The organism is Aureimonas sp. AU20, assembly GCF_001442755.1.
GTDB lineage: Bacteria > Pseudomonadota > Alphaproteobacteria > Rhizobiales > Rhizobiaceae > Aureimonas.
Window position 1 is genome coordinate 399,827 of sequence record NZ_CP006368.1, and the last position, 89,062, is coordinate 488,888.

Sequence of the window (89,062 nt, forward strand, 5' to 3'; positions counted from 1 at the left end):
GTTCCCGCGCATCTGCGCTCGTATCCGTTCCGCATAGGCCGGGCCGAGGGCAGCGCGGACGCCGTGTTCTGCGTGGACGAAAGCAGCGGGCTGCTGGTGCAGGGCGGCGGCGAGGCGCTATTCGATCCATCGGGCGAGCTCAGCCAAGCTGCCGGCGGCGTCTGGTCCTTCATGCTGGAGGTCGCCAAGGGCGAGGCCCGCCTGTCGGCCGCCTGCGATCGGCTGGCGGAAGCCGGGCTCATCGAGGCCTGGCCCCTGTCGGTGCGGGACGGCGAGGCGACGAAACAGGTCGACGGCCTGTTCCGCATCAACGAGGCGCGGCTGAACGAGTTGGACGACGCGGCTTTCACAGCCGTGCGCCGCACCGGCGCCCTCCCCGTCGCCTATGCGCAGATGTTCTCCATGGGCCATTTCGAGAAGCTCGGCGAACTTACCGAGGCCCATGCGCAGGTCGCCGCTTCGGCCGAAGCCGCCCATGCCGCGCGGCGCGCGAGCGAATCCCGCGAAGGCCCGAATTTCACCCTCGGCAACAATCTCGACATCGATTGGTCCAAGGTCACGCTCTGAACTCAGCCTACTGAAAGTCGAAGGCGGAGACGCCGCGCGCCATCTCGTCCAGCCCTAGCGGGCGGGTCAGCGGCGGCTCGGCCCGCGCGATGCAGGCGACGCGCTCGCAGGAGCGGCAGGCGGGGCCGATCGGAACGCCCGCCGTCTCGCCACCGGCGGCCGACGCTGGCAGGCGGTCGGCATAGACAATCTCGCTGCGCCGCTCGAACTCGCAGCCGAGCAGGAGCGCTGTGCGCCTCGGCCGTTCGTCGAAACCGGCGGCCAGCCCCTCCAATGTCCTTGCCAGGGTGAGAAAGCGCGCGCCGTCGGGCATCTCGACCGCTTCGAACAGGATTTCTCCCGGCCGCGCGAAGGCGGCATAGGAGACGAGCTTGGGACAGGCCCCGCCGAAGCGCAGAAGCGGAAAGCCCGCCGCGCCTAAGCGGCGCAGCCGGTGGCCGGCATGGTCGATCTCCAGGAGAAAGAAGGGCACCCCCGCCTCGCCCGGCCGCGCCAGCGTCGTCAGGCGCTCGGCCGCCTGCCCGAAGGACACGCGAAAGCGCGCGGCGAGCACGGCGATGTCGTAGCGCGCGCTCGCCGCCGCGCGCGCGAAGGCGCTGTAGGGCATGGCGAGCGCATGGGCGGCGTAGCGGCCGATCTCGAACCGCGCGAGCCGCCGCGCCTCGTCGCTGGATAGGGCAAGATCGGCGATCTCCGCTGTGATGGCCTTGTCCATGCGCAGCAGCGCCGCCTCCAGCGCCACTTCGTGCAACTGGTCGAAGGGCGACAGTCGCTCCGACAGGAAGAGCCGCTGCGAATGGCGGTCGTAGCGCCGGCGCCAGACCGGCATGGCGGAGGCCGGTAGAACGCGCACGGCGATCCCATGCTCGGCGCGCAGCCAGGTCTTCAACGCGGCGAGAAGATCCTCCGATGGCCCCAGCGCGCGCGCGAACTCCTCCGCCTCCGCCTCGATCGCCGCGAAGTGATGGGGCCGGCGCTCCAGCGTCTCGCGCATTTCGTCGGCCGGCAGACGCGCGCCGGCCAGAAGCGAGGCCCGCCCCTCACGCGCCAGCAGTTCGCCGAGATCGGACAGGCGCTCGGCTTGTTCGCGATAGGCCTGGTGCAGCTTGAGGATGGCCCGCGCGGCATTGGGCGCGGACGCCGCCAGATCGGCGATCTCGCCTTCGCCCGCCAACTCGCCCGAGATCAGCGGATCGGCGAAGGCCTGGCGCAGGGCCGGCAGGAGGCCGCCTTCCTCTCCGAACTCCTCGGCCTCGATCCGGTAGACCGAAGAGAGCTTCAGGAGAAGCTGCACGGTGAGCGGGCGCTGGTTGCGCTCGATCAGATTGAGATAGGAGGGCGAGATGCCGAGCTCGCTCGCCATGGCCGTCTGGCTCAGGGCCTTGGACAGGCGAAGGCGGCGGATGCGTGGCCCCGCGAAGATCTTCTGCTCGGCCATCCGTCACAATCCTTGACCAATCCACCGAGAGAAAGTTGGTCAAGATTTTGACAGTTTGACAAGGCAGGCTGGTCACAGCTGGTACAGGTTTGCCCGATTATTCCCTGCTAAAGGTCGGTTTCGTTCGACCCGCAGCGCGATTTTGACAAAACTCAACCCATCGGCGCCTGACGAAGGTCAGTTGCCAGAAGCGATCGGGAGAGTGTCATGACCGACTTTCACAAGCTTGTTCCCAGTGCCCCGCGCGGGCGCTTCGACGGCATCCATCGACCCTACGGGCCCGAGGATGTGGAGCGGCTGCGCGGCTCGATCGAGATCCGCTACAGCCTGGCCGAGCGCGGAGCCACACGCCTCTGGGAGCTTCTGCACCGCGACGATTTCGTCAACGCGCTGGGCGCCGTCACCGGCAACCAGGCCATGCAGATGGTCCGCGCCGGGCTGAAGGCGATCTACCTCTCGGGCTGGCAGGTCGCGGCCGACGCCAACACGGCGTCCGCCATGTATCCCGACCAATCGCTCTATCCCGCCAATGCCGCGCCCGAACTCTGCCGGCGCATCAACCGGACGCTGCAGCGTGCCGACCAGATCGAACATGCCGAGGGCGAGGGCCTGTCGGTCGAGAGCTGGTTCGCGCCGATCGTGGCGGATGCCGAGGCAGGGTTCGGCGGCCCGCTCAACGCCTTCGAGATCATGAAGGCCTTTATCGAGGCGGGCGCCTCGGGCGTTCATTTCGAGGATCAGCTCGCGTCGGAAAAGAAATGCGGCCATCTCGGCGGCAAGGTTCTGATCCCCACCATGGCCCATATCCGCAACCTCAACGCCGCGCGTCTGGCCGCCGACGTCATGGGCGTGCCGACACTGGTGATCGCCCGCACCGACGCCGAAGCCGCCAAGCTGCTGACCTCCGATATCGACGAGCGCGACCGGCCCTTCGTGGACTATGACAAGGGCCGCACGGCGGAAGGGTTCTTCCAGGTTAAGAACGGGCTGGAGCCCTGCATCGCGCGCGCCGTCGCCTATGCGCCGCACGCCGATCTCATCTGGTGCGAGACCTCGAAGCCCGATCTCGATCAGGCCCGACGCTTCGCCGAAGGGGTGCACAAGGTCTATCCCGGCAAGCTGCTCGCCTACAATTGCTCGCCCTCGTTCAACTGGCGGCGGCATCTGGACGAAGCGACGATCGCCAAGTTCCAGCGCGAGTTGGGCGCGATGGGCTACAAGTTCCAGTTCATCACGCTCGCCGGCTTCCACCAGCTGAACCACGGCATGTTCCAACTGGCGCGCGGCTACCGCGACCGGCAGATGGCCGCCTATAGCGAGTTGCAGGAGGCCGAGTTCGCCGCCGAGGCCGATGGCTACACCGCGACGCGCCACCAGCGCGAGGTTGGCACCGGCTATTTCGACGCCGTGGCGCTGGCGATCGGCGGCGGCGCCTCCTCCACCACGGCCATGGGCGAATCCACCGAGCACGGCCAGTTCCAGCGCCAGGCCGCCGAATAATACAGCCCTCTCGATTTCCAAGAACGGAGCGACATCATGTTCATTCTGCACGGCACCGACGATCGCACGCCGGCCATCGCTGTCGAGACCAGCCGCCCGCGCACCCGCGTCCGCGAGCGGGCCGAGGAACAGGCCACCGCGCTGACCGAGGCGCAGCAAGCCTCGATCCGCACGCTCGCCAACGAGTTGCATCGCCTCAACCACGCCGTCATGGAGGCGGTCGAGGCCGGCGTCAGCGTCGAGTTCGTCCGCGCCTCGCGCCACCACGGCGGGGACGGAACGTTCGGCGACCTGATGACCCCGCGCATCACCAGCGCCGGTTGACCCTCGCCTGGCCACATTATCGCAAGGGCCGCGCCTCGATGGGGCGCGGCCCTTGCCTCGTTGCCCAAGCGGGCCGCCGGGAGAGCCTAGCGAGCGCGCTGCGCAGGCTCGATCCACACGCCGGGGGTGAAGGTTGAGCGCGCCGCTCTAGTTCTGGCCCGTCGGCCGCCATGTGTCGGCGCGTAAGGGGCGCGTTTCCGCATCGGGCGCGGCTCGTCAGTTCGGGAGGAATGATGCTGAAAACCGAAGAACGGAGTGTCGGCTCTGCCGCCGACCTGTTCCCCACCCGCATCCACGGTCGGCCCGAAATCCGCGAACTGCCGCCCGCGCCCGCCGACACGAGGCGCCTGATCGGCCCCGGCATCGTCGCCGCCGGCGTCGGGCTCTCGTCGGGCGAGTTCATTCTCTATCCCTATATCGCAAGCCAGGTCGGCATGGCCTTCGTCTGGGCCGCCCTGCTCGGCGTCATGACGCAGTTCTTCCTGAACATGGAGATCGAGCGCTACACGTTGGCGACCGGCGAAACCGTGCTCACCGGCTTCAGCCGGTTCTGGCGCCATTGGGGTCTCGTCTTCGCCGTTCTCGCCTATTTCGCCAATCTCTGGCCGGGCTGGGCGACGAGCTCGGCGACGCTTCTGTCCTATATCGTCGGCGGCGAGCCGCGCTGGATCGCCATCGCGCTTCTGGTCGTGATCGGGCTGATCCTGACGCTCGCGCCCGTGGTCTACGTGATGCTGGAGCGGCTGCAGATGGTGAAGATCGCCGCGGTCGGCGTCCTCATCCTCATCGCCGGCTTCTTCGTCATCACCGCCGAGGATTGGGCCGCGCTACCGCAGATCGTGACCACCGCCACGATCCCGTCGAAGGAACTCGGCTTCGCGCTGCTTCTGGGTGCGCTTGCGTTTGCGGGCGCGGGCGGCGGCCAGAATCTCTGCCAGTCCAACTGGATTCGCGACAAGGGCTTCGGCATGGGCTCCTACGTGCCGCGCATCACCAGCCCCGTCACCGGGCAGCCGGAGGCGGCGCCCTCCACCGGCTTCGTCTTTGAGCCGACACCGGAGAACATGGCGCGGTGGAACCGCTGGTGGCGCTTCGCCAACTGGGAGCAGATGCTGACCTTCGTGCTGATCACCTTCATCACGATCACCTTCACCTCGCTTCTCGCCTATTCCACGGTCTACGGGGAGCAGGGCCTCGCCAATTCGGTGGCTTTCGTGCAGCGCGAGGGGCAGGTTCTGGCCGAGCGCGTCGGCGGCTGGTTCGGCGCCCTGTTCTGGTTCATCGGCGCCTTCTCGCTGTTCGGCGCGGCAACCGGCATCGTCGACTATACCAGCCGTCTGGCGGCCGACGTCCTGCGCACCTCCTACCTCAAGAACGCCAATGAGAGCCGACTTTATTTCTGGCTGGTCTGGGGCCTCGTCCTGGTCGGCATCGTGGTGCTCTTGGGCGGCCTGACGCAGCCTTTGGTGCTCCTCGTCATCTCGGCCTGCGTCGGCGGACTGATGATGTTCCTCTACGCCTTCCTCCTGATTGTCCTGAACCGCAAGGTGCTGGTGCCCGAGATCCGGCCTGGCGCCTTCCGCGTCTCAATGCTCGTCTGGGCCTTCCTCCTGTTCGGCGGCCTGTCGATCCTGACGATCCTTCAGCAGCTGCCCAAGCTCTGGGGCGCGAGCTGACGAGACCTGCCGGCCCGCCTCCGTGGCGGGCCGGCCCCCTCGCCGGGCGCTGTCAGGCGCGGTCGATCCGGCCGGAGAAGCAGCCCTGCTTGGCGTTGTGGACATGGATGGTGGCGATGGACGGATTGGCGAAGAGACGCGAGATGACGGTCTCGATCCCCGCGCCATCCACCACATCGGCATCCAGCAGAAGGCCCCCCTCGTCGAAGCCTCGAAGCGAAAGGAGCCGCCGGCGCATCACCTCCGGCACCTCGCCGATCGCGTCGTAACGCTCGCTCGCGCCTTCCCAGATGAAGATCGCGTGGCTCGCGCGATAGGGCGTCGCCTCGGGCATCGAGACATGGTTCACCAAGAGGACGGTTTCCCCCTTCGGAACCTCGCGAAGCGTGATCCGATCGGGATAGCCGGGATGATCGTCCACGACCATCCGGAGGACGTTTTGAGTCCTCAGTTCCGTCTCGCTCAGCCCGAAGAGAGGGCGAAACGGTTCGGGCGAAAGTCCGGTGATGCGAAAGCTCATGTCGGCGATTCCCTTCTGTCTTCGACGCCGATCTGGCCGAGTCCGGGGTCCTCCAGCCACCCGTTTTCCCGCAGGACGCCCGTCGATATCGGGTGCGCGGCATGACGTTGCGCGTTCGGCGCCGTGCCGCGTTGCATGGCTTGGGGTCACCCCTCGGCCGGACCCTTCGGAGACATCCAAGAATTTACAGGACGTGTCCCGTCCGTTAGGTGCGGGGCCGAGAATGCCGGTCGCAGCCTACCCGGTCAAAACAAGGACACCGATATGAAGACCCTCGTCGTCTGCTCAGGCGGACTCGATTCCGTTTCGCTTGCGCAAAAATATGCCGGCGAAGGCGATCTCGCCGCGCTTGTCACCTTCGACTACGGTCAAAGGCACAAGCGCGAGATCGACTTCGCGCGCGAGGCCGCGACGCGCCTCGCCGTGCCTTTTCACCTCCTCGACATCGGCCCGATCGGCGCCGTGCTTAGCGGCTCCGCGCTCACCAGCGACGTCGCCGTGCCGGACGGCCACTATGCCGAGGAAACGATGAAGGCGACCGTCGTTCCCAACCGCAACGCCATCCTCCTCACCATCGCCTTCGGCTTGGCGGCCGCCCAGAATCTCGACGCCGTGGCCGTCGCGGTGCATGGGGGCGACCATTTCATCTATCCCGACTGCCGCCCCGACTTCATCGACGCCTTCCGGCACATGCAGGCCAAGGCCCTCGAGGGCTACGCTTCGGTGGACCTGCTGGCGCCCTTCGTCCACCGGACCAAGGCCGACATCGTGCGCGAGGGTGCGCGCTACGGAACGCCGTTCGAGCGCACATGGTCCTGCTACAAGGGCGGCGAGGTGCATTGCGGGCGCTGCGGCACCTGTGTCGAGCGCCGGGAGGCCTTCCACTTGGCGGGTGTCGAGGACCCGACCCGCTACGAGGACCCCGATTTCTGGCAAGCAGCTGTCGCATCGAGGGCGGGCTGATGTACCGGATCACCAAGCGGTTCGACTTCTCGGCCTCGCATCAGCTGACCGGCCTGCCGGACGATCACCCCTGCGCCCGGCTGCACGGGCACAATTACATCGTGGAGATCGAGCTGTCGGCCGAGGCGCTGAACGCGCATGGCTTCGTGCGCGACTATCGCGACCTGTCCGAACTCAAGCGCTATATCGACGAGCGTTTCGACCATCGCCATCTCAATGCCGTGCTCGGCCACGACCATGTGACGGCGGAGACGCTGGCGCGGCATTTCTTCGAATGGTGCCGGGTGCGCTTTCCCGAGGTCTCGGCGGCGCGGGTGAGCGAGACGCCCAAGACCTGGGCGGAGTATCGCCCGTGAGCGGCGAGGCTCCCATCCGCATCAGCGAGATCTTCGGCCCGACCATCCAGGGCGAAGGCGTGCTGATCGGCGAGCCGACCGTGTTCGTGCGCTCGGGCGGCTGTGATTATCGCTGCGTCTGGTGCGACACGCTGCATGCCGTGGATGCCAGCTTTCGCGACGAATGGCGCCCGCTCTCTCCGGAGGCGATCTGGCAGGAGGTCGAGCGGCTGTCGGGCGGGCGGCCCCTCACCGTCTCGCTGTCGGGCGGCAATCCCGCGATCCAGCCCTTCGGCCCCTTGATCGCGCGGGGCCGAGCGGCGGGCTACGGCTTCGCTTTGGAAACGCAGGGCTCGGTCGCGCGGGACTGGTTTGCCGAGCTGGAAACGCTGGTGCTCAGCCCCAAGCCCCCGTCGAGCGGCATGGCGACGGACTGGTCGGCGCTGGACGCCTGCCTCGCGGCAGCAGGCGCCAAGCCGCGCGTGGTGCTGAAATTCGTCGTCTTCGACGAGGCCGACTATGCCTTCGCGAAGGCGGCGGCGGCGCGCCACCCCGCGCTTCCCGTCTTCCTTCAGCCGGGCAATCCCGTGGAGGCGGCGCGATCGGGCAGCGAAAGCGCCGATCTCCCCGCCATGATGGACCGCATGCGTTGGCTGGTGGAGCAGACACTCGCCGAAGGCTGGTTCGCGCCGCGCATCCTGCCGCAGCTTCATGCGCTGATCTGGGGGCACCGGAAGGGCGTCTGACCCCTCCGATGCCCCCGCCAGACGTGGGGCTCAGGCTTCGTCCTAGCCGAGGCGCACGACGAGCTTGCCGAAGTTCTCGCCTTCGAGAAGACCCATGAAGGCCTTCGGCGCGTTCTCCAGCCCATCCACGACATCCTCGCGAAACTGGATCTTCCCGCCTCGAACCCAGGGCTCCATCTCGGCCAGGAATTCGGAGTAGTCCGGCCCGTAATGGTCGCTGATGATGAAGCCTTCCATGCGGATGCGCTTCTTGAGAAGAGTCGCCATGAGGAGGCCCAGGCGGTCCGGCCCATCCGGTAGTCCGTTCGCGTTGTAGCCCGAGATCAGGCCGCAGATCGGCACGCGGGCATGGACGTTCAGAAGCGGGAGAACGGCGTCGAACACCGCGCCGCCGACATTCTCGAAATAAACGTCGATGCCCTTGGGAACGGCGGCCTTCAGCTGCTCGGCGAAATCGCCCGCGCGCCGGTCGATGCAGGCGTCGAAGCCGAGCGTCTCCGTTACGTAGCGGCACTTCTCGGCCCCGCCCGCGATGCCGACAACTTCAGCGCCGCGCTGCTTGGCCACCTGGCCGACCACCGAGCCGACGGCGCCGCTGGCGGCGGCCACCACCACGGTCTCGCCCGCCTTGGGCTGGCCGATCTTGGTGAGGCCCCACCAGCCCGTGAAGCCCGGCATGCCGAGGACGCCGAGCGCGGTGGAGGGGTTCTGCAGGTCGGCGGGGAGCTTGCGCAGTTCCTTGGCGGGAAGCACCGCGCGCTCCTGCCAGCCGCCGAAGCCGAGAACGAGATCGCCCGCGGAATAGTCGGGATGGCGCGAGGTTTCGACTCGCCCGACCGTTGCGCCGCCCAGCGCCTCGCCGACCTTGAAGGGCTCGGCATAGGAAGGCGCGTCGCTCATCCGCCCGCGCATATAGGGATCGAGCGACAGAAAGAGGTTGCGCACTTCGACCTGCCCCTCGCTCGGCTCGCCCAGCGCCGCCTCCTCCAGGCGGAAATTCTCCGGTGTCGGCGCGCCTTTGGGGCGGGAAGCGAGGGCGATGCGGCGGGTAACACGGCTAGCCATGGACAAACCTTCTCTTGTTGTCGGAAGGCTCATGTAGGCGCGAACACGTTTTTTTCACCCCGAGGCCGCAGACCGGCGCCCGGCCGAGCCACCTCAAGCAGAGAGAAGCTGGCGCCTTTCGACCGGTGCTTCGACACGGGTGGTCGTACGGATCAGATCCGCCTTGGCCAGCGGGCGACCCAAGAGATAGCCCTGGAAGGTCGCGCAGCCAGCGGCGCGCGACAGCTCGAACTCCTCCTCCGTTTCCACGCCTTCCGCGACCACGCTGAGGCGCAGGGCGCGCGCCACTTCCATGACGGCCGAAACGAAGATGCGCGAAACCGGATCGTCCGGCAGGCGGGAGACATAGGAACGGTCGATCTTCACCATGTCCACGGGCAGGCTCTGCAGATAGTTGAAGGTGCAGTGGCCGGTTCCGAAATCGTCGAGCGCGATCCTGACGCCCATGGCGCGCAAAGCCTGGATGCGGCCGAGCACTTCGGGGATCGAAAGGAGCGAGACGTTCTCGGTGATCTCCAGAACGAGCTGGTTGGGCGCGGCGCCGGTTTCCTTCAGCACGTCCCTCACCACGCCCAGAAGATCGTTGCGCCGCATCTGAGCGGGCGAGATGTTGACGGTGACGAACCGGCCCGGCAGGTCTTCGAGATCGAGGCAGGCGCGGCGCAGCACCCATTCGCCCAGCATGTCGATCAGCGTGCTTTCCTCGGCAACGGGAATGAATTCGGCGGGCGGGATCATGCCACGAACCGGGTGCTTCCAGCGCACCAGCGCCTCGACGCCCAGGATCGTCTGATCGGCGTCGGTGATCGGCTGGTAATGAAGGTCCAGCTCGTCCAGCATGATCGCGGCCCGCAGATCGCGTTCGATCATCCGGCGGTTGCGCTTCACGCTCAGCATGTCGGGGTCGAAGACCGTGGCCCGCCCGCGCCCGCGCCGCTTGCTTTCGTAGAGGGCAAGATCGGCGAGGAGGATCATCTCCTCGAAGAAGGACGTGTGCTTGGGCGCGGTGACGAGGCCGATCGAGGCGCTGAGATTGAGCTGTCGGGTGGCCGCGAAGGTCGGCGCCTTCAGAGCGACCAGAAACTCGTCCATCAGCGCGAGGCCGCGCACCTCGTCGCAACGAGGCAGGAGCACGGCGAACTCGTCCCCGCCCAGGCGCCCGATCGAGGCGCCGGGTAAGGTGCGCCGCGCGACCTCAACCAGATGCGTCAGCGCGAAGTCGCCGACATTGTGGCCGAAGCTGTCGTTCAGCGACTTGAAGTGATCGACGTCGAGAAGCGCCAGCGAGCAGGGTTCGCCCTGTGCGCTGGGGCGCGTGGCGGTCTTCAGCGTTTCCATGAAGATGCGCCGCGTCATCGCGCCCGTCAGCGGATCGGCCTGGAGCAGGGCCACCTGGCGCGCCGCCTCGACTTCCGCTGCCACCACTTCCCGCCCGAGGCGATGGCGCATCCACAGGAGAAGCAGGACCGACAACGCGACGAGACAGAAGCTGGCGAAGAACACGGCGATCGGCTCGAAATCCGGAAACAGGAACCAGGTCACCATGCCAGCGAGCGACAGGGCCTGAAGCACCAGCAACAAACGGTACTGCCTGATCTTGATACGGGGTGTCGCCTGAAACGGGTCCATGAGTCGCGGTCTCCTGCCGGTCCGCTCGTCTTAGAAAAAGCCTTTGCACAGGACGTTAAGCCCGGAGCCGTCTCAGCCGCCGGATGGCGAATTTCGCAAAAAATTCATACGTTTCAACCCTGGCGCGCCGGGGGCAATAATCTCGCGCTTCATTTGCGAAGGCGGCGATGTTGCTTGGATGCGTAGGCGGCGTCAGGGCCTGAAGAGATGGGCGGCGCCCCGAACCTCGACGCTCACGAACTCGCCCGCGCGCGGGGCCAGCGCGCCGGACACGGGAACCCGCAAGGAGACCCCCTCGCCCGCCGCGCCCGACAGGTCGAGCCCGACCTGACAGACCGGCCCGCCGAACTCGACATCGGTCACCCGCGCCCGCATCCCGTCGGCCCCCTCGCCAGCCTGCCCCAGCAGAAGCTGCTCGGGGCGCAGGAGGAGCCTCGCGCTGCCGCCGGCGGTGCCGCTCTCGTTCGTTCGCACGCGCCCCAGCGCGCAGTGCGCCCAGCCATCGGCTTCCAGAACGGCGTCGAGCAGGATCGCGGGGCCTAGAAAGGCGGCGGTGGCGGCATCATTCGGCTGGAGATAGAGCGCGCGGGGCTCGCCGACCTGCTGCAGGCGGCCGTCGCGCAGGACGGCGAGCTGATGGGCGAAGGTCAGCGCTTCGCCCTGGTCGTGCGTCACCAGAATGGCGGCGATGCCTTGCGCCTCCAAGACCTCAGCTACCTTCCGGCGCAGCGAGTCGCGAAGCCCGGCGTCGAGCGCCGAGAAGGGCTCGTCGAGCAGCATGAGCTTTGGCCGCCGGGCCAGCGCGCGGGCCAGCGCCACACGCTGCTGCTGCCCGCCAGAGAGCTCGTGCGGCCTGCGATGGCGCAGCGACCGGTCGAGTTCCACCAGATCCATCAGCGCCAGGATGCGCTCGGCCCGGTCCTTCAAGCGCTTGTCCATGCCGAAGCCGATATTGGCGGCAAGGTCGAGATGGGGAAACAAGGCGCCGTCCTGCGAGACGAGGCCGATCGGGCGCTGGTGCGGATGAAGCGCGCGGCCGGGCTCGGCGAGGACCAGATCGCCCAGTGTGATGCGGCCGGCATCGGGCGCCTCGAAACCCGCGATCAGGCGAAGGAGCGTCGACTTGCCCGAGCCGGACGGGCCGACCACGGCCGTGCGGCTGGCGGGCGCGACGGCGAGATCGATGCCGTCCACGGCCCGCACGGAGCCGAACAAGCGGGACACCCCATCAAGGCGCAGAAGGGTCATCGCGCTCTTGCCTTGTCGGCCCGCACGGCCACGAGCACCGTCAAAGGCAGGGAGATCAGAACCATGAGAAGCGCATAGGGCGCGGCGGCGACATAGTCGATCTCGCTGGTCAGCGTCCAAAAGCGCGTCGCCAGCGTTTCCGTGCCGTTGGGCGCCAAAAGCAGCGTTCCGGTGAGCTCGGTCGCGATGCCGAGCCCCGCTAGCGCCATGCTGGCGGCAAGGCCGGGCGCGGCAAGCCGCAGCGTCACTTCTAAGATTGCCCGGCCGGGAGTTCGGCCGAGCGCCTGGGCTGCCTCCTCAAGCTGCACCGGCGCCTGCGCGAGGCTCGGGCGCACGGCGACCAGCGCACGCGGCAGGAACATCAAGGCATAGGCGACAAGCAGCGTGAAGGCGGTCTGGTAGAGCGGCAGCGCGACGCGCACGGTGACGGCCACCAGCGTCAGCGCGATCACCACGCCGGGGATCGAGGCGACAGAGTAATGCGCCGCCTCCATGGCGCGTACCAGCCGGCCCGGCGCGCGCAGCGAGAGCCAGGCCACGGGAAGCGCGGCGAGCGTGGCGAGACAGCCGCCGGCCAGCGCCAGCAGGAGCGTGGTGCCGAAGGCCGCGCCGATCTCGCCCATCGGCCAGGCACTCCATCCCCCATAGGACAGCCAACGCGCCAGGGTGAGGATGGGCACGCCGAGCGACAGGGCGGCGACCAGCGCCAGCCCCAGGACGCAAAGCGGCATGAAGGCGCCGAGCCGCGCACTTTTGGGCGCCCTCGCCGCGCCCGAGCCGACCTTGGCGTATCGTTCGCTGCCGCGAAACGCCCGCTCGCACAGGACGAGCCCCAGGCAGAGCAGCATGAGGACGCCGGCCAGCATGTTGGCCGCCGGCCCGTCGAACGAGGTCTGGAACTGGTCGACGATCGCGGTGGTGAATGTGTCGAACCGGATCATGACGTAGAGGCCGTATTCGGCGAGAAGATGCAGGGCGACGAGAAGGCTGCCGCCGCAGATCGCCAGCCGCAATTGCGGCAGCACGACACGCCAGAGGATGCGCGCCGGCGACAGGCCGCTTGCCGCCGCCGCTTCCTCCAGCGCCGGGTCGAGCCGGCGAAGCTGCGCGGCGACGGGCAGGTAGAGAAGGGGGAAATAGGCCAGCACCGAGAGGAGCGTCGCCGCCGGCAGACCCTCAAGGCCCGGGAACAGCGAAATCCAGCTATAGCTCTGCACGAAGGCGGGCACGGCCAGCGGCGCGGCGGCTAGCCAGGCCCAGAAGCGGGCGCCCGGCAGATCGGTGCGTTCCGTCGCCCAGGCCATGGCGAGGGCGAGGGCGATCGAGGGCGGCAGCGCGCAGACGACGAGGCCGAGCGTGTTGAGCAGGAGCTGGCCGACGCGCGGGCGAAACACCAGCGTGGCGATCGTCTCCCATCCGGTCTGTACGCTGACCCAGAGAATAAAGCCGAGCGGCAGCAGCGCCAGCGCCGACACGAGGCCGGCGGCGGCGAGCAGCGCGGGGCGTCCGCCCGTGCGATAGCGCGCGAGGCCGCTCCACCCGTCGGCGCGGGAGCGCAGCTCGGGCGCCGCGCTTGCGGACGGAGCGGACAGGGTCATGCGAGGCGCGCCCGGCTCAGAGGAGCCCGGCCTCCGTCATGAGCTTCACCACGGCGCGGTTGTCGAGCTCGTCCGGCGTCACCTTCGGCGCGTCGAGATCGGCCAGCGGCACGAGGGCGGGGTTGGATGCGGCGCCCTTGCCCACGGCATATTCGAAGGAATTGCCGGTCTTCAGGATTTCCTGCCCCTTGGGACCGGCAACCCATTTCACGAAGGCCTCGGCATCCGCCTTGTGCTGGCTGGAGGCCAGAACGCCCGCGCCGGAGATGCTGACGAAGGCGCCGGGGTCCTTGTGACGGAAATAGTGCAGGCCGATATTGCCGGAATTCTCGCCGGTCTTCGCCTGATCGCCGAAATAGTAATAGTGATAGATGACGGCGCCCTCAGTCTCGCCGGCGTTCACCGCCTTCATGGCGACGCTGTTGCCTTTGTAGAACTTGGCGTTCTCATGCATCGCTTTCAGCCAATCCAGCGTCGCGGCTTCGCCCTTCAGCTGCAGCATGGCGGCGACGATGGCCTGAAAATCTGCGCCCGTCGGCGAGGCGGCCCAGCGACCCTTCCATTCCGGCTTGGCGAGATCGACGATAGAGGCCGGCAGCGCGCCGTCCTTCAGCTTGGTCTTGTCGTAGGCGAAAACGGTCGAGCGCGCGGCGACGCCGATCCAGTGCCCGCTGGCCGGCTGGAACTCGGCAGGGACCTCGGCGCGCGTCTCGGCACCGAGCGGCGCGAAGAGACCGGCCTTGTCGACCAGCGCCATGGCGGGCGAATTCTCGGTGACGAAGACGTCCGCCGGGGAGGCCGCGCCTTCCTGCACGATCTGGTTGCCCAGTTCCGTGTCGCTTCCCTTGCGCAGGGTGACGGGGATGCCGGTGTCCTTGGTGAAGCCTTCGGCCCAGGCCTTGGTCAGGCTTTCGTGCTGGGCGTTGTAGACGGTGATTCCCTCACCCGCCGCGAAGGCGGCAGTGGAGCCGGCGAGAAGGCCGATCAAAGCGGAAAGGAAGCCGAGCCGGCCATTGGTCCGAGACATGCGTACACCCCGTTTGGGACCCGCCGCTCGATGGCGGCGTCAAGGGCTGTTCTGTTCAAGTTGAGTTGATCAGTCAACTTATGTTTTCAATTTTTCCTGCCATTCAGGAAAGCGAACGGCCATAAAAAAACGCCCGCTGGGGGAGGACCAGCGGGCGTCATGGGTGGCCTTCGGTGGGAGGAACCGTCGGCACGTCGCCTCAGCCGATGGGAGGAAAGGCTGCAGCGAAACTCACAAGTCCGAATTTAGGTTCCTCGCCCGCGAAGCGCCAGAGTGCGCTTTGCATGGCAGCCCTGCTTTTGTTGCAGAGCACAAAAGAGGGATGGCTCCGTGTCCACCGAGAGTGGCCATGGCGCAATGTTCCAGGCCGAGCCTGTATCCTTCTGGACACGAAATTGGATCGAAACTGGCCTCGTCGAGGATTTGCCGGCTAAGGGATTGCGCTGCGATATGACATTTGCATGAATGCGGCCGACGCTTTTCCAGTGGGAGTTGTGGAGATGACGGTGGTGACGGTGGGGTCGTTTCGCAGCGGGGGCACGACGACCCTGGCCCTAACTCTGGCCTCCGCCGTCGAACGTTTGGGAACCGAGGTCCTTCTTGTGGACGCCGCGCGCCGGCCCGACCTGTCGCACTGGTCGGAGCGGCCGGGCTGCCCGAAGGGGATCGGCGTCGTTCGCGTCACCAAGCCGTCGCAGCTGGAAGACGTGGTTCATCTCGGACGTCGCTCACGCCGCTTCGTGGTGATCGACGCGGGCGTGTGCGACGGCATGCTGGCCGAGGCTGCGGCCGTGTCCACGATGGCCATCATTCCCGTGCGCTTTTCGCCCCTGTCGGCCAGCGCGGCGGCCGAAACCGAGGCGATGCTGCGCGAAGCCCCCACGGAGCGCCAGCCCCGCCGACGCGCCCTGGTCGCAACCGGCATCACGTCGATTCCCAGTCGCATCGCCCGGCGGGTCGAGCGGGATCTTGCCAGCTGCCGAAGCTTCCGCCTGCCGGCGGGTCTCGGCCTGCGCGCTGCCTTCGAGGCGCCCTTCCTGGCTGGGGGAACGATCTACAATCTCACCGACGACGACGCGCCGGGTCTTTCCAGCGCGCGCCAGGATGCCGCCGCCGTTTTGTCGGAACTCGAAATGTTCGGCCTTCGGCGCCCGGAAAAGCGCGACGACGCGCGCAAGCGCACCCTCCCCTCGGAGTGGCTGCGCCCGCAGCACGCAGCGTCGGCCGGGGTCTACCAGTTCGCCTGAACTCGGGGCGCGTTCGGCGTTTCGAACAGATCAGGGCACCGCGCCACCACGCGAGCCGAATTCGCAAATCCTGTCTGGTGAGGATTTGGAACAGAATGCGGGACGCCGCCTCTGTGGCTCGAAGATGGGCTGAAAAGAGGCGAAAGAGGCCGGCGCGGCCTCTCCAGAGCGGCTCGGCGTTCGCCGTCAGCGGAGGCGCGACAGGCGGCCGGACACGAGGCGCTCGATGTCCCAAAGCGCAGCGGTCAGAACCTGCAGGTCCGGCTGCGGCAGGGTGCGGCCGAGATCGCCGTTCACGTCCGCCCAGATGCGATGGACCTCCGAGCGCATGCGCTCGCCTTCCTCCGTCAGCCGCACGCAGGTACGGCGCATGTCGGCCTCGTCGGCCTGACGCTGGCACCAGCCGCGCCGCTCGAGGATGTCCAGCATTTTCGAGACGGTGGACGGGCGTACGGTCAGATCCTGCGCCACGCCGCAGACGCTACGCGGCTCGGTTCGATCCAGGGCGTCGAGCAGCTGATCCTGCCCGGCCACGACGCCGATCTCTGCGAGGCGAATGGCGACGAGCTGGCGCGTGGCTTTGGAAATGGCAATTAGAGGTTGGACAAGGTCGCTCTCATCCGTCTTGCGGCTCGTGGCGGGGTTAGGCGGGGCAGTGGACCGCATGATGGCTTCCTCCTAATTATATAAGTCGCTTATAATATATGGAGCCAACCAAATATGTCTAACAGGTATGATAAGTTCGACGGAATAAAATCAGTCGCTGGAACAAACATTACGGGTGCGAAACAGTTTTTTACGCGATTGTTTTTTGCGCTATGAAACGGGAGCTGATGGGAGAAGCAAGCCCTGTCGAGGCGTGATGATTATTCGAATAATGGAAGCGAAAGGGAAGCCTTGGACCCCAGTCGTCCATGCGGCATTTGCCTCGTTTCGTTGCGTCAGCTTCGGTTGCAGGAAGTGGTGGACGCCGCGCCTCTGCCGCGTGTCAGGCGCAAGGCGGCGTGATAGACACGAGCCATGGCCTTTCGCTTCGTCCACACCGCCGATCTCCATCTTGACTCGCCCCTTCGCTCCCTTTCCTTGCGTGATCCCGATCTGGCCGAACTGATCGGCGATGCCTCCCGCCGGGCCTTGTCGGCGATCGTCGATCTCTGCCTGGAAGAACAGGTGGACGCGCTCGTGATCGCCGGCGATCTCTATGACGGCGAGCAGACCTCCATGAAGACGGCGCGCTTCCTGGCGCGCGAGATGGAACGGCTCCATGCCGGCGGCGTGCGCGTCTTCAAGATTCGCGGCAATCACGACGCGATGTCGCGCATCACCGCCGAACTCGTCCTGCCGCCCAATGTCCATGTGTTCGGCGGACGGGCCGAGATCGTGCGCATTCCCAAGGGGGCGCTCGAAGTCGCCGTGCATGGGGTCAGCTTCGCCAAGCCGCAGGCGCCCGAAAGCCTTCTGCCGAAATTCAAGCCGGCCTTGCCGGACACGGCCAATATCGGCCTCCTCCATACCAGTCTCGCCGGCGCGCCGGGGCACGACGTCTATGCGCCGACCTCGGTCCCCGAGCTTCAGGCGACGCGCTTTTCCTACTGGGCGCTCGGCCATGTGCACGGCCGCACGGCCTATGGCGATGCCGGCGGGCGTGTCGTCATGCCGGGCATGCCGCAGGGGCGGGATGTCAACGAAGGCGGGCCGAAGGGCGTAACGCTCGTCACCATCCGCGACGATCGCACGGTCGAGATCGAGGAGCGCGTGACCTCGCTTGCCGAGTTCGCCCGCGTGTCCGTGGATCTGTCCGGCGTCGAGGACTGGCGCGAGGCGATCGAGCGCATCGGCCGGGCGCTGGAAGACGCGCGCGCCCCGGCCCGCTCCGCCGTTCTGGTGGCTCGCCTGCATCTCAAGGGTCGCACCCCGCTCGCCTTTCGTCTGCGGCGTGACGGCGATCTCCTCCATGCCGAAGCCTCGGCCCGGGCCGAGCGGGTCGGCCGGACCTTCGTGGAGAAGATCGCGGTGGAGACCGAGCCGCCGGGCAATGAGCGGGAGGCGGCGGGGCCGCTGGCCGAGCTGGGCCGGCTGATGCGCGAGGATGTCGCGAAAGCCCATGGCACGCGGGAGGCCGTGCGGGCGCTGGCCGAGAAGCTGCGCGACGAGCTGCCGAGCGATGCGCGCGATTTCGCGGGACGCACCGAAGCGGAGTTCGAAGCCTTTCTGGACAAGCTCATGGTGGAGGCCGGCGAGGACATGCTGGCCCGGCTCAGCCTCGGCGCGGAGGAGGACGCCTGATGCGCCTTCGCCGCCTCGATCTCACGCGCTACGGCCGCTTCACCGACAATCGGCTCGATTTCGGCCCATCGACGCCCGGCGCGCCGGATTTCCACATCGTCTACGGATTGAACGAGGCGGGCAAATCGACCTCGCTTTCCGGCTTTCTCGACCTTCTCTTCGGTATCGAGCAGAAGTCGCGCTACGATTTTTTGCATCCCTATTCCGCGATGGAAGTCGGCGCGCTGTTGGAGATCGACGGGGCCGAGCGCCATTTGATCCGCCGCAAGCAGCGCACGGGCTCGCTCACCGACGGCGCCGGCCAGGGCGTAAACGAGGCCCTGCTCGCCGGCGCGTTGGGCGGCCTGTCGCGCGAAAGCTACCGCGCCATGTTCTCGCTGGACGACGAGACGCTGGAGGCCGGCGGCGAGGCCATTCTGCAGAGCCGGGGCGATCTCGGCGAGCTTCTCTTCTCCGCCAGCGCGGGCCTTGCCGGCATCAGCGCGGCACTGGTTCGCGCGCAGGACGAGGCCGACGCGATCCACCGCAAGCAGGCGCGCTCCACCGCGATCTATGCCCTTCGCCAGCGCATCGAGGCGCTGGACACCAAGCGCAACGAGATCGATACGGCCGCCTCGCGGCACAATGCGCTGGCCGGCGAGCTTGCGAAGGCAAGCGAGAGCTACGAAGCGGTGATTTCCGAACTCGGTGGCTTGCGTCGTCGCTGGCGCGAGATCGAGGCCGCGTTGCGGGCGCTGCCCCGGCTGCGCGACCATGCCGCGCTGGCCGAGGCGCTGGAAACGGAGGGCGCCGCGCCCCGGCCGCCCGCCTCCTGGCGCGACAGCTTTCCCAAGCTCCTGGCGGAAAGCGCGCGGGTGGACGCAGCGCTTCGCAGGATCGAGAGCGACCGGGCGCGGATCGAGACCGAGCGGGCCGCCAGCCAGCCGGAACCCGCCCTTCTCTCGCTTCAGCCTCGCTGGCGCGCGCTGGAAGGCGACCGCGCCCGAGCCCTGACCGCCGAGGACGATCTGCCCCGGCGTCGGCGCGAGCTCGACGCGGCGGCGGCGCATCTCCGCGAAACGCTGGCCCTCCTCGGCGCGCCCGAGGGAACGGCCCCGGCGGCGCTCGTCCTGCCCGCGCCGGTGCTGGGTTCGCTTCGCGAGCGGATCGACGCGCGGCTGGCGCTGGAACAAAAGCTGGAAGCCGCCTTGGGCGAGGAGGCGGAGGCTGCGCATCGGCTGGAGACCGCCGAGACCGGCCGTGCCACGGGCGAGGCCGAAGGCTTCGACGCCTCGGCTCTGGCCGTGCTCGACACCGCCCGCGCGCTGGCCCGGCGCAGCGACGCGGCGGGGCGGCTCGCCCATTGGCGCGGCGAGGCGGCCAAGCGCCGTCAGGCCCTCGCCGCCCGGCTCGATGCGCTTCGACCCTGGTCCGGGGAAGCCTCGCAGCTGCGCGCCCTGCATCTGCCCGACAGCGACCGGCTCGCCGGTTGGCGGGCGCGCCTCGGGGAAACCGAACGCCGCGAGGCGGAGGCGCTGAACCGGCTGCGCGAGGCCGAGACGGAGGCGCGGCTGTCCGCGACCCGGCTCGGCGCGATGGAAAAAAGCGCCGGGGCGATCGACGACGCCCATGCCGAACGTCTGCGGGGCGAGCGTGACGCGGCCTGGGCGGCGCATCGCGGGAGTTTGAGCGAGGCCACCGCCGAGCGCTTCGAGACCCTGTTGAAGGCGGATGATGGGCTGTCGCAGCGCCGCCTTGCCCAGGCGCGCGAACTCGGGGAGTTGCGCCAGCTCGGCGCAGCGCTCGCCACCGCCGAGACCGCCGCCGAGCGCTGGCGCGAACTGGCCGACGAGGCCGGGCGCGACCGCGTGCGGATCGCAGCCGAGATCGCGAGCGCCCTGCCGTCCGCCCTGCGCGGGGAGGAGGGCGATGGCGTCGCTCTTCTATCGCGGCTCGACGCGTTTTCGCGCCGCCGAGCGGACGCGCTGGACGCCTTCTCCGCCCTGGACGAAGCCGAGACGGCGCAGGAGGAGGCGGAAGCCGAGGCCGTGCGACTGCGCGAGGGCTTGTGCGAGGCGCTGAGCGCGCTGGGCCGCGAGCCTGCCGGCGGGGATCTGGCTCTGTTGAGCGATGCCGCCGACGCGGTTCTGACCGAGGCGACGGAAGCGGGCGCGCGGCGCGCGGCCGCCACCCGCGACCTGGAAGGGCGGCGGCTCGATCTGGAGCGGCGGCGGCGCGACGCGGAAGGCGCCCGCCGCTTGGCCGAGGAATGGGCGGCAAGTTGGCGGCGTCTCTTGAGCGACAGCGGCTTGGCCTCCCAGTTCGGACCTCGCTTCGCCCCGGCGAAGGCGGGCGACGAGTTGGGCTTTGCCGCGCTCGGCCCGCTGGTCGGTGCGGTGCGCGAGATGCTGCCGGTTTTGGCCGAGCTTCCGGTCCGCCTGCGTGCGGTGGCCGATCTGCAGCACCGGGTCGAGACCATGGAGGAGAACCGCCGCCACTTCGCCGAGGCGCTGGACGGCCTGATCTCCGCCTCCGGCCTCGCGCTGGACGAGGCCGCCCTCGCCGCCCGGGCGGAGCGCTTGGCCGGCGAAATCGAGACGGCGGAGCGCCGGGCGCAGGCGCTGCGCCATTTCGATGGCGAGTTGGAGCGCCTTTCCTCAGAACACGCCGATCTGCGGGAGGCGCAGGCGCGGCTCGCCGCCGAGGGCGAGGCGATGATCTCCGCCTTCGACGTCGAGACCCTAGCCGAGGTCGGTCCCTGCTTGGAGGCGGCCGCTGAACGCGCCCGTCGCGAAGCGCGTCTTCAGGATTGGGAGCGCGACATCCTCGCCGATCTCGGCGTCGCCTCGCTTGAAGAGGCGCGCGCGCATCTGGCGGAGGCCGACGAAGAGACGCTGGAGGCCGAGCGCGGAGCGCTGGACGCGCGCCTGAAGGACCTCGAAGCCCGACGCGAGACGCTGTTTCGCGCCAAGAGCGATGCGGCCGACGCGCTGGAGCGGATCGGCGGGGACGACGCCGTGGCGCGTCTGATGGGCGAGCGGCGGGTGGCGATCCTCGAAATGGAAGAGTTGGCGACGCGCGCGCTGCGCCTCCGGGCGGGCGCGCTGATCGCCGGCGATGCGCTACGCCTCTACCGCGACCGGCACCGCTCCGCCATGATGGACCGCGCCTCGCAGGCTTTCAGCACCATGACGCGGGGCGACTATGCCGGCCTCGCCACGCAGGCCGAGAAGGACCGGGAAACGCTGATCGGGCTGACGCGCGCGGGCGGCTCGCGCCTTGCCATGGACATGTCCAAGGGCACCCGCTTCCAGCTTTATCTCGCGCTGCGCCTGGCCGGCTACGAGGAGTTCGCCAGAGCCCGCGCGCCGGTTCCCTTCCTCGCCGACGACATCATGGAGACCTTCGACGAGCCGCGCTCGGAAGAGGTGCTGCGGCTTCTGGCGGCGCTGTCGCGCCACGGGCAGGTGATCTACCTCACCCATCACCGGCACCTCTGCGACCTCGCCCGAACGGTGGAGCCGAGCGTGAGGCTGCACGAGATCGCCAATTAGAACGTCGGCGGCGTGCAGGCGCTGACGACCTCGCACGGGTTCGGACCGACGCAACGGAAGCGATGTGGGCGCCGGCTTTCGAAATAATAGGCGTCGCCGGGGCCGAGAATGCGGCGCTCGTCGTCCACCGTCACCTCCAGCCGGCCCGACAGGACGATGCCGCCCTCCTCGCCCTCGTGGACGAGCGGCACCTTTCCCGTGTCGGCGCCGGGCTGGTAGCACTCCTTCAGGATCTGCAGCGAGCGGCCGAACAGGCTCTCACCCACCTGCCGATAGGAGATCGGCCCCTTGCCGATCTCCACCAGTTCCTCCGCCTGATAGAAGGCCTGCTTCGGCCGCTCCGGCTCGAAGGCGAAGAACTCGGCCAGACCGATCGGGATGCCGTCGAGAATGCGCTTCAACGCGCCGACCGATGGATTCGTGGCGTTCGCCTCGATCAGCGAGACGGTGGAATTGGTGACGCCCGCCCGCTTGGCGAGCTGGCGCTGCGAAAGGCCATGCGCCAAGCGCAGGTGCCGCAGCCGCCCGCCGATATCGTCCGTCATGCCGCGCGTTCCTCTTGTTCGATTCATCGAACACTGGCGCAGTCGACCATGTCAAATCAAGGGGTTGGGGTGAGCGAGAAAAGGACTTGTTCGCGCCCGGGATCGGCCCATTCTGGCGCGACCCTGTCCGGAGACGCGTCATGACCATTCACACCCGCCCCAACACGCCCTCGCTCGACAGTTTCTGGATGCCGTTTACGGCCAACCGGCAGTTCAAGCAGGCGCCGCGTCTCCTCGTCTCGGCCGAGGGCATGCGCTACACCGATATGGAGGGCCGCCCGGTGCTGGACGGCACGGCAGGCCTCTGGTGCGTCAATGCGGGCCATGGCCGCAAGCGCATCGCCAGCGCGGTGGAGCGCCAGCTTCTGACGCTGGACTATGCTCCGACCTTTCAGATGGGCCATCCCATCGCCTTCGAATTCGCCGAGCGGCTGGCCGCTATGGCGCCGGGGCCGCAGGGCGGCAAGCTCGACCGCATCTTCTTCACCGGCTCGGGCTCGGAATCGGTCGACACCGCGTTGAAGATCGCGATCGCCTACCAGCGCGCCATCGGCCAGGGCACGCGCACGCGCCTGATCGGCCGCGAGCGCGGCTATCACGGCGTCGGCTTCGGTGGCATCACGGTGGGCGGCCTCGTCAACAATCGCCGCGTCTTCCCGCTCCTGCCAGGTGCCGACCATCTGCGCCACACGCATGATCTGGCGCGAAACGCCTTCACCAAGGACGGGCTGCCCGAACACGGCGCCGATCTCGCCGACGATCTGGAGCGGCTTGTGGCTCTGCACGGGGCGGAGACGATCGCGGCCTGCATCGTGGAGCCGGTGGCGGGCTCGACCGGCGTCCTCCTGCCGCCCAAGAACTATCTCGAACGGCTGCGCGCGATCTGCGACCGGCACGGCATTCTTCTCATTTTCGACGAGGTCATCACGGGCTTCGGGCGGCTGGGCAGCCCGTTCGCGACCGATCATTTCGGCGTGGTGCCCGATCTCGTGACCACCGCCAAGGGCCTCACCAACGGCGTCATCCCGATGGGCGCGGTGTTCGCCAGCCGCAAGCTGCACGATGCGCTGATGCAGGGGCCGGAAGGCGCGATCGAGCTGTTCCACGGCTACACCTATTCCGGCCACCCCGCCGCCTGCGCGGCGGGCCTCGCGACGATGGAGATCTACGAGGAGGAAGGCCTTCTGACCCGCGCCGCCGACCTGGCCGGCACCTGGTCCGACACGATCCACGGGCTTCGCGGCCTGCCCCATGTCATCGACATCCGCACGATCGGCCTCGTCGCCGGCATCGAGCTTCAGCCGCGCGAAGGCGCGCCGGGAGCGCGGGCTTACGAGGTCTTCGTGGAATGCCTGAAGCGCGGGCTTCTGATCCGCGTCACCGGCGACATCATTGCCCTGTCCCCGCCGCTGATCGTGCAGGCGGAGGAGATCGCCGAAATGGCCGACACGCTCGGCGCCGTGATCCGCGCCACGGGCTGACCGACTTTCGGACGGCGGGGCCTGCCCTCGCAGTCCGCCCGTCAGGTCCAATACAGGATGCGGCCGGTCGGCAGCTTGGCGGCGAGTTCGCTGGTGAAGAAGCCGCGCAGGGCCGCCATGGTCGGGGCGTCGTAGACCTGCTTCACCGCGCCGAAGCGCGTGCGTTTTTCGCGACGGTCCTGTCCGCTCATGTCGAGATCGGAGCCGGGATACCAGCTTTGTAGAACCGCCTTCGAGCCCGGCGTGTAGCGATGGGTGATGAGTTCCACCGTCAGATCGGCCGTCTCGGGCGCGTCGCCCAGCACAGCGGCGATGTCGCCGATCAAGGTGCCATAGGCCTCGCGCCAGCCCTCGGCGGCGATGATTGGCGCGATCGTGAGGCCGATGGGATAGCCGGCGTCTGCCATTCGGCGCAGCGCCAGAAGCCGCTCGCCGACCTTGGCCGTGCCGCCCTCGAACCGCCCGAAAGCCGCGGGGTTCAGCGAGGCGCGCATGCGAGTGCGGCCGCGATGGTCGAGCTCCAGCAGCGGCTCGACCCCGGCGAACTTGGTGGTGAAGCGCAGTTGCACGTCCGCGTCCCACTTTCCGAAGCGGGTGATGAGCGTCGAGAGCGAGCCTGTCACCGGTTCGATCGCCAGCGGATCGGTGTAGCAGGAGGCCTCGAAGGTCGTCCCCTCGCCTGCCCGCGCGTCGCTTCGCGAGGTCACCATGCCCTGGCCGAGATAGCGCGGCAGGGCGGCGGAGATGTCGTCGAGATTGGCATAGACGCGGGTGATCGGCGGCCCTTTCAACGAGCCGGCGAGATAGCAGTAGCTGCAGTGGGCCGGGCAGCCTTCGGCAAGGTCCACCCGCCAGTCGGCACTCGGCGCGATCGGCTGGAGCTTCAGCTTGGAGGGCGGGGCGACCACGACCGCGAGGGTCGACTTGGCGGCGGCGTAGCCGCGTTTGGGATCGGCGGCGCGGTCCAGCGGCAGGCGATCCGTGGCGAGGCGCTCGACGGCAAGGCCGAGACCTTCAGCCCGCTCGGCGATCGCCCGGCCATGCGCGTGCGCCAGCGCAGAGGCGGTGACCAGGACTCGGCGGGGAAGCCAGAGGCCTTTTGGCCGGGAAGCGGATCGGGGATCGTGCAGCATGTCGGTCAACCTCGGAAGGTCCGGCCCGTTCGCCCAGTGAGACAAAGCCGCGCGGACCCGGCCCGGCGCGCTCTCCACCCAAACGAAAGCGGCCCGGATGGGGAAACCCGCCGGACCGCTTCGATGGTTCGTGTGATCGGCGGCGGGACTGGCCGCCGCCTGTCTCAGAGGCCGAAAATCAGCGCGATGCCTTATAGAGCTTCTGCGCGATCTCGAACATTTCTTCCGGCGCGTAGTCCGGCGTGAAGGCCGAAGGCACGCCGGTCAGCTGGTGAATCTTGCCGCCCTCGGGATGGCCGTCGACCACTTCGAGTTCGCCCTGCGGATCGTCGGGCAGGGCGACCTCGCCATTGCCCCAGATGCCCGCCATTTCCTTGTAGTCGTTGGGGCTGAACGTATAGAGCCGGCGATGCGAGCCTTCGTCCAGATACTTCTGGCATTCCGGGATCTTGCTGAGCGGAATGTTCGGCGTCGGCAGAAAATCCTTGATCTTGACGCCGGTGATCTTCTCCAGCGCCAGGGCGTAGGCATGTGCGTGGACGGAGCCGCGCACCAGAAGATAGCCGCAGACCTCGCGGCCTGTCGGATCGGTCAAGGTCTCGTAGACCCGCAGCTTGTGCAACCGCGCGCCGCATTCCAGGTGGAAATTGTGGAGAAGATCGACCACGACATTGCCGGTTGTCGTGACGAAGTCGTTGTTCCATGAAATGCCGTTGGAATTGACCGGCATCGCACCGCCGCCGGCCGACAGGAAGGCGGCCGCGTTGCGCATGTCCTTCATGTCAACGAAGGGCGCGCCCGAGATGTCGCCGCCGTCGCCCTTGTCGCCGTTGGGCTTGTCCGGCCCGTTGGCGAGCATGGCGACGCCGTTCGATACCAGTTCGACATGGCCGAGCTCTTCGGCCGTAATGGATGCGACCAAACTGTAGAACGGTCGCAGCTTGTCCTTGGAGCGGAAGTTGAAGCTCTGGAACATGTAGTTCCCGAGCGTGGACATCTCGCCATATTTGCCGCCGAGCAGTTCCTGAAGCGCGGCGGCGGCATTCGGGTCGGCCCGTTTCGGGGCGGGTAGCTCAGCCTGAAGCTGATCGACACGCATGAACATGATGGCACTCTCCGTTGGTCACAGGTCCAACGGAAGCTTATCCCGGGTGTTCCGCTCCAAACGTCATAGTCGCTTACGGTGTTCGTAGGGGGGACGCGACTTTGCCTTCGCCCGGCCGCCGTCTCACCGCTCGCGCAGGGATTCCTCCAGATTTTCGAGAACCGGCGCGATGAGATATTGCAGCACGGTGCGCCCCTTGGTCGGAATGATCACCGCCGCCTCCATGCCCGCGACGAGCTTCTCGCGAATGTCGGGGGGAATGCTGTCGCCGTCGATCGCCACTTCGATCGAGTAATAGGCGGGAACCTGCGGATTGGCGTCGACGATCGCGTCGCGCGAGACGTAGCGCAGCGTTCCGGTCAGCTTTTCGCGCCGATATTTCATCAAGGCGTTGAGATGGATCTCGACCGCCATGCCCTCGCGGATGCGGTCGATGTCGGCCGGCAGGACCTTGGCCTTGAGGCTGAGATCGTCGGACTGGGGCACCACGTCGAGCAGCGGTTCGCCCGGCCGCACCACGCCGCCCACGGTGAAGACGCGCATCTGCTGCACCGTGCCGGTGACGGGCGAGCGGATGTCGGTGCGCGACATCTGATCCAGCGCGATCTGGCGCTCCTGCCGGAACTGCGCGATCTGCTTGCCCGTCTCGACCAGGGCGTTGGCGGCCTCCTGCCGGTAGTCCTTGCGCAGGGATTCCCGGCGAAGGGCGATCTCGGCGATCTTGTCCTTGGCCTTCTGAACGTCGTTGCGCGCCTTCTTGATGGAGCCTTCCAGAAGGCCCTTCTGGCGCTCCAGCGCGGTGACGCGGCTGACGGCGACGAGGCCCTTCTCGAAGAGGTGGCGCAGGCCCGTCAGTTCCTGCACGAGGCTGGCGATTTGGTCGTTGGCGGTCTGCGTGTCGAGCCGGGCCTGTTCAATCTCGTTGCGGACCTGCTTTTCCTGCACGTCGAGAAGCTCCAGCCCGCCGTTCAGCACCTGACGGCGGCTTTCGAACTCGCGGTGATTGTCGTCGATCGCGGTGGAGTCGGAGCCGCGCAGAAGCGAGGTCGCTTCCTCGGGAATGACCATGTAGTCCTTGAGGTCGCGCTGCGCGATCTGACGCGCTTCGGTGGCCAGCGCGTTGGCGAGGCCCTTGGCCGCCGCCGTCGCGGTGGCCTGCGTGCGCGTCAGCTCCAGCCGGATCAAGGTCTGGCCGGCTTCCACCAGATCGCCGTCCCGCACGAGGATTTCCGAGACGATGCCGCCCTCGAAATGCTGGACGGTCTTGCGATAGGACTCCACCGAGAAGGCGCCGCTGACGACCACGGCCGCGTTGATATGGGCAAAGGCGGCCCAGCCGCCGCAGACGCCGACGCCCAGCGCCAGGATGATGTAGCCGGTGCGGATCGCCGCGCGCCAGTCCGTGTTGGGTTTGGGCGCCCCGAGGGCGAGATCGACGCTCACAGCCGCGCGACCCTCGGCTCGGGCTGCAGCACCAGCGGCGGCGGCGTGCCGCGCAGGCGCGGCAGGCGGCTGAAGATCTGCTCGCGCCCGCCCATGGCCTGGACCGTGCCTTCGTTCAGAACAAGAAGATCGTCGCAGAAGGCCAGGAGGCTGACGCGGTGCGAGACGACGATCACCGCCGCCCCGTCGTCGCGCATCGCCTGCATGGTGCGGCCCAGCACCTGCTCGGCCGGCGCGTCGAGATTGGAATTGGGCTCGTCCAGAACGAGAAGGCGCGGCCGCCCGTAGACGGCGCGGGCCAGCGCCACGCGCTGGCGCTGGCCGCCCGACAGCGTGTGCCCGCCGGCGCCCAGCCGCGTGGAATAGCCATCCGGCAGGCCGCGGATGATGTCGTGAATGCCGGCCAGTTCCACCGCGTCGAGGATCTTCTCGCTGGTGGAGGCGGGGTCGAAGCGGGCGATGTTCTCCGCGATCGTGCCGGGCAGGAATTCCACGTCCTGCGGGATATAGCCGATATGGCGGCCGAGATCGTCCTCGTTCCAGTGCTGGAGGTCCTGCTCACCGAACACGACCGTGCCCCGGCGCACCTTCCAGATGCCGACGAGCATCCGCCCGAGGCAGGACTTGCCCGCCCCGCTCGGACCGACGACGCCGAGGATGCGGCCGGGATGCAGGGTGAAGGACACGTCGTTGATGATCGGCTTGTCGGTGCTCGGCGGCCCGCCGACGATGCGCGAGACGGTGAGCGGCCCGCTGGGCGGGGGAAGTTGCACATGCTGGCGCTCGGCGCCCACGGTACGCAGAAGGCTGTCGAGCCGCTTGGCGGCGAGCCAGAAGGACTGGATCGAGCTCCAGTTGTTGATGATGTACTGCAGCGGCCCCTGGGCGCGCATCATCATCATTAGAACGACGAACAGGATGCCGATATGGATCTGGTTCGCCAGAAACAGGAAGCCGCCGACCCCGTAGACGATGATCATCTGGCCGTTCTGCACGATGCGCGGCACGAGGCCGAGGCGCGAGGCGCGAGACTGCGCGGCCGCGCGCCAGCCGACACCCTCGCTGTGCAGGTCGTACCAGCGGTTGGTGACGGTCGGCAGCATTCCCATGACGCGCACCGTCTCAGCGTTGCGCGACACGGCGAGGCCGAACTCGTTGGCTTCGTTGTCGAGCCGCTGCGCGGCCTTTAGATGGCCGGCGACGAGATAGTGCGTGGAAACGGAGACGAAGGCCGAGAAGCCGAGAAGGCCGAGCGTCAGAAAGCCGAACGCCGCGCTCATCGAGAACATGACGATGACGAAGAGCGGCGACCAGAAGGCGTCGATCAGGGCCGAGAGCGATGGGCCGCAGAGGAAGCGCCGCGTGGTCTGGAGATCGGCCAGCGCCTGCGCGGGCGAACCCGTGCCGAGCCGCCGCTCGCGGTTGAAGGCGTCGAAGCAGATGCGCGTCAGCTTCTGGTCGATCACCGTTCCCATGCGCTCCAGCACCTGCGAGCGCACGACTTCGAGCAGCGTGTAGGTGACCGTCACCACCACGGCGAGAAGGATGAGCGTAACGAGGGTGGAGGCGTTCCGGCTCGAACCCACGCGCTCCATGATGCTCATGGGGATGAAGGACATGCCCATGAACAGGAACGGAAAGAAGAAGCCGAAGGCCAGCAGCACGAGATAACCGTAGGAGAACTCGCGCAGGATGCCGAGCAGCGGCGAGGTGGAGGCGACGCTCATGGCGCGACGCTCATGGCCGGTGCATCCGGGCGGGGGCGGCGGGCGTGCGGACAGGACTGGGCGTCAAGCTCCGACCCTTTCCCGCCTTGCTGCCGCCGGGTGCGCATGGACCGGCTCCCCCTCCTGTCGCGGCCCGTTCGCCGCGAAATTCCTGTCGCCTTTTCCGAACGGAAGAAGGTCTAGCTTACCATCGCAGAAGAGTCTGAAAGGCAGCTTAAGCGCCCCGTCGCTCCCGCGAGGCGTGGGCGTCCTCACATGCGCGAGGGAACGCCGTTCTTTTCGATGAAGGCCTTCATCCGGTCGTAGCGCTCGGAAAAGAGCGATTGGAACCGGTCGAAGCGCCAGGGAGCGAAGGCGTCCTTCAACGTCTGTCGCTCGAACTCCTCGGGCGTATAGATCGGCAGGTCGAACGTCTCCGCCAGCTCGCGCGAGCGCGTGTCGTAGGAGAACAGGACGCCCGGCACGCCGACCGCGACCGCCGGTAGAACGGCGTGGACGCGGTAGCCGAGCGCGGCGTCGAACTGCGTGGCGTAGAGGTCGTAGTCGTCCGGCGCGCCGACGTAATAGAGGCGGCGCTCGTAGAGATCGCGCAGCACCCGGCCCGTGGTCTCGTCGAACCAGCCTTCCGCCACGAGCTTGGCGGTCGCCGCCTCCATGTGCTTGGGCACCTTGAAGAAGAAGGCCTTCTCCTCCGGCTCGCCATGGCAGGAAAGGAAGAGGTCGGAGGCCAGCGCCAGCTTGGCGATCATGCGCTTCTGCGTCGCCTGGAAGGCGGCGGGATCGACCGCGTAGGTCGAGCCGACCTCGCGCCGCAGGCTGAAGGTGACGCGCTTGGGCCCGTCGCTCGCATGTTTGAGCGCCATGGTTCGGTCGAGGCCACGGAAGATCGACGGGCAGCCGACGATTTCCAGATTGTGGATGCCGTTGCGATGCAGCGTCTCGGCGCTGTAGGCGCCGCGAACGCCGATCGACGGCGTGCGATCGGCGATCGCCTGCCAGACGCGCCGCCCCTCGGTCGGCAGGATGATCGGGCGCTCCCGCTCCGCCTGCGCGCCGACGCCGATGCACAGAACCGGCAGGTTCAGCGCCTCGATCCAGGCGAGGAAGTGGCCCCAGTCCATATCCTCGTGGATATAGTTGGAGCCGCGCAGGAGGATGAAGTCGCAATTGGTCTTCAGCCGGTGCAACTCGGCATCGGTGACCGGCTCGTCGATATTGAGGAGATGGCCCTCGCTATAGTCCACCACCCGCAAGGTCGAATCGTAGACGCAAATATCGCCGGTGTTGTAATATTTCTCCAACGTGTCCTGAAAAGGAACGTCGAACCAGACAGCCTTGTGGTTGTTCAACCTGCGTCCGGAATACTTCACAAGGGCTGCGCGCATGTCGTTCACCTTGGGACGCCGGTCCCGTCAAGAATTCGATCGATGATGCCGAAGAGAGATTAAGTTTTTATCGAACCCGCTCAGCCGAGCGGCCAGACGCCGGGTTGAGGACGATCTGTCGCGCCGCCGGTGGGCCGGGGCGAGGCGCCCGTCACCAGCCGTTCCATCCGGGGCAGGCTGACGCGCCGGAGATCGAAGCGGCGGCGGATCGTCTCGCGCGCCCGGCGGCCCATTTCGGCATGGCGCTCGGGCGCGCGCAGCACCCGCAGCAGCGCCTCGGCCAGCGCGTCTGGCGAATGGAACGGTACGAGAATTCCGTTCTGCCCGTCGATCACCTCGCGCACGGGCGGCGTGTCTGAGGCGACCAGGACGCAGCCCGTCGCCATGGCCTCCAGGCAAGACCAGGACAGCACGAACGGATAGGTGAGATAGGCGTGGACGCGCGACACGCGCAGAACGTCGAGATAGTCCTCGTAGGGCAGATGGCCGAGGAAGTGGACGCGCTTGAGATCGAGGCCGCCGGACACCTCGTCCAGGAAGATCTGGTGCCAGGTCTTTCCCGAAGGCGCGCGCTGGCCGTAGGACACGCCGAATCCGCCGACGATCACCACCCGCGCCTTGGGCCGTTCCGCGAGAACGCGCGGCAGGGCGCGCATGAAGACGTGATAGCCGCGCAGGGGCTCCAGATTGCGGTTCACGAAGGTGATGACCTCGTCGTCCCGCGACAGGAGCGTGCCGTCCTCCAGCCGGCAGCGCGCCTCCGGCCGGGGGCGCACATGGTCTGTGTCGATGCCCTCGTGTGCTACGGCGATGGAGGAGCCGAGCGCGGGCGGAAAGGTCGAACGCTGCCATTCGGTCGGCGTGATGGCGAGATCGGCCTCGGCTAGCGCCAGGAGAGTCATGGCGTTGCGCGCGCGCAGCGACACCGCACCGTCGAGGCCGAGGGCGGGAAATTCGGGGTCGAAGTTCACGTCGGACTGTTCGGTCCGGTAGAAATATTCGCAATAGACCACGAGGCGCGCGCCCGGAAACACCGCGCGCAGCGGCAGCGCCTCGCCCCAGCCGCTGTGGACCACCACGAGATCGGGCGAAAAGCCTTCCGACATCAGCATGGCCGCGACATAGAGAACCTGCTCGGCGCGGCGCGTTTCGAGATCGAAACGGCGCGCGAAGGGATGGGTCGCGCCGACATCGGCCATCTGCAGGGAGTAGCGATGCAGCGTCACGCCGCGCACCGGCCGCGCGCCGTCGGCGCCGATCGCCCGCACTTCGTTGGCGGGGTCGGCGGCCAGATGTTCGGCGAGGTGGCGGAACTGGGCCGGGAAGTTGTTGTGGACGAAGAGGATCTTCATGAAGCGGCGGCGCGCGCGTCGCCGCTGCTTCCGCCCTCGCCCTCGCCCTCGCCTTCCGGGCCGAGCAGTTCAACTTGCTCGGTACGGCCGAAATCGCCGCGCAGCTGATCCAGCCGGCAGCCGGGCTTGAGGCACAGCGCCCAGAGGGCGAACCGGCCACGCGACAGGCGCACCTCGGCAAAGCCGCTTTCCAGCACCAGCCGCGCGAGGCGCGACAGGGTGAAACCGGTGCGATGGGTCATGAAGCCGAAGCCCGCCTCGATCGAGGGCCCGTGCCCCCAGAGCATGTCGAGCGGCGTCACCGGGCCGGCCGCCGAGGGATAGGCCACTTCGTCGATCCCATGCTCGACGATGAAGCGCGCGATTTCCTCGACATCGGGACAGGTGATCAGCGCGAAGCCACGGGGGGCGAGGACGCGGGCGAACTCGCTCAAGGCGAGCGGCACCTCGTGCGAGGGAAGATGCTCCAGATTGTGCGAGGACCAGAGCGCGTCGAAGCTGGCATCGCCCACGGCATGGCGCATGTCCACCATGCTGGCCAGAATGTCGGGCTGCACCTTGGGCTCCACATCGAGCCGCACCTCGCGCCAATGCGGCCCGCGAAAGGCGGGGTGCAGCTTGCCGGGATGGGCCGGGCCGCTGCCGACATTGAGGACATGGCGGCGGATCAGAGCGGAGCTCATGCCGCCGCTTCCTGTTCGAGCTCAGGGGCAAGTGGAGCAAACTCGGCGCCGAGCACGACGTCGCCGAGATCGAACAGGTCGCTTCCGTCGAGCGCGAAGTCCATCTCCTCCAGGCTCGCGAGCATGAAGTCGGCGGGATCGCTGGCGATGGCCACGGCCTTGGGCGGCGGCGCGCCGAGCGCGCGCGGCTCGGGCTTGGGAAGGCGCTCGGGCCGCAGGTGGCGGCGCGAGAACAGCATGGCGCCGGCGAGATCCAGCGGCAGGAAAGACTGGCGCGCGAGGCTCGCCACCACCGGGTTGCCCAGCGCGGCGAAGGCGCTGGCATCCACCGTCCAGTCGCCCCGGCTTGCACCGGCATCGTCCACGATCGGCACCAGCACGCCGGCGATGCGCAGGAGCTCCAGCGCCTGCGACAGGCGGGCGCGGCCCGAGCGCGTCATGTGCAGCGTGTTGCGGATCGCCATCATTTCCGGCCCGAGCTGGCCGGTGGCGAGATCGACCGAGATCGGCGCGCCCTGCGCCCCGAGCAGACCTGCGCCGGGCACGAGCACATCGATCTCGTCGATCGGCCGTTGCGCCTCGCGCTCCGCCAGCACGAAAGGATAGGTGCGAAGGGCGATCGGCAGGTAGCCGAGGCGCCAGGCGCCGTCCGGCTCCATCGCTGGCCGAACGAGATCGGCCTCCGCGACCAGCGCACCCAGCACCGGCTCGCCGCCTTCGATGCGCACGACCAGCGGCAGGTGATGGGCGGTCAGGAGATATTCTGTGTCGTTGACCGCGACGAAGCCGGCCTCCAGCGCGAAGCGAAAGGCGCGCGGCGCGCTATAGCGCTGGCTCGCGAAGGCAAGAAGCGGAACCGCGCCCGTCATGCCGCCGCGCTCCGCGCCGAGGCCGCGCGCGCCTGCGCCAGAAGCGCGCCGGCGCGAAACAGGGACAGGCGGTGAAGCCCGAGCAGCCGGGCGGCCACCACGCCGAACTCCTCCATCACCGGCGCCAGGGCCGGCGTGTCGAAAACGCGCGGTGCGACCACGAGAAGATCGGTGATCTCGCAGCGGCGCCCGCCGCCGAGATCGAAGGCCAGCGTCCAGGGCTCGAGGAAGCCGCGCACCGCCAGCGAGAGCGAAAGGGCGCGCGTGCGCGCGAGATCGCGCTCGAAGATTTCCAGCGCGCGAAGGCGCAGTTCCGCGCCGCGCGAGAGCTTGCCCTCGGACGTGGCGATCGGCGCGCCGGCGTCCGTCACCTCGTCGGCGCAGGCCGTGTCCAGCATCAGCCGCCGACCCGGCCGCCCGGCCTCCGCCGGGTCGGCGGGCAGGGTCAGCGGATAGGCCTGGAATATGAGCGGCAGCAGCGCCAGCGCGCGCTCGGTGCCCGGCGGGAAGCCGGTTCCATCCTCCATCAGCGTGCGCAGGACGACCAGTTCCGGGCCGCTCTCGCGCGCCTGCCAGATCAGCGGAAAGGTCGCGGCCAGCCGCTCGGCCTCCGCCGCCACGACCGGCACGACGCGCGACTGGCGCGGCAGCGGATAGGCGAAGGGCGAGAAGATGCGCGAGGCCATCAGCTCGGGCGACAGGGGGCGGGGCGCCTCGGCCAACATGGCGCTAGACCTCCGGCCGGCAGGGCACGAAGGCGGTGAAGCGCTCGGCGCCGCCTCCGCGCGGCAGGCTGGGCGCGGTGTCGAGGTTGAGAAGCAGAAGCTCGCGATCGCCGAACCCATGCTCGATCGGGTTCGAGGCGGCCGGCGCGCCGGCATGCTGCGCGCCCTCCTCCACCGCCACGGTGCCGCGCCGCTCCGACCAGAGGCCGACCACGGGCGGCACGGCGGGAAAGGCCTCGCGCAGCTCGTCCCGCATGGCGGCGAAGCTATCGGCCCCGAGATCCTCGCGGATTTCGAGCGCCATGGGCTGGAGCAGATGGACCTCCAGGACCCCGGCCGCGACTATCGCCACCTCGTCGCAGCGCCGGCGCGGCTCCAGATGCGAGAGCGCGGGCGGCAGAAGCTGCGTGTGCGCGCCGATGAGGCCGAGGAGACGCAGCGCGTCGTATTGCGTCTGGTCTATCCACCCGCGCGACAGCATCCAGGACAGGGATTCCGGCTCGCGCCCCTGGCGGCGCCGGTCCGCCCCTTGCGCATCGCGCAACGCGAGGCAGGAGCGGCGCTGCTTGAGGAGAAAGGCGCTGCCTTCGAGGCGGATGTCGAGAAGACGCGTGTCGTGCCAGGGCTCCAGCGCCACGGGAATGCGAAAGCCGACAAACCCGTCGCCGACGCCGGCATCGGCCAGATCCTGCCGGAACAGCTCCACGATGCCGCCACCGACGCAGGTCTCGTCCACGAAGGCGAGGACGCGTGCCCCGCGCAGGGGCCATTGCGGACTGCTGACCCAGCCTTCCACGCGCGAGCGCGAGACGAAGTCGATATGCCCCTGGATCATGGCGCGGCCACCATGCGGCTGGCCGCCATGGTGGCGAAGAAGGCGAGATAGCGCTCGGCCATGCCCGTGGCCGAGAGAACCGGCGGAATGCCGGCCTTCAGCGTGGCGTGGTTGCGCGGATCGGCCCCGAGTTGGACCGCGCGCAGGAGATCGCTCGCGTCGCCCAGCCGGAAATGCAGGCCCGACACGCCGTTCGGCACCTTCTCGGCCATGCCGCCGATGCCGGTGCAGATCACGGGAAGACCGACGGAATAGGCCTCCTGAATCACGACGGGCGAGTTCTCCCACCATTTGCTGGGGATCACGAGATAATCGCAATCGGCCATCAGCCGATGGACGGAGGCGTTGCTGTAGGCGCCGGCATAGGTCAGGAACGGGTAGGCCTTGAGCGCCGCTTCGAAGCGCTCGGTGAAGCTGGCGGACTGGCCCACCAGATTGCCGTGGATTCGAAAACGCACCTTGCGCGCCAGATCGGGGTCCTTGGCGATCAGCTCTGCCGCATCGAGAATGACGTCGACGCCCTTGAACGGCGTGATCTGGCCGAAGAAGCCGAAGACCCAGGCCCCCTCGCCCCGCTCGCCATGCCGCGCCTCGGGCGGCGCCAGGAGCCCGTTCTCGATCACCGTGGTGCGGTCCGCCGACAGGCCCCATTCGATGAAACGCTCGGCCAGGAAGCGGCTCGGCGAGACGAAGCCGTCGAAAGCGCCGAACCCGTCCAGCATGGTTTCCTTGCGCATGGCGAAGCGGCTGCGGCTTTCGCCGGGAAAGCAGCTCGTGCAATCGTCCCACCGCGCGCGCTCGCACAGGACCTGCGCGGGGCGCGTCACCATCTGTCCGTGATTGTGGCAGATCGCCAGGAATTCGTGGATCGTCAGGAAGTTGAGGACGCCCGGCAGCCGGCGCGAGGCGCGCAGCGTGTTGAGGCCGAGATTGTAGAAATGGTGGAAGTTGACGAGGCCGATCCGCTGCTCGCGCAGGATCGTCAGCAGCTGCTCCTCCTCGCCCGCCGGGGCGAGATGGTAGAAATGGTCGTAGCGCGCGGCGTCGCGGAACACGGCGAACTCGGTCTCGTGGCCGAGCGAGAGCTTCTGCCGGTCGGTCTCCGCGCAGGAGCCGATATAGATGGCGTCGACGCCGATCTCGCGCAGGCCCCGGTAGAGCGCATAGGCCGAGATTTCCGCCCCGCCCTTGGAAAGCGAGGGATGGCTGTGGGAGACGATGGCCATGCGCTTGGGCAGCAGCGCCTGCTCGAAGCCCATGTGGCGGATCGGGCCAAGCTTCATCGCGCCGCGCCTTTCAGAATGTCTGCTTCGATGAGGTCGGCGAGGCGCGACAGGCGCGGGCGCTCCAAGCGCACCGCCCCGCCGCCGATCACCCGGTCGAGCCCGGGGTGCTCGGGCAGCCCGCCGCCCGCATGCGTACCGCGCAGGAAGCGCGGCGCCGTGCGACTCCAGTCGATCAGGGCCGGCGTGCTCCAGCCGAATGCGGCGGCCGACAGCGCGCCGTCGATCCGGTCCGGCCGTCCTTCGTCGTCCACGATCTCGAACCGATCGACCGAATGGCCGCGCCGCGCAAGGCTCGCTCGCGCCCCGGCCCAGCCCGCCGCCGTCAGCGCCACGCCGCGCCCGACATGGACGAAGCGCTTGGCCTCCATGCGCGCCAGCATCCAGGGCAGTTCGGCCACCACCTCGTCGGGATGAGCGACCACGAAGAGCGAGAGCGGTGCCTCGGTGCGCGCCCGCAGCTCCTCGAAGCGCAGCAGCGCTTCGGACCGGTTGCGGCCGGTGTCGGCGACGAAAGCGAGGCCAGTGCCGGGTTCGAGGTCGGGCAGGTAGCGCGCGGCGCGGTCGAAGACGAGGCGCAGGTTCCCCTCGTCGGCGGGAAGGCGCTGCACGACGGCCCGCTCGGCCGGGGCGAGGGCGAGAACGGCAGGCGCGCGCCATTCCGCGCGCAGCGTGTCCTGCACGGCGGACACCAGTGCGGGATAAACGGGCTCGAAGCGCAGCGAGGGATAGAGCGCCAGAACCTCGTCGCCATCGGTCACGAGATCGAGGCGGCGGGGCACTTTGGGATCGACCCGGAGGACGGCCGACGTGCCATCTTCCAGAACCACGCGCAGGAGCGGCGCGGCGGAGGCGCCGACCGGCAAGGCGCCACGAAAGATCGTGGTGAAGCCGGCGCGGGCGGTGACGGAGGGCGCCGATCCGAAGGCGCCCTGAAGATCGGTGCGCGGGCGGAAATAGGTGCAGGTCTCGTCGGCGGTCAGCACCGTGTCGCCGATCTTGAGATGAAAGGTCTCGGTGCGCTTGGCGGGGCTGACGGCCCAGCCTTCGGCGATGCAGCCGAAGCCGGGAATGAGCAGCAGCCGATCGACGCCACCCTCCACGAAGACGCCGCCCGCGGCCGAGGCGCCGGGAAGCCAGTTGGCGAGCGAGGCTAGCACCGCGCCCATCGCCTCCCCCTGCCCGCCCACCAGCGCGGGCTGAAGCTGCTGATAGGCGGCCGTAAAGGCGTCGGCGCGCACGAGGCGGGTCTGCGGAGTCAGGCGAAGGTGGAACTGGCCTTTGTCGCCGGCAAAGACGAACCCGTCCTTGAAGTGGGCGGGCGGCGTCCATCCGGTCTCGATCAGTCCGACGACCCCGACGCAATTGGCCGACAGGTCGGAACGCTCGTAGGGGGCGACGGCGATGCCTGCGGGGTGCTTTACCCTGTCCGCGACGACGGCGGGAAACTCGGTGTCGATGCCGCGCTTGGCCCAGCCGATGAACCAGACCTGCCCGTCGGAGGACAGGTGGACGAGATCGATCTGCCCGATTTCGCCATCGGAATGGGGCAGAAGCGGGCGCTCGCGCAGGCGCTCGGCCTCAAGGCGCAGGGCGCGCAGCTGGCCGAGGAGCCGGTCGCCCTTGGAGCGCGGCGCCTCGCGCCGGCCAAGTTCGGAAAGGATCGCCTCGCGCCATTGCGCGACCAGCTCGCCGACGCTCGGCGCGCGGCCCGCTGGGGGCAGGAGCGTGACGTCGGTGCCCGCCACGCGCAGTGACACAGGTTTGTCGTGCCGATGGGCGGCCAGCCGCGCCAGACGGCCGAACACGGACGGATCGAAGCGGAAGCCCGCGCGGCAGCGGGGCGAGACGTGAATGTCGATGTCGGGCCGGGCGAGCCCGGTCGTGCCCAGCGCCATGACATAGCCGCCGACCGAAAGCTCCAACTCGACGCGGCGGCCGGGCTCCTCGATCGCCACGGCCCAGCCCTCGATGCCGTTGATCGGGTCGAATCGGTCGATGCGGCCGCGCCAAAGTCCGCCCAGCGAGGGCGAGAGTTCGGGCGATGCGTAGCGAGGGGGCGTGTGGTTCAGCATGTCATGCCATCCGGCCGAACCGATTGGGTTGCGCTATCGGTCCGGTCGGACCGTCTTCATGCGATCGCGGGGCTCGCCGACAGGGCGATCACCCGCCCGCCGGGCGGAACCACCAGCTCGGCCGAGGCGCGGATGTCGATCACCACGAGGTTCTCGGCCGTCAGCGTGTAGTCCGAGAGCGTACCCTGCGGCGCGTCGCCCGCCGCGCTCGACACATGCGTGCCTTCCATGACGCGAAGGCGCGCCCGGTCGGTGGAGTAGAAGGCCAGGAGCGGGGCTGCGTCGGGCAGCGAGGCGACGCGGCGGATCTCGGCCTGCAGCGCCTCGCCCTGCATCATCTCGACCTGCTCCAGCTGCGCGTCGAGCCCGAGATAGCTTTCGAAAAGCTGCGCGGCGACCGTCACGGGCTTGTCCAGAACCGGCGTCTCGCTCGTCGGCACGCGCCGCGACAGGCCGCGCTCATAGGCGCCGAAGGACCAGAGAATGCGCAGGAAGTCGAAGTCGGACTGCGGAATGCGCCCATGCTTCAAGGCCCATTTGAGGGCGGCGAGGCGGGTGCGCATTTCGGCGCGGTCGAGACGGGTCTCGGCCTTGGCGCCCGTCGCGATGGTCGCGCCGGACTGAAGGATCACCGCGTCGCTGCCTTCCAGCTTCAGGAAGACCGCGCCGGTCTCGTCGGCCGCGACCGAGATCGGGAAGCTGAAGCCGAGATGCCCGTCGCCGATCCCCGCATCCGCAAGATCGGCGCGGAACATGTTCACTTTGCCCGCACCGATGCAGACGTCGTCACGAAAGGCCAGGATGGTCCGCTCGCGGATGCGGCCGTCTTCGGAGAAGATCCAACCTTGAATGGAGTCGCTGGTAACGAACTCGATACTGCCCCTGATCATGTCGGCCACATCTCTTGGAAGAATGATGGCTCAAATTATTCGAAGGATGTTACGCTTCCGTATACATCGTTATACATCGTAGCAAATCTGTATGGCCCCCTGGCGAGGCCGAACACGGCGCGCGGTCTGGCGCTCCGCGCCGGCCCTCCGGTCCAGAGCCCACATCCCATCCCCCCTGCGCTGGACCCATTCCGGTTTGGTCAACGATTGCTGAAATCCAGAGAAATTTAACGCTAACAAATCTCTGTATTGAATAAAAAATTTAGATTGTTTTCTTGTAACGGGTCAGAGTGCGGAAGCAATTATTTCACGAAGTCTGATGTATTGCTCTAAGAGTAACTTTCACGATCGAGGGCAGGGAGAAGCGGAGCGATGGTCGGACAGGAGCGCAAGGCCGTTCTGAAGGTCACGCGAGGACTTCATTCCCTGGTCTATCGTTTCGATCCCGCCTACGCGCTGGACCTCTCGGTTCCGCCCATCGCCCGGGTCGAGGCGGCCTCTGAAGGCATCTTCCTGGTCACCGCGCCGGGCGAGGAGTTCGGCACGCTTTCGGCCCCCGGCAAGGGTCTCGTGGTGCTGGCCGAGCAGGACGGAACCCTTCATCTGACGATCCAGGCCTGCCAGAGCGGCGGCAGTCTCGACGCTTCGTTGGAGCTGTCCCGCATCGAGGCGCAGCGCCTGTCGGTCGCCGCTCCGTCGAGCCGCCAGCGCACGCCGCTGACCCCGGGCGCGAGCGAGTTCCTGGTGCGCGCCCATGTGTCCCTGCGCGGCGATCTCTCGGCCGCGCGCGGCGAATGGCTCTGCGGCCCCGCCCTGCCCGGCCGAATCGAGGGGCTGGAGGTGCGCGGCGTCGGCACCGAATGCCCGGTGGAATATCAGGTGGCGACGGGCGGGCGCACGGGCGGCTGGTCGAGCTGGTTTCCCGCCGGCGCCTATGCCGGTTCGCGCGGTAAGGCGCTGCCGCTGATCGGCCTGCGCCTGCGCCTGACGGACGCCGCCCCTTCCGATCTCATGCTGCGCGGCGAGGCGCTGTTTCTCGGCGGCTCGCCCGTCGTCCGCTCGGGCCGCGAGATCGAGTTCACCGGCCCCTCGCCGCTCGACCCGCTGGTCGGCCTGCGGCTGGACATGGTGCCTCTCGTGCGCGGCGAGACGGTGAGCGACCCCGTCGGCCGGCAGGACAACCGGCCGGAGAATCGCCTTCGCGTCTTCCGCCGCGAGATGCCCCAGGCCGGCGCGGCCTGACACGGCAACTTCCAACCCTTCCGACAAACCAAGACGAAAGGCTCAGCTGACGGCATTCCGAAGCGCCCCCCATGGCTGAAATGTACAGCAGTTCCGAGGCGGCCGCCCTGCACTCCCTTTCGCAGGAGGCCACCGACCGCATCAATCGCGTTCTGAACGATATCGGCCTGGCCGGCACGTCTCACGTCGCGATTCAGTCGATCGACAGCGACCAAGTCGCCGCCGACTCGGGCGATGCTGTCATGGTGGTCATTCCGGGTGACTCCAAGGACGTGGCCGTGGACGATTCCGGCGCGAACGTCTCCGTGATCATGAGCGATCACGGCACGATCCACCTGACGGGCCTCGGCAACGACACGATCTTCGGCTCGGATGGCGGCGACACGATCACCGCCGGCGGCGGCGATGCGACCATCCACGGCGGGCTCGGGGCCGACAGTCTGTCGGGCGGCTCGATCGGCGGCTCCCACGTCATCTATGGCGGCGGGGGCCATGACACGCTGTTGGGGGGCAACGGCATGGACACGCTCTGGGCCGGAACGGACGGGAGCTATCTCGAGGGCGGCGCGAAGGGCCACACCGAGATGCACGCGGGCGGAGGCGGCGACACGATCCGCTCCACCGGCGACTACGACACGATCCATGGCGGCGTGGCGACCATCAACACCTATGGCGACCACACGTTGATCCATGCCGATGGCGACACGATCGGCTCCCACGGCGCCTACGACACGATCGACGCCTCCGGCTCGCACCGCGCCTCCACGATCGACGCCTATGGCCACCACGCCACGATCCAGGGCGGCGACGGCAACGACACGATCATGCTGCACGACGACAAGACCGGCTATTCCTATGTCGACGGCGGCGCGGGCAACGATTCCATCATCGGCTCCAAGGGCGGCCATGCCACGCTCTCGGGCGGCGCGGGCGACGACTATCTCATGGCCTACGGCGTCGGCGACAGCGTCATGGGCGGCGACGGATCGGACTATTTCCAGATCGTCCACTACGGCACGGGCCATGACACGCTGGACGGTGGCGCCGGCTCCAACACCGTCAACTTCGCCGACCGCCACTTCTCCGACGCGCATATCTCGACCAGCGACCACACGACGATCGTGAGCTTCGACGACGGCTACAAGGCCAGCATCACCCATGTCGATCAGCTGCGCTTCTCCGACACGGTCTACAACATCACCAATGTCTAAGAGTTGGGGACAAAACTGCATTGAGATCGTTGGGATGGGATGGCGCATTTTGTTTCCGACGACCTCTGGGCGGCTGTGGAGCCGCTTCTTCCACCTGATCCGCCCAAGCCGAAGGGCGGGCGTTCGCGCATTGATGATCGGGCGGCCCTGGCTGGCATCGTGTTCGTTCTTCGCACCGGCTGCCCGTGGCGCGACGTTCCGGGCGAGTTGGGCGGCTCGGGCAAGACATGCTGGCGGCGTCTTTGCGAATGGCATGCGGCCGGGGTCTGGGATCGCCTGCATCGTGTGCTTTTGCAGCGGCTGGCCGGGGCTCAGGCACTGGATTGGAGTCGGGCGGCTTTGGACAGTGCCAGCCTGCCCGCCAAACGGGGGGCTCTGAGACGGGGCCGAACCCGATGGACCGCGGCAAGCCGGGAACCAAGCGCCACATCGTCACCGACAGGCAGGGCACGCTGCTCGGCCTGACACTGTCGGGCGCCAACCGAAACGACAGCATGATGCTGGCGCCGACCTTGGATGCCGTTCCAAGCGTTCGTAACGGTCGTGGCCGGCCTCGGCGTCGCCCCATCAAGTTGCACGCCGATAAAGCATACGATCACAAACGTAGCCGCCGGGAGTGCCGGGCCCGCTCCATCACACCCCGCATCGCCCGGCGCGGCATGGATACGAGCCAGACGCTGGGTCGCCATCGCTGGGTGGTCGAGCGCACCTTTGCATGGCTCGCACAGTTCCGCCGCCTCGCCGTGCGCTACGAGTGCCGCGCCAACATCCACCTCGCCTTCACCAAACTCGCCTGCGCCATCATCTGCATCCGGCAGATCAGACGGTTTTGTCCCTAGCTCTAAGGTTCGTCAGTTCTTGGCCGCCAGTGGAATGCCCTCAACCGGGCGCATGTGGCGGCGGAAGCTGGCGGGGGTGCAGCTGAAATAGCTGCGGAAGGAGCGGTGGAACTGGCTCACCGAGCCGAAGCCGGTTTCGAAGGCGATGGCGGCAAGATCCTTGCGTGTGGACAGGAGAAGGGTCTGCGCCGCCATCATGCGATGGCGCAGGATGTAATGGGCGATCGTCATGCCGAGCAGCGCGCGAAAGCGCGTCATCGCGTAGTTCGGGTGGAGCCTCGCGGCCTTGGCCACGTCCGCCACCGTGATCGCCTCGTGGCCATGCTCGGCGATGAAGCGCGTCATCTCCAGAACCTTGGGCGGCATGGCGCCGGACACCGCGCGCCCTTCCTCGTGCGAGCCCGACAGGAGGTCGCGCCAGCCCGTCACGTCGAGCCGGCGCAGAAGGAGAACGACCTCCGCCGCCACGAGATCGCGCAGGCGCATGTCGCCGCTCGCCAGCCATTCGGCGCGCATCCGGCACATCGCCTCGGGCTCGAAGCGCCGGGGCTCGGCCGCTACCATCAGGCCGCCCGCCAGCACGGCCGAGCGCAGCGCCTCGCCGATCGGAGCGCCGAGAAACATTTCCAGCGGCAGGTAGATGCAGACATAGCGCGTGCCCGGCGCGACCTCGACGCTCTGGTGCGGGATCGCGCCCCAGAACAGGCCGAGATCGCCGGCCTCCAGCGCCGCCACGCGGCCATCGTGCCGATAAACCACCCGACCGCTCAGGACGTAGTTCATCTCGACCTGGCTGTGCGTGTGGGGGGCCGACATGAGGAAGACGTCCTCGCAGCCGGCGATCAGGAAATCATTGCCGCGAACGAGGAAACTCTCCACCGGCAGATGCGCCGAACGGCCGATCCCTACCCCCTGATCCGTCATCCCCACGCTCTCCCAGACCGACCTTAGGATCTGCGACATGTATCGCGCCCGTAGCGACGACGCGCAATCCCGCTTCGCTACACTCGTGGCGGGAGAACTGGCCGGGCGGACGCCGCCGAGAGCCGGACACGATCGGGAGGATCGACATGAAAGCCATGCGCAAGGCGGCCTCGGCCGCGCTGACGGGCATCGCGCTTCTGGCGCCGGCGGCGGCCCGGGCACAGGAGCCGAAGCTATCCGGCACCATTACCGTGTGGAGCTGGGACGTCGCCGCCAAGGCGCTGGAGGCTGTGGTGCCCGCCTTCAACCAGAAGTACCCGGACGTGACCGTGAAGATCGAAGACGTCGGCAATCAGCCGACCTACGACCGGGGTCTTGCCGGCTGCGCGGCGGGCGGGGCAGGCATGCCCGACGTCTACACGGTGGAAAATCAGGAATCGGAAGTGTTCTGGGCACGCTTCCCCGACTGCTTCCGCGACATCAAGGCGATGCTCGGCAGCGAGGGCGCGCCCCTCCTCGACAAGTTTCCCGAATTCAAGCGGACCGAGCTGACCGTCGGCGATAAGGTCTATGCCATGCCCTGGGATTCGGGGCCGATCGTCCTGTTCTATCGGCGCGACATGTTCGACAAGGCCGGCGTCGACGCCGCCTCGATCGAGACCTGGGACGATTTCGTCGCTGCCGGCCAGAAGGTCGTGGCGGCGAACGAGGGCGCCAAGTTCGTGTCCACCAATGGCGACACGACCTGGTTCCGCATGCTCGCCAACCAGACGGGCTGCTCCATCATCGCTCCCGACGCCGCGAGCGTGACGATCAACCAGCCGCCCTGCGTCCAGGCGCTGGAGGCTGTCGGCAAGGTGGCCAAGGCCGGGCTCTTCCTCCAGGCCAATTGGGGCGAGACGCTGCAGGCGATCAATGCCGACAAGCTGGCCGCCTCGATCTATGGCGGCTGGTACGAAGGCTCGCTTCGGGGCGCCGCGCCCAGCCAGAGCGGCAAATGGGGCATCGCGCTCATGCCCGCCTTCGAGAAGGGCGGCGTGCGCGCTTCCAATCTCGGCGGCTCGGCGCTGGCCATCCCCACCGCCTCGAAGAACCCGGAGGCCGCGCTCGCCTTCCTGCGCTTCGCGCTCGGCACGCCCGAAGGGCAGATCATCCAGCTGAAGGCGAGCGGCCTCGTGCCGACGCTGCCCGAGGCGATCCAGGACCCCTATGTCAAGCAGCCGCAGCCCTTCTGGGGCGGCCAGCCGATCTGGGAAACGGTGCTGGGTACGCTCGACAAGATCAAGCCCTGGCGCGGCACGCAGTATTTCGCCGAGGCCGACAACAGCTTCATCCCGATCTTCGCCGAGTTCATGGCCGGCCAGGTCGAGGCCAAGGACGCGCTGGATCAGGCGGCCGAGGAAATCTCCGGCGCCACGGGCCTGCCGGTCAAGGAATAGTCGCCTCGCTTGAGGGACAAGGTGGATCCGGCCGGGTCCGCTGGCCGGTTCCCTTATACGCCACCGTCGCCGCGAAGGCTCGCCTGACCTCACTCAAGTTTCGCGTCTCGTGCGCAGACGAAGCCCCTCGCCGATCCTCCGGCCGCGCGTCTCGTCTTGAGTTTCAGGCGCGGCCCTAGCGCGGCTCCGCGCTCGCAAGGTCGCACCAACTCGGGTCCTGCCCCTCCAAATAGATCGCCCGCACCGCGCGGGCGCCGCTTTCCGCTCCTGTTTCCTCGCCCCGATTCGTCTCGTCTCCGATTTATCTCGACCCTTGATGGGATTGCCCATGCACGCGAGTCGCCGCGCCCCTTACGGGTTTCTGGCTCCCTTTCTCTTGGTTTTCGTCCTGTTCTGGGGCTGGCCGCTGATCCAGTCCGTGCTCCTGTCCTTCCAGAACACGCGCGTCTCGCCCTGGGTCTTCGATCTCGGCGTGAACTGGCGCCGGCTTTTGATCGACCGCGCCTTTCACAACGCCCTGTGGAACACGCTTCTGGTGCTGGTGGTCCAGGTGCCGCTGATGCTGGCGCTCGCCACCGCCCTGGCGCTCGCCCTCGACACGCCCTTCCTACGGTGGCGCGCCTTTCTGCGCTTTGCCTTCTTCGCCCCGGTCGTGGTCAGCGAGGTCGCCTATTCCGTCGTGTTCCGCCTCCTGTTCAACGGCAATTTCGGCGCGGTGAACGAGGGCCTGCGGGCGCTCGGCATCAATGGTCCGAACTGGTTGCACGAGGGCGCGACGGCCAAGGCCGTGATCGTGCTGGCGCTCACTTGGCGCTGGACCGGTTACAACGCCATCATCCTCCTGGCCGGGCTCCAGTCGATCCCCAAAGACCTGTACGAAGCCGCGCGCATGGACGGGGCGGGCGCCTGGCGCTCCTTCACCCATGTCACGCTGCCGCTTCTCGCGCCGGTTCTAGCCTTCTGCCTCGTCCTCTCCGTCATCGGCACGATGCAGCTTTTCGCCGAGCCGTGGCTCATCACCGATCGCGGCGGGCCCGGCAACGCCACCGAGACGCTCGGCACCTATCTCTACAAGCAGGGCTTCGTGAACCTCAATTTCGGATATGCCTCCGCCATCGCCTATTCCATCGCCGCCATGGCCGCGCTGATCGCTGCGCTGAACCTTCTCCTGGCGCGCAAGGGAGCCGAGGCATGAGCGCGGGCGTCAGCACGGGCACGAAGCGGGCGCGCCGCAAGGGCTTCTGGCTGACCATCGGGCTCATGCCCTTCGCCGCGCTCTGGCTGGCCCCGCTCTACCTCATGGCCGTCTTCGCCACGCAGCCGGACGCGGCAATCCTTTCGGCGGGAGTTCCGCTCCTGCCGGGGCGCGAACTCCTCAGCAATATCGGGCGGATCGTCGAGATCGCGACCTTCGACCGGGCGATGCTCAACTCCATTGTCGTGGCGCTGGCCTATGCGCTGCTTTCGGCGGGTTTGAGCAGCCTCGCGGGCTATGCCTTCGCGCGCTACGGCTTTCGCGGCAAGAACGTCCTGTTCGGCCTGCTCGTCGCGACACTGACCGTGCCCTATGCCGTGGTCATCATTCCCCAATATGTGCTGGTGGCCCGCGACCTATCGCTCGCCAACACGCTCATCGCGGTGATCGTCCCGCCGCTGTTCAACGCGCTCGGCGTCCTGTTCATGCGCCAGACCTTCCTGTCGCTGCCGCAGGAGATCGTCGAGGCGGCGCGGCTCGACGGGGCGGGCGAGCTGCGCATATTCGTGCTGATCGCCCTGCCCTTGGTGCGCCCGGCGCTGGCTGCCCTTCTCATTATCCTGTTCCTGGCCTCCTGGAACAACTACCTTTGGCCGCTTCTGGTCGCGCCCGACGCGGCGGCGCGCACCGCACCGGTGGCGCTCGGCTCGCTGCTCACGGTCAATTCCGTGCCGCCCTGGGGCGCGGTCATGGCCGGGGCCACGCTCATGACCCTGCCCATGGTCGCCCTCTTCGTCTTCCTTCAGCGCCAGTTCGTGTCCGGCATCACCGCTGGGGCGGTGAAGTGAACCGAGACCTTCAATCCAAGGAAATCCCCATGCCCGTTCGCGCGCTCGGCGTCTGCTACTATCCCGAACATTGGCCCGAGGAGATGTGGGCCGAGGACGCCCGTCGCATGGCCGAGACCGGCATCGGCTTCGTGCGGATCGGCGAGTTCGCCTGGTCGCGGCTGGAGCCCAGGCGCGGCGCCTATACGTTCGACTGGCTGGAGCGGGCGATCGATACGCTCGGCCGGGCCGGGCTCAAGGTCGTGCTCGGCACGCCCACCGCGACGCCGCCCAAATGGCTGGTGGACGAGATGCCCGACATGCTGCCCGTGAGCGAGGACGGGCGCGTGCGCGGCTTCGGCTCGCGCCGTCACTACGACTTCTCGCACGAGGGCTACCGCGCCGAGTGCGCCCGCATCGTGGAAGCGCTGGCGCGCCGTTTCGGCGAGCACCCTTCCGTTGCCGCCTGGCAGACCGACAACGAATATGCCTGCCATCTTACGGCCCTGTCCTATTCCGAGGCTGCGCTGAAGGGCTTTCGCGACTGGCTCGGCCGCAAGTACCAGTCGCCGGACGCGCTGAACCGCGCCTGGGGTAACGTGTTCTGGTCGATGGAATATGCGAGCTTCGAGGAGATCGAGCTGCCCAACGTGGCGCTGACCGAGCCCGCGCCCGCCCATGTCATGGACTTCCGCCGCTATTCCTCCGAGGCGATCGTCAGCTTCAACCGGCTGCAGGCCGACATCATCCGCCGCTTCTCGCCGGGGCGCGACGTCATCCACAATTTCATGGGACGCACGCTCTCCTTCGACCATTTCGATCTCGGCGCCGATCTCGACGTGTCGAGCTGGGATTCCTATCCGCTCGGCTTTCTCGACCAGTGGGCCCATCGCGAACCCGCCTTTAAAGCCGCGTTCGCCCGGGCCGGCGATCCCGATCTCCAGGCCCTGCACCACGATCTCTACCGCGCCACCTCGAACGGCCGCTGGTGGATCATGGAGCAGCAGCCCGGCCCGGTGAACTGGGCGCCGCACAATCCCGTGCCGCGCGACGGCATGGTGCGGCTTTGGACCTGGGAGGCCTTCGCGCACGGCGCCGAGGTGGTAAGCTACTTCCGCTGGCGCCAGGCGCCCTTCGCGCAGGAGCAGATGCATGCAGGCCTCCTGCGACCCGACAGCCAGCCGGCGCCCGGCCATGCCGAGGCCGCCGCCGTGGCGCGCGAGATCGCGGGGCTCGACCTGCCCATGCCGGGCCGGGCCGATGTCGCCATTCTTTTCGACTACCCCTCGGCCTGGGCCTGGACCACGCAGCCGCAGGGCAAGGAGTTCGATTATTTCCGCCTCGTGGTCGAGTGCTACAACGCGCTGCGCCGGCTCGGCCTGTCGGTGGACTTCCTCGAGGCCAAGAGCGCCGATCCCTCTCCCTACCGCCTCGTTCTGGCGCCCGGTCTCTTCGCGTGGCCGGAGCATCTGCGCGCGGCTTTGGCGGGGCTCGACGGCGTCGCGCTGGTCGGCCCGCGCTCGGGCTCGCGCACGCCGGACTTCGCCATTCCCGTCGCCCTGCCGCCGGAACTCCCCGCTCCGCTCGATGCGCTCAAGGTGACACGCGTCGAGACCCTGCCGCCGAACCTCACCGTGCCCATGGACGGGCGCCCCGGCGCCTTCCGCATCTGGCGCGAGATGCTGGAGGTCGAGGACGCCCATGTCCTGCTTCGCTCGCGCGACGGCGAGCCGACGCTGGCCGGTGCGGGGTCGCTTCGCTATCTCGCCGGCTGGCCGGACGAAGCGCTGGCCTTCGATCTCCTGAAAAGCCTGGCCGAAGAGGTGGGGCTCGCGACGCTCGACCTGCCGCCCGGCCTTCGCCTGCGCCGTGCCGGCGGGCTCGCCTATGTCTTCAACTATGGCGGGGAGACCGTGCGCCTGTCGGAGCACGGGCTCACCGGCCGGTTCCGCCTCGGCGGAGACGAGCTCGCGCCCTCCGGCGTCGCGATCCTGGAGGGCTGACGCGGACGGGGCGTCCTGCGGATGCAAGAAGGGTCAGGAGCCATCAACCATTCCGGTGGCATGATGGGAGCCTGACCTTCCGCCGGAGCCCCATGAGCCAGCCCCCAGCCCCTTCGTTCGAGCAGTTGCGCGCCGAGGCGCGCGGCTTTCGCGCGCAGAAGCGGCACGCCGAGGCCCTGGCCCGCTTGGCCGAGGCGCTGGACCTGCGGCCGGGTGATGCCTGGACGCGCAACGACATGGCGCTGGAGCATCTCTCGCTCGGTCAACGCGGCGGGGCCGAGGCGCTCGCTCGCGCCCTGACGCAGGAAAAGCCCGATTTCGCGCCGGGCTGGCGCACGCTCGCCCTCGTCGCGCGGGCCGAGGGACAGCACGAGGCGGCGCTGCAAGCCTTCGAACAGGCGCATCGCTGCGACCCGCGCGATCTCTGGAACGCCCATGATGCCGGCGCTGCGCTGCGCGCGCTGGGCCGAGGGGCCGAGGCGGAGGCGGCCTGGCTCCAGCTGGCGCAGGCGACGCCGCTCGCTCATTCGCTGCGCGGGCTGGCGGAGCTCGCGCGAGAGCGCGGCGCGGGCGAGGACGCGCTGGCGCTCCTGCGCACCGCGAGCCTGCTCCTTCCGGACGATCCCTGGTTCGCGTTCGACACGGCCCGGCAGCGCGCCGCGCTGGGGCAGCGGGAGCCGGCGGAAGCGGCACTGGACGCCTTGCTCCAGGCCCGGCCGAGCTTCGCGCCTGCCGCGCTGGAACGAGCGCGTCTGGCCACGACCCCCGCTTCGATCGAGGCCGCCCTCGCTGCACTTGAAACGGCACAGGCGCTCGGCCCGGAGGATGAGGCGCTGGTCGGCGCGGAGGCCGATCTCCTGCGCCGAAGCGGGCGGGCGCTGGAAGCAGAGACCCGCCTCGTTCGCTTTCTGGTGCGACACCCGGCCAGCCTCGCGGTCTTGCGCGCACTGGCGCGAGCGGCGCGCGAGCGGGGCGACGCGCAGGCCGTCGCGGCGCATCTGAAAGCGGCGCTCGCCGTGGCCCCGGCCGATCTCGCGCTGCGCCTCGAATGGGCCGTGGCACTTCGTGAGGCCGGCGCGAGCGATCAAGCCGAAGCGCAGCTTCGCGCGATCACCGACGAGCCCGCGCCACCGGTGGATGCGCTGCTGGAACTCTATCGCCTGCGCGCCCGCACCGAGGGGCCGGAGGCCGCGCGCTCCGTTCTGGACCGCGCCCTGGCGCTGGACCCCGCCCATCCCCGCGCGCTCCTGCTTCAGGGCGACGACCGGCGCGCCAGCGGCGATCTGGCGGGCGCGGCGGCGGCTTACGATCTGGCGCTGGAACACCGACCCGGCTTCTACTGGGCGCTGATGGGCCTCGCCCTCGTGGCGCGCATGGAGGGGCGGCGCGACGAAGCGCGCGCGTTTCTAAGCCAAGCGGCCGAGGCCGAGCCGCTGGAAGCGCAGGCGCAGCTGGAACTTGCCGCGATGAGCCGCGAGGACGGCGCCTTCGAGGCGGCGCAACGCTGGCTAGCCGGCATTCCCGAAGCGACGCGGCGGCGGGCGGATGTGGGCGTGGCAGAGGCGCATCTCCTGCGCGCGGAAGGGCGCTGGGCGGAGGCGGCGGGGGCTTTCGAAGCGGCGGCGGAGAGGCAGGCCGCGCGGGTCGAGACGCTGGTGGACGCGGCGGAAGACTGGATGCGCGCCGGCCAAGATGGCCGGGCGGAGGCCTGCCTCGCTCGGCTAGAAAGGGCTGCGCCGAACCATCCCGCCCTTCTCGACGCACGGGCGCGGCGCGCCCTGATACTGGACGATCTGACGGCGGCACGCGACCTGTTCGATCGCGCCGCGGCCGGCGACCCCACGCGCCTGTCCGCCTGGCTCGGCGCAGCGCGGGCCGAGGCGCTGAGCGGCGAGGTCGAGGCGGCGTTTTTGCGGCTGGACGGGGTCGACGCCCGGTTCGGATCGCGCCCCGAAACCGCGTCGCTGCGCGCCGATCTCCTGCGCCAGACCGGGCAATCGGAGGCGGCGCGCGCGATGCTGGGAGAGGCCCGGGATCGCCATCCCGGCCACGCACATCTCTGGCAGCAGGCGCTGGTGGAGCGCGTCGAGGCCGGGGCCTTCGCCGAGGTCGAGGCGGCCCTTTCCGACCCGCCGCCGGCCTTCCGCGCGGATGCCGGGCGGCGCCATTTCGTCGGTTCGCTTCTCGCCTCCGCGCGCTGGGATTTCGAGGCGGCGGTGCGCGAGGGCGAGGCGGCCGTCGCGCGCCTGCCGGGCGACGGCTGGGTGCGCAACCGGCTGATCCACGCCGCGCTTCTCGGCCTCGATCTGGAGCGGGCGGGCGGGCATCTCGCCGCCCTGGCGCGGCTGGAAGCGGGGTCGAGCCGGCTGAAGGGCAAGTCGGCCAACCCGTCGCAAAGCCATTACGGCCAGCTCTACGACGAGTTCCGCATGGATGCCGACGCGCTGTCGGCGCTCCGTCCGGCCCTGGCCGAGCCGGCACCGAAGGCGCGGCTCGCTGCCCTTCGCGGGGCCGTTTCGGCCTTTCCCGACAGCACGATCGCTGCGCTCCAACTTCTCATCGAACTGCGCCGCCAAGGCGCGCATCCCATGGTGGAGGAGATGGAGGCAAGCCACGAACCCAGCCTTGTTCCGCCCGTGCTGCACCAGTTCTGGGACGAGCCGCCCGTGCCGCCCGACGTGGCGGCTTATGTTCAGAGCTGGCGAAAGGAGAATGACGGGTTCGACGGTCGGATCTGGAGCCGGGCGGAGGCGGAGGCCTATCTCAATGAGCGGGGCCTCGACGACGCGCTCGCCGCCTTCCGCCGGGCGCGCCAGCCGGCGATGAAAGCCGACCTCTTCCGGCTCGCGCTGCTCGGCGAAGAGGGGGGCATCTATGCCGATGCCGACGACCGCTGCCTCGCGCCGATCCGCCCGCTTCTCGCCGGCCCGGTCGGGCTCCTGACCTATCAGGAGGATCTGGGGTCGCTGGGAAACAATGTCCTCGCCGCGCGGCCGGCCCACCCTCTCGTCCTACTCGCCCGCGATCTCGCCAGCGAAGCGGTGAACCGGGGAGACGGCGACATTCTCTGGCTGAGCACCGGTCCCGGGCTTCTGTCCCGCGCGGCGGCGTGGCTTCTGGCGACGCGCCCGGCCGAGGTTGCCGATCTCCGGATCGTCAGCCGGCACACGCTGTCGCGCTTCGTCGCGATCCACTGCCTGACCGGCTACAAGTCCACCGAACGCCATTGGAGCCGCACCGCCTTCGGCCGCGCGGCGCGGCCTCCGCGCAAAGCCTGAGGCTCGGTCGGGAAGGGGTTGGATCGAGCTTATGAGGCTGATGACGGTCAGGCAGCTTCCGCTTCTGGCGTGTCGATCGCGGCCAGCAGGGCGGCACGGTCCGCGAGGCGGCGGCGGATCGCCATGGGCACCTGCCGCGCGGCCTTGGCGCGGGGCCAGTCCATCTCGGCGCAGGGCTGCCGCCCGGCCAGCGCGGCGGCCCGTTCGTCGCCATTGTCGAAGGTGAGCTGCTCGGGATTGTCCACGAAGCTTTCCGCCGGCACGCCTTCGGCCAGCACCAGCGCGTGGCGCTCAAGCTCGATATGGTAATAAACGAGAAGCGCCGGCGGATCGTCCTGCCGCTGGATGGCCGTGCCGTCCACCAGCGCGCCGGCGTGAACCAGCACCCCGTTCAGCGCCAGCGCATGGTCGGGCGAAACGTAGAGATCGCGCGCGGGAAGCCGAGGTCCCAGGGCGCCGGCCCGGATGCGAATCGGATGAACCCGCAGCGGGTCTCCCTCGCCGGAAGCGAGGCTCTGCCGGCCGATCCAGAGAACGGGAAGTGCCTCGCCATCGGCTGTCAGCACGAGATCGCCCGGCCGCAGGGTCTCGATCGCCGCTTGGCCCGTGGGCGTCGCGATGGCCGTTCCCGGTCGGAAACAGACTGGAGATACGTTGCCCGCGAGCGGGTCGGACGTGTTGGAGGAGCCGCCGAGACCACCTGCCGCCGAATGGCCCTGCGTGCCGCCCGAAAGGCCCGATCCGGTGGATGTGCTGCCGCTCGAACTCGTGGCGGAGTCGCTGCCGCCGCCCGTGCCCGATCCGGCGGTGCCGGAACTCCCGGTAGATCCGTTGCCCGAGCCTTGCCCGGTGGCGGCGCTCATGGCGGTTTCCGTGGCGCTGTCGCCGGAGGTCGACGAACTGGACGCGCCGGACCCGTCCGACCCGTCGCCACCCTGCCCGCCGGACCCGCCGGACCCGCCGCCGTCGGTGCCACCGCCACTCGCAGCCGCAGCCGCAGGGTCCGCCCCGCCTCCGCCCTCGGTCGGACGCGCTTCGCCCCGACCCGGCTGAGAAGACCCGCCGCTGCGCGCGCCGGAGGTCGAGGCGCCGCCGATCGCGCCGGACGGTCCGGCCCCTGCTCCCCCACCCGCTCCGGCGGCCCGCGCCCCGGCGCCATGCGATGCCGCACCTCCGGCCGTGGACGTGCCCAAGCCGAGGCCCCCGGCACCTTGCCCGCCATCGTTGACGGAGGCCGCCTCGGAACTCTGAGAGGCCGTCGATCTGGCGCCCCCGTCCGCCACGCCGCCGCGCGAGCCGCCGCTGCTCGTGGAGGCGGCGGCCGTGGGCGAGGTGACGCTGATTCCAGCCGTGGTGGCCATGCCACCGGCGACGACGACATTGGCGGCGGCCGCCGACGCTCCGCCCCCGCTCGAATTGCCGGAGCCGCCGTTTTTCGTGTCGTCGCTTTCGCTCATGGACGCGGCTCCGCCGGGAAAGGTGTTCAAGCCCGCAGCATGGCGCTCCGGCCCCGGTCCGCGCAAGCGAAGGCTGGTGGTAGGGACAGCAAAGCGTGAACGCCGGAACGAGGTTTGGAGCCGCCCTCGCAACGGCATGGCAAGACGGATCGACCCCCGCATCGCTTCCGGGCGCTTGCCGCACCGGGACGCCAGCTTTCGGACAGCGAGGGCTGGCATGATGGGGTCATGTCGCAGGAGCCTCGCCTTCCGGTGCCGAACGAATTGTCCGGTTCCGACCTCATGGCCGGCACGCAGGCCCATGAGGAGGCGCTGGTGTTGGCGGCGACGCGCGCGCTTGGCTCCGGCCGGCCGCGCGACGCGTTCGCGCTCGCCGACCGGCGCTGCCGGCTGGGCGTGCCGCCGCCTGCCTCGGCGCTGGCGCTCCGCGCTTTGGCGCTTTGGTTCTTGAACGCGCGGGAGGATGCGGCCGCCGATCTCGCGCGCGCCTTCGCCGCCGATCCCGCCGATCCGCTCGTGGCGCTGGCGATGCTTCAACTCTCCAAGGCCGGTGCCGATCTGCCCGACCCGTCCGCGTTGGTAGCTCAGACGGCGATGCCACATGAACTCCTGCGCCTCGCGCTCGGTCGGCTCTTCGCGGGCGGCGTTCCGGCCGTGGCGCGGCTCGACCTTCTCGACGGAAGGCTGCTCGGCTGGATCGCCTGGAACGGAGAGGCGGAGCAACTGGACCTTCACCTGGAGGGCGAGGACGGGGAGGCGCGGTCGCCCATCCGGGCCGACGCGGCGTTCACCTTGGCGCCGCGCGGCGCCCGAGGCGCCTTCGTGGACCTGCCCGCATCCCCCACCGCGCGGTGCTTCGCGCTCCATTCCAGCGACCTGCCCGAGCCGCTGGCGAGCGGACAGCTTTGGCCGCGCACCAGTGTCGCCCTGTCCGACCCCGCGCGCCGTGCGCCGCATCTGATCCCCGCGCGGCGCCCCGTCGTGGTGCTGATTCCGGTCTACGAGGATTTCGAGGCGACGCAGGAAGGCTTACGCGCGGCCGTCGCGGCCAAGGGGCCGGGCGTCCGAGTGCTGGTGGTGAACGACGCCTCGCCGAACCGAAAGCTCGGGCTGCTGCTCGACGCGCTCGCCGGGCGCGGCCTCGTGGAGCTCCTGCGCAATCCGCATAATCTCGGCTTTGCCGGGGCGGTGAACCGGGGACTCGCCAGCCTGGCCGGCGGCGAGGACGTCGTGATCCTCAACAGTGACGCCGCCTTGCCGCCCGGCGCGGTGGAGCGCCTCGCCGATGTCGCCTATGGCGAGGCGGGGATCGGCACGGTCACGCCCCTGTCGAATGCCGGCGAGTTCGCCAGCTTCCCCGTGCGCTCCGACAGGACGGCGATGCCCTCGTCGGAGGACGCCCGGCGGCTCGACGCGCTCGCCGCCTCGCTTCATGGCGCGCGGGCGATTGACCTGCCGACCGGCACAGGCTTCTGCCTTTTCCTGCGTCATGATGCGCTGGCAGCCGTGCGCGGCTTTTCCAGCTTATTCGGGCGAGGTTATTTCGAGGATCTCGACTTGTCCCTGCGTGTGCGCGCCACGGGCTTTCGCAATGTCGCGGCGCCGGGCATCTTCGTCGCCCATCACGGCGGCCGGTCCTTCTCGACGGAGCGCGGCGCGCTCCTGGCTCGCAACCGGCGGCTGGCCGACCGGCGATTTCCCGCGCACAGGCCCGAGGCCAGGGCCTTTGCCGCCGCCGATCCGCTGCGCGCCGCACGCGCCGGGCTGGAGGTGGCGCTGGGCGGTTCGACGAGGGCGCGGCTCGTGGTCTTCGCGCGTGGCGATGTCGCGGCGCGGGAACATCTGTTTCGCCTGCGCCGCGACGGCGACGAGGCTCTGGCGCTGAGCTGGCACCGCGCGGAGGGACGAACGCTCCTGTCGCTTCGCGCGGGCGAACCCCACGCCGCCCCGCAATCGCTCGACCTGCCACCGGACAACGAGCAGGCTTGGCACGACTTGTTCACCCGCCTCGCGCCCGGCGTGGTGGACATGGTCGGCCCGCCGCCGCCTGCTCATGTGCGCAAGGTCCTGACCGATCTCGGCGCGCCGATAGACGCCCTTTTCGAGGGGCCGGACGCGGTCGCTGCGCTGGAGGCTTGGGGCGGTGCGTCCGCGCATCCGCTTCGCGGGCTTCATGTCGCCGACGAAGGGACGGGGGCGCTGCTCCTGCGCGATCTCGGGCTCGAAGCCGAGAGGCTGGACCGGATCGCATTCGCGGAATCTTCCTCCGAAAACGCGGCCGCGCCTGCTTCGCCGCTCGGCCTTCTGATGCCCGCCCCTAGCCCGCGCGCCGAAGCCTTCGTGCACGCCCTCTCCGCCGCGCTTCGCGCGCGCGCACCTGGCCAAATGCTGTTCGTTCTCGGCCGCGCCTTGGACGAGTTCGCCCTGTTCTCGCTCGGCAATGTCTTCGTGACCGGGCCGGTGGAGCCCGTAGATCTCGGCTGGCTGGCGCGGCGGCTGGCGCTTGGCGCGCTCGCCCTGCCGCCCGGCCTCGGTGGCTGGGGCCAGCTTGCGCGCCTCGGGGCCGAGACCGGCCTTCCCCTTGCCCTTGTCGATCCGGCCGGCCGCCATGCCGCCGCGCCGCCGAACCTTTATCTGGACCCGTCTGCCCGTGACCGAGACAACGCCCACGCCCTCCTCGATTGGCTCCTTGGTGGCATCCCGCCGGCGCCGGCGTGACGACCCGCCCGCTCGCGCCGGCTCCGGCGACATGGCGCTTCGCGTGCGCTTCGTGCGCAGCGCCGAACTCTTGCTCGAAGGCTATGTGATCGACCCCGCCGACCCGGAGCGGCGGCTGGCGGTGGAACTCCTGCTCGACGGCTTTCCCGCCGGGCTCGCACGCTCCAGCGCCTTCGACGCCTTCGCGCTGGCGGCAGGCCCTGGCGACGGATGCCACGGTTTTCGGTTCCAGCTCGACGCCGCTGCGCTTCCCCAGCTGCGCCGCGCCGAACTGCGCCTCGCCAATCTCGACATCGCGCTGGCCCCGCCGATCGACCTGTTGGGCGAATCCTCCCTGGCGCCGAGCGGCGTGCCGGGCGGCCATGTGGAATGGACGGGCGGGCTGAGCCTGTCGGGATGGGTGGAGCCGGGAAGCGAGCCTGGCAGGGCTCGCGTGGTGGAAGCCTGGGTGGACGGCGCGCCGGTGGCCCGCGCCCTTGCCAATCGCTGGCGCATGGAGCGCTTCGGCGTGGAGTCGGCTGAACGTCCCGTCGCCGGCTTTCGCCTCACGCTGCCGCGCACGCTCGCCGACGCCCGCCCGCGCGACGTGGAGGTGACCGTGGACGGACGCCCGCTCCCCGGCGGCGCGCTGACACTCGTTGCCTTCCCCGATGGGCTCGCCGCCGTTCTGGCCGCGCGGGCGGAAAGCGAAGCCGACGCGCCGCGCGGCGCCTATTTCGACGCCCTGCTGCCCGACCATGTCCCCCTCGGGTCCTTCGAAAGCTGGGAGCGACGCTTCCCCCTGCCCGAGGCAGCGGACGTTCAGCCGGGCCGCATCGCCGTCCTGGTGGTCGGCGCGGGGGATGGCGAAGCCAGCCTCGCCTCGCTCGGCGCGCCGAGCAGGGCCTTTCCAGCCGCGATCCTGCCGGCCGTTTCGGGGCCGGCGACCTTCGATCCCGCCGCCGCGCGTCTGTTCCTCGAGGAAGAGGCGGCCGAGTGCGACGCCGTTCTCTGGCTGCGGGTGGGCGTCGCGTTGCGGCCTCGCGCCCTGGCGCGTTTCCTCGCCGCACTCGACGCCGATGGCGGCGCGAGCTTGGCCTATGGCGATCTGCTGCTAAGAAGCGACGACGGCGCGCTCCATCCGCTCGCCTTTGCCGCCTTCGGCTACGAGCGGGCGCTGGAGCAATCCGGCCCCGACATGGCCTTTCTGATGCGCCGGGACGAAAGCCTGGAAGCGCTCGGGCGGGACGTGCGGCATCTCCATCGGCTTATCCTGGCGCCGCTCGAAGCCGGGCTGCATCGGCTCGGCAGATACCTGCATGTGCCCGGCTTCGCCGCCGTCGCGCCCCTGCCTGCGCCGGAGGCCGAGGTCGACGGGCTGGCGGCGAGCGCCTCCGCGCATCTGGCGGCGCGGGGCGTCGAGGCGGATCTGCGCCCTCGCCCGGCGGCGACCCTGCCGGCCCTTCGCGTGCGTCGCCGGGGCGCGCAGCCGACGCTCGCCCTGATCCTCGACGCGGATGATCCCACGCTGCCGCTGCGCGCGGCGGCGGAAGCGCTGCGTCCCTCCCGCGCGGCCAATTCCGTCTCGCTCTTCGTCAGCGCGCCGGTTCTCGATCCCGCCTTGCGCGAAGCGCTGAAGCTCGACGGCGTGGAGCTGATCCAGTCCGGCCCCGGGCGCTCGCGCGCTGCACGGCTGAACGCGGCGGCGGACGCGGTTCGGGCCGATTGCGTCTGCTTCGTGGATGCGCGCCTGCGCCCCGCAGGCGCGGACTGGCTGGAGGAACTGCTCGCCCGGCTGGCGGAAACGGATGTCGGCGCGGTCGCGCCCACGATTGCCACCGCGCGCGGGGCGATCGTCGAAGCCGGCCGCCTCCTGTCGCCGCTGGGCGTTTCGCTGCCGCTCTTCGCGGGGCTCGAACCCGGCGATCCCGGCTATGGCGACGCGATGCGGGCGGCGCGGGAGGTTTCGGGCCTCGGCTGGTCCTGCCTCCTGACGCGGCGCACGGAGTTTCTGGCGCTCGGCGGCTTCGACGCGCTTCTGTTTCCCCATCATTTCGGGTCGCACGACTACGCGCTGAAGCTGCAGGCCTTTGGGCGGCGCGTCGTGGTGACCCCCGACGCCGTCCTGCGCCTCGACGCGCCGTCCAGCGTGCCGCCGGGCGATGCCGCACGCGAGGCTCGGGCCATGCTGGCGCGCTGGCCGGGCGTCGCCGCGTCGGACCCGTTTCACAATCCGCTGCTGATGCGCGCCGCGCCCTTCCATGCCGGGCTCGCCTGGCCGCCGGGAGACCGGGCACCGCGCCGCTCCCAAGTGCCGCCCGCGCGCGCCGTGCCGCCCGGCTGGTGGTAGCGGGCGAATGCGCTTGGATCGCGCGGCAGGATCGGTCGAGGCCTGACGGCCCGGCCTTTCGGCCGCTGGGCTCGATCTCTCAGTCGATCGAGCGCGGCCTGCGCTGGGCGTCGATCGCGACGAAGGTGAAGGTCCCGCGCGTCACCTGCTCGGTCTCTTCATTTTCGCGGCTGCGCCGCCACGCCTCGACCGAGATCTTCATCGAGGTGCGCCCAACATGGACGACCTCGGCGTAAAGGCTGACCTCGTCGCCGACATAGACGGGTTTGAGAAACTGCATGGCGTCGATCGCGACCGTGGCGCAGCGCCCCTTGGCGCGCCGGGCGGCGGCCGCGCCGGCGGCAAAATCCATCTGCGCCAAGAGCCAACCGCCGAAAATATCGCCGGCCGGATTGGTGTCGGCCGGCATGGCGATGGTGCGGATCGTCGGCGCGAGGTGCGGGGCTTCGTCCGGCGCGGTGGTGGAGGTCATAATGGCCCTGGGTCCCCAAGTCTGGAACGGTTCTCGACAAGCCATATCATGCGGGATCGCTCGCGCACGCAACAGGAGAGGCGCCGCGTTCTCGACGCCTTCCACGCGTGTCCCGACCACTGCGCGCTGACGCTTTGCGAAGGTCCGTTGGAACGGGGCGAGCCCGATTTCCCTTCCCTGTTCAATCGTCGCTGTGAATGGGTTGCTCGACATGCGTGACACGAAACTCTGCGATCGCTCTTCCAATACCGACCTCCTCTCCGATGGCCGCGAGCCGTCGGACCTCGTGGCCATCGCCACCATGCTCCAACAGATCGCACGTTGGTCGGAAGACTATGGGCTGCGGGAGGCGGTCGAACATGTCGAGGAAGCGCGCAGTCTGGTTCTCCGCGCGATCGAGAGGGGGCGCCATCTTCAATAGGCGCGGCTCTTCGCATCTTTCGGTCAAGCGTTGTCGCCGCTCTATGGGCGACCGGCTTTTTCGGGCAGTTCGAACAGGTCGATGAAGCGGCTTGCCAGCGCTCGGTCCCCGGTCAGCGCGAGTTGCCCCGCCGCCTCGGCGTCCTCGATGGGCCGCTTGCCGTAGACGAGGGCGGCGAGCGTCATCGGGTCGGTGCGCCAAAGGAGGTTCGCCTCTCCCGCCTCGCGCCGGATCGCCAGATGTCCGGCTTCCAGCCGCGCGAGAAACAACACCTCCCCGAACTGAAAGGCGATCCGGCAGGGCGGCAGAGCTCGCGAAGCCTCGCTGTTCATCATGGTGCGCAGCGACAGCATGATCGCGGCGGCCGAGAGCGGCAGGGTCGGATCGTGCCGGGGCGAGCGCACCGCCCAGCGACCGAGCGCCTGGATCGCGGGTTCGGCCTCGTAGCCCCAGGGTGTCAGTTCGTAGACCGGCGCGGCGGCGGGTGGCGGCAGACGGCGGCGGTGCAGGATGCCGGCCGCTTCCAGCCCTTCCAGCCGCTGCGTCAGGACATTGGCACTGATGCCCACGAGGTCCGCCTTCAGTTCGCCGAAGCGGCGCGGGCCGAACATGAGTTCGCGCAGGATCAGAAGTGCCCAGCGCTCGCCGACGAGCTCCAGCCCAAGGGCGGTGCCGCAGGCATCCTCGTACCAACGCGCCGCTCGACCTTTCGATGCTGCAGTTATTTTTCCTAACTTCATCGTTGTCTTTGATAGCGAGATGCGACACGCTCGGCAAGCAGTGGATGCCATGGGAGCCAGAATGATGGCCAAGATGATTTTCGTGAACCTACCGGTGGCGGACGTGGAACGGGCGAGCCGCTTCTACGAGGCGGTCGGCGCGCGCCGCGACGAGCGCTTCAGCCAGGAGGGCGTCGCCGCGATGCTCGCCTTTTCCAAGACGATCGCCTTCATGCTGCTCAGCCATGCGCGATACGCCGATTTCACCACCAAGCGCATCGTCGACGCCAAAGCCGAAAGCGAAGTGCTGATCTGCCTGAGCGAAACGACGCGCGAGGGCGTCGATGCGACACTGGCCAAGGCCCTGGACGCTGGCGCCAGGGCGGACCCGACGCCGCCCCAGGTGATGGGCGATTTCATGTATGGCCGCAGTTTCGAGGACCCCGACCGCCACGTCATCGAACTGATGTGGATGGATGTCGAGCGCGCCATGGCCGCGTGGAGCGGGGCCGGCGCAGCCTGACGCCACGCCTTTTGGAACAAGATGGGTCGCGGTTCGGCGAGCGCGGGAGGACGCCTTGCCCATGACCGCCCCGCCCGATGGGAGGTTCGTCATGTCCTATCTCGAAGGATTCCTTCTCGCCGTGCCGAACAGCAACAAGGAGCGCTACAAGGCGCACGCCGAGGCGGCGGCGCCCCTGTTCGGCGAGTTCGGCGCCCGTCGGCTTTTTGAGGGCTGGGGCGACGAGGTGCCGCGCGGCAAGCGCAACGATCTATGGGGTGCCGTCGAGGCGCAAGACGACGAGACGGTCGTCTTCTCCTTCATCGAGTATCCCGACCGCGCGACGCGCGATGCCGCCAACCGCAAGATCATGAGCGATCCGCGCATGGAGGCGATGGATCCGATGCCCTTCGACGGGCAGCGGATGATCTTTTCCGGCTTCGAGACCCTGTTCGAGGCGGGGCGGCCGGGGGCGTGCGGCTATATCGACGGCGTCGTGCTCGCCATTCCGGCCGACCGACGCGAGGGCTATCGCGCCTTCTGCCAAGCCTCGGCCGACGCCTTTCTCGAACACGGCGCGAGCCGCCTCGTGGATGCCTGGGGCGATGATGTCCGGGACGGCAAGCGCACCGACTTCCGCCGTGCGACCCAGGCTGAGGACGGCGAGACCGTGGTCTTCTCCTTCGTCGAATGGCCCTCCAAGGCAGCGCGCAATGCCGGCTGGGGCAAGCTCATGCAGGACCCGCGCCTCATGGGCGAGCGGCCCTTCGACGGGCATCGCATGATCTTCGGCGGCTTCACGCCGCTGGTGGATCAAGCTCTGGTGGGCGGCCGGGCGGTCTAAGAGCGCCTAACAAAATCTCTGGGCGGAGGATGGTCGAGGGATTTGCGTCGGGGACGAGGAGCGAAGCGCAGTCGATGCCAGCGGCATCGGCGAGCATTCGCGACGAAGTCCACGGCGGAAAGAACCGACCAGCCGACCCCACGAGATTTTTGTTAGGTGCTCTAAAAGCTTAGGACTTGCCGAACAGCCAGGCGAAGCGCGATTTCGGGCTGTCCATTCGCTCCACCACCACGAGCTGCCGGATCTCGCCGCGCCGGAACGCGGCGAGGAAGCGCTTGTAGTCTCGGAACGAGACGCAGCCGTTGGAATCGCCCCGCGCGCCCAGCATGTAGGTGTGAGCGAGCAGGCCGACCCGGTTGAAGATCTTGCCCTCTCCGCCGACTGGCGTGAGGCGGATCGCCTGTACCCCGTGGAACAGGCTTTCGCGGAGCGTCAGCTTGTAGGTGTGCGGCGGCGTCGGGCCGCGATTCTTCTGGTGCACGAAGCGCGGGTTGTCGCGCATCCGGCCGAGGCCGGAATGGGCCTCCAGGCGCTCGCCGTTCGGCAGGTAAACGGTGGAGGCCGTGATGTCGTAGATCGCCGTGCCGGCGCCGATCTTCGGGCGAAGCGAGGGCGGATCGACCGCCGTCGGGTCGAGCCGCAGCGCGCCGGCGTCGGGGCGCGCATAGGCCATGACCAGGCTCGGCGTGGGCTGGCTGCGCTTGGTGGCCGGGGCCAGACGAGCCGCCGGGGCGAGGCGGGGCGCGGGCGCAAGACGCGGCGCCACGACTTTCGCTTCGCTCTCGTCGCTGTCTTCGTCCTCATCCTCTTCCGCCGCCAGGGCTTCGACGCGCGGCGCGAGCGGGCGAAACGTCGGCTTGGGGACAGTGAGCGCCGCGACCTCGACCGGCGCGTCGGCGACGACGCTTGCCATGTCCGGCGTCTCGCTGGCGACTTCGGCTTCCGCCAGGGCCTGATCCTCGAGCGTCGCGGCCGCAATCTCCTCGGGCTTGGGCAAAAGCGGCGCGAAACGGGTGGCGGTGGAAACCTTCGGCCCTTCCAGCCAATGCATCGCTCCCCCGGCGGAGGCGACTTGGAGGCTCTGGCTCGGGGCGATCAGCCGGGCGATGCGTCCGTCTCCCTTCGTCTCGGTCTGCACCGACACGGGCGGGGTCGCAACACGGCGCACCGAAGGGCGTTCCAGGCGGGAGGATTTGGGGGCGAGCGCGCTCGGCATCTTGGCGAGGGACAGGCCGCTCGCGGCGCGGGTCAGATCCTGCGCCGACTGCGGATCGAGCCCTTCGCCGCCGAGTGCGAACAGGGCCGGCATGGCGGCGGCGGCCAGCGTCAGGAGAAGCGCCGCGGCCGAGCCGGTCCACAGGAAGCCGCGCAGCATGCGGCTCGCGCTGGATTTGGCGGGAGCGCGCGACGAGCCAGGCCCGATCTCGGCTGAATATTCGATGGTCATGAACGGCCCGGCCCAACGAAACGGATGTGCCTCCCCGCGCGCGGACGGACCGGCGGAAGGGATGCGATGCGGGTAGGATGCGCGTTTATGGTTACCAAGTTCCTAGCACCCGCCCGCCACGCGCTCGCTCGGCGCGTTTGAAAGCCTTGGCTAACCAAACCCGATATTTTCCCCGGCGTCGGCTACTCGGCCGATCCGACTGGAAGGTGGCCTTAGCAATCTCGTGATTTTCTCCCGCCATGGTCGAGGAACCGGCGAAGGGGTGAAGGCGATGATGCGGATGACGGTGTCGCGAAAGCTCATGGGTCTGACGATGCTCTGCGTCCTCGTGATCGCGGCTGTCGTGGCGGTGCAGCTGAAATTTCTGAGCGATCAGGTCTGGAGCGATCGCAACCTCTATCTGAAGGCCCAGGTCGATTCGGCCCTGTCGATCCTCGACAGCCTGGATCGGCGCGCCAAGGCCGGCGAGTTCGATCAGGCGACGGCACAGGCCATGGCCAAGGCGATCCTGCGCCCGGTGCGCTTCAACAACGGCGACTATCTCTTCTTCCACGACTACGAAGGCCGCCGCGTGCTGGCGCAGGACCCTGCGGAGGAAGGCTCCAGCGCCTGGGACCGCAAGGACGCCCAAGGCAATCTCTACATCCAGACCATGATCGGGCACGCCCGCACGGGCGGCGGCTGGACCGACTACGACACGACCCGCGCGGGCCAGGAGGGTCTGTTCGCCAAGCGCGGCTATTCCGTGGCCTTCGAGCCCTGGGGCTGGTCGGTCTCGACGGGGATCTATGTCGACGACGTGACGGCGGTGATCCGGGACGGCGCCTTGCGAGCCGTGCTGTGGAGCACGCCCGGCATCGCCCTGACGCTGCTTGCCGGCTGGGCCCTTCGCCGAAGCATCCGTCGCCCGCTCGACCAATCCATCGCCCTGGCGCGAGCCATCGGCAAGGGCGACCTGAGCGCGCCGGTGGCCGCCAGGGGCACGGACGAACTGGCCGAGCTGCAGCGCACGATGGCGCAGATGAGCGGGCGCCTGCGCGAGATCGTCGGCGGCGTTCTTGCCTCCTCCGGCACGGTCGCCTCGGGCTCGACCCAGTCGGCGGCGGCGGCCGAGCAACTGTCCTCGGGTTCCACCGAGCAGGCGGCGGCCTCCGAACAGGCCTCGGCGGCGATCGAGGAAATGAGCGCCAATGTGCGCCAGACCGCCGACAATGCCGCGACCACCGAGAAGATCTCGCTGGAAGCCTCCCGCCACGCGAGCGAGACGGGCGAGGCCGTGGAACAGTCGGTCGAGGCCATGCGGGCCATCGCGGAGAAGATCGCGCTCGTGCAGGAGATCGCCCGTCAGACCGATCTCCTGGCCCTCAACGCCGCGATCGAGGCCGCGCGCGCGGGTTCGCACGGCAAGGGCTTCGCGGTGGTCGCCTCCGAAGTGCGCAAGCTCGCCGAGCGGGCGCAGGCCGCCTCGCGCGACATCGGCGAGCTTTCGGTGCGCACCTTGAGCGTCGCGGAGGACGCCGGCGCGCGGCTACAGAGGCTCGTTCCCGACATTCGCCGCACCGCCGAACTCGTGTCGGAAATCTCGGCGGCCTGCCGCGAGCAGTCCGTCGGCGCGTCGCAGATCAACCAGGCGATCAGCCAGCTCGATCAGGTGACGCAGGCCAATGCCGGCGCGGCCACGCAGATGGCGGCGACCGCCGGCCAACTGTCGGGCGAGGCGCTGCGGCTGAACGAGCGCATGGGCTTCTTCCGAATGGATGGCGCCGACGCTCCGGCCGCCGGTCCGGCAGTTCAAGCTGCCCCGGCCGAGCCCGCCCGCAAGCCGGTCAAGCTGCGACTGGTCCGCTCCACGCCCCGGGCCGCTTGACGGGGCTCAACGGACGCCGAAACAGGAAACGGACGCCCAAGGAGCGCCCGTTTTCAATGGCCCATAGCTTCTTCAGGCGTCGCTCGATGGAGACCTAAAGCAGCGTTCCCTTGAGCACCAGAAGCGCAACGCTGAAATAGATCACGAGGCCCGACACGTCGACCAAGGTGGCGACGAAGGGAGCCGAGGCGCTGGCCGGATCGAAGCCGAGGCGCTTCAGGATGAAGGGCAGCATGGAGCCGGCGAGCGAGCCGAAGGTGACGATGGCGACGAGCGCCAGGGCGACCGTCAAGCCGACGAGGACCCAGTGCGGACCGTAGTCGAAAATCCCGGCCGTCTGCCAGATCGCAATGCGGGCCATGCCGATGACGCCGAGGAACGCGCCCAGCGCCAGGCCGGTCGGTGCTTCGCGCAGCGCCACGCGCCACCAGTCGCCGAGCTTCAACTCGCCCAGCGCCAAGGCGCGGATGATGAGCGAGGTCGCTTGGCTGCCGGAATTGCCGCCCGAACTCATGATGAGCGGGATGAACAGCGTCAGCACGACGGCGCGCTCCAGCTCGTCCTCGAAATGCTGCATGGCGCTGGCCGTCAGCATTTCCGACAGGAACAGAACCGCGAGCCAGCCGGCGCGCTTCTTCAGCATTTCAAGGAAGCCGATGTCGGGATAGGGCTCGTCCAGCGCTTCCACGCCGCCGAACTTGTGCGCGTCCTCGGTCGAGGCCTCGATCATGGCGTCGATCACGTCGTCCACCGTCACGATACCGAGCACGTGGCGCTTCTCGTCCACCACCGGAATGGCGAGAAGGTCGTACTCGGAAATCAGCCGCGCGACCTCCTCGCGGTCGGTCTGCGGCAGGACGGTGATCGGATTGTCGTAGCGCGCGACCGAGCCGACCGGGGCGTGCAGATCACCCGAGATCAGACGGCGCAGCGAGACGGCGCGCTCCAGGCGGCGGGTCGCGGGGTCCACCACGTAGATCGCGTAGATCGTCTCGCGCGCGCCTTCGACCTCGCGCACGTGCTTCAGCGTCTCGCCGATGGTCCAGCTGGACGGCACGGAGACGAACTCCGTGGTCATCAGGCTGCCGGCGCTGCCTTCCGGGTGCGTCAGCAGCGAGGCGACGACGGAGCGCGTCTCGTTGGTGAGCAGCGCCAGAAGCTGCTCGCGCGGCGGCTCCTCCATGTCGCGGAAGAGATAGGCCAGCCGGTCCGCCGCCATGGCGTCGAGAACCGCGGCGGCCTTGGAGGCGTCGAGCGCGGCGAGAATGTTCTGCGGCTCGTCCAGCGAGGGGTGGTCGAAGACTTCGGCCGCGACCTCGATCGGCAGGCGGGCGGTCACGAAGGCCGCCGCCTCGGCGGTCAGCTCGTTCAGCTTCTGGACGATGTCGGCGACATGCTTGCCGCGAAACTCTTCCGCATCCTTGGCAAGCTGGGAGAGCCACTCGAATTCGAGAGTGTCTTGCATGGGTTCGCTCCGGGTCGCCGCGCAGGCACCCGTCGCGAAGCGACGCCTCTAGAGAGAGGCGCCGTGCGGCGAGACCTGACGCGGCCGCGTCAATCGACTGTTACTGTCGCTTGGCATCGAGGTTGAGGTTCCGATTGGAGCCCGGAGGGGTGGGGGAACTGCGTCTCCGGGACTGCGGCCCAATGCCACTTCTCGATGTCGTGATCAAGCGCCTTCTTGCGCTGCGGGAAAAACTTGAGCCGACCGTGTGCCAGGCGGTTTGGGAAACCCGCGAACGTTTTCGGGATTCGGAAAATCCACGGGCGAAAACTGCCCCGTTTTCGATCCTGACGAGAGTTCCCGAGGCGCCTTCCCAGGCAGGCCCCGAACGAATCCTGCTGTCGGTCTACGCCCGTTGGACGGTGGCCGAGTCGGCCGCGCATGCGAAAGGCTTCCTGTTGCGGCAGGTGAACGGCGCAACCTTCGGCTCCATTCCTGCTGCATTTCCCGCGGCTCGGCGCGCCGGCTTGGGACACTTCCAGAGCCCCTCCACCCTCTTCAAGCCGTCCGCATCAAGAGGGCCTGCCGAAGAGCTGAAGGAGAGGGCTCAAGCGGTGGGCGACAGAATGCCGGCCATGGCGCGCAGGATCAGTGCGGCGGACACGGCGCCGGGGTCGAGATGGCCGAGCGAGCGTTCGCCGAGCCGCGCGGCGCGCCCGCGCGAGGCGACCATGGAGCCCGTCGCCTCGGCCGCCCGCTCGGCGGTCTCGGTGACGGCGGGCCACAGCGGCTGCTTTCGGACGAAGGCGGCGCGCGCCGCTTCCGCCGCCGGCAGCCAAACGTCGAGCATGGTCTTGTCGCCGCGCTGCGCCTTGCCGCGCTCGGCGATCCCGGCGGCGATGCCTTCCAGCGTCAGGACCTGTTCCTCGGGGCCGAACTCGACGCGCCCTTCCAGCCTTTGCGCCGCGCGGCGAAAGCCGGTCGCATAGAGCGGCCCGGTGGAGGCGCCGACCGCGTCGAGAAACGCGGCCGCCGCCTGCGCGAAGATCACGGAGGGGCTGGCGTCCCGCGACGCACTGAGCGTGCGGTCGACCGCGCGAAACCCGAGCGCCATCGTCGTGCCGTGGTCGGCGTCGCCGATCGGCCCGTCGAGTTCCGACAGATGCGTCTTCTCCGCTTCGACGGCCTGCCGAATGGCGGCGAAGACGGCGGCAAGTCGGTTGGATGCGGTCTGTTCCATGAGCCTCGTCGCCCTCCCGGCGTGGCGGATCTCCCCTTGCCGGTCTAGGCCGCGCCCTCGCCCTTTCGCAAGGAAAACACGGCCCGCGTTTCAGGCGCCCCCAACAAAAGCCTGTGTGCGGACGGCCTGATCCTCAGGTTGTGGATGGCGCGACATGGAAGAACGGCGTGTCGCAGGGATGGTCGAGAAGGGCCAGCAGCGCGTCGTCGAGATGAAGCACCGAAACCGAGGCGCCGGCCATGTCGAGCGAGGTACAATAGTGGCCGATCCAGTTGCGCGCCACGGTCAGGCCCCGCGCGGCAAGCCGCTGCTCGACCCGGCGATAGAGAACGTAGAGTTCCATGAGCGGCGTCGCGCCGAAGGAGTTCACCAGCACCGCGACACGTCCGCCGCGATCTTCCGGCAGTTCCGACAGGATGCGGTCCATGATCGTGTCGGCCACCGCGTCGGCCGGGCGGATCGCCTCGCGCGAGACTCCGGGCTCGCCGTGGATGCCGACGCCGACCTCCATCTCGTCCGGGCCGATGGCGAAGTTGAAACGCCGGCTCTGCGGCATGGAACAGGGCTCCAGCGCGACGCCCATCGTGTAGGTGCGCTGGTTGGCGCGGCGGGCGGCGGCCTCGCAGGCTTCCAGCGTCCAGCCGAGGTCGCAGGCCGCACCCGCCACCTTGAAGACAAAGACATTGCCGGCGACACCGCGCCGCCCGTCCCGATCCTCCGGCGAGGAGGAGGCGACGTCGTCGGTGGTGACGACGGTGCGCACCGCGATCCCCGCGTCGGTCGCCAGCTCGGCCGCCATCTCGAAATTCATCGTGTCCCCGGCATAATTGCCATAGACGAAGAGAACGCCCGCGCCACCGTCGCACGCCCTGGCGGCGCGCAGGATCGGGTCCGGCGGCGGCGAGGAGAAGACGTTGCCGACCGCCACCGCGCTCGCCATGCCGCGCCCGACATAGCCGAGGAAACAGGGCTCGTGCCCAGAGCCCCCGCCGACCACCAGCGCGACGCGGCCTTTTCGCGCGCCAGCCTTGGCCATGAAAGCGCGCCGCGCGCCGGGAACGGGCACGAGATGCGTGCGATGGGCGCGCGCGGCGCCGTCGAGCATCTCGTCCACCACGTCGTCCGGGTCGTTCAGGAACTTCTTGACGAAGCGGCGCTGAAGCTCGGGCCCGGCGGCGGGAGGCGCGTCGCTCGGGCGCTGGCCGCGCTTCAGAAAGGCCGTGCTGGCCACGCCTTCCGCGTCGAGAATGCCGCGCGCCGTGGCGGCGTCGGTCACCAGGACGTCGCAATGGCGGCCGCGCAGCGTGGCGAGGATCGCCGGCACCTTGTCGAAGCCACCGGCCACCGCGATGCGCCGCTCGATTCCCGCGAGATCCTGGAGCGACAGGCCGATCGTGCGCTCGTCCAGCGGCCCTTCCACCGGCTCGCCGCCCGGGCCGATGAAGCGCCCGGCGACGACGCCGACCGCGTTGCGCGCGAGATAGTCCTGCAGCGGGACCGCATCGAAGAAGCCGGAGGAATGGATGGTGGAATTGGGCCGCAGCGATGAGATGCCGAGCAGCGCGCGGCTGGCCCCCCGCAGCGCCTCAAACTGGGCGCGCAGCAGCGGCTCGTCCAGAAGCAGGGCGCGCAGTTCCGGCGAGGACACGATGCCGGGCGCCGTCAACGGCAGACAAAAGGCGCCGAGCGCGTCCGCGATGGCGGAGGCGCAAAGCTCGGGCGAGAAGGGTGTGCCGGTGCTCATGCCGCCCGTCGCCTGCACCACGCGAAGATCCTGCAGCCGGGGCGCGCGCAGCTGCCGGGCGACGGCGAGCACCGTGCGCCCCCAGGCAACAGCAAGCGTGTCGCCCGAGCGCAGGAGATCAATCAGCGCCAAGCCGCCGGCGCGGCCGAGCCGGTCGATCAGCTGGCCCGCCTCGCCGCCATTGGGCACGACAAGGCAGTCATGCAAGCCGAAATGGCGCTTCACCTCGCGCGCCAGCGTGACGGCGGCGAGGCGCTGCGGCTCGATCGTGATGTCCACCACGCCGCGCTCGCGCGCGTCCGCAAGCGTGGCGTTGACCGTGGCGCGCGAGACGCCCATGGCGTCGGCGATCTCGCCCTGCGTCAGCCCTTCCTCGTAGTAGAGCCAGGCCGCCCAAAGCTGCGGATCGTCGCCGAAGCGGAGCGGAACCGGGATTGCCGCGTCCGCCGTGCCGTCCTTGGCCGTCTTGAGCTTGGGTTTCGCCGTGGTCACGCCGCCTCGCTTGGGCCTTGCCTTCAAGCCACCTTTCACACGGGCGCGCCGTGGCGCGCAACTCCCGGCGAAGGTGAGAAGGCTCAGGCCGACAGCCGCGCCTTGGCTCCTTCCGCCAGGACCGTCAGGATCATGGCGCAGGAGGTCGCGCCGGCATCGAGCACGCCGCGCGAGCGCTCGCCCAGCCGGCTCGCCCGGCCGATCTTCGCCACGAGGTCGATCGTGGAATCGCGCCCCGCCTCGGCGCCCTTCGTCAGTGCGTCGAGCGCGTCGGCGAAGGATCGGCCCTCCCCCGTCGCCTGGTCGAAGGCCTCGACGGCGGGAACCAGCGTGTCGATCAGCGTCTTGTCGCCGACCTTGGCCGAGCCGATGGACTGGATGCCCTCCAGCCCCTTGTGCAGCATGGCGGAGAAGAGCGGGGCGTCGATCGCCTCGGTCTGGCCCAGTGTTTCGGAGAACTCGGTGAACATCATGCCGTAGAGCGGGCCCATGGAGCCGCCGATCTCGCCCATCAGCACTTCGCTCAAGGTCTCCATCGCCTCGGTCAGGCTCACGTCGCGGCCCTTCAGCCGGTCCGCCGCCATGCCGAAGCCCTTGGCCATGTTCACGCCATGGTCGCCGTCGCCGATCTTGCCGTCGATCTCGGAAAGATAGGCCCGGTTCTCCACGATCCGGTCCGCCATGGCGAGGACGATCGCGCCGCTGCCGCTATTGGAAAAGCTCTGCATGGTCACCGTTTCCTCAGACCTGAACCAGCGCGGGGCACGCGGCGGGCGCGTCGAGAAGAGCTTTCAGCTCCTCGTCCAGCGCGATCACCGTCAGCGTCGCGCCGACCATTTCCAGCGAGGTGAAATAATTGCCGACATAGGTTCGATGGATCTTGAGGCCGCGCTTTGCGATCTCCTCCTCGATCGTGTCGCCGAGGATGTAGAGCTCGTTCAGCGGCGTCGCGCCGAGGCCCGAGACGAGGACCGCGACCTGCGCCCCTTCTGGGAGGGCGTGGTCGTCCAGGACGATCGTCGCCATGTCGCGCGCCACCTCAGCCGCGGTCTTCAAGGGCTCGACGCGGATGCCGGGCTCGCCGTGATGGCCGATGCCGACCTCCATCGTGCCGGGCTCGATCTGGAAATTGGGATGGCCGACGGCGGGCAACGTGCAGGGGCCGAGGCCGATGCCGACCGAGCGGCAATTGTCGATAGCGCGCTGGGCGGTGGCGCGCACCTCTTCCAGGCTCGCGCCGCTCGCCGCCTTGGCGCCGCCGATCTTCCAGAGGAGAATCTCCCCCGCCACGCCCCGGCGCTTCTCGCGCTCCGACAGGGGGGCCGAGCAGACGTCGTCGTTGGCGACGACGGTCGCGATCTCGATCCCGTCCTTGGAGGCGAGCTTGGTCGCCATTTTCACGTTCATGTTGTCGCCGGCATAATTGCCGTAGAGGCAGACCACCCCTGCCCCGCCATCGGCCTCCTTGAACGCGTCATGGAAGCTCTTGGCGGTCGGCGAGGAAAAGAGCTCGCCCACGGCCACCGCGTCCAGCATGTTGCGGCCGGTGTAGCCGATGAAGGCCGGCTCGTGGCCCGAGCCGCCGCCCGTCACCACGCCGACCTTGCCCTTTTGCGGGGCGAAGGTGGAGACGATGACGCGCCGGTTGCGCTCCGACAGGCGGACCAGATCGGGATGGGCCTTCACGAAGCCCTTCACCGTATCCTCCACCACCTCGTCCGGGTTGTTGATGAAACGCTGCATCATGGTTTGGCACCCGTTCCCAAAATCAGACGATGGTGTAGCCGCCGTCGACCAGAAGGTCGGCGCCGTTGATCATATCCGCCCCGTTGGAGGCAAGGAAAACCGCCGCGGCGGCGATTTCCTGCGGGTAGGCGAACCGGCCCGAGGGAATGCGCCGGCGCGCCGCCTCGCCCTTCTCGCCGCTCCAGGCCTTGCGGCCGAGATCGGTGAGAACGATCGTCGGCGAGATCGTGTTGACGCAGATTCCGTGCTTGCCCCATTCGGCGGCAAGCGTCTTGGACAGGCCGATGACGCCGAATTTCGAGGCGCAATAGGCGACATGCTCGTCGATGGCCACCGTGCCGGCCTGCGAGGCGAGGTTGACGATCTTTCCGCCGCGCCCGGCCTTGATCATCGCCCGGCCCGCCGCCTGGCTGACCAGGAACGTGCCCTTCAGATTGATGGCGATGGTCTTGTCCCAAGCATCGACCCCGAGATCCTCGGCCGGCGCGAGCGCCACGATGCCGGCACTGTTCACCGCGATGTCGATCTGCCCGAAGGCGGCGAGCACGGCGTCGATCGCCGACGTGACGGAGGCGGCGTCCGACACGTCGCAGCGGAAGGCCTTGGCGTCGTCGCCGAGCGACTTCGCCATGGCTTCGGCGGCTTCCTGTTGAATGTCGAGAACGGCGATGCGCGCGCCCTTCTGCGCATAGGCCTGCGCAATCGCCGCGCCGATGCCGGAGCCGCCGCCGGTGACGAGCGCGACCTTGCCGGCGAGCGAGAAGTTCAGATCCACTTGGGGGCTGGCGTCGCTCATGGCGGCCTATCCTTTAAGTCTCGAATGGGGAGTTCAGTCTTCGATGGGTCGCGTGGCGGCCGGTTGGACCACGCCCGCGCCGAGGCGGACAGGCGGGCGTCGCCGAACGGGCCAGGGGCCTGGCGAAGAGACGGGAGCGGCAGCGAGGCCACCGCTCCCAATCGATGCTACTTGCGCGATTCCAGGAGCTTGTCGGCGTTGTCGAGCGTCACCGGCGTCCAGGGCACGAGATAGGTCTTTTCCTTGCCATCCTTCCAGCTCATGGCCGGATACTGCTTCCAGATATCGGACTGGGGCTGGTAGTCCGGCTTCACCGCCTTGATGGCGACGTCCAGCGCGCCCTGCGCCTGGGCGTTGGCGTCCTGCAGGATGGAGGCCATCTCCTTGGCCTTCACCGCGTTGATCGCGTCGGTCACGCCGTCGATGCCGGCGATGGCGAAGTCCTCGACCTTGAGATTGGCCGCCTTGATCGCCTCGATCGCGCCGAGCGCCATCTCGTCGTTCTGACCGATCACGCCGCCGATCTGGCCGGGATGCGAGGTCAGCCAGTTCTCCATCAGGGTCTGCGCCTCGGCGCGCGACCAGTTGGCCGTCTGCTGTTCCAGCACCTTCACATCCGGGCAGGCGGCCAGCGCCTTCTCGTTGCCTTCGAGGCGCTGAATCTGGCCGGACTGGCCGATCGGTCCCTCGATGATGACGACATTGCCCTTGCAGCCCATCTTGTCGAGAACCGACTTGGCTTCCAGTTCGCCGGCCTCGACGTCGTTGGAGCCGACATAGGAGGCGAGAAGGTCGGAGTTCACACGAGCGTTGGAGCCGACCACGGGAATGCCGGCGTCATGGGCGGTCTGCACGGCGGCGGCGCCCGCCTCGACATCCATCGGCACGAAGATGATCGCGTTGTATTTCTGCGTGATCATCGTGTTGAACTGTTCCTGCTGGACCAGCGCGTCGTAGCGGCCGTCGAAGATCGTCACCTCGACCTCGCCGCTCTTGACGGCCGGGTGCTTCTGCAGCGCGGCCGTCCAGATCTGCATGAACTCGGCGTTGAGGCCGTAGACCGTCGCGCCGATCTTAAGCTTTTCCTGGGCCATGGCGGCGGGCGCGTAGAGCGCCGAGGCCATGGCGAAGGCGAGCATGAGTTTCTTCATGTGGTGGTTCCTCCCTGGATGGTCTGGTGCGGGCGCGCCGATCCGGCGCTCCGTTGGATGGGCCGGCTCCTCCGCCGGCCGAGACGATGGGCGCGGGTGCGCCGATGGGCATGAGACGCGCGCGGGCGCGTTGATGGGGTCAGGCGCCGTGCTTGCGCGTCTGGTCCAGCATCACGGCGCCGACGATCAGGGCGCCCTTCAGGATCTGCTGGTAGTAGGATTGGATGCCGAGGAGATCGAGGCCGTTGTTCATGACGCCGATGATCAGCGCGCCGATCAGGGTGCCGGTCACCCGCCCGACGCCGCCCGACAGCGACGTGCCGCCGATGACCACCGCCGCGATGGCGTCGAGCTCGTAGGCGACGCCGGCCTGCGGCAGGGCCGAGCCCGTGCGCGCCGACAGGATCATGCCGGCGAGGCCCGACAGCGCGCCGGAAATGACATAGACGAGGAAGCGGATACGAGTGACGTCGATCCCGGATGTCTTGGCCGCGTGCGGATTACCGCCCACGGCATAGATGTAGCGGCCGAAGCGGGTGCGCGAAAGAATCCACCAAGAGACGATGAAGACGCCGGCGAGGATCACCACCGGCATGGGCACGCCGAGAACGTTGCCCGTGCCGATCCAGCGGAAGTCCGGCACGAGGCCGGGCACCGGGCGCCCGTTGCCGTAGATCAGAGTCGCGCCGCGCGCCGCCGAGAGCATGCCGAGGGTCGCCACGAAGGCCGGCACGGAAAAGCGCGAGACGATGAGGCCGACGATCGAGCCCGTCAGGACGCCCACGCCGATGCCGGCGGCGAGCGCCAGCGCCACGGGATAGGGCCCGCCCGCGACGCCCGCCGGCGAGGTCGTGGCAAGACTGGCGCTGACCATGCCGGCCAGCGCCACGACCGAGCCGACCGACAGGTCGATGCCGCGCGTCAGGATGACGAAGGTCATGCCGATGGCGAGCACGCCGTTGATCGAGGTCTGGAGCAGGACGTTGGAGATGTTGCCGGCCGTCAGGAAGAACTCGTTCGACAGCGCCAGCACCGCGACGAGCACCAGAAAGGCGATGAAGATGCCGTATTCCTGGATCAGGAGGCGGCGACGCTCAGAGCCGAACCAGCCCGTGGCCGGTTTCATACCGATGTCAGACAACGCTGTTCTCCCATAGCGTTCGAGACGTCCCGAGGGGCGAGGCTCAGGTCGAAAGATGGACGAGCGACTGGGCGCTGGCCTCGGCGCGCTCGAGAATGCCGGCCGAGCGCCCGCCGCGCATGACCATGACGCGGTCCGACATGCCCAGCACCTCGTCGATCTCGGACGAGATCATCACCACCGTGCCGCCGCCGGCCGCGAAGTCGCAGATGACGCGGTAAATCTCGCGCTTGGCGCCGACATCGACGCCGCGCGTCGGCTCGTCCAGCAGGAGCAGGCGCGGATTGCGCAGGAACCACTTGCCGAGCACCACCTTCTGCTGGTTGCCGCCCGACAGGCCGGAGACCGGCATCGTGTCGCGCGCCGCCTTGATGGCGAAGCGCTCGATCATGGCGCGGCTGGCCTCGACCTCCGCCTTGCCGCGCATCACGAAGCCGGGGCTCATCTCGGGCAGGCTGGCGAGCGCGATATTGGCGCGCACCGAATCCGACAGGTTGAGACCGGTCTGCTTGCGGTCTTCCGTCACCAGCGCGATGCCCTGGCGCATCGCGTCGCGCGGGCCGGTGATGGAGACGTCGGCCCCCTCGACGCGGATCTGCCCCTGCGCCTTGGGGTCGAGGCCGAACAGGGCGTCGAAGATTTCCGTGCGGCCCGAGCCCATCAACCCGTAGATGCCGAAGATCTCGCCCTTGCGCACGGAAAACGAGATGTCGGAGATATGGCCGGGGCTCGACAGGCCCTCGACCTCCAGTCCGATCTCGGCGGTCGGCGCGTTGGTCTTGATATATTCCTCGCCCATCTCGCGGCCCACGATCATGCGGATCAGCGAGGGACGATCCGTCTCGGCCAGCTTGCCGCTGGCGACATAGGCGCCGTCGCGGAACACGGTGTAGCTGTCGGCGATCTGGAAGATTTCCGACAGGCGGTGCGAGACATAGACGATGCCGCGCCCCTGGGCCTTCAGGCGCTCGATGGCGGAAAAGAGCTGCTGCGCCTCGCGCTCGCCGATGGCCGATGTCGGCTCGTCCATGAAGATGACTTCGGCGTCGTGGCTCAGCGCCTTGGCGATTTCGACCAGCTGCATCTGCGCGACGGTCAGCGTCTGCATGGTCTGGCTCGCGCGGATCTGGAAGCCCAGCTCGTCGAGCAGGCTTTGCGCGTCGCGGTTCATGGCCCGAAAGTCGATGCCGCCGAAGCGGCCTGAAGGCTCGCGGCCGAGATAGATGTTCTCGGCCACCGTCATGAAGGGAACCGGGCTTAGCTCCTGCTCGATGATGGCGATGCCGGCGGCCAGCGCCTCGGCCGGACCGGAAAACTCCACCTCGCGCTCGCCGCGCCAGATCGTGCCGCCGTCGCGCTTGTGAATGCCCATGAGGATGGAAAGAAACGTGGATTTGCCCGCGCCATTGCCGCCGCACAGCGCATGGACCGAGCCCGGTGCCAGTTCGAAGCGGCCGTCCTTCAGAGCCGCGACGCCGCCGAACGACTTGCGTAGCCCTTCAACCCGCAGAAGCGGTGCCGACATGGTGCCTCCTCCCGAAGGCGGCCGGTCTTCCCCCGGTGTCGCCCTCCCTCCCCGGCACCGACTCCCATCGGCGCTTCGTTGTGACTTTTTTCAAGCATGGCTCGACATCTGTCAACTCGCCTTGTTGCGATCCCCCGGAATTTCATCTGATTGGCTTGGCATCCTTGTGTGGTTTGGGGATGCGCCAGCGGAAGCCCGCGGCTGTCATCTCGCCGACATACGGCGGCGGTACGGGCGGACCGAAGGGGCTGGCCGGCGGCCTGCCCGGTCGCCGCTCGAGGAATCGTCCCATGATCGTGCCCTCCCCTTCTCCTCGACAGGCGGGCCGCGAGGCGGCTCTCATTCTCCTATTTCTGTTCGGTCTCGCGTTGACGAACGCTTCGCTCGTCACCTTCATGGGGTTCCACATCGTTCACGATCTCGGCCAGCCGCCCTGGGCGATCGGGCTCTATGCCGGCGTCACGACGCTGGTGAGCGTGACGGCCAACCGGGCGGCGGGCGAGCGGATCGACCGGGGCTGGCCGATCGCCCGGCTGGTGTCGCTTGCCAATCTCTGCATGCTCGCCGGCACGCTGATCCTGGCCCTGCCGCATGACTACGCGCGCCTTCTCACGCTCGCCGCGCCCCTCGTGGCGCTGGGCCAGACGGCGACCACGAGCCTCTACAGTCTCGGGCGGCTTCATGCCGAGCGAAACGGGATCGATCCCGCCCGCGCCAACACGCGCCTTCGCACCATGACGTCGCTCGGCTGGATGATCGGGCCGCCGTTGGGTTTCGGCGCGGCCGATCTTTGGGGCAGCGCTTCGGTGTTTCGCCATGCCGCAGTTCTGGCGGCGCTGTGTCTCGGCCTTGGCTTTCTCTGCCTGCCGCGCGGCTTTCGCAAAGACACGCCGACGCCAGCGAACAGCTCGGCTGCGGCGAGGGAGGACGGGCCGAACCCGGCGCTGCGGATCGCCGGGCTCGTGTGCCTGCTCTTCTCGATCTCACAGTGCCTTTGTGCTGTCTCGCTGCCGATCTTCCTGATTCAGGACATCGGCCTGCCGACCTTCGCGCCCGGCCTGTCCTTCGGCGTGAAATGCCTGTTCGAGGTGGTGCTGATCCTGTCCTGCGCGCCGCTGATCGCGCGCTTCGGCGCGCGAACCTGCCTCCTCGCCTCGGCGGGGCTTGGCGTCCTCGCCTATGCCCTGCTCTCGAAGGTCCATTCGATCCCGACGCTGATCGTCGGCGCGGCGGCGGAAGGCGTCTATTACGGCCTCTTCGCCGGCGTCAGCGCCAGTTTCGTTCAAGGCTTCTCACGCGGGCGCATCGGCCGCGCGACCTCGCTTTACATGAACAGCCTCTTCCTCGGCAGCTTGGCCGCCACCAGCCTCCTGGCGGCCCTCGCGACGTTTCTGAGCTTTCGCGCCACCATCCTCGCAGCGATGGGCACCATGGCCGGCGCGGCAATCCTGCTTCTCCTTACACGCCGCTTCGACGCGCAGTCTGACCTTGCCGCCAGCGGGCGGGCTTGAGCCTCTGAGGCTGTTTGGAAGCTCGGCGGCGGAGGGCCGGCGAGGGATTTTTGGGCGTCGCGAGGCGCCAAACGCAGTCGATGCCAGCGGCATCGGCGAGGATTGGCAACGAAGCGTCGGCTAAAAAGAACCGTCGGACCGACCCGACCGAGTTTCCAAACAGGCTCTCAAAGCCAGCCGCTGCGCCGGAAGCGCCAGAACAGGAAGCCGGCAATGCCGACGATCGCGGTCAGCACGACGAAATAGCCGTAGCGCCAGTGCAATTCCGGCATGTTCTCGAAATTCATGCCGTAGACGCCGGCGATCGCCGTCGGCACGGCGAGGATGGCGGCCCAGGCGGCGAGCTGGCGGGTGATCTCGCCCTGCCGATGCTGCTCCAGCAAGGAGGAGGCTTCGAGCGTCGCGGTGATGCTGTCCCGCGCGCCCTCGATGCGGGCGGTGGCGCGGCGCACCCGGCCGTAGACATCGCTGAAATAGGGCCGCACTTCGGCGTCGAGCCCCTTGTGCTCGAGATGGGCGAGCCGCTCCAGCACCTCTTCCATCGGCCCCATGATGCGGCCGAAGCGGGCGAGTTCGCGGCGAATGGAAAAGAGCGTGTTGATCTCGCCGCGGGTCAGGAAGGCGTCGAGCGCGCGCCGCTCCATGTCGAACAGGTCCTCCTCGATCGATTCCAGGACAGGCTCGTAATTGGCGACCACGAAATCGAGAACGCCATACAGCACGTAGTCAACGCCGTATCGCAGCAGCAGCGGCGAGGCCTCGAGCTTGGCGCGCAGCGGCCGGTGGTCGCTGTGCGAGCCGGTGCGGATCGTGACGATCACGTCCTCGCTGACGAAGATCGAGGTGTTGCCGTAGCGGATATGGTCGCCCTCCCGCATCGCCGTGCGCGCCACGAGAAACAGCTCGCCGTCATAGACTTCGAGCTTGGGCCGCACATGCGGATGGCTTGCGTCCTCCAGCGCCAGCGGATGGAGATCGAAGCAATGGCCGAGCGCGGACATCTCCGCCTCGGTCGGGTCCGCGATGCCGATCCAGACGAAGCTGCCGGGCTCGCGCGGCGGCAAGGGCTCGGACAACGAGACTTCCCGCAGGCGCTTTCCGTCCCGGTATTCGTAGGCGGCGACGACGGTCATGGGCGTTCGGTCCCGCTGTTGGAATTCGCCGCGTGCTCATGGCGCAAGGCGGGGCTCTCGTCCAGCGGCGAAGGGCCGCAGACGGGGCAGACTTTGTACGAGCCCGCGGGCCACCCTCGACCCGAAGGTCGGAGGGCGGCCCGCAGGCACGATCAGTCGTTCAGCGGCAGCCTTGCTCCCGCCTTAGCCGCTCATGCGCTCGAAGCCCCGCTGGCGGTCGTTCTCATTGAGGTCGAGATCGAAGCCGCCGCGCGGGCTGTTGGAGGCCGGCGCCTTGGGGGCCGGCGCGGGGCGCGCGGTGCTGGCGAACTGGTCCACGCGGTTCTGCAGGGTGCGCACGTCAGGGCGCGGCGTGCTCGGGGCGACGGAGCCGCTGTGCGCGAGCGGCGGCAGCACCGGCTTCTGGTCGGCCGCCTCGCTCAGGCGGAAATAGGCGACCCGGTCGTTCAGGCGGCGCGCCTCGGCGGCGAGCTGCTCGGAGGTCGCCGACATCTCGTTGGCGGCGGAGGCGTTCTGCTGCGTCACCTGGTCGAGCTGCTGGATCGCGGCGCTGGTCTGCTGCGCCACCTGGTCGATCTGCGCGGCCGACTGCGTGACCTGCTGCGTCACCTGATCGAGCTGCTGGATCGCCTGGTTGATCTGATCGGCGCCTACATTCTGCTCGCGGCAGGCGGCGGAAATTTCGGCCACGAGATCGGCGGTGCGCTGAATGTCGGGAACGAGCTGCTCCAGCATCCGGCCGGCCTCTTCCGAAATGGAGAGGGTCGAGGTCGATAGGGACCCGATCTCGGACGCCGCCTGCTGCGAGCGCTCGGCGAGCTTGCGCACTTCGGAGGCGACGACCGCGAAGCCTTTGCCATGAGCGCCGGCACGGGCCGCTTCGATCGCGGCGTTGAGGGCGAGAAGGTCGGTCTGGCGAGCGATTTCCTGGACGATACAGATCTTGTCGGCGATCGTGCGCATGGCCTCGACGGAGTTGATCACCGCCTCGCCGCTGCGCTGCGCGTTCTGCGAAGCCTGAGCCGCGATCTTGGCCGTGGCGCCGGCGTTCTCGGCGTTCTGGCGGATGTTGGCGGCCATTTCTTCCATGGCCGAGGAAGCCTGTTCGGTGGCGGCGGCCTGCTCGCTGGCGCCGGAGGAAAGGCGCTGCGTGGTCGCGGCCTGCTCGTTGGCGCCCTGGCCGATCTGCTCGGTCGAGGCGGCCTGCTCGGTCGCGCCCTGGCTCAACTGCTCGGCCGTCACGGCGGACTGGCGGGCGCCGGCGGCGACCTGCGTCGCCGAGTTCGTCACGTCCGACACGATCTCGCGCAAGCGGGCCGACATGGTGTTCATCGCGCCGAGGAGATCGCCGATCTCGTCCCGGCTGGTGACGGGGGCGGTCTGGGTCAGATCGCCCGCGCCGATCGCTTCGGCGAACTTCACCGACTTCGTCAGGCCGCGAGAGATCGCGAGCGACATCCAGATGGCGGCCGCCGCGCCGATCAACACCGCGCCGACGATAAGCGCGATCAGGGTCAGGCGGGTCGCCTCGTAGCGGGCCTCGGCCGACTTCACGTCGCTTTCGGCCGCGAGGGACAGTTCCTCGTTGAGCTGGCCGAGGCGATCGCCCAGCTTGTTGGCGGGCGGAACGACCTGATTTTCAAGCATCGCCTGGGCTGTGGCGAACGTGTTCTCCACGCCGATCGCGGCCTGCCGCGCGATCTCCTCTCGCGCCTTGTCCCAGCCCGCCTTGGCACGAGCCAAGACATCGGCGGGAGCGCCGGTCAACTGGGCCGACAGGCCGTCGAGACGGCGATCGACCTCGCTCGAAGCGGCTTTGGAGCCGTCGGCGGACTGGCGGATCTGCTGGTCGTCGGCCAGAACCACGGCCTCGACCGCGAGGCGGCGGGACGCTTCCATTGCCGTCATCGCATCGTCCACGCCCAGGGCGTTTTCCAGCGAGCCGGCCCGGCGCAGATCGCCGCGCAAGACATTCAGCTCGGCCAGGATCGGGCTCAGGGCGGCATTCGCCGCCAGGATCGCCTTGTTGCCGACTTCCATGTCGGCCACTTCCAAGCTGTTCAAGGCGAGGTCCACCACGCGGCGGTAATCCTCGACGAGCGACGGGAGGTCGGACCAGGCGCTACGCTGCTCCTCGTTCATGGCGCCGGTCAGACTGGTCAGAGAGGTGTCGATCGCCCGCCAGTTTTCCGCGATGTTGGCCTTGCTGGCGGCAATCACGGTTTCGTCCGTCGTCATCAGGATGCGCAGGAGCAGACGGCGCATGTCGGTGACGTTGCCTCGGATCGCCAGTCCGCTCTGGACCTGGGCGAAAGGGCCGCCGACGAAGCCGGACATGGCGGCGTTGGTGGTGGCGAGGCTGCCGATCGAGAGGTAGCCGCAGAGGCCGAACAGCAGAAGGACGACCCCGAAGGACGCCATTAACTTTGCCCTGATGGTCATTCGCATGATGATCGTCCTTCAGCCGACATCGAACACTAACCGGCCTGGGACCGTGGTCCTGCCGAGCACAACAAATCGGATCCGAGCGCCTCGACGCATTGCTTGCGCTCGGCGGCCCGTATCGGTCCGCGATGAAGCGGACGACTTTCTCCCAGCGTTCCCTGGCATTCGATGTCGAGCTCGGCCTCTGCGATTCGATCCGCTCGACATTCCTGTTTGTTCGGACGATGCTTGAAAATTATTGAGAGGCTTCTAACGGCAGATGGGTTTCATCCATGGCCTGACACTGCTTCGACTTATATAGCCGGCTCCTGATAGTCCGGGATGCTGATCTTCTTGGAGATCGCGTCTAATGTCCGCAACATGCCGCCCGCGGCCCCTTCCCTCGCCCGCCGCGACACCATATCGGAGCTATGGCCCTTCGCCCGCTGATCGACCCCACCCGCATCTATCTCGAACCCGCCGCGCGCGCCCATCCGCGCGGGCAGGCGATTCTCGCGCGCTTTCCGCAGGCCGAGCAGGTGGAGGTCGAAAGTTATGCCCGCATCCCGGAGCTCTTCAACGACCCGTCGAGCGTCGACGGCTGGCTGAGCATCAAGCGGGACGTTCTCGTGCTCGGGCTGAAGAAGAGCATGACCTTGCGGCCGAACGGGCGCAGCGCCGACTTCATCGCGCCCTCCTCGTCCAATGGCTGCGCCATGGCCTGTTCCTATTGCTACGTTCCGCGCCGAAAGGGGTATGCCAACCCGGTGACGATCTTCGTGAACGGCGAGGATGTCGTGGCGGCGCTGCGCCGGCATGCGGGAAGGCTCGGCCCCAAGCCCCAGCCCAACAGCGTCGATCCCGTGGACTGGGTCTACGATCTCGGCGAGAACGGCGATCTTTCGGTGGACGCCACGCTGTCGGACAATGTGCACCTGCTCGTCGAGGCGTTTCGCGGGATGCCGAACGCAAAGGGCTCGTTCGCCACGAAGCACGTGAACCGCGATCTCCTGAGCTACGACCCGCAGGGACGAACGCGCATCCGCTTCTCGCTCATGCCCCAGGCCATGGCGCGCAGCGTCGACATCCGCACCTCACCGATCGCGGAGCGGATCGCGGCGATCAACGATTTCGTCGCCGCCGGCTACGAGGTGCATGTGAACTTCTCGCCCGTCATCGTGCACGAGCAATGGGAGGGCGAGTGGAAGGCGCTCTTCGGCGAACTCGACGCCGCGCTCTCGCCCGCTGCCAAGCGGCAGTTGAAATTCGAGATCATCATGCTGACTCACAATGCCGGCCTGCACGAGATCAATCTGGGCTGGCACCCCAAGGGCGAGGACGCGCTTTGGCGGCCCGACCTTCAGGAGGAGAAGGTCAGCGAAAGCGGCATGGTGAACCTGCGCTACCGCCATGGCTGGAAAGGCCAATGGCTGGCGCGCCTTCGTACATGGCTGAATGAAGCCATGCCCTATTGCGAGGTTCGCTACGCGTTCTGACGACGCGTGTCGGGGTCAGTGGAAAGTAGCGTGTTCCGCCACGAAGGGCTGCGCGGTCCAGAGCATGCGGCGCATGAAGGCGGTCTCGCCTTCCATGCCGTTCGCCTCGTACCAGGGCTGGGCCGAATCGGAGGCGAGACGCTGACGCTCCGCCATCAGCCAATGCTCCAAGGCGCGGCCTTCGGGATGGCCTTCCGATTGCCAGATCGCATAGGCGCGATCGCGGATCATCTGCATGTCTTCGCCATGGAACATCGTCGTACACCCCTGCAACAGCATTCCAAAATCCATAATAGGACGGATGCGGGCAAACGTGTAGTCCCTGGCTGCAACAGTTGAGGGCTCTTCTCGGCCCTCCCCCGCCGCAAGACGCAAGAAGGGCCGGCCTGCGGGGCCGACCCTTCCTGAAAGCTTGGATCCGGGGCGCCTCAGGCGCTCTTGTACTTTTGCTCCACCGCGTCGATCGCATCGACATTGGGGCCGGACGACGAGGCGGGGTCGAAGGTCTGCGCGAGATAGGAGTCCACGATCGCCTTGGCGAGTTCGGGGCCGATCACGCGCGCGCCCATCGTGATGATCTGCGCGTTGTTGGAGAGCGCGGCCCGCTCGGCCGAGTAGGTGTCGTGCGTCAGCGCGGCGCGGATGCCCGGCACCTTGTTGGCCGAGATGCAGACGCCGATGCCCGTGCCGCAGACCAGAATGCCGCGATCGAACGTGCCGTCGACGACCTGGCTCGCGATCCGATCCGTGGTCGTGGCATAGCGCTCGGACTCGCCGGTCGGCGCCGCGCTGGCGTCCACGACTTCCAGATCGGTGCGCTTCTGCAGGTGCTCCATCAGCACCTTCACGAGCGGAACGCCGGCGCTGTCGCCACCCAGAACGATCTTCATGGTCTTGTCTCCTTCGACCTCTAGATTGGGGCGGGGCTGGGGAGCCCGAACGCGCGGGATCGGCCGACGGTCCGCGCCGCCGCGTTGCTGTTACTTCAAACACTTTCCGTTCAAATGTTCAAGGCGCCTTCTGGGTTGCAAGGCGGGTCGCCTCGTCCAGCGCCAGGATGCTCTGCGCATTGACGAGCGAGGTCGCGAGGACGCCGATGATCCCCGTGCGCAGAGCTGCGAGGATCGCCACGGTCTTCGTCGGCTCGGAGGCGATCGCCACGACATTGGGGATGGCGCGCATTTCCTCCAGCCGAAGGCCGATGACCCGGCCGCCGAGGATTTCGTTGCGCTCGCGCCCTTCGAGATCGAAGAAGTCGTAGCCCATGAGATCGCCCACCACGCCGGCGGCGCGCGCGGCCAGGATCTCGTCGCGCTTGAACCAGCCCATGCGCACCATGTGGCTTTCCTCGCCGAGATCGCCGATGCCGATCAGAGCGAAGTCGGCCGAGCGGGCGACATCCAGCGTACGGCGAACCGTCTGGTTGCGCAGCAGCGCGTCGCGCAGTGCCGCGTCCGGCACATAGGCCGGGGCATAGAGCGTTTCCGGCGTGCCGCCGAAGCGGCGCGCCAGTTTGCGGCAGATATGGTCGGCATTGCCGGGCTCGCCGGCGCGATGCGCGCCCCCCGTCGCACACACGAAGACCGCGCTTTCCACCGCCGGGCGCCCCCGCGTGTCGGCAACGGCCGCGACGTTGCGACCCATCCCGACGGCGACGGTCGCGCCGGTGAAGAGCTCGCGGTCGAGATAGTCCGCCACCACCAGGGCAACGTCGTCGCGCTGCGCTTCGGCGTCTGCCCGGTCGGCCGCGATCAGCGCGCGCTTCAGGCCGAAGCGCGCGCAAAGGCGCTCCTCGATATCGGCCGCCACGGTGCGGTGAACGCGAATGCGCACGTCCACCACCCCCTCCTCCCGCGCCTGGCGTAGGAGGCGGCTGACCTTCATGCGCGACAGGCCGAACTCGGCCGCGATGTCGGCCTGCGTCGCGTCGCCCTCGTAGTAGCGCCGCGCGATCTCGGTCATCAGCTCGATTTCGGTGGGGGCGATTGCGTCCACTTAGGCCTCGGCTGCTCGCAGGTGGGAAGGACGGCCGGCCATCGCAGCGACAATCCCAAAACCTGTTCATATGCGTTTTTCTCGTTCATATGAACATATTTCTAGGGGCGACGATTGATTTGGCGCGCCGCCCGTGGGAATGCTCTGCCCAGGACGGACAGGGTTCCTCGCCCCTAGCCCGCGTTTCCTTCGTGTTCGGCACGTCGGGGATGGGCGAACCGGGTGGACGAGCCCCCGCATCTCGGAGGACCCACATGCTCGACAAACCGAACCTTCCCCCGCTCGACGTCACGGTGACGCGCTATCTCGCCAGCGGCATCCGCTTCCTGTCGATGGACGCGGTGGAGGCCGCCAATTCCGGCCATCCCGGCATGCCGCTCGGCATGGCCGATGTCGCGACCGTTCTCTTCTCGCGCTTCATGAAGTTCGACGCCAAGCAGCCGAACTGGCCGGACCGCGACCGCTTCGTCCTGTCGGCCGGCCACGGCTCGATGCTGCTCTACAGCCTCCTGCACCTCACGGGCTACGAGGACTTCACGATCGACGAGCTGAAGCGCTTCCGCCAGCTTCACTCCAAGGCCGCCGGCCATCCCGAGTTCGGCGAAGGCGCCGGCATCGAGACCACGACCGGCCCTCTCGGCCAGGGTCTGGCGACCGCCGTCGGCATGGCGCTCGCCGAGCGCATCCTGAACGCGCGCTTCGGCACCGATCTCTGCGAACACTATACCTATACGATCGCGGGCGACGGCTGCCTGATGGAAGGTGTCAGCCAGGAGGCGATCTCGCTCGCCGGCCATCTGAAGCTGAACAAGCTGATCGTTCTCTGGGACGACAACCGCATCACGATCGACGGCGCCACCGATCTGACGACTTCCGACAATGTTGCGGGTCGCTTCGCCTCGGCCAACTGGAACACCGATGCGGTGGACGGCCATGACCCCGCCGCGATCGCCGCCGCGATCGAACGCGCCCAAAAGTCGGACAAGCCCACCCTCATCGCCTGCCGCACCACGATCGGCTATGGCGGCGGCAAGAAGGCCGGCACGTCCGGCGTCCACGGCTCTCCGCTCGGCGCCGAGGGCATCGCCTATGCCCGCGAATACTTCACCTGGGCACATGAGCCCTTCGTGCTGCCGGAAGACCTGACCGACCAGTGGAAGAGCTTCGGCCGTCGTGGCGAAGCCGATGCCAAGGCCTGGGCTGAGCGTCTGGCCAAGGCCGACCCCGCGCAACGCGAGGCGTTCGAGCGCGTGTTGAAGGACGGGTTCGACGGCAATCCGGCCGAGCTCCTGTCCGAGCTGAAGACCAAGATGATCGCGGACAAGGCCTCCCTTGCCACGCGCAAGGCCGGCCAGATGGTGGTCGAGGCGCTGACCGCCAAGTCCGCCAAGCTGATCGGCGGCTCGGCCGATCTGTCCGGCTCCAACCTGACCAAGGCTGGCGCTGCCAAGCCCGTGCAGGCGGGTGCCTATGACGGCAACTACATCTTCTATGGCGTGCGCGAGCACGCGATGGCCGCCGTCATGAACGGCCTCTCGCTGCATGGCGGCTTCACGCCGTTCGGTGGCACGTTCCTCTGCTTCTCCGACTATGCGCGGCCCGCCATGCGCCTGTCGGCCCTCATGCACCAGCCGGTCGTCTACGTCATGACGCATGACTCGATCGGCCAGGGCGAAGACGGCCCGACGCATCAGCCGATCGAGCATCTGGCAAGCTTGCGCGCCATGCCGAACATGCTGGTCATGCGCCCGGCCGACGGCATCGAGACGGTGGAATGCTGGGAAGCGGCGCTCGGCGACGTGAAGGCGCCGACGACGCTCGTCCTGTCGCGCCAGAACCTCAAGGCGGTGCGCACGGAAGCCTCCTCCGAGAACCTTTCGGCCAAGGGCGCCTACGTCCTGCGCGAGGCGGAAGGCGGCGCGCGCGCCGTTACGATCCTCGCCACCGGTTCGGAAGTCGAGATTGCGGTCGCGGCGGCAGAAGCGCTGGCCGGCGAAGGCGTGAAGGCGGCGGTCGTCTCCATGCCTTGCTGGGAGCTTTTCGCCAAGCAGCCCAAGAGCTATCGCGACGCCGTGCTCGGCTCGGCGCCGCGCATCGCGGTGGAGGCCGCCTCGCCTTTCGGCTGGACGCGCTTCGTCGAGGACGAGGACGACGTGATCGGCATGAACGGCTTCGGCGCGTCGGCGCCGGGCGCCGATCTCTACAAGCACTTCGGCATCACCGCCGAGAAGGTGGCGGAAAAGGCGAAGGCCAAGGCCCGCGCCTGAGGCACCGGACCAGCGGGGCCGGCTCGAAAGAGCCGGCCCCGTTTTCATGTGGGGGTTTCGGCGAGACGCGCGGCCCCCTCCCCCGTTCCGGCGAGAAGACCGGACGACTTATCGACATTTTGGAGGAGCGACTTTGCGCAAGCGTCCCTGGATCGGCACCAGCTGGAAAATGAACAAGACGATCGCCGAGGCCGACGCCTTCTGCGAGATCCTGAAGGCGTCGGATCGCGCCCATCGCTCCGACGACGCCCAGCTCTTCGTGATCCCCCCCTTCACGGTTCTCCATCGGGTGGCCGAGCAACTGAAGGCGACGGACGTGATCGTCGGCGCGCAGAACGCCCATTGGAAGGATAGCGGCGCCTGGACCGGCGAGATTTCCGTGCCGCAGGTTCGCGACTGCGGCGGCGCGCTGGTCGAGATCGGCCATTCCGAGCGGCGCACCTTCTTCAACGAGACCGATGAAACCGTGGCGCTGAAGACCGCCGCCACGGTGCGCCACGGGCTGACCGCGCTGGTCTGCATCGGCGACACGAAGGAAGAGTACGATTCCGGCCGCACCCAGGAGGCGCTGGAGCGCCAGGTTCTGGCGGCGATCTCGAAAGTCGACTGGGCGGGCGGCGCCAAGGTGATTCTCGCCTACGAACCCGTCTGGTCGATCGGCGAAGGCGGCACGCCGGCGGAGCCCGATTTCGCCGACGCGCAGCACAAGCGCATCAAGGCGCTGACCGCCGACCGCCTGGGCGCGCCGCTGTCGGTCGTATACGGCGGCAGCGTCAATCCCGGCAACTGCGTCGATCTCGCGCTCTGCGAGCATATCGACGGGCTCTTCATCGGCCGCTCCGCCTGGAGCGCCGAAGGCTATCTCGGCATCGTCGCCGACGTCACGGCCGCGCTCGGCTGATCGAAACGGAAGGACAAGACCCCATGGCCCTGATCACCCTCCGCCAGCTTCTCGATCATGCCGCCGAGCATGGTTACGGCGTCCCGGCGTTCAACATCAACAATATGGAACAGGGGCTGGCGATCCTTGCCGCTGCCGCCAAGACGGACGCCCCTGTCATCCTCCAGGCGAGCCGCGGCGCGCGCGCCTATGCCAACGACCTCATCCTCGCCCGGCTGATCGAAGGCCTATCGGAAATGCATCCCGACATTCCGATCTGCATGCATCTCGACCACGGCAACAACGAAGCGACCTGCATCACCGCCATTCAGCACGGCTTCACCTCCGTGATGATGGACGGCTCCCTGAAGGAGGACGGCGCGTCGCTGGCCGACTATTCCTACAATGCCGGCATCACGCGGCGCGTCTCCGACATGGCGCATTGGTGCGGCGCCTCGGTCGAGGGCGAGATCGGCGTTCTCGGCTCGCTCGAGACGGGGTCGGGAGAGAAGGAGGACGGGCACGGCTTCGAAGGCACGCTCAGCCACGACCAGCTTCTGACCGACCCGGAGGAAGCTGTCCGCTTCGTCGAGGACACGCATGTCGATGCGCTCGCCGTCGCCATGGGCACCTCGCACGGTGCCTACAAGTTCTCGCGCAAGCCGGACGGCGAGGTTCTCGCGATGAACGTCATCGAGGCGATCCATCGCAAGCTGCCCAACACACATCTCGTCATGCACGGCTCCTCCTCCGTGCCGGAGGACTTGCAGGAGATCGTCAACAAGCACGGCGGCGAGATCAAGCCGACCTGGGGCGTGCCGGTCGAAGAGATCCAGCGCGGCATCCGCCACGGCGTGCGCAAGATCAACATCGACACGGATTGCCGCCTCGCCATGACCGGCGCGATCCGCAAGGTCTTTGCGGAAAAGCCGGAGGAGTTCGATCCGCGCAAATATCTCGGCCCCGCGATGACGGCGGTCACGAAGCTCGCCGCACAGCGCTTCGAGGAGTTCGGGACGGCGGGCCATGCCTCCGCCATCAAGCCGATCGCGCTGTCGGACATGGCCAAGCGCTACCGCAATGGTTCGCTGAAGACCTCCGCCGCCTGAG

At 68.4% G+C, this 89,062-nt stretch carries 71 protein-coding genes (1 of these 71 only partly in view); 30 read left to right on the top strand and 41 right to left on the bottom strand.

The genetic code is table 11. The features are described from left to right. Window positions 1-567, top strand: partial view of a SapC family protein gene (locus tag M673_RS18745; protein WP_061978216.1) — the 3' portion only. The gene continues 258 nt to the left of window position 1, outside the view; the window shows 567 of its 825 coding nt (coding positions 259-825); the start codon falls outside the window, past its left edge; it ends in the stop codon at window positions 565-567. Window positions 568-574: 7 nt separating this feature from the next. Here the strand turns inward: M673_RS18745 and M673_RS18750 are convergent, their stop codons facing one another. Continuing rightward, window positions 575-2,005 (bottom strand): helix-turn-helix domain-containing protein, encoded by a 1,431-nt coding sequence (locus M673_RS18750; protein ID WP_061978217.1) that lies wholly within the window; start codon window positions 2,003-2,005, stop codon window positions 575-577. A gap of 207 nt (window positions 2,006-2,212) precedes the next feature. Here M673_RS18750 and aceA point away from each other — a divergent pair, with 207 nt between their 5' ends. The 3 genes from aceA (at window position 2,213) to M673_RS18765 (ending at window position 5,505) form a co-directional block, all read left to right on the top strand. Beyond that, entirely contained in the window at window positions 2,213-3,505 is a 1,293-nt protein-coding gene (gene aceA, locus M673_RS18755; protein ID WP_061978218.1) for an isocitrate lyase, read from the top strand. Window positions 3,506-3,541: 36 nt separating this feature from the next. Next, a complete protein-coding gene (locus M673_RS18760; RefSeq protein ID WP_148640185.1) occupies window positions 3,542-3,829 on the top strand; it encodes an SMc00767 family acetate metabolism repressor in 288 nt (95 codons plus the stop codon). Window positions 3,830-4,062: 233 nt separating this feature from the next. After that, on the top strand, window positions 4,063-5,505 hold the full coding sequence (locus tag M673_RS18765) for an Nramp family divalent metal transporter (RefSeq protein ID WP_061978313.1): 1,443 nt from the start codon (window positions 4,063-4,065) through the stop codon (window positions 5,503-5,505). Between the two features lie 52 nt (window positions 5,506-5,557). On the opposite strand, the gene M673_RS18770 is transcribed toward M673_RS18765, so the two are convergent. Further along, window positions 5,558-6,025 (bottom strand): DUF1203 domain-containing protein, encoded by a 468-nt coding sequence (locus M673_RS18770; RefSeq protein ID WP_061978219.1) that lies wholly within the window; start codon window positions 6,023-6,025, stop codon window positions 5,558-5,560. Between the two features lie 264 nt (window positions 6,026-6,289). On the opposite strand from M673_RS18770, the gene queC reads away from it, so the two are divergent. Genes queC through queE form a run of 3 tightly spaced genes read left to right on the top strand, consistent with a single transcriptional unit; the run spans window position 6,290 to window position 8,069 of the window. Beyond that, the gene (gene queC, locus M673_RS18775; protein WP_061978220.1) at window positions 6,290-6,988 is read left to right on the top strand and encodes a 7-cyano-7-deazaguanine synthase QueC; all 699 of its coding nucleotides are present in this window, start codon (window positions 6,290-6,292) and stop codon (window positions 6,986-6,988) included. Then, window positions 6,988-7,344, top strand: a complete 357-nt coding sequence (queD, locus tag M673_RS18780) for a 6-carboxytetrahydropterin synthase QueD (protein ID WP_061978221.1) — start codon at window positions 6,988-6,990, stop codon at window positions 7,342-7,344. Before queC ends, queD begins: the two co-directional genes overlap by 1 nt. Beyond that, window positions 7,341-8,069: a 7-carboxy-7-deazaguanine synthase QueE gene (queE, locus tag M673_RS18785; RefSeq protein ID WP_061978222.1), complete on the top strand. Its 729-nt coding sequence runs from the start codon at window positions 7,341-7,343 to the stop codon at window positions 8,067-8,069. Before queD ends, queE begins: the two co-directional genes overlap by 4 nt. A gap of 42 nt (window positions 8,070-8,111) precedes the next feature. Here queE and M673_RS18790 read toward each other — a convergent pair whose 3' ends face one another. From M673_RS18790 to M673_RS18810, 5 genes are all read right to left on the bottom strand, one after another. Next, entirely contained in the window at window positions 8,112-9,140 is a 1,029-nt protein-coding gene (locus tag M673_RS18790) for an NADP-dependent oxidoreductase (RefSeq protein ID WP_443111188.1), read from the bottom strand. A gap of 87 nt (window positions 9,141-9,227) precedes the next feature. Next, window positions 9,228-10,763 (bottom strand): putative bifunctional diguanylate cyclase/phosphodiesterase, encoded by a 1,536-nt coding sequence (locus M673_RS18795; protein WP_061978224.1) that lies wholly within the window; start codon window positions 10,761-10,763, stop codon window positions 9,228-9,230. A gap of 192 nt (window positions 10,764-10,955) precedes the next feature. Next, a complete protein-coding gene (locus M673_RS18800) occupies window positions 10,956-12,011 on the bottom strand; it encodes an ABC transporter ATP-binding protein (protein ID WP_061978225.1) in 1,056 nt (351 codons plus the stop codon). After that, a complete protein-coding gene (locus M673_RS18805; RefSeq protein WP_082639848.1) occupies window positions 12,008-13,609 on the bottom strand; it encodes an ABC transporter permease in 1,602 nt (533 codons plus the stop codon). The genes M673_RS18800 and M673_RS18805 overlap by 4 nt, the downstream gene beginning before the upstream one ends. Before the next feature lie 16 nt (window positions 13,610-13,625). Then, on the bottom strand, window positions 13,626-14,636 hold the full coding sequence (locus tag M673_RS18810; protein ID WP_082639851.1) for an iron ABC transporter substrate-binding protein: 1,011 nt from the start codon (window positions 14,634-14,636) through the stop codon (window positions 13,626-13,628). A 500-nt stretch (window positions 14,637-15,136) separates the two neighbouring features. Between M673_RS18810 and M673_RS18815 the strand changes: the two genes are divergently transcribed. Then, entirely contained in the window at window positions 15,137-15,883 is a 747-nt protein-coding gene (locus tag M673_RS18815; protein WP_061978226.1) for a hypothetical protein, read from the top strand. A gap of 186 nt (window positions 15,884-16,069) precedes the next feature. Here the strand turns inward: M673_RS18815 and M673_RS18820 are convergent, their stop codons facing one another. Further along, on the bottom strand, window positions 16,070-16,549 hold the full coding sequence (locus M673_RS18820) for a MarR family winged helix-turn-helix transcriptional regulator (RefSeq protein ID WP_061978227.1): 480 nt from the start codon (window positions 16,547-16,549) through the stop codon (window positions 16,070-16,072). A gap of 354 nt (window positions 16,550-16,903) precedes the next feature. Here M673_RS18820 and M673_RS18825 point away from each other — a divergent pair, with 354 nt between their 5' ends. Beyond that, window positions 16,904-18,169 carry a metallophosphoesterase family protein gene (locus M673_RS18825; protein ID WP_061978228.1) on the top strand — a complete coding sequence of 422 codons (1,266 nt, stop codon included), beginning with the start codon at window positions 16,904-16,906 and terminating at the stop codon, window positions 18,167-18,169. Beyond that, window positions 18,169-21,702: an AAA family ATPase gene (locus tag M673_RS18830; RefSeq protein ID WP_061978229.1), complete on the top strand. Its 3,534-nt coding sequence runs from the start codon at window positions 18,169-18,171 to the stop codon at window positions 21,700-21,702. Before M673_RS18825 ends, M673_RS18830 begins: the two co-directional genes overlap by 1 nt. On the opposite strand, the gene M673_RS18835 is transcribed toward M673_RS18830, so the two are convergent. Further along, window positions 21,699-22,247: a cupin domain-containing protein gene (locus M673_RS18835; protein WP_061978230.1), complete on the bottom strand. Its 549-nt coding sequence runs from the start codon at window positions 22,245-22,247 to the stop codon at window positions 21,699-21,701. The genes M673_RS18830 and M673_RS18835 overlap by 4 nt on opposite strands. 140 nt (window positions 22,248-22,387) lie before the next feature. Between M673_RS18835 and M673_RS18840 the strand changes: the two genes are divergently transcribed. After that, entirely contained in the window at window positions 22,388-23,728 is a 1,341-nt protein-coding gene (locus tag M673_RS18840; RefSeq protein WP_061978231.1) for an aspartate aminotransferase family protein, read from the top strand. A 41-nt stretch (window positions 23,729-23,769) separates the two neighbouring features. Here M673_RS18840 and M673_RS18845 read toward each other — a convergent pair whose 3' ends face one another. From M673_RS18845 to M673_RS18905, 13 genes are all read right to left on the bottom strand, one after another. Beyond that, the gene (locus tag M673_RS18845) at window positions 23,770-24,861 is read right to left on the bottom strand and encodes an SPL family radical SAM protein (RefSeq protein ID WP_061978232.1); all 1,092 of its coding nucleotides are present in this window, start codon (window positions 24,859-24,861) and stop codon (window positions 23,770-23,772) included. Between the two features lie 178 nt (window positions 24,862-25,039). Further along, window positions 25,040-25,966, bottom strand: coding sequence for a manganese catalase family protein (locus M673_RS18850; protein WP_061978233.1), 927 nt, complete (start codon window positions 25,964-25,966; stop codon window positions 25,040-25,042). A gap of 123 nt (window positions 25,967-26,089) precedes the next feature. Continuing rightward, window positions 26,090-27,409 (bottom strand): HlyD family type I secretion periplasmic adaptor subunit, encoded by a 1,320-nt coding sequence (locus M673_RS18855; protein ID WP_061978234.1) that lies wholly within the window; start codon window positions 27,407-27,409, stop codon window positions 26,090-26,092. Then, a complete protein-coding gene (locus M673_RS18860) occupies window positions 27,406-29,136 on the bottom strand; it encodes a type I secretion system permease/ATPase (RefSeq protein WP_061978235.1) in 1,731 nt (576 codons plus the stop codon). Before M673_RS18860 ends, M673_RS18855 begins: the two co-directional genes overlap by 4 nt. 251 nt (window positions 29,137-29,387) lie before the next feature. Further along, window positions 29,388-30,521, bottom strand: coding sequence for a polysaccharide pyruvyl transferase family protein (locus tag M673_RS18865; protein ID WP_062119294.1), 1,134 nt, complete (start codon window positions 30,519-30,521; stop codon window positions 29,388-29,390). A gap of 80 nt (window positions 30,522-30,601) precedes the next feature. Further along, window positions 30,602-31,873: a glycosyltransferase gene (locus M673_RS18870; protein WP_061978237.1), complete on the bottom strand. Its 1,272-nt coding sequence runs from the start codon at window positions 31,871-31,873 to the stop codon at window positions 30,602-30,604. Then, window positions 31,870-32,556 (bottom strand): class I SAM-dependent methyltransferase, encoded by a 687-nt coding sequence (locus M673_RS18875; RefSeq protein WP_061978238.1) that lies wholly within the window; start codon window positions 32,554-32,556, stop codon window positions 31,870-31,872. Before M673_RS18875 ends, M673_RS18870 begins: the two co-directional genes overlap by 4 nt. Continuing rightward, a complete protein-coding gene (locus M673_RS18880; RefSeq protein ID WP_061978239.1) occupies window positions 32,553-33,425 on the bottom strand; it encodes a SapC family protein in 873 nt (290 codons plus the stop codon). Before M673_RS18880 ends, M673_RS18875 begins: the two co-directional genes overlap by 4 nt. Next, window positions 33,422-34,150 (bottom strand): SapC family protein, encoded by a 729-nt coding sequence (locus tag M673_RS18885; RefSeq protein WP_061978240.1) that lies wholly within the window; start codon window positions 34,148-34,150, stop codon window positions 33,422-33,424. Before M673_RS18885 ends, M673_RS18880 begins: the two co-directional genes overlap by 4 nt. 4 nt (window positions 34,151-34,154) lie before the next feature. After that, window positions 34,155-34,985 carry a hypothetical protein gene (locus tag M673_RS24710; protein ID WP_061978241.1) on the bottom strand — a complete coding sequence of 277 codons (831 nt, stop codon included), beginning with the start codon at window positions 34,983-34,985 and terminating at the stop codon, window positions 34,155-34,157. Beyond that, entirely contained in the window at window positions 34,982-36,268 is a 1,287-nt protein-coding gene (locus M673_RS18895) for a glycosyltransferase (RefSeq protein ID WP_061978242.1), read from the bottom strand. Before M673_RS18895 ends, M673_RS24710 begins: the two co-directional genes overlap by 4 nt. After that, the gene (locus M673_RS18900; RefSeq protein ID WP_061978243.1) at window positions 36,265-38,343 is read right to left on the bottom strand and encodes a hypothetical protein; all 2,079 of its coding nucleotides are present in this window, start codon (window positions 38,341-38,343) and stop codon (window positions 36,265-36,267) included. The genes M673_RS18895 and M673_RS18900 overlap by 4 nt, the downstream gene beginning before the upstream one ends. Before the next feature lie 56 nt (window positions 38,344-38,399). Continuing rightward, window positions 38,400-39,233: a hypothetical protein gene (locus M673_RS18905; RefSeq protein ID WP_061978244.1), complete on the bottom strand. Its 834-nt coding sequence runs from the start codon at window positions 39,231-39,233 to the stop codon at window positions 38,400-38,402. Window positions 39,234-39,605: 372 nt separating this feature from the next. Between M673_RS18905 and M673_RS18910 the strand changes: the two genes are divergently transcribed. The 3 genes from M673_RS18910 to M673_RS18920 all read left to right on the top strand — a co-directional run bounded on the left by M673_RS18910 (window position 39,606) and on the right by M673_RS18920 (window position 42,525). Then, on the top strand, window positions 39,606-40,475 hold the full coding sequence (locus tag M673_RS18910) for a hypothetical protein (RefSeq protein ID WP_061978245.1): 870 nt from the start codon (window positions 39,606-39,608) through the stop codon (window positions 40,473-40,475). Between the two features lie 71 nt (window positions 40,476-40,546). Further along, window positions 40,547-41,686 (top strand): calcium-binding protein, encoded by a 1,140-nt coding sequence (locus M673_RS18915; RefSeq protein WP_148640186.1) that lies wholly within the window; start codon window positions 40,547-40,549, stop codon window positions 41,684-41,686. A gap of 39 nt (window positions 41,687-41,725) precedes the next feature. Then, window positions 41,726-42,525, top strand: a protein-coding gene (locus M673_RS18920) for an IS5 family transposase (protein WP_148640187.1) whose coding sequence is annotated in 2 segments (ribosomal slippage) — window positions 41,726-42,056 and window positions 42,056-42,525 — 801 coding nt in all. Because the reading frame shifts where the segments join, the coding sequence is not laid out codon by codon here. A gap of 12 nt (window positions 42,526-42,537) precedes the next feature. Here M673_RS18920 and M673_RS18925 read toward each other — a convergent pair. Then, window positions 42,538-43,449 carry a helix-turn-helix domain-containing protein gene (locus tag M673_RS18925; protein WP_061978247.1) on the bottom strand — a complete coding sequence of 304 codons (912 nt, stop codon included), beginning with the start codon at window positions 43,447-43,449 and terminating at the stop codon, window positions 42,538-42,540. 155 nt (window positions 43,450-43,604) lie between these two features. On the opposite strand from M673_RS18925, the gene M673_RS18930 reads away from it, so the two are divergent. The 5 genes from M673_RS18930 (at window position 43,605) to M673_RS18950 (ending at window position 52,191) form a co-directional block, all read left to right on the top strand. Continuing rightward, window positions 43,605-44,888: an extracellular solute-binding protein gene (locus tag M673_RS18930; RefSeq protein ID WP_061978316.1), complete on the top strand. Its 1,284-nt coding sequence runs from the start codon at window positions 43,605-43,607 to the stop codon at window positions 44,886-44,888. 328 nt (window positions 44,889-45,216) lie between these two features. Next, window positions 45,217-46,083: a carbohydrate ABC transporter permease gene (locus tag M673_RS18935; RefSeq protein WP_061978248.1), complete on the top strand. Its 867-nt coding sequence runs from the start codon at window positions 45,217-45,219 to the stop codon at window positions 46,081-46,083. Next, window positions 46,080-46,931, top strand: a complete 852-nt coding sequence (locus tag M673_RS18940) for a carbohydrate ABC transporter permease (protein ID WP_061978249.1) — start codon at window positions 46,080-46,082, stop codon at window positions 46,929-46,931. Before M673_RS18935 ends, M673_RS18940 begins: the two co-directional genes overlap by 4 nt. A gap of 29 nt (window positions 46,932-46,960) precedes the next feature. Further along, window positions 46,961-48,913, top strand: a complete 1,953-nt coding sequence (locus tag M673_RS18945) for a beta-galactosidase (RefSeq protein ID WP_061978250.1) — start codon at window positions 46,961-46,963, stop codon at window positions 48,911-48,913. 92 nt (window positions 48,914-49,005) lie between these two features. Continuing rightward, complete coding sequence (locus M673_RS18950; RefSeq protein WP_148640188.1) at window positions 49,006-52,191, top strand: tetratricopeptide repeat protein; 3,186 nt, start codon at window positions 49,006-49,008, stop codon at window positions 52,189-52,191. Window positions 52,192-52,238: 47 nt separating this feature from the next. Here the strand turns inward: M673_RS18950 and M673_RS24325 are convergent, their stop codons facing one another. Further along, window positions 52,239-53,648 (bottom strand): Hint domain-containing protein, encoded by a 1,410-nt coding sequence (locus M673_RS24325; protein ID WP_061978252.1) that lies wholly within the window; start codon window positions 53,646-53,648, stop codon window positions 52,239-52,241. A gap of 228 nt (window positions 53,649-53,876) precedes the next feature. Between M673_RS24325 and M673_RS18960 the strand changes: the two genes are divergently transcribed. Both M673_RS18960 and M673_RS24330 read left to right on the top strand, forming a co-directional pair. After that, on the top strand, window positions 53,877-56,366 hold the full coding sequence (locus M673_RS18960) for a glycosyltransferase family 2 protein (protein WP_061978253.1): 2,490 nt from the start codon (window positions 53,877-53,879) through the stop codon (window positions 56,364-56,366). Next, complete coding sequence (locus tag M673_RS24330; protein ID WP_148640189.1) at window positions 56,338-58,695, top strand: hypothetical protein; 2,358 nt, start codon at window positions 56,338-56,340, stop codon at window positions 58,693-58,695. Before M673_RS18960 ends, M673_RS24330 begins: the two co-directional genes overlap by 29 nt. A gap of 79 nt (window positions 58,696-58,774) precedes the next feature. On the opposite strand, the gene M673_RS18965 is transcribed toward M673_RS24330, so the two are convergent. After that, window positions 58,775-59,167 carry an acyl-CoA thioesterase gene (locus tag M673_RS18965; protein ID WP_061978254.1) on the bottom strand — a complete coding sequence of 131 codons (393 nt, stop codon included), beginning with the start codon at window positions 59,165-59,167 and terminating at the stop codon, window positions 58,775-58,777. A 211-nt stretch (window positions 59,168-59,378) separates the two neighbouring features. Between M673_RS18965 and M673_RS18970 the strand changes: the two genes are divergently transcribed. Then, window positions 59,379-59,588: a hypothetical protein gene (locus M673_RS18970; RefSeq protein WP_061978255.1), complete on the top strand. Its 210-nt coding sequence runs from the start codon at window positions 59,379-59,381 to the stop codon at window positions 59,586-59,588. Between the two features lie 41 nt (window positions 59,589-59,629). On the opposite strand, the gene M673_RS18975 is transcribed toward M673_RS18970, so the two are convergent. Beyond that, a complete protein-coding gene (locus M673_RS18975) occupies window positions 59,630-60,328 on the bottom strand; it encodes a winged helix-turn-helix transcriptional regulator (RefSeq protein ID WP_061978256.1) in 699 nt (232 codons plus the stop codon). Between the two features lie 64 nt (window positions 60,329-60,392). Between M673_RS18975 and M673_RS18980 the strand changes: the two genes are divergently transcribed. Continuing rightward, window positions 60,393-60,830: a VOC family protein gene (locus M673_RS18980; RefSeq protein ID WP_061978317.1), complete on the top strand. Its 438-nt coding sequence runs from the start codon at window positions 60,393-60,395 to the stop codon at window positions 60,828-60,830. Window positions 60,831-60,891: 61 nt separating this feature from the next. Then, entirely contained in the window at window positions 60,892-61,653 is a 762-nt protein-coding gene (locus tag M673_RS23775) for a DUF1428 domain-containing protein (RefSeq protein WP_244493131.1), read from the top strand. 169 nt (window positions 61,654-61,822) lie between these two features. On the opposite strand, the gene M673_RS24980 is transcribed toward M673_RS23775, so the two are convergent. Further along, entirely contained in the window at window positions 61,823-63,100 is a 1,278-nt protein-coding gene (locus tag M673_RS24980) for a DUF2778 domain-containing protein (protein WP_061978257.1), read from the bottom strand. 271 nt (window positions 63,101-63,371) lie between these two features. Here M673_RS24980 and M673_RS19000 point away from each other — a divergent pair, with 271 nt between their 5' ends. After that, window positions 63,372-64,967: a methyl-accepting chemotaxis protein gene (locus tag M673_RS19000; RefSeq protein WP_061978258.1), complete on the top strand. Its 1,596-nt coding sequence runs from the start codon at window positions 63,372-63,374 to the stop codon at window positions 64,965-64,967. 94 nt (window positions 64,968-65,061) lie between these two features. On the opposite strand, the gene mgtE is transcribed toward M673_RS19000, so the two are convergent. The 9 genes from mgtE to M673_RS19050 all read right to left on the bottom strand — a co-directional run bounded on the left by mgtE (window position 65,062) and on the right by M673_RS19050 (window position 76,246). After that, window positions 65,062-66,432, bottom strand: a complete 1,371-nt coding sequence (mgtE, locus tag M673_RS19005) for a magnesium transporter (protein ID WP_061978259.1) — start codon at window positions 66,430-66,432, stop codon at window positions 65,062-65,064. Between the two features lie 586 nt (window positions 66,433-67,018). Continuing rightward, window positions 67,019-67,651: a dihydroxyacetone kinase subunit DhaL gene (gene dhaL / locus M673_RS19010; RefSeq protein WP_061978260.1), complete on the bottom strand. Its 633-nt coding sequence runs from the start codon at window positions 67,649-67,651 to the stop codon at window positions 67,019-67,021. Window positions 67,652-67,784: 133 nt separating this feature from the next. Then, on the bottom strand, window positions 67,785-69,887 hold the full coding sequence (locus M673_RS23780; RefSeq protein ID WP_082639879.1) for a bifunctional sugar-binding transcriptional regulator/dihydroxyacetone kinase subunit DhaK: 2,103 nt from the start codon (window positions 69,885-69,887) through the stop codon (window positions 67,785-67,787). 83 nt (window positions 69,888-69,970) lie between these two features. After that, window positions 69,971-70,615 (bottom strand): dihydroxyacetone kinase subunit DhaL, encoded by a 645-nt coding sequence (dhaL, locus tag M673_RS19025; protein WP_061978261.1) that lies wholly within the window; start codon window positions 70,613-70,615, stop codon window positions 69,971-69,973. Window positions 70,616-70,628: 13 nt separating this feature from the next. Continuing rightward, a complete protein-coding gene (locus tag M673_RS19030; RefSeq protein WP_061978320.1) occupies window positions 70,629-71,630 on the bottom strand; it encodes a dihydroxyacetone kinase subunit DhaK in 1,002 nt (333 codons plus the stop codon). Between the two features lie 25 nt (window positions 71,631-71,655). Continuing rightward, a complete protein-coding gene (locus tag M673_RS19035) occupies window positions 71,656-72,429 on the bottom strand; it encodes a GolD/DthD family dehydrogenase (RefSeq protein WP_061978262.1) in 774 nt (257 codons plus the stop codon). 167 nt (window positions 72,430-72,596) lie between these two features. Further along, window positions 72,597-73,580, bottom strand: coding sequence for a substrate-binding domain-containing protein (locus M673_RS19040; RefSeq protein ID WP_061978263.1), 984 nt, complete (start codon window positions 73,578-73,580; stop codon window positions 72,597-72,599). Between the two features lie 139 nt (window positions 73,581-73,719). Then, window positions 73,720-74,706: an ABC transporter permease gene (locus M673_RS19045; RefSeq protein ID WP_061978264.1), complete on the bottom strand. Its 987-nt coding sequence runs from the start codon at window positions 74,704-74,706 to the stop codon at window positions 73,720-73,722. 58 nt (window positions 74,707-74,764) lie between these two features. After that, a complete protein-coding gene (locus M673_RS19050) occupies window positions 74,765-76,246 on the bottom strand; it encodes a sugar ABC transporter ATP-binding protein (protein WP_061978265.1) in 1,482 nt (493 codons plus the stop codon). Between the two features lie 290 nt (window positions 76,247-76,536). On the opposite strand from M673_RS19050, the gene M673_RS19055 reads away from it, so the two are divergent. After that, on the top strand, window positions 76,537-77,757 hold the full coding sequence (locus M673_RS19055; protein ID WP_061978266.1) for an MFS transporter: 1,221 nt from the start codon (window positions 76,537-76,539) through the stop codon (window positions 77,755-77,757). Window positions 77,758-77,924: 167 nt separating this feature from the next. Here M673_RS19055 and M673_RS19060 read toward each other — a convergent pair whose 3' ends face one another. After that, window positions 77,925-78,890: a magnesium and cobalt transport protein CorA gene (locus M673_RS19060; RefSeq protein ID WP_061978267.1), complete on the bottom strand. Its 966-nt coding sequence runs from the start codon at window positions 78,888-78,890 to the stop codon at window positions 77,925-77,927. Between the two features lie 183 nt (window positions 78,891-79,073). Beyond that, window positions 79,074-81,338, bottom strand: coding sequence for a HAMP domain-containing methyl-accepting chemotaxis protein (locus tag M673_RS19065; protein WP_082639868.1), 2,265 nt, complete (start codon window positions 81,336-81,338; stop codon window positions 79,074-79,076). 407 nt (window positions 81,339-81,745) lie between these two features. Here M673_RS19065 and M673_RS19070 point away from each other — a divergent pair, with 407 nt between their 5' ends. Continuing rightward, window positions 81,746-82,810, top strand: coding sequence for a spore photoproduct lyase family protein (locus M673_RS19070; RefSeq protein ID WP_061978269.1), 1,065 nt, complete (start codon window positions 81,746-81,748; stop codon window positions 82,808-82,810). 15 nt (window positions 82,811-82,825) lie between these two features. Here M673_RS19070 and M673_RS19075 read toward each other — a convergent pair whose 3' ends face one another. The 3 genes from M673_RS19075 to M673_RS19085 all read right to left on the bottom strand — a co-directional run bounded on the left by M673_RS19075 (window position 82,826) and on the right by M673_RS19085 (window position 84,772). Next, on the bottom strand, window positions 82,826-83,041 hold the full coding sequence (locus M673_RS19075) for a DUF2934 domain-containing protein (RefSeq protein WP_244510310.1): 216 nt from the start codon (window positions 83,039-83,041) through the stop codon (window positions 82,826-82,828). A 197-nt stretch (window positions 83,042-83,238) separates the two neighbouring features. Further along, the gene (derI, locus tag M673_RS19080; protein WP_061978271.1) at window positions 83,239-83,700 is read right to left on the bottom strand and encodes a D-erythrulose-4-phosphate isomerase; all 462 of its coding nucleotides are present in this window, start codon (window positions 83,698-83,700) and stop codon (window positions 83,239-83,241) included. Window positions 83,701-83,818: 118 nt separating this feature from the next. Next, on the bottom strand, window positions 83,819-84,772 hold the full coding sequence (locus M673_RS19085; protein WP_061978321.1) for a sugar-binding transcriptional regulator: 954 nt from the start codon (window positions 84,770-84,772) through the stop codon (window positions 83,819-83,821). Window positions 84,773-85,059: 287 nt separating this feature from the next. On the opposite strand from M673_RS19085, the gene tkt reads away from it, so the two are divergent. The 3 genes from tkt (at window position 85,060) to fba (ending at window position 89,061) form a co-directional block, all read left to right on the top strand. Then, on the top strand, window positions 85,060-87,072 hold the full coding sequence (gene tkt, locus M673_RS19090) for a transketolase (protein ID WP_061978272.1): 2,013 nt from the start codon (window positions 85,060-85,062) through the stop codon (window positions 87,070-87,072). 133 nt (window positions 87,073-87,205) lie between these two features. Further along, on the top strand, window positions 87,206-87,973 hold the full coding sequence (locus M673_RS19095; RefSeq protein WP_082639869.1) for a triose-phosphate isomerase: 768 nt from the start codon (window positions 87,206-87,208) through the stop codon (window positions 87,971-87,973). A 23-nt stretch (window positions 87,974-87,996) separates the two neighbouring features. Then, on the top strand, window positions 87,997-89,061 hold the full coding sequence (gene fba, locus M673_RS19100) for a class II fructose-bisphosphate aldolase (protein WP_061978273.1): 1,065 nt from the start codon (window positions 87,997-87,999) through the stop codon (window positions 89,059-89,061). The last annotated feature ends 1 nt before the right edge of the window (window position 89,062 follow it).

What these genes read in the sequence shown, in the direction of transcription:
- M673_RS18750 (WP_061978217.1), bottom strand. Translation starts at nt 2,005, where the DNA reads ATGGCCGAGCAGAAGATCTTCGCGGGGCCACGCATCCGCCGCCTTCGC.
- aceA (WP_061978218.1), top strand. Translation starts at nt 2,213, where the DNA reads ATGACCGACTTTCACAAGCTTGTTCCCAGTGCCCCGCGCGGGCGCTTC.
- M673_RS18760 (WP_148640185.1), top strand. Translation starts at nt 3,542, where the DNA reads ATGTTCATTCTGCACGGCACCGACGATCGCACGCCGGCCATCGCTGTC.
- M673_RS18765 (WP_061978313.1), top strand. Translation starts at nt 4,063, where the DNA reads ATGCTGAAAACCGAAGAACGGAGTGTCGGCTCTGCCGCCGACCTGTTC.
- M673_RS18770 (WP_061978219.1), bottom strand. Translation starts at nt 6,025, where the DNA reads ATGAGCTTTCGCATCACCGGACTTTCGCCCGAACCGTTTCGCCCTCTC.
- queC (WP_061978220.1), top strand. Translation starts at nt 6,290, where the DNA reads ATGAAGACCCTCGTCGTCTGCTCAGGCGGACTCGATTCCGTTTCGCTT.
- queD (WP_061978221.1), top strand. Translation starts at nt 6,988, where the DNA reads ATGTACCGGATCACCAAGCGGTTCGACTTCTCGGCCTCGCATCAGCTG.
- M673_RS18795 (WP_061978224.1), bottom strand. Translation starts at nt 10,763, where the DNA reads ATGGACCCGTTTCAGGCGACACCCCGTATCAAGATCAGGCAGTACCGT.
- M673_RS18800 (WP_061978225.1), bottom strand. Translation starts at nt 12,011, where the DNA reads ATGACCCTTCTGCGCCTTGATGGGGTGTCCCGCTTGTTCGGCTCCGTG.
- M673_RS18805 (WP_082639848.1), bottom strand. Translation starts at nt 13,609, where the DNA reads ATGACCCTGTCCGCTCCGTCCGCAAGCGCGGCGCCCGAGCTGCGCTCC.
- M673_RS18810 (WP_082639851.1), bottom strand. Translation starts at nt 14,636, where the DNA reads ATGTCTCGGACCAATGGCCGGCTCGGCTTCCTTTCCGCTTTGATCGGC.
- M673_RS18815 (WP_061978226.1), top strand. Translation starts at nt 15,137, where the DNA reads ATGACGGTGGTGACGGTGGGGTCGTTTCGCAGCGGGGGCACGACGACC.
- M673_RS18820 (WP_061978227.1), bottom strand. Translation starts at nt 16,549, where the DNA reads ATGCGGTCCACTGCCCCGCCTAACCCCGCCACGAGCCGCAAGACGGAT.
- M673_RS18825 (WP_061978228.1), top strand. Translation starts at nt 16,904, where the DNA reads ATGGCCTTTCGCTTCGTCCACACCGCCGATCTCCATCTTGACTCGCCC.
- M673_RS18830 (WP_061978229.1), top strand. Translation starts at nt 18,169, where the DNA reads ATGCGCCTTCGCCGCCTCGATCTCACGCGCTACGGCCGCTTCACCGAC.
- M673_RS18835 (WP_061978230.1), bottom strand. Translation starts at nt 22,247, where the DNA reads ATGACGGACGATATCGGCGGGCGGCTGCGGCACCTGCGCTTGGCGCAT.
- M673_RS18840 (WP_061978231.1), top strand. Translation starts at nt 22,388, where the DNA reads ATGACCATTCACACCCGCCCCAACACGCCCTCGCTCGACAGTTTCTGG.
- M673_RS18845 (WP_061978232.1), bottom strand. Translation starts at nt 24,861, where the DNA reads ATGCTGCACGATCCCCGATCCGCTTCCCGGCCAAAAGGCCTCTGGCTT.
- M673_RS18850 (WP_061978233.1), bottom strand. Translation starts at nt 25,966, where the DNA reads ATGTTCATGCGTGTCGATCAGCTTCAGGCTGAGCTACCCGCCCCGAAA.
- M673_RS18860 (WP_061978235.1), bottom strand. Translation starts at nt 29,136, where the DNA reads ATGAGCGTCGCCTCCACCTCGCCGCTGCTCGGCATCCTGCGCGAGTTC.
- M673_RS18865 (WP_062119294.1), bottom strand. Translation starts at nt 30,521, where the DNA reads ATGCGCGCAGCCCTTGTGAAGTATTCCGGACGCAGGTTGAACAACCAC.
- M673_RS18870 (WP_061978237.1), bottom strand. Translation starts at nt 31,873, where the DNA reads ATGAAGATCCTCTTCGTCCACAACAACTTCCCGGCCCAGTTCCGCCAC.
- M673_RS18875 (WP_061978238.1), bottom strand. Translation starts at nt 32,556, where the DNA reads ATGAGCTCCGCTCTGATCCGCCGCCATGTCCTCAATGTCGGCAGCGGC.
- M673_RS18880 (WP_061978239.1), bottom strand. Translation starts at nt 33,425, where the DNA reads ATGACGGGCGCGGTTCCGCTTCTTGCCTTCGCGAGCCAGCGCTATAGC.
- M673_RS18885 (WP_061978240.1), bottom strand. Translation starts at nt 34,150, where the DNA reads ATGTTGGCCGAGGCGCCCCGCCCCCTGTCGCCCGAGCTGATGGCCTCG.
- M673_RS24710 (WP_061978241.1), bottom strand. Translation starts at nt 34,985, where the DNA reads ATGATCCAGGGGCATATCGACTTCGTCTCGCGCTCGCGCGTGGAAGGC.
- M673_RS18895 (WP_061978242.1), bottom strand. Translation starts at nt 36,268, where the DNA reads ATGAAGCTTGGCCCGATCCGCCACATGGGCTTCGAGCAGGCGCTGCTG.
- M673_RS18900 (WP_061978243.1), bottom strand. Translation starts at nt 38,343, where the DNA reads ATGCTGAACCACACGCCCCCTCGCTACGCATCGCCCGAACTCTCGCCC.
- M673_RS18905 (WP_061978244.1), bottom strand. Translation starts at nt 39,233, where the DNA reads ATGATCAGGGGCAGTATCGAGTTCGTTACCAGCGACTCCATTCAAGGT.
- M673_RS18910 (WP_061978245.1), top strand. Translation starts at nt 39,606, where the DNA reads ATGGTCGGACAGGAGCGCAAGGCCGTTCTGAAGGTCACGCGAGGACTT.
- M673_RS18915 (WP_148640186.1), top strand. Translation starts at nt 40,547, where the DNA reads ATGGCTGAAATGTACAGCAGTTCCGAGGCGGCCGCCCTGCACTCCCTT.
- M673_RS18925 (WP_061978247.1), bottom strand. Translation starts at nt 43,449, where the DNA reads ATGACGGATCAGGGGGTAGGGATCGGCCGTTCGGCGCATCTGCCGGTG.
- M673_RS18930 (WP_061978316.1), top strand. Translation starts at nt 43,605, where the DNA reads ATGCGCAAGGCGGCCTCGGCCGCGCTGACGGGCATCGCGCTTCTGGCG.
- M673_RS18935 (WP_061978248.1), top strand. Translation starts at nt 45,217, where the DNA reads ATGCACGCGAGTCGCCGCGCCCCTTACGGGTTTCTGGCTCCCTTTCTC.
- M673_RS18940 (WP_061978249.1), top strand. Translation starts at nt 46,080, where the DNA reads ATGAGCGCGGGCGTCAGCACGGGCACGAAGCGGGCGCGCCGCAAGGGC.
- M673_RS18945 (WP_061978250.1), top strand. Translation starts at nt 46,961, where the DNA reads ATGCCCGTTCGCGCGCTCGGCGTCTGCTACTATCCCGAACATTGGCCC.
- M673_RS18950 (WP_148640188.1), top strand. Translation starts at nt 49,006, where the DNA reads ATGAGCCAGCCCCCAGCCCCTTCGTTCGAGCAGTTGCGCGCCGAGGCG.
- M673_RS24325 (WP_061978252.1), bottom strand. Translation starts at nt 53,648, where the DNA reads ATGAGCGAAAGCGACGACACGAAAAACGGCGGCTCCGGCAATTCGAGC.
- M673_RS18960 (WP_061978253.1), top strand. Translation starts at nt 53,877, where the DNA reads ATGTCGCAGGAGCCTCGCCTTCCGGTGCCGAACGAATTGTCCGGTTCC.
- M673_RS18965 (WP_061978254.1), bottom strand. Translation starts at nt 59,167, where the DNA reads ATGACCTCCACCACCGCGCCGGACGAAGCCCCGCACCTCGCGCCGACG.
- M673_RS18970 (WP_061978255.1), top strand. Translation starts at nt 59,379, where the DNA reads ATGCGTGACACGAAACTCTGCGATCGCTCTTCCAATACCGACCTCCTC.
- M673_RS18975 (WP_061978256.1), bottom strand. Translation starts at nt 60,328, where the DNA reads ATGAAGTTAGGAAAAATAACTGCAGCATCGAAAGGTCGAGCGGCGCGT.
- M673_RS18980 (WP_061978317.1), top strand. Translation starts at nt 60,393, where the DNA reads ATGGCCAAGATGATTTTCGTGAACCTACCGGTGGCGGACGTGGAACGG.
- M673_RS23775 (WP_244493131.1), top strand. Translation starts at nt 60,892, where the DNA reads ATGACCGCCCCGCCCGATGGGAGGTTCGTCATGTCCTATCTCGAAGGA.
- M673_RS24980 (WP_061978257.1), bottom strand. Translation starts at nt 63,100, where the DNA reads ATGACCATCGAATATTCAGCCGAGATCGGGCCTGGCTCGTCGCGCGCT.
- M673_RS19000 (WP_061978258.1), top strand. Translation starts at nt 63,372, where the DNA reads ATGATGCGGATGACGGTGTCGCGAAAGCTCATGGGTCTGACGATGCTC.
- mgtE (WP_061978259.1), bottom strand. Translation starts at nt 66,432, where the DNA reads ATGCAAGACACTCTCGAATTCGAGTGGCTCTCCCAGCTTGCCAAGGAT.
- dhaL (WP_061978260.1), bottom strand. Translation starts at nt 67,651, where the DNA reads ATGGAACAGACCGCATCCAACCGACTTGCCGCCGTCTTCGCCGCCATT.
- dhaL (WP_061978261.1), bottom strand. Translation starts at nt 70,615, where the DNA reads ATGCAGAGCTTTTCCAATAGCGGCAGCGGCGCGATCGTCCTCGCCATG.
- M673_RS19030 (WP_061978320.1), bottom strand. Translation starts at nt 71,630, where the DNA reads ATGCAGCGTTTCATCAACAACCCGGACGAGGTGGTGGAGGATACGGTG.
- M673_RS19035 (WP_061978262.1), bottom strand. Translation starts at nt 72,429, where the DNA reads ATGAGCGACGCCAGCCCCCAAGTGGATCTGAACTTCTCGCTCGCCGGC.
- M673_RS19040 (WP_061978263.1), bottom strand. Translation starts at nt 73,580, where the DNA reads ATGAAGAAACTCATGCTCGCCTTCGCCATGGCCTCGGCGCTCTACGCG.
- M673_RS19045 (WP_061978264.1), bottom strand. Translation starts at nt 74,706, where the DNA reads ATGAAACCGGCCACGGGCTGGTTCGGCTCTGAGCGTCGCCGCCTCCTG.
- M673_RS19050 (WP_061978265.1), bottom strand. Translation starts at nt 76,246, where the DNA reads ATGTCGGCACCGCTTCTGCGGGTTGAAGGGCTACGCAAGTCGTTCGGC.
- M673_RS19055 (WP_061978266.1), top strand. Translation starts at nt 76,537, where the DNA reads ATGATCGTGCCCTCCCCTTCTCCTCGACAGGCGGGCCGCGAGGCGGCT.
- M673_RS19060 (WP_061978267.1), bottom strand. Translation starts at nt 78,890, where the DNA reads ATGACCGTCGTCGCCGCCTACGAATACCGGGACGGAAAGCGCCTGCGG.
- M673_RS19065 (WP_082639868.1), bottom strand. Translation starts at nt 81,338, where the DNA reads ATGCGAATGACCATCAGGGCAAAGTTAATGGCGTCCTTCGGGGTCGTC.
- M673_RS19070 (WP_061978269.1), top strand. Translation starts at nt 81,746, where the DNA reads ATGGCCCTTCGCCCGCTGATCGACCCCACCCGCATCTATCTCGAACCC.
- M673_RS19075 (WP_244510310.1), bottom strand. Translation starts at nt 83,041, where the DNA reads ATGATCCGCGATCGCGCCTATGCGATCTGGCAATCGGAAGGCCATCCC.
- derI (WP_061978271.1), bottom strand. Translation starts at nt 83,700, where the DNA reads ATGAAGATCGTTCTGGGTGGCGACAGCGCCGGCGTTCCGCTCGTGAAG.
- M673_RS19085 (WP_061978321.1), bottom strand. Translation starts at nt 84,772, where the DNA reads ATGACCGAGATCGCGCGGCGCTACTACGAGGGCGACGCGACGCAGGCC.
- tkt (WP_061978272.1), top strand. Translation starts at nt 85,060, where the DNA reads ATGCTCGACAAACCGAACCTTCCCCCGCTCGACGTCACGGTGACGCGC.
- fba (WP_061978273.1), top strand. Translation starts at nt 87,997, where the DNA reads ATGGCCCTGATCACCCTCCGCCAGCTTCTCGATCATGCCGCCGAGCAT.